Below are 81,934 nucleotides of genomic sequence, written 5' to 3'. Positions count from 1 at the left end.
GGTCGCGGCACCGGGCCTCGTGCGAGCCTCGGCCGCCCGGCGCTGCGACCGCCGCCGCGCCGAGCCTCGGCCGTCCGGCGCTGCGACCGCCGCCACGCCGAACCTCGGCCGCCCGGCGCTGCGACTGCCGCCGCGCCGTGCCGCGAGTGGCGGCAATTGTCGGGCGGGGTCTGTCCGCTGCAGCATTAGGCGCCACTCGGCGACGTTCCGGTTTGCGCGACCGCCGTTGGCGCAGACGCCGCCCTGCGAGTGCCGCCAAATGTCGTGCGGGGTGGGCCCACCGCAGCCTTAGGCGGCACTCGGCGCCGGGTCTGTGCCGATCGGGCGGTTTCAGCGCCGCACGCGGCTAGAACAGCCCACCAAAACGGCCGGGATAGTCGCTGAGGCCGCCGGCTCCGAACCCGCCGGCCCCGAACCCGCCGGCCCCGAACCCGCCGGCTCCAAACCCGCCGGCCCCACCCGCCTGCCGCGACCCGAGGTACGACTCGACCACCGCGGCCCCGAGGTCGTCGGCCTCCGGCGCGATGACGGAACCGCCGACGCGCTTGGCCATCGACGCGATGAAGCGCGCCAGGCCGGGGTCGTCGCCGAGGCGGAAGAACGTCGTGTGGGCGCCCAGTCGCATCGAGTTGTCGAGCTCGCGGACGGCGTAGGCGACGGTGAGCGGATCGGGCGGGTAGTTGAAGTAGACCTCGCCGTCGGGCTCGAGGTGCGAGGTCGGCTCGCCGTCGGTGACGATCAGCAGCACGGGTTGGGCATTTGGATGCTTGCGGAAGTGGCGGTTCGCGAGCAGGAGCGCGTGGTGGAGGTTCGTGCCCTTGTCCCACATGGCCTCGAGCCCGACGAGCTTCTCGATCTCCATCACCTCGGCCTGGCGCCCGAAGCCGATCAGCTGCAGGTCGTCGCCGCGGAACCGGCTCGTGATGAGCGTGTGAAGCGCAAGAGCGGTGCGCTTCATCGGCACCCAGCGGTCTTCCATCGCCATCGAGAACGACGTGTCGACGAGGAGGGCGACACAGGCCTGAGTTCGGGCCTCGGTCTCGAGCACTTCGATGTCGCCGACCTCGATCCGCACGTGCGAGCCGGCAGGGAGCCCCGCACCGGCCGTGCGGGTAATCGAGTTCGTGATCGTGCGGGTGACGTTCCAGGGTTGGGTGTCGCCGAACTCCCACTCGCGCGAGGCGCCAGAGAGGTCGCCCGCTGCGCCGGCGCGTCGCACGTCGTGGTTGCCGCGACGCCCCGAGAGTGCCTCCGAGACGTCGCGGAGAAGAGCCTTGCCGAGTTGGCGCATGGCCTTCGGGGTGAGGCGAAGCTGGCCGTCGGTGCCGCGTTGGATCGCGCCCGAGTCGCGCAGTGCTTTCTCGAGTTGTTGGAGGGCGCGGGCATCGACCGATGCGGCATCGCCGAGCTGACGGGTGAGCGCGTCGAGGTCGAGGTCGTCGAGCTGCGAACCGTTCGACGACTGGGCCAGCTGGTCGGCCAGCGCATCGAGGTCGGCGATGTCTTGGAAGACGCCCGTGCCGTCGCCGAGCCCCAGCCCTTCGGAGCCTTCCATCCGCTCGGAGCCGCCCCAGTCTTCGCCGGGGCGGAGCGACTGCAGGTTGCCGTCGAGCTGCCCGAGCGCCTGCATCAACTCGGGGGAGCCGAACGCCTGCTGTGCCAGGGCGTCGAGCTCGTCTCGTTGCTCCTGCGTCATGGAGTTGCGCATGCGCTGGGCGGCGGCGGCGCGCGCGGCCAGAGCGTCGATCAGTTCGTCGACGCTCTGGGGCCCCTCGGGAAAGAACGCGCCGTGCTTGGCCATGAAGTCGTCGAACATCTCGGGGGTGTCGACGCCTTCGCGGTGAGCGTCGAGAAGAGCGTTGAGGTCGCCGAGCATCGCGGTGATCGCTTCGCGGTCGGCTTCGGTGGCACCTTCGAGCGCCTGCTTCATGCCGGCGAACCGCTGGTCGAGCATCTCGCGGCCGAGCAGCTCTTTGATCTTGTCGTAGCTCTGACGGGCCTCGGCGCTCTGCCACGAGTAGTCGCTGAGCTCGCTGACGGCGGCGGCCGGCGAGGGCGACAGGCTGTCGAGCTGCATCTCGGCGAGGGCGCGGTCGGTGTCGTCGAGTAGGGCGTCGCGGGCGAGTTGCTTTCGTTCGGCCAGGACGGCCTTGTCGAGCAGCTCCTTGACCTCGCGCAGCGTGCCGTCGAGGTTGTTCTTCTGGGTGAGCTCACGGCGGCGCTCGGCCACCCGGCGGGCGAGGTCGTCGAGCCCGGGGCGGTCGGCCCCACCACGGCGTAGGAACTCGCGGAGGGCCCGCTCGGGCGAGTAGCCGGCCATTACATCTTGCCCGATCGCGTCGAGCGCCTCGGTCAGGTCGGCCGGGGGAGCCAGAGGATCCGGCCCACCCGTGTAGCGACCGTAGCGAGAGTCGCGCGTGAGACGCCGATTTGCTCTAGGCATGCGATACCGTCCGCACCTGGTCAACGGGAGTGAGCACGGTGTCAGCCATAGATCGTCTCGCCCCCGCCCGACTCTTTGCTCACCCGACGACCGAGGTAGAGGCCCTCGAGGGCTAGCTCGATGGCGCCGGCGCGCTGGCCGTCGGTCGTGGCATCGAGGCGTGCGCAGATGTCGTCGTAGATCTCGGATTCGCCGAGCGACGGCAACCCCGCCAGGAAGTCGCGAGCGGCCACCTGCTCGCCGGTCGTGACCATGACGCCGTTCTCGATGGCGGAGACGAGCACGTCGAAGTCGAGCCCGCGGAAGTGCGCGCGCACCGTCTCGGCCGTGGCCGTGCGGAGGAGGTGGTCGAGGATCTCGTCTTCGCGCCCCTCTTCGCCCGATTCGAACTCGATCTTGCCGCCGAGCACGTCGACGGCCGTTTCGAGATCGACCGGTCGAGCGACCGCTTCGGGCTCGCCCTGCCGGGTCGCCCGGTGGAGAGCGGCCGCGGCGATCGTCTCGGCGCCCGCGATGGAGAACCGGGCGCTCACCCCCGACCGCTGGTCGACGGCGCTCGACTCGCGGAGGTTGCGGGTGAATCGGGCGAGGATCTCGATCAGGTAGTCGGGCACCTCGGCGGCCAGCTCGGCCTCCTGCCGGATCACGGCGATCTCGTCGTCGAGCTCGGTCGGGTAGTGCGTGCGGATCTCAGCGCCGAACCGGTCTTTCAGCGGCGTGATGATACGGCCGCGGTTCGTATAGTCTTCGGGGTTCGCACTGGCCACGACGAGGACGTCGAGGGGCAGGCGCAGCACGTAGCCGCGAATCTGCACGTCGCGCTCTTCCATCACGTTGAGCATCGCGACCTGGATGCGCTCGGCGAGGTCGGGCAGCTCGTTGATCGCGACGATGCCTCGGTGGCTCCGCGGGATCAGCCCGAAGTGGATCGTCTCGGGGTCGCCGAGACTGCGGCCCTCGGCCACCTTCATCGGATCGACGTCGCCGATCAGGTCAGCAACGCTCGTGTCGGGCGTCGCGAGCTTCTCGACGTAGCGCTCGCTGCGATGCTTCCACTCGATGGGCAGAGTGTCGCCGAGCTCTGCGGCTCGACGGATGCTCACCGTAGCGATCGGCTCGTAGGGGTGCTCGCCCAGCTCGGAGCCGGCAATGACCGGCGCCCACTCGTCGAGAAGACCAGACAGGGTCCGCAGGATCCTCGTCTTGCCCTGCCCTCTCTCGCCCAGAAGCACGATGTCGTGCCCCGCGATGAGCGCCCGCTCGAGCTGGGGGATCACGGTCGACTCGAAGCCGTGCAACCCCGGCCACGGGTCTCGGCCCTCGCGAAGGGCTTCTAGGAGGTTGTCTCGGATCTCGGCACGGACGGTCTTCTGGGCGTGGCCCGAAGCACGGAGCTCGCCGACCGTTGTGAGCGAAGGGCTGGTCATGCGCGCAACGGTACGCCCGACCCCCGACAACGACCTAGCGGGCGAGGGGGACCGGCTCAGGATCCGGCAGCACCGGCACTGCTGCCACGCGCCGGGTGTGCGCCCAGACGAAGAATCCCGTCAGCGTGAACGCCCCGTAGAAGACGTACATGATCGCCGATGCCCAGTAGCCGGCGCCGAGCAGCAGGGGCACGCCGACCACGTCGACGGCGACCCAGATGAGCCAGAACTCGACCCAGCCCTTCGCCATGCCGTAGGTGGCGAGCAGTGAGCCGACGAAGATCCACGCGTCGGCCCAGACCGGCGAGTACGAGCCGAGAGCGGTGAAGATCGGTGTCACGACCGCGGTGCCGCCGACGAGGGCGACGACGAGAAGGATCCGCGCCCGGCCACCTGCCCACCGGGGTTCGACCGCGTCTCCGCCTCCGTCGCGCGCGTGCTTCCAGCGGTACCAGCCGTAGATCGAGACGACGATGAACATGATCTGACGACTGGCCTGCCCGAGCAGGTTGACCGGGTTGGGCGTCTCGAAGACCGCACCGAGAAAGACGGTGAAGAGGAGGGCGTTGCCCGCGATTCCGATCGGCCAGGCCCACACTCTGCGACGCATGCCGCCGAGGGCAGAGAAGAGACCGAACAGGTTGCCGATCACCTCGCGCCAGAGGACGGTCTGATCGTGAATCGTGAATGTGGCGTCGAACAGCCAGTGGATGGCGCTCATGGTTCTCCTGTGGGGGAGCTTCTCTCATCCAGACTGTCTGAGCCGGACGGCCCCGAAAGGTCGTCCGCCCCACTGTCGGCACCGGAATGATCGCCCCCGCGAACGAGAGCGACTGACCGATTCGGCCCCGTGATCGCACGGGGTTCGCGGGCTGTCACCGCCGGTACGGAATCACACCGTCCCTGAAGCTTCTGACGAAACAGTAACGGGCCCCGTGCCATTCCCATCGGGCGAGGTCACACCGGGTAATGCGGGCTTGGCCCGGCGTCGGTAGCTGGCGAAGAGCACTCCGCCGACCACGAACGCCCCGGCGAAGAGCTCGATCCCGTCGGGGATCTCGCCGAAGACGAGCCAGGAGGCCAGCACGCCGATCACCGGCACCAGCATCGAGAACGGAGCGACCGTGCTGGAGGGGTACTTCGACAGCAGTGTGTTCCAGATGCCGTAGCCGACGATCGTCGCGATGATCACGACGTAGAGGAGGCCGCCGAGGGCCGGAAGCGCGTCCGCCGTGAATGCGGTCGCCAGCGACTCGGCGATGCGGCGGGGGCCCTCGAACAGCAGCGAGAGCGCGAGCATCGGCAGCGGCGGCACGACCGACATCCACAGGGTGAGGTGGAGGGGATTCGGTGCGGCGGCCCGGCGGGAGGCGACGTTGCCGAGCGCCCAGCCGAGGGCGGCGCAGAGCGCGAGCAGCACGGGCAGGATCGCCGCGACCTGCGCCCGGTGCAGCGCGATCGCCAGAAGCCCGAGCACGGCGATGCCGATGCCGATCGCCTGGCGCTTCGTGATGCGCTCGCCGAGGAGGAACCCGGCGAGCACCACGGTGAACGGCGCCGACGCCTGCAGCACGATCGAGGCCAGGCCACTCGCGAGCCCTGCATTCATCGCCAGGTACAGGAAAGCGAACTGCAGGATCCCGAGGCAGCCGCCCACCGCAAGGAGCCAGCGAACCGGAATGGCCGGTCTCGGGATCAGGAAGATCGTCGGCACGGCGAGAAGCGCGAACCGGAGCGCCACCATGAAGAAGGGCGGGTAGTGCTCGAGGGCCAGTGCCGTGGCCGGGAAGTTGAGACCCCACGCGATGGCGACGAGAGCAGCGAGAAGGCGGTCGCGGGGAGACATCCCCTCATCATGTCGTCCTCGGGCAGGCGACGACAGCGCCAATGGCGACCAATTGGATCGGAGGGCTCGACAGGTCGCCAGGCCCTCCCGCTACAATCGCAACCCTTGCCGCCACCGAGCGGCGCGACTTCTGCGGTACGGATTCGGGTCCGGCCACAGCATCCGAGCCCCCGGGCTCCGGAGCGCGCCGCCGCCGAAGGAAAGGACCCCCGTGAGCGAAAACCACCGCTCCGAGAGCCCCCGTCGTGCCGCTCGCCGAGCGCATGAAGAAGCCGCAGCCCGTCAGGCTACCGCCGCCTCGCCGGGCCTCCCCGCTGCCACCGACGGCCTCGCCCGTCACGGTCGCCTCCGCCGGCGTGGCCCGGCCGGATTCGTGCTCAAGACGATCGCCGTCGGCGCGGCCGTCGTCCTGGTCAGCGGCGTTTCGGTCGGCGCGATCGCCCTCCAGCAGATCCAGAGCGACATCGGCGACGGCGTCGCACTCACCGGCGAAGAGACCGAGCCCGCGCTCCAGGGCACCGGCATCGGAGCGTACGAGGGCGGCTTCAACATCCTCATCGTCGGCACCGACAACGACGCCAAGCAGAGCACGGCGGAGTTCGGCAAGCGTGACGCGACCCTCAACGACGTCAACATCCTGCTGCACGTCTCGGCCGACCACACGAACGCGACGGCCGTGAGCATCCCGCGCGACCTCGTCGTTCCGATCCCCGCCTGCGAGAAAGAAGACGGCACCGGCACGAACAGCGCGATGAGCGCCCAGCCGATCAACTCCGCCTACTCGTACGGCGGGCTCAACTGCGTCGTGCAGACGGTCAAGGGACTCACCGGCCTCGACATCCCCTTCGCGGGGCTCATCTCGTTCAACGGCGTCATCGAGATGTCAAACGCGATCGGCGGGGTGCCGGTCTGCGTCAACAAGCCGATCTCCGACCCCTATACCGACCTGAACCTCCCGGCCGGAACCTCCACCCTCCAGGGCGACGAGGCGCTCGCCTTCCTCCGGACCCGCCACGGAATCGGCGACGGCTCCGACCTCGGCCGCATCTCGAGCCAGCAGGTCTACCTCTCGTCGATGCTTCGCACCATTAAGTCCGCGGGCACTCTGTCGAGCCCGACGAAGCTGTACAAGCTCGCCCGCGCCGCGACGAGCAACATGGTCCTCTCCAACAGCCTGAAAAACCCGAGCACGCTCATCGAGATCGGGCTGGCGCTCAAAGACCTCCCGCTCGGCAACGTGAACTTCGTGCAGTACCCCGGGTCGACCGGCGGCACCGGTGTCTACGCCGGCAAGGTTCAGCCCGATGTCGCCACGGCCGGGCTGCTCTTCGACTCGATCAAAGCGGACAAGCAGTTCACGATTCCGAAGGGCTCCACCGGCATCGGGTCGGAGTCGTCGGGGGCCGCAGGGTCGACGGGTTCCTCGGGCGCGGCGGCCGGATCCTCGTCACCACCGGCTCCGTCGACGCCATCGAGCACCCCCACCACACCGGCGACGAAAGCACCGGCTGCGACCGAGATCTCGGGCCTCACCGGGCAGACGGCAGCCGACCAGACCTGCTCGGTGGCCTACAAGTTCTAGGCAGAGCTGTCGAGAGAAGGCCGCCCCGCGAGTAACCAACTCGCGGGGCGGCCCGGTGTCTCACTCAACCGCCCGGGGAAGACGGGAGCGAAGACCCTGCGAGGCCGAGATCAGGGGTGAACGGCCTCGCAGGGCGCTATGCGCCGACAGCATCGTTGCTGAGCGAACCAGCCGTTCTGGCGGGCCTCGACCGATTCGGGCGGTCATGGCCTTGGGGTTCACCATCGGGGTGAACAGCTGGTAACCAAGACTCTATGGGTCCGCATAAAGGAGGACAAGGGGACAATCGCACCCAAATCGGGGGGCAAATTTGTGGGCATAAGTGCGGACACGGCTCCGAGGATCCGATGGGCTCGGTTCGCACTCGGCACCCGGTATAGTGGAGGCCGTGCGTTCGCGAAGCGGGCGTCAAGGAGCTGTCGCATAGTTCGGCCTAGTGCACCACCCTGCTAAGGTGGAGTGCCCTTTTTGGGCACCGTGGGTTCAAATCCCACCGGCTCCGCACTGGGGTCGATGACGTATCTCATCGAAAACGATGACGTATCTCGACCCGAATGAAAAGCCCCCGGTTGTTCCCGGGGGCTTTCGTGCATTCTGGGCTCTGTTGCGGCGTGAGGTGGCGGTGCGGCCTGAGCGTTCAACGCAGGAAGGCCCCGGCGGCCCTGTTTTGGGGCTCGCCGAGGCCTTCTGAGTGCGGTTGGAGCTGAACGGGCGTCTTCTCCGAGTTTCGGGGCACGCCGGTTACACCCTGGCTTGCAGGGTTTTCGGTTCGGTGAGGGGGAGGTCTAGGACCTTATGACGACGATGGTCGGGCGCCGCTTGTAGTTCCGTTTGTAGTGGCTTCGGTTGGCGCGGTCGCGCAGTCGCGTGGGTGGTTTGACGCGCTTTCCTGGTTTCGGCATTTCGGGGGCGGTGCCGCTTCGAATTTGAGTGGCGGTGTTTTTCTGCTCGAGCTTGAAGCGTTCATGCATGTATTCGGCGATGCGGGTCATGTTGTGAGCTACGACCATGAGGGCCCAGACGAGCTGTGCGACGGCGAGGCCACGCATGGGACGGTTGGTCGGGTTGGAGTAGATGGAAGCGTCGTTGTGGAGAACGTCGTTGGAGGACTCGCTGCTGGCTCGGTCTGCTTTGTAGACCCGGTTGTGCTTGCGGGTGCCGTAGGAGAACTTCTGTCCGCTCTCTTTTTCCGATTCGGTGATGGGGATGTTGATGGACTTCTGGCAGCAGACGGTCACCTCGGGGTCCTCGATGTGACTCGGGCTGACGGAGGGGAGGTCGTCTTTCTGCAACGCCTTTTTCGTCAGCTGGCGCAGTGGGCAATCCACCGTGGCGGAGTCGCCAAGAGCCGGGCACTGGTATTTGACGGCTGAGTCGTTGGGCCGGTCCTTGATGTGGAGCTTGAATGCCTGACGGAGGTCGATATCGCGCATCCACTCCGCTTCGGTGATGATGCCGGTGTCCCAGCGGACTGTGGCTTCGAGCAGCTCCTTGGGGGTTGAGGCGCAGTACCAGTCGCCTTCGACGAAGTGGGCACCGCCGTATCCGTTGGTGATGCCTTTTTGTCCGTCCTTGTAGTCCTTGACGACTTCGATGCCACGTTCGCGGAGCGGTTGGTGGAACTTCTCGACGGTCAGCTGGCTGTAGCCCCTGTCGAAGGAGAGTCGGCTGATGGTGGCGCCGCGTCCGAGGATGATGTCGATGAGGGCAATGGTGTGCTCGGCGATGCGCTTGTTGGGCGTGCCGAGGCTGGCGGCGAGGATGAGCTGAGGCGGTGCGAGCGTGTTGTCCGTGTCAGGGTGTTCGTAGACGCCGAGGACCACGTTGCCCATGAATGCCATCTGCCAGTCCGCTGCCACCCACACTTTCGCGTCGGCGGAGTCCTTGATAGCTGCGCCCTTCTCTTTCGGGTACAGGCCGGCCTGCGGTTCGAGGACAGGGCGCTCGACTTCGGCCTCGGGGTCGTCTGCGTCCATATCCGCGTAGCGCTTAAACAGTTCGAGACCGTTCCTTTTGTCTCGACGCCAGGGCGCGAGCTGCGAGACAGCTTCGAGTCCGGTCTGGTCGACAGTGAGTGCGACGCGGTTGTGTCGGCGGAGGTCGCGGGGCAGCTCTTCGAGCGTCATCTGCAGGAGCGCGCAGGTGAACTTCTCGCCACGGGAGACCATCTCCTCGACTCGCTCCGAGTCCTGCTGGAGGGCCTCAGCTTGCTGCTCACGGGTTTTACGGTCGATGGCGCATTTTTTGCCACCTCCCCACGCGTCCCACGTCTTGGTGAGGCGCCGGATGGCGCGTCGGGTGAGCTGGTCCCAGTTCCGGTTCGTCCCGTCGAACAGGTGGGTGACGCCGAGGGCTTCCCGAGCGGCTTCGGTGAGGCGGTAGCCGAGAGCGTTGCCGAGGACGGTGCCTTTCATGGCTGAGCGTTCGGCCATGAGAATGAACAGGAGGATGAGGATGACCTCGTCGCTGATGGTGGGCGGGCGGCCTCCGCGGTAGCGTCCAGCGCCATCCGCGGCTCGCCATTCGGTGATGAGGGCGAGGACGCCGGAGCGGCGGATTCGACGCCTCCAACGGAGGACGAGTCCCTTGTCGATGCGAGTGGTGTTGAGGGAACCGCTGACGACTTCGGCCATCGGCATGAAACCGAAGAGAGTTTCGTCGAAGACGTCGTCGGGCTCGTGAAAGTTGTCGACGCTCACTTGCTGGCCGCCTTCATGATGTCCTGAAAGGCTTCGACGATGCGGAGGTCGTCCAGCTTGCTGAACGCCTCGTAGCGGGCGAGCAAGGCAGTGAGGGACGAATATCCGGCGATGTGGCAGATGACGCGGATGGGGAGCCGGTCGAGCATGTCCACGACCCACGTGTCGCGTAGCTTGGCTCGGTCTACGTTCTTGTTTCGGAGTACTTCGGCGGTCAGCTGGCGTCTTGACTGCGCGGTGACGATGTGGGGCTTGACGACGTAGGGCTCGTTGGTGCGGCGTTGGAATGCTCGGAGGAAGCCCGGCGTCCATTCTTCGCGCATAGCGATGCGGCGAGGCATTTTGCCGGTGACATCGACGAAGACTGTGTCCGTGCTGATGCTGATGTCAGAGGTGCGAACGCGGGAGATTTCGACGCTGCGAAGGCCGGCGCCGCCAGCGAGAGCCACGGCTGTCATCGCGTCAAGCCGGTTCTGTTCTGGCCGAGAGGCTGCCCAACTGCGGATGTCTGCCAGCTCTCGGCGGCTGTAAACGGTGACCGCGGGGCTGGTGTTGGCCCGGCGGCTTTCCAAGACCTCGCCGGTGGTGTGGAGCGCGAAGCGTTGAAGGACTGTTTCGTAGCCCGCGCGCGTGTTGGGGTTCGTGTAATTGGTCGTCACGAATCGGCGGACATGGGCGTCGGTGAATAGGTCGCTCATGAGAAGCGGGATGTGCATCTCTATGACCGCCCAGAGAACGAACGCGGCGACCCTATGGGTGAGGCTGCGTCGGTACTGGTCAGATGCTGCCGGGAAGCTGACGAGCAGCGGGGTCAGCAGGTTCCGGATGGCCGTCCAGGTTTCGGCGCGCGCGGTGCGGCTGCGGTGCATTTTCATCAGCGCCTCCTCGACCAACCGCGTGTTGTGCTCGTTTCTATGAGCAGAGTGTGCTACAGCGATGGGGTTTTGGGAAGAGCTGGTCGGGGCTGGAGTGGTGCGTCGGGTTGCGTCGGTCATGGTGGACCTATGCGCGGAGAAATCCGGCTGATGCATCTGGAGGGCAAAATCCCAGCTCAAGGATCCTTTTCGTAGGAACAACCCGGGCGTGTCGCGCTGGTTCCAGAGGATCGTCTCGCGACCCGTGCATTTAGTCTTCGGCGAACGGCAGGACGTTGTCGAGAGCCTCGGCAGACTCCAGGCCCGCCATCCTAAGTAGAGGCTTCAGCCGTGTGCCGGCATCAAGATGCCCGACGAGCCAGGTCGCGCGCATTCGCCGGGTGGTCAACGGTACCTGTGGTCCGGACCGGGCGACGAAGTCCGTGATGAGATTCTGGTTCGTCCCCTGCTGACCCGTGCGGAATGCCCACCCGGTTCCCGAGAGAATTTTGTGCCGCACGGTCAGAAGCTCTACCCAGACGCCATTAAGGGGGACCGCGCGCGATTTCTTCCCCCGGACGATAACGGCCCGCTCGGACAGGGACACGTCCTCAATGCGTTGGCGGATAATCTCGGCGCCGGTCAGACCTGCTCCGAAGCCCAGGGCCAGCAATGCCCCGGAGGAGCTCGTCAGGTCATCGTTTTGCATCGACCGCGCCCAGGCCCGAAGCAGGCTGATGTCCTTCGCTGAGTATGGGCGGGATGCCTCTGTCTTAGCGAAGGTCCGAATCAGGTCGGAGGTGCTCCCGCCGAGAATCGCCTCGGCGACTCGCCGAATGCGGGCACGCATCGTGCTCTTGCTGCCCGGCGTGTACTCCGCCAGATAGACCTGAATGAAGCGTTCAAGGGTCCGCGGCGCGAGAACGTCCGCATCGTTCAATGGGATGTGCTTGATGAAGGCGTAGTGTGCCAGCCGCGCGACGGCTGGGTACAGCTCGGCACTGCTGTAGACCACCACGGGTTCGGCGCGCGCGACCAAGTCGTGTACGTAGGGGGCAATGGCTGCCCAATCGCGTTCAGGCAATTTCGGCCGGTAGTTGTCAGTGGACTTAGGCACTCGAGTAAATCCTTCCGCGCCGATCTGACTCACGGGCGACTGGCCCGTACGCTTGCGGCATGGGACGACCGCAGCGCGCCACGCCAGCGGAGCTTGCCAGCGCCCCGTGGCCGGAACGGCCGTCGTCTGATCCTCTCGGCGAAACGGCCCGACAATTTGTGCTCAATGTCAGGATGGCCATGGATGGTCGAAGCATCCGCTCGGTCGCTCTCGATTCCGGCATCGGCAACGTCACGCTCGTCAGCATTCTTGCCGGGAAGGCGTGGCCCGACCTTGCGACCATTGCCCGCTTGGAGACGGGTCTCGGGGTAGACCTTTGGCCCGGCAGGCATAGCGCGTCATAGAAGCTGCCGCCGGGATGCGGCTCGTCGGGAAGACTCCTGCTCATAAAAACGAGCATAGGCGCGATTCTCCTCGGCGAGGCGTCGGCCGTCTAGCGCCGGGGAGTGAACCCGCCAGGGCGTCAACGACCTCGGGCTGGACTTATCAGGGCGTTCAATTGGGTGCGTAGATGAGTCAGGGGATTCGGTCTTCGAAACCTGCAACGCCTTCCGGTGAGGGCCGGTCAGCCTCCGTTGTCCGGGGGTGGTCCGTCTTTGGCTGTGGGTCAGCGAAGGGGGTGCCGTTCGTGTGTGGCCCGCAAATCATCACCTCTAGTCGTCTAGCTGGCCTCGAACGGCGATGTGCGCCGTGAGTCATGAGGGGGAATGGACGTCGCAGACCTACCCTTGAGTTCGTGTCAAGGACTGAGCGTGCCCTCCCCATCGAGGGTGCGCCCGCCCCCTGGCCGGACGCGCCATCGGATGACCAGCTGACCGAGATCGCAAGGCAATTCGTCGTTCGGCTCCGGACTGAGATTGGAAGTCAGAGCATCCGCTCGGTCGCCCTGCGTGCCGGTCTCAGCCACGTCACTCTGCTGAAAGTCCTAGCGGGCCGGGCCTGGCCGGACCTCGCCACCATCGGCAGGCTCGAGTTGGCCCTGAATGCCGACCTTTACTCTTCCACAACGATTCGCCACGACTAAGGGTTAGTCCGGTTCAAGGTCGGTTCGGATCCATTTGGCGCCCGCCGCCTCGACGAGATCCCGCAACTCCGTCGTCGGCTCCCTCACGGGCCCCGGCTCCGCAGCAGCGAAGGCCATACGCCGAGCCAGGATGAGCCGACCAAAGCGGACGAGAGGCGCGGCGTCCGGGGCGGATGAGGCCTGCGCCGCATCGCCGGTCCCAAGATCGGCAATGAGGGTGACTCTGTCCTGGCTATCCGAGACGGTGATTGTCACACGGTAGCCAAAGTCGATCACGTCCACCTCGACCCCAGTGGGGACGGATAGGTCCTGCATCCACTCCGTGCGCGCAGACATACCATTCATCCCGGCGACACGAATCCACGCTTGTCCATCAACCATAATGGTAACTATAGTAACCGTAAAGAGCTATGGGATGACGGCCGAGAGGACTGGTGTTGAACGAGAAAAATGATGGTCGTTTCAGTTGCGATTCGGATTGTCGCGCACCCGCATCACGGACTCGACGGACTCGAGGCAGCTGTCCCAGCGCAACTCCGAGGTGCTTGCGCCACTTACGCCGGCGGACAATCCGAAGCCCCATGGATGGAGGAGGAGCGCCAAGCCGTCGTGGGTCCTCTTCGGCTTACGCACCAAGCTGCCCGGACCGAGTCCTACACGAGAGTCAATGTCCAGGGCAGAGCGCAAGGCTGGATCAATGTCCATGCCGGGAACACAGACTTTCTGTTCCCAAAGGTGCAGCCGGGCCGCGCAGAGCGATGAATCCTCCCCAGCGTCCCCTCGCGTATGGAGAAACGTCGCTCATTTCGGAACAGGACATTCCTACCGAGAGATTGGCATCCGTCAACAGGTCGTTCGCGGCCCCTGACGAAGCCTTCCCACGGTCTCGCATCGAGGAGTCGGGAGACAGCACTACGGAGGGAAAGCAGAATGACTGACGGCACGAGCCGCGACGACCAGCCGTCCGACAACGCCTTCCTCGCCAGCCACGGCATGACGAGGAAGTACACGACCGTCACAAAGGACCAGCTGCTCCTGCAGCTCCCGGTCCCGCCGTGGGGTTTGAAGCTTCCGAAGTGGAACCCGGCTCTGGACGTGCCCGGGTGGACTCTGACCGGTGCCGACGTCGAGATGCACCGTGCCAGTCTCGTCTTCGGCTCGCTCATCTACGAGCGCGACTCGGATCAGCGCCGCGTTCTGGTGGGTGTGCGGTGGGACCCTGAAGTTGCCCGTGTCGAGGCGCAATGCCTGGAATGGGAGGAACCAGTCCCCCTCCGCGACCGGGACGCTGTGGACGCGGACGCTTTGGAGCGGTCGACGATTCGTCGCGCCGCGAAGCTCATCGAGGTCAACTCGTTCATCGGTGCCGCCGTCTCCGACTACCAGGCGGAAACCACCATCTTGGAGAGTGCCGGATTGGGACTCGAGCGGCTGCCGCCTCTTCCGCCTGAAGAGGTCAGGGACCCGCATGTCGCCGGTTGACCCCGTGGGCGGCAACGTCGACCCCTTCGATGTCCCGGAGCTTTCGGACGAGGAGGCGGCACTGCTTGCCGCCGTGTGGGAGGCAGACGGCAGGCGGCGACATCTCGAACACACGGTCACCCCGGCTGAGGCGGCCGCCATGCTCCGAGTCGAACCGCGCCACATCGAGGACGACATCAAAGCGGGACGCCTTTGGGCCACGAGTCGTAGCGGTGAACAGCGTGTTCCGCGCTGGGAGTTCGTCTTCACCGGCCAACCGGACCGGCGTGACGCCTGGCAGCTGCTCCCGCATCTGACGGAAGTTCTTGGTGCCATGCCAGTGAGCCTCAGCCGTAAGTACGGGGAGATGATGCACGCGTTCATGACCACACCGCAGGACGAGACCCTCGTCGACGGCGAGCCGGTATCCGCCGTCGACTGGCTTGCCGATGGCCGGGACCCGAACCCGGTCATCGAAGCGCTTACCGATTACGACTGCCGGTGGTGACCCCTATGGCGACAAGGTCACAGGGATTAAGCCGGGAGCCCTCGCGCCCAACCGGCTGCATCACCGACCGGCTGAACGAAACGGGTGCGCTGTGAAGCCTCGTCTTATCTCGATGCAACTTGGCAGGGACAGCCTCCACATGCTCGGCATGTTCTTCTTCCACGACCCTGGTAGCTACGAGCCCAGGCAGGTCAACATCGAAGACGCTGACGCGGAATTCGGATACCGGGTGACGGCGGCCGGCAGCCAGGCGCACCTGCCCAACACCGATGTCTACGTGGAGGAAGCGGACCGGCTCGTCCGAGTCCTTCTCACGGCTCTGGATGACCGTGACAATGCCGGATGAGGACGACTTTCCGCACGTTCAGAAGCCCCGGACCTTTTCGCCGATGTCGTTTACGACCTCATGTGTGATGCCGCCCGGCGGGTCGCAGGGGGGCTCATCGTGCGCCTCGATACCGATGAGGACGCGATGAGCCGCCTCATCGCCCTCCGGGAGGCGGTCCACAATGTGCCCCTTGATGACGTTGCGGCGTGGAAGAACGCACGGGCCCGGTGGAACGCGGAATGGATGCGCCTGCGAGACGAACGAGAGAACCAGAAATGAGCGACGACACGGATGCCGGGGAGCTGCCGGCGATGCCGCAAACAGGGGTCTACCTCGTGGTCACGTTGACGGGGTCGCACTACAGGATCGACTTCGACCAGAAGACGGCTACCCGTTTCCCGGACCCGGATGACGCGGACCCGGCGAAGAACCTCCGCCAGGACGAGAACGAGCGGCCCCTGCTGAGAATGGGGGCCCTTGAAATCGGTCACGACCTGGTGATGGTCCTCAACATTAGGGGAGACGGGATACCGACCGTCCGGCGCACCACACCGGTCGTCTCATGGGTGCGAATCGCATGACCACCTCCCGCGATGCCCGCACATTCGAGCCCGCACACGTCATGGCCGTGCTGCGGGACCACATCCTGCGGATCCGCCCACGACAGAGGCAGCCGTGATGAACGGGCCTGCCTTTGACGCGTCCGATGGAGAGCCGCGCCTGGAGGAAGGCGCGTGGTTCCTTGCCCCGCCCCGGTTCGGCGGCGCCCGAGACCTGACCCCGGTGATCGCCCTCCTCGCCTCAGCCGGCATACCGGTCTTCGCAGTGTCTTCGACGGAAGTCCTCGGCCCCGACTTGCTGCCTATCCTCGTCCGGTGGCTCGACCACGAGACGTGGCGCAACAGCGTCGAGGAGACCATGAAAAGCGCCGGCCCCAGCACGGTCGTGTTGTTCATCGCGGACGACCCGTCCGGAGAGACCATCCGCGCCGTCACCGGGAACACCCGCACCCTCCTCGCGTCCGTTGCCTTGGGACGGGTGTGGGCGCATGGTTCGGAGGTGCCGCGGTTCGGTCGCCGGCGCCAGATCACTGAGACCCCCCGTCGGGAGACGTTCATCGCGTTCGCCATTGCCCGCACCCTCCTCCTCAGCGCCGAGGCTCCGACAAAGGACGACCTGCACCACCGATTCCACGTCCCGCACAGCACGATCTCTGTCGCCCTCCAGGTTCTCCGCGAGTACGTCGACGTCACCCGCGAGCACGTCCGCATCCGCAACCGGCGTGGCCTGCTGCACTACGCGCTCGACACGTATCCCGGTGCGCACGGCATGACGACCCGGTGGATCCACCCCGCGCCCCTCGACGAGCAAGCACACCTCATCCGCCGCACCGGATTCAGCCTGCTGTCGACCCCGAGGGCAAGCACCCCGCCGGCACGCGAAGGTGCCTTCGACCGGGTCATCGCGTACTGCTACCCGATGCGCCACGTCCACGAAGACAACCTCAACCTCTGGGAGGCAGGCTTCACACCGGCCACCGCCGACGACTGCACACTTGAGCTCACGTTCCCCCAGGACAAGACGTTGCCTCTGACCTCTCCTCGCCCGGGCTGGACGGACGAGGTTATTACCGCGTTCGACATCGAACGAACAGCCACGACAACACAGCAGTTCCAGGCCGCCACAGCCTTCCGGAACAACATCCTCGAGAGGCCATCCACCGCCCGTGACGACGAGCGCCGTGGGCCCTGAATTCGTCTGGCAAATTGTTGGGCGGTTGCATGCCCAAGGGTGTCCGACGCACCGAATTCTCTCGAGAATGAGGAATCTGGAACGGGCCTGGTACACGAAATGATGCGAGTTAGGACGGGTCGTCACTGACAAAAAGTGCACCCGTCTGACAAGAAGCCTTGCTGCTCGACAGGTCGATGACGACCGGCGACAAGGTGGTCGGACATTTCCTACGTCGAACATGTTGGATCCCGCATAGGCGGGGAGTGACTGACAAATTCAACCTCACCCCGCCCACGCCCGCCTCCAGCAAGAAGGCCGGGTTCACCCACGAAGCCCCCACCGGCAAGTCCGACGAATGGTTCACCCCGCCGTCCATCTTCACGAGCATCGGGCTGACCTTCGACCTCGACCCCTGCTCGCCCGGCGCCGACCGGTCCTACGTCCCGGCCCGCCACCACTACACCATCCACGACGACGGACTCACCTCCTCGTGGTTCGGCACAGTGTTCGTCAATCCGCCGTACTCGGACGTGAAAACGTGGATGCTGAAGCTCGCCGACCATGGCGACGGCATCGGACTCGTCTTCAACCGCACCGACACGGTGTGGTTCCAGGCCGCCCTCGCGAAGGCCACCCTCGTCTGCTTCATGGCCCGCCGCATTCCCTTCATCGAAGGACGGACGGGCAAGGTCAAAGGCAACCCCGGCACCGGTTCGGCGCTCTTCGCTTACGGCGAGACCGCCGCGCAGGCGCTGCTTCAGTCCGGACTCGGCCACTGCGTTCGCCCCGTCAAAAACTGATAATCCAAGCGCGCTGGGCCGATTTCACCCGCATTCCACGAATCTGCCCGGCCGTGACTATGTCAAGGTATTTGGGACCCACCATGGCAATCTCAGCCGGACCCACTTGCGGCTTTTACGAACGCTCGTGAGCTAAGAAAGTCCTCGGCTAGCTGGAGGTGGCGTCTTCCTCGAGGTGTCGGTAGATGGTGCCGCGCGAGACGCCGAAGGTGTCGGCAATTTGCTGCACCGTGTAGGTCTTCTCGTCGTACATCGCTCGGGCCTGTTTCGCCTTCGTGGCGGTCATCTTGGAGCGCCCGCCGCCTTTTCGGCCGCGGGCTCGGGCGGCGGCGAGTCCGTCCCTTGTGCGTTCGACGATGAGGTCGTGCTCGAACTCCGCGATGGCAGCGAGCATGTGGAAGAACAGGCGGCCGCCGGGGGTGGTCGTGTCGATGCCCTGCGATAGGGCTTTGAGGCCAACGCCTCGGCGTTCGAGTCCGTCGGCGATTTCTTTCAGGTTGCGGACGGAGCGGCCGAGGCGGTCGAGTTTCGTGACGACGAGGGTGTCGCCTTTGCGGAGGTAATCGAGCGCGTCATCGAGGGCGGGCCGTTTCGCGAGGACCCCGGAGGCGTGCTCGACGAACACCTTGTCGCAGTGCGCCGCTGCGAGGGCGTCGGTTTGCGCGTCGAGGTTCTGCTCTTGGGTGGAGACGCGGGCGTAGCCGACGGATGCCATGGCAGAACTGTACCTCGGACGTACCTGGCAGCACATAGGTCTCGGACACGGGCCATGGTGTGGGCAGCTTCGCTCCGTGTCGTCGGAATCGCTTCCTTCGGTGTCGGGACGTCGCGGGTGCGCGAGACGGCCCGCGTGACTTGGGGTTCGGGTGCATAATGGTGGTGTCTTCGGACCCGGTAGTGGGGCTTGCCGGACCCAACCTCGACAGTTGTCGACAACAGTCCCTATCTCAGCTGGTCGCGCTTCTGCGCGCCTGAGGTAGGGAGTGTCATGACAGCACCAATCGGTTCCGGACCGGTCGTCGTCGGCGTCCTGCCCGGCCTCGCTCCGGGGGTCATCGAGGTTGCGTCGTCTATCGCGCGGCGCTTCGGTACGACGCTGGTGTGCGTCAGCGTGGATGCATCGCTCTTCGATGCCGGTACGCGCTCGGACGGGTCGGTGATGGTGGAACCGATCGACCCTGACACCGCTGACACGACACCGCAGGGCTTGTCGGACAGTGACAAGGCGGCAGTACGTGCTGCCGCAACGACCTACGGCGTCGACGTCACGTTCGTCCCGGGTGTCGGGGATCCGAGCCGGGCACTGTCGCAGGTGGCCGAAGACCGCGACGCGGCGATGCTGGTCGTCGGGGCCAGGACGGGAGCGGGTCGAATCGCGGAGTTCTTCACGGGGTCGGTCGCGGTACGGCTGACCCATCAGCAGCACCGTTCAGTGCTCGTAGTGCCCGTTGATCCGGTCGGGTTCGATGCCCCACTGCCGTTGGACACCCCGTGACCGGCCAGCTTGTTCTGCTCCGCCACGGACAGAGCACTGCGAACGCTGCCGGTACCTTCACCGGCTTGCGAGACGTCGCGCTGACCGAACAGGGCAGCGCCGAAGCGAATCGGGCTGGGTTGCTACTTCTGCATGCCGGCATCCGACCGGACCTCGTGCTCACGTCGACGCTCGAGCGGGCGCTCCACACGGCGGAGCTCGTCACCGACGTCCTCGGACGTGATGCGCCGATCGAGTCGACGTGGCGGTTGAACGAGCGGAACTACGGCGCCCTCACCGGCATGTCCAAGCAGAATGCGCAAGCGGCGTTGGGGGCGGAGCAGTTCTTCGCTGTTCGTCGGACCCGCACGGGACGGCCACCACGCATGTCGATCCGCGCGTGGCTGGCGCTCCGGCGGACGCCGGCGCTTCGTGGACTGCCGTGGGCGGCACTTCGTCGAACCGAAACACTCTCCGACGTCATCCGCCGGGTCCAACCCGTCCTGTCGCACAGCATCACCCCGGCACTCCGCGACGGGCAGACAGTGCTCGTCGTCGCGCACGGCAACTCACTGCGGGCACTGTGTGCCTGCATGGACGGCCTAACTGACGGTGAGCTCGCGGACCTGAACCTCCCCACGGGCGAACCCCTGATCTACCGGTTCGACGGCGACGGTGGGTTCTGTCCGCGGGGTGGGGAGTACCTGCATCCGGCAGCACGAGCAGCAGCGGCAGCGGTCGCTGCGGAAGGTGGAACATGACCTCCCGAACGGACACGCACCTGCCCGATGGGCAGCTCCCGCCCGACCCAGACATCGACGCCAACGACCCGGAACGTATCGACCGGCCAGTGCATCTGCGGTGGCGGTACCTCGGTGTCGTCGCACTCGGCGGCGCCATCGGTACCGCCGCACGCGACGGACTCAGCACCGCCTTCCCCGCTCAGCAGGAGGTGTCCTGGGCGATCTTCTGGATCAACATCGCCGGCGCGCTCCTACTGGGTGTGCTGCTGGAACACCTCGCGCATCGCGGACCTGACGAGGGTCGCCGCCGGACACTGCGCCTGCTTCTGGGAACCGGTGTCCTCGGCGGGTTCACCACCTACAGCACCCTCGCGACCAGCACCGCGGTGTTGTTCCTCGCTGGCCGCGGGTTGGCCGGCACCGGGTACGCGCTCCTGACGGTCCTCGCCGGCGCGATCGCCACCGGTAGCGGCCTCGCGATCGCGGGTTTGGTCCGACCGAACGGGGCCACATCATGAGCGCCCTGGCCTTCCTCAGCGTCGCGGTCGCTGGCGGTGTCGGCGCGGCCGCACGGTTCTTCGTGGATGGTGCGATCAACCGGGGTCGGCAGTTCCGGCTCCCGGTCGGGACGCTGACGATCAACATCACCGGCTCGTTCCTGCTGGGCTTGATCACCGGCGCCGCCGGTCACCTCGGCGCCACCCCCGTCGCGGTGCTCGGAACAGGGCTCATGGGTGGCTACACCACGTTCAGCACCGCCAGCTTCGAGACCGTCCGCCTCGCACGCACTGGCCGCACCACCGCGGCTGCCGTGAACGGGCTCGGGATGCTCGTCGTCTCCGTCGCCGCAGCCGCCGGGGGCGTCACCCTCGGCACCCTCACTTGACCATCCGACTGGGAGACGAACAGCTCATGCACTTCGACATCACGATCGAGATCCCCCGCGGCAGCGGCAACAAGTACGAGGTCGACCACGCCACCGGACGGATCCGCCTGGACCGGGCGGTGTTCACCAGCATGGTGTTCCCGCAGGACTACGGCTCGATCGACGACACTCTCGGCGATGACGGCGACCCCCTCGACGCGCTCGTGCTGCTGCCCCGGCCCACGTTCCCCGGCGTCGTCATCGACGTCCGCCCGGTCGGGATGCTCCGCATGGTCGACGAGAACGGCGGCGATGACAAGATCCTCACCGTCCCCGCCGGAGACGTCCGCTTCGACCACGTCCAGGACATCTCCGACGTCGCCGAGCCGGTCCTGGCGGAGATCGAGCACTTCTTCGCCCACTACAAGGAGATCGAGCACGGCAAGCACGTCACCACCAACGGGTGGGCGAACCGTGTCGACGCCGAAGCCATCATCCGCGCCGCACAGGAACGGTTCACCCCGCACCCCTGACCGGCACCCGCGCACCCGACACCATCCAGTGCGCGCCCTGAACCGCCGTGGGGAGGCAACTGGCGCCCAGTGATCGCCAGGAGGTCGTCCCTCCGCCTCCCCGCGGCCCACACCCGCACGACCAACCCGAAAGGCGACAACCGCCGTGAACGACTACATCAGCAACGTCCACCACACCACCCACCATCAGGGCGAGTACGTGACCCACACCAGCCGCCCCGTCACCATCAGCAGCCTGCACGGCTCCCGGATCCTCGACTCCCGCGGCTACCCGACGATCCAGGTGCGTCTCGAGCTCGAGGACGGCACCGTCGTCACCGGTGACGCCCCCGCAGGCGCATCCACTGGCGCGCATGAGGCTGTCGAGCTTCGCGACGGCGGCAGCAGCTACGGCGGCCGCGACGTGAGCCAGGCACTGCACCTCATCACGACGGACGTCGCACCGATGATCACCGGCCAGTCGTGGACCTCGATCGGGCAGGCCGACGCCGCCCTCGCTGCCCTCGACGGCACCCCGAACCACCGCCGGCTCGGCGCGAACAGTGTCGTCGCGACCTCGATCGCGATGGCACGCGCTCTCGCCGCCGCAGCGGAGCTGCCGCTCTGGCGTTGGATCGCAGACGTCACCGGCAGCACGCCCCGCCTGCCCGTCCCGCACTTCAACGTGCTCAACGGCGGAGCGCACGTAGCGAACGCGCTCGACTTCCAGGAGTTCATGATCGCCCCGGTGAACGCCGAGACCATGACCGACGCGGTTCGGATCGGATCGGACGTCTACCACGCGCTGGCGGCACTGGTCCGGGAACGGTTCGGCAGTCTCGGTCTCGGGGACGAAGGCGGCTTCGCCCCGTCGATCGCCGCGCCCGAGGAGGCCCTCGACCTCCTCGTCGCCGCGATCAGTGCCGCCGGTTACGAGCCCGGCGTGGACACCGTCGCGATCGCACTCGACCCGGCGGCGAACGAGTTCGCGCTCGGTGACGGTAGCTACCGGGTCGTGGACCGCCGGCTCGACCGCGCAGGCATGGTCGACTACTACCGCGACCTCATCAGCCGGTATCCGATCCGGAGCATCGAAGACGGCTTCTCCGAAGATGACCACGGCGGCTGGAAGGCGATGTCGTTCGCGCTCGGCGACATGCTCCAGATCGTCGGCGATGATCTCTACGTCACCGATCCGCAGCGCATCCGCGACGGTGGGAAGGACGGGCTCTCGAACGCGGCGCTCATCAAGCCGAACCAGATCGGCACCGTCTCCCAGACCCTCGACGCGATCGGCGTCGCACGCTCGCTCGGGATGCGGAGCATGGTGTCGCACCGGTCCGGCGAGACCACCGACACGTTCATCGCGGACCTCGTCGTCGGCACCGGAACCGGACAGATCAAGTCCGGCGCACCCGCCCGCGGAGAACGCGTCGCCAAGTACAACCGGCTCACCGAGATCGCGGAGAACAATCCGGAGCTGCCCTACGGGCTGCGCTGACCCCGACCGGTCACCTCGTGGGCGACGCGCAGGAAAGCAGAACCAGCTGGCTGAGGCTCTCCCGACCAGATCGCCCGCAACGGCCGGGCAAGTGGCGGCCCAGCGAGCGGGACCCGCACCAGCGACCCGTCGTTGATGTCGGCGGCGACCGTGCGAAGGCTCATCACCGCCGGTGCAATTCCAGCCTGCGCGTTCGCCCGGATGATGCTCGTGGTCTCCAGCACCGCGGCCGGAACCGACATGCTCAAACCGGCCTCCCTGAGCCATGCGGCGAGGGTCGCGCGAGTTCCGGAACCTTCTTCCCGCAGGAGCAGAGCCGTCGCCGCCAGGACCTCCGCAGTGATCCCGGTCGACCGAGCCCAGGGATGTTCCGGCGCAACGACGACCGCGAGCTCATCGTCCGCGATCACCTGCGCGGACACACCTGCCGCCGTCACCGGGGTCTCCGTGAACCCGAGGTTCGCGCCACCCGACTGCACGAGGTCCGTCACCGCGGCGGAGTTGCCCGCGATCAGGCGCACCCGCACGTCGGGTTCGCGGCGGCGGAATTCGAGCAGCCAGCCCGGCAGCAGCAGCTCCGCGATCGTCTGTGACGCTGCGACGACGAGCGAACCCGTGGGAGTCCGCAGCGCAGCCACTCCTGCTTCGAGGTGGCGAGACGCGTCGAGGACCGGTCCGGCCAGCCCGACGACGAGCCTGCCGGTCTCGGTCAGCACCGACCCCGTGGTCGAGCGGTGCACCAACAAGTGACCGACCATGCGCTCGGCGACCCGGATCCGAGCAGACACTGCCTGTTGCGTGACGCCGAGCGCTCCAGCGGCAGCGGAGAGGGAGCCGGTCTCGGCGACGCGTGCGAGCACGTCGAGTGTGTCGAGGTCGAGGGTTCGGTCCGTGAGTCGCCGTAGTGCCACAATCATTGATTGTGCCCTGCCAAGAGGTTCTGGGTACCGCCAGAGGCAGGATTCGCGCAGGCTTGGCCCATGACAACGCTCCGCACGGACCCTGCACCCGCGAACGGTAGCCAGCTGCCCCAACGGCCGCAGACGGCGTTGTTCCGTGACCTGGAGCGGCCAGGCCTGATCGTGTCGAATCTCACACCGAACTGGTTCGCGTCGATCATGGGCACGGGGATCGTCGCTGTCGCAGCTGCGTCACTGCCGCTGCAGTTCCCCGGGCTGCGCCTCGCGGCGACGGTCGTGTGGGCGATCGCCGCGGTGCTCCTCGTCGCCCTCACGACCGCGACGGTGCTGCACTGGATCCGCTACCGGAGCACTGCAGCCGGGCACCAGCTCAACCCGGTGATCTCGCACTTCTACGGCGCACCACCGATGGCGTTCCTCACCGTCGGCGCCGGGACACTCCTGCTCGGCAAGGACTGGGTCGGCCTGCCCGCCGCCGTCACCATCGACTGGGTCCTGTGGACCATCGGCACCATCGGAGGACTGCTCACGGCAGTGCTCGTGCCGTACCTGGCGTTCACCCGCCACGAGAACAAGCCCGACTCCGCGTTCGGCGGCTGGCTGATGCCGATCGTCCCGCCGATGGTGTCCGCCTCCACCGGTGCGCTCCTGCTGCCGTACGCCCCCGCCGGGCAGGCGCGGGAGACGCTGCTGTGGTCCTGCTACGGCTTCTTCGGCCTCAGCCTCATCACGTCGCTGGTCGTGATCACGCTGATCTGGAACCGTCTCGCGCAGCACAAGGTCGGGGCCGCCGGCATGGTCCCGACTCTGTGGATCGTCCTCGGGCCGGTCGGACAGTCGATCACCGCGGTGAACCTCCTCGCATCGAACGCCCCCACCGTTGTCGATGCGAGTACCGCGCATGCCCTGCTGGTCGTGGCGCTGGTGTACGGGTTCGCGATGCTCGGCTTCGCGCTGCTGTGGACCGTCATCGCCCTCGCGATCACCATCCGCACTGCCCGCGAACACTTGCCGTTCAGCCTGACTTGGTGGTCCTTCACGTTCCCCGTCGGGACCTGCGTCACCGGCCTGAACGGGCTCGCCCTGCACTCAGGCCTGACCGTCGTTGCCGTCCTCGCCGTCATCTACTACGCCAGCCTCGTCGCCGCATGGATCACCGTTGCCCTTCGCACCTTTCACGGATCCGTCATCCGTGGCACCCTGCTGGCACCGCCACAGCCGGCATGAGTACCCCCGAGGAACTCGCTGACGTTCGATCGCTGAACGGTCTCGCGGAGACGTGGCGGACCGCGCCCGACGGCAGCCGACGGTTCGTCCCGAGCTTCGACCCACGATCCGGCGGCAGATTCAGCCGTGTCCTGGTCCTGATGCAGTCGCCTGGCCCCCAGACCATCGCCGCAGCGCACGCAGCGATCTGCAGCGAGGACAACCCGGGCCCGACCGCGGCCGCGTTCCGAGCAGCCCGTATCGAGTCCGGACTCGCACGCGGCGAGTACGTCCGCTGGAACCTTGTCCCATGGGAACTGCCCGACCGCGTGCGACTCGAGGACATCGACGAGGGGCGGCATGCCCTCGCCACACTGCTCGCGGCCCTCCCCGCTCTCACTGCGATCGTCACGTACGGGGCCGTTGCCCTCGACGGCGTCATGCGACACTTCACCCTGGACGAGCACCCCCGACTCCTTCCGGTCATCGCAGCACCACATCCGTCTCCCGCCAACGGCCGCCACCGATCGGAACAACACCTCCGTTCCGTGCAAGCACTCCGGCTCGCCGCGCGAGCGCGGCAGACGTAACAAATACGAACGATTCCGCTACAACTATCCGTACCGGCGCTCAGTCCGGGTGCGAGGCGCCGTGTCTTGTAGCGGAACCCAGTCCCAGAATCTACGTGCCGCCACTACCCCTCCTGGTCGAGTTTCGCTACGTCCTCTTCATGGGTCACCTTCTCGGGTATGCGCGCGTGTCCACCACAGACCAGGACGCGTCGCTGCAGATCGACGCGCTCAACGCCGCTGGCTGCTACCGCGTGTTCGTCGACACCATGTCCGGGTCGCTCCAACACCGGCCCGAGCTCGACAAGCTCCTCGACCAGCTCCGCCCCGGCGACACTCTCGTCGTCTGGCGACTCGACCGGCTCGGCCGGTCCATCCGGCACCTCATCGATCAGCTGCACGCTCTCGCCGAGCGCGGCATCGGGTTCCGGTCCCTGCAGGAGACCATCGACACCACCTCGCCCGGCGGCCGGCTCGTGTTCCACGTCTTCGCCGCGTTGGCGGAGTTCGAACGGGACCTCATCAAGGAACGCACCAACGCCGGCCTCGCCGCCGCTCGAGCCCGCGGCCGCACCGGCGGCCGACCATCTCGGCTCTCCGCGGACCAGGTGCGCACCGCACGCCGGCTCTACGAACAGCAGGACATGACCGTCGCGCAGATCGGCGACGTGCTCGGCGTTAGCCGCACCACCATCTACCGTGCACTCGCGAAGCACGCCGAGCCCGTCGCGGCGCGACGAACCAAGCCTTCCCCAACGATGTAGCTGGCTATGGACGCGAGCGAGCGGTGGGGCATCCTTCGACTGCACGTCGAGGACGCCATCCCGCTCGCCACCCTGGCCCGCACCACGGGCGTCGCTGAGCGCACCCTGCAACGCTGGTTGGCCCGCTACCGAACCGGCGGATACCCGGCTCTCGCCGACGGCACCCGCACCGATCACGGCGCCCGACGGACGGCACCGGAACTGGTGCGCCTGATTGAGGGGCTCGCACTCACCAAGCCACGACCTTCGATCGCCACGATTCACCGCCAGGTCGACAATTACTGCACCAAACGAGGTCTCTCAGCGCCGTCGTACTCCGTTGTGCGGTCGATCGTGAACGGGCTTGATCCCGGGATGGTGACGCTCGCGCTTGAGGGGCCCGCGTCATATCGGGACAAGCACGAACTGCTGCTCCGACGTCGTGCGGATCGCCCCAACGCGATCTGGCAGGCGGACCACACGATGCTCGATCTGCTCATCGTCGGACCCGACGGCAAGCCCGAACGGCCGTGGTTGACGGTGATCCTCGACGACTACTCCCGCGCGGTCTGCGGGTACATGGTGTTCCTCGGCGCCCCATCCGCCGCGAACACCGCGCTCGCGCTCCGGCAAGCGATCTGGCACAAGCCGGAACCGGACTGGCCTGTCTGCGGGATCCCAGACGTGCTCTACACAGACCTCGGGTCCGACTTCACCAGCCACCGAATCGGCGACACCGCCGCCGTGCTGCACCTCCGCATCATCCACTCGCAGGTCGCTCGCCCCCAGGGCCGCGGGAAGATCGAGCGGTTCTTCGGCACCATCAACACCGAGCTGCTCCCAACGCTCCCCGGCCACCTCGCACCCGGATCCTCGGCGCCGGCGCCGACGCCGGCGCTGGATCTCGCCGGTGTCGACAGTGCCATCAACACGTTCATCCGCCGCTACAACGCCCGCATCCACCGCGAGCTCCGGAAGAGCCCACTGGAAGCGTGGATCGCAGACGGGTGGCTGCCACGAATGCCGGACTCCCTCGAGCAGCTCGACGGGTTCCTGCTCACCGTCCCGACCACGCGTGTCGTGCAACGAGACGGCATCCACTTCGAAGGGCTCCGCTACACCGCAACCACTCTCGCACCCTTCGTGGGCAGCACCGTCAGCGTCCGGTACGACCCCCGCGACGTCACCGAGATCCGTGTCTTTCACCGCGACGCGTTCCTGTGCACCGCGATCAGTACCGCGCATCAGACCGAGACCATCAGTCTCAAGCAGATCCAGGCCGCCCGGAACGCGCAACGAAGAGCCCTGCGCGGGCAGATCCGCGAACGCATCGCGATCGTCCGCCCCACACCCGATGATCACACCCCACCAGCACCCGCACCGGCACCGGATCAACCGCGACTGATGACCTACGAGGAGGACCGGTCATGACGAGCCAGTTCATCATCACGAAGGAACACCGTCGGTTCGCGGAGTTCGCCGACGCCGTCCGGAAGCAGAACACCATCGGCGTCTGCTTCGGCCCCGCTGGCGTCGGCAAGACCCTCTCCGCACGCCGCTACGCCCACTGGGACAGCATCGGCCCGTTCATCGCCAGATGGGCCGCACGCAGCGAAGACGACACGAAGATCTACGCCGCCGCCCACCGAGCCCGCACCGTCTTCTACACGCCCGAGGTCTCCGCCACGATGCGCGCCCTGCAGGACGACCTCCGGCACGACATGCTCCGCACCGAACGCTGCATCGAGGAACACCTCCTGCTCCAGGGTCGCCACTTCGACCACGCACACGGCCCCAACCCGTCCCTGCTCGAGCTGATCATCATCGACGAGTCCGAACGCCTCACCGGCAACGCGATCGAGTGGCTCCGCGACCAGTACGACCGCACCGGCATAGCGATGATCCTCATCGGCATGCCCGGCATCGAGAAGCAGTTCAGCCACTACCCGCAGCTCTACAGCCGCCTCGGTTTCGCCCACCAGTACCGTCCGCTCGGCCACGACGAGCTGCTCTTCGTCCTCGAACGTCAATGGCGCAAGCTCGGCAAGACGCTCGACCCCGACGACTTCACCGACGCGCAAGCCATCGCCGCCGTCGAACGCATCACCCGCGGCAACTTCCGGCTCCTTGAGCGCCTCCTCCCTCAGATCCAACGCGTCCTGAAGATCAACGAGCTCGACGTCATCACCAACGACGTCGTCGAGGCCGCCCGCAGCACCCTCGTCATCGGCACCACCTGACCCGACACCGATCGCAGTGAAAACGACGACACAGAGCGAGGCTGCTCACACCATGGAACACGACGCGCCGATTCTCGACCCGGTGGGCGCCACTGTCTCGTGGACGGTCGTCTATTGCACGCTGGTGGACAGAGTTCTCCCTAACGATCGAGGGGTGCGTGTTTTGAGTTAGTCGCTCTTGTGAGCGGCTTTCGCCCGGTGCACACGAGCGACGTGGCGTGCGGGCTTGTCGTTCAGCACGGGCCACGCGGTGCGGATGGCGGTCGCGATGATGCTGGTTCGATTTGTCACCTCTTCCCGATCGGCCGGAAAAGGCGACACTCCTACGTGCAATAATCTGCGTATGAATGCAGTTAACGAGCAATGCGGGCGGAAACCCGACAGTCAGTACGTGGAGTTGGCGGTCGAGATCTTCGGGATGCTCGCTGACGCAACCCGGGTGCGGATCGTCCTGGCCCTGAGGGATGAGGAGCTGTCGGTCAATCACCTCGCCGACATCCTCGAGAAGACTCCGGCGTCGGTGTCGCAGCATCTGGCGAAGTTGCGCTTGGCCCGGATCGTGTCGACAAGGCAGGACGGAACGCGTGTCTTCTACCGTCTCGCCAACGAGCACGCCAGCCAGCTCGTCAGTGACGCAATTTTCCAAGCCGAGCACAGCCTGGGCGGTTCCCCCCGCCATCACCACCCGATCGACCGCGAGGCCTCCACATGAGCACGGATCACTCCCACGAGTCCGCAATCCACGACCACGACCACGACCACGACCACGACCATCATGGCCACGAGCACGGTCACTCCCACGGGCACGGCCATGACGGGCATGGGCACTCGCACCCCACCGGCATCAAGGGTTTCTTCTACGGGCTTTTCGTGCCCCACACCCACGACGCTGCGGACTCGATCGACGACGCTCTCGAGGCCAGCTCCCAAGGTGTCCGCGCGCTGAAGATCAGCTTGTTCATCCTCCTCGGCACGACGATCCTGCAATTCGCGATCTTCCTGATCAGCGGGTCCGTGGCGCTTCTGGCGGACACGATCCACAACTTCTCCGACGCCCTCACCGCGGTGCCGTTATGGATCGCCTTCATCCTGGGACGCCGGATCGCGACTCGCCGCTACACCTACGGGTTCGGCCGCGCCGAAGACCTCGCCGGCCTGTTCATCGTTCTCGTCGTTGCCCTCTCCGCGGTCGTCGCCGCGGTGGAGTCCATCAACCGGCTCTTCCACCCGGAGACCCTCCATAACCTCTGGTTCGTTGCCCTCGCGGGACTTATCGGTTTTGCCGGGAACGAGCTCGTCGCGATCTACCGCATCCGCGTCGGCCAACGCATCGGGTCCGCAGCCCTCGTCGCGGACGGAGTCCACGCGCGCCTGGACGGCTTCACCTCCCTCGCCGTCGTCCTCGGAGCGGTTGGCGTGATGATCGGATTCCCACTGGCGGACCCGATCATCGGCATCATCATCTCCGCCGCGATCATCGTCCTGCTCTGGGGCACCATCAAAAGCATCGGCCGACGCCTCATGGACGGCATCGAACCCGAACTCGTCGATCGCGCCCGGCACGCCCTCGAACACACCCCAGGCGTCTTGTCAGTGCCAAAGATCCAGCTGCGCTGGGTCGGGCACCGTCTCCAAGGCGCCGCCACCCTCGTCCTCGAAGACACCACCCTCACCAATGCAGAACGGATCGCCCACGACGCGGAGCACCACGTCACCCGCGACGTCCCCAACCTCGACGACATGATTCTCCGCACGGTCACCACCACCCAGCACCACGACCACCCCGACCCCGAGCGTCACGACCACGCAGGGCACGATAACCACGCCTGACCCGCTCTTGCTCGGGTTCGAGACCATGGATGCCTGAATGAAACGGGATACCCCTCGGGGGTAGCAGGTATGGTGGCCCCAGCTTCAGCTCAACACGGTCGCCGGCTCCCCTCGAGCCCGCGACGACTCTCATCGGTAAGGGAACCCGGGATTATGACCAGCAGATCTCAGCAGGCGCCCCAGGGGCTGCCGAAGCTGGGCATCGCTGTCCTCATGACGTTTCTGATGATCCTCGGCGCGGTGCTGATGCACACCCTGATGGGCCACACCGCCCACAGCGAGACCATGCCCGGCATGACCACCAGCACGACCGCGTCGTCCGGGATGGGCACCGTCGAGCATTCCGCCGGTCACGCGCATTCAAGCCACGGCGCCGCCGCCGCTACAGGCACGGTCACGTCTGTTCTCTCGAACGGTGTCTCGGACTGTGGGGGCCTGTGCGCGATGATCTGCTCCCTCATGGGGATGGCGTGCCTGATGGTGCTCGTCCTCTTCGCGATCGCGGTGCTTCGCGGCCGGACCACCCGCGCCCTCTATGCACTGTCGAAACTTCTCGCGATGGCACCGATCTGGGCGCGGGGCGTCATCCCGCGACCACCGGTATCTCTGGCGGCCCTGTCGGTTATCCGAGTCTGATCATCCTGGGGAGGGTTGTTCCTGCGCCCTCAGATAAGTTCTGCAGATTTCTGCCGTCACACTTCTCAACCCAAGGGATTCCGTCATGAACCGCACCAAAACTCTGCTCGTCAGCTCGACCGTCCTCGCCGCGACCCTCGCCCTCGCAGGCTGCTCCGCCTCCTCCAGCTCCGGGTCCGGGATGTCGGGGATGGGCCACTCGTCGTCCGCTGCGGCGTCTGATTCGTTCAACGATCAGGACGTCACCTTCGCGCAGATGATGCTGCCTCACCACAAGCAGGCCGTCGAAATGAGCGACATGCTGCTTGCCAAGGGCTCCTCCGTGAACGCCGACGTCGTGGCCCTCGCGGAAAAGATCAAGGCCGAGCAGTCGCCCGAGATCATAAAATTGTCCGGCTGGTTGAAAGACTGGAACCAGTCCTCCGCCGGGATGAGCGGGTCGATGTCCGGGATGATGTCCGACGGCGACATGGCGGCATTGGACAAAGCCTCCGGGGCCGACGGCGGAAAACTGTTCCTGACCCAGATGATGCAGCACCACACCGGCGCCATCACCATGGCCAAAACCGAAGTAACGAAGGGCAAGAACGCTGACGCTGTCGCGTTGGCGAAATCGATCGTGTCCTCGCAGTCCGCCGAGATCACCCAGATGAAGGACCTGCTCGCGTCTCTCTGACGCCCAGCCCCGGAGGGGCACACCCCGCGTGTGCCCTTCCGGTTCTTCTCATCCGCCCCAGGGCGCCCACGGCGCCGGGACGGCCTGATCCTGACTTCGGAGACACCCATGCTCGAGCCCTTACCCACCCTGCACCTCACCCGCCGCGAAGCCCACGCCGCCGAACGCCACCAGCAGACAACTGCCCGCCAGGAGACACGGGCAACGCGCCCCATCACGACCACCAGTGCACCTGCCGGCGGAACGTCCGCCACTCGACCCACTATCCGGACGGCCGCGCTTCCTTTGGTCGGGGCAGCGGCCGCGCTCCTGATGTTTACCGTGAACACCACCCCCGCCGTCGCCACAACGGCAACGACCACAGGCGCGGGGCCCGTGACGGTCATCGCACCCCACGGGCAGAGCTACCGCACCGGCACAGCCGGCATCGTCCTGGCCAGCAGGGACAGCTACTCCATCACCACACCCGCCCCTAGGCCCCGGGTCGCCACAGCGAAAGCGCCGTCGACCGCCCCGGACGGCGGCACCGTGGTGCCCTCCGTCGGAGGACCGCTCACCGGGGCAGGTGCGGTTCGTCGACCGTTCCCGGGGTTGACGACAATCAGCTCTCCGTTCGGGTACCGGTCAGCGCCGTGCGCTGGGTGCACGGCCTTCCATGAAGGCACCGACCTCACCCCCGGCGCGGGCACCCCGATCGGCTCGGTCGCTGCCGGCACCGTGGCGGTCTCCGGGTGGCACCCCAACTACGGCCAGTACGTCATCATCGACCACGTCATCGACGGCCGGAAGATCAGCTCCCTTTACGGGCACATGCAAGCCGGATCCTCACCCCTCCACACCGGCGACCCGGTGACTGCCGGGACCCTCGTCGGGTTGGTCGGGAACACCACCGGAGCACACCTGCACCTCGAGATCCGCCTCGACGGAACCCTGCCGGTTGACCCGATGATCTGGCTCACCGCCCACGGCGCCTAACCCTCTTCGCACGGGTACCCCCTGGGGGTATAATCGGGTGGTCGGTGGAACCACGAAAGAACGAGGTTGAACATGTTCGTACTGCGCGAAATCGGTGACGCTTTAGCTGCCGCGGGGTCCATGGGGTGGGAGATCCTCTGGCCCCTGATCCTGGGCTTTACGTTGTCGGGGGTCATCCAGGCGGTCGTCCGTACCGAGGCGATCACGAAGCTCATGAAAGACGACTCGCCCCGTGCGATCAGCGTCGCCACCGGGCTCGGCGCCCTGTCGTCGTCCTGCTCCTACGCCGCCGTCGCCCTTGCTCGAGCGCTGTTCCGGAAGGGGGCGAGCCTCTCGTCGGCGATGGCGTTCGAGGTTGCGTCGACGAACTTGGTCGTCGAGCTGGGGCTGATCCTGGCGTTCGTGATGGGGTGGCAGTTCACGGTCGCCGAGTTCGTCGGCGGGCCGATCATGATCATTCTCATCGCCCTCGGGTTCCGTCTCTGGATGCGCGGCAAGATCGTCGATGCCGCCCGCGCACAGGCCGAGAAGGGTCTTGCCGGGTCGATGGAAGGTCACGCCGCCATGGACATGTCTGTCGCTGGTGACCAGGGGTTCTGGAAGAGATTGTTCTCCCGCCCGGGGGTGACGAGCGTGTCGCAGTATTTCGTCATGGACTGGGCGTCCGTTCTCCGGGACATCATCATCGGTCTGCTCATCGCCGGCGCGTTCGACGCGTGGGTTCCCAAAGCGTGGCTGCAAGCCCTGTTCTTCGAGGGCAACCCGACGGCGGCATTCATCGTGGACCCGATCATTGGTCCGCTGCTGGCGATGGTCAGCTTCGTCTGCTCGGTTGGAAACGTGCCCCTGGCAGCGGTCCTCTGGAACGGCGGGATCTCCTTCGGCGGGGTGGTCAGCTTCATTTTCGCCGACCTGATCATCATCCCGATCATCATCATCTACAAGAAGTACTACGGCCTGAAAGCTGCCCTCCGCATCACCGGGATCTTCTACGGCGCCATGGTCATCGCCGGCTACGCCGTTGAGCTGATCTTTACCCCGTTGGGACTTGTCCCCACGAATCGGCACCTGTCGATCGTGATGTCGTCCATTACCTGGAACTACACCACCTGGCTCAACATCGTCTTCCTCGCCATCGCCGCGATCCTGCTCATCGTGTTCATCCGCTCCGGGTCGTGGTCGATGCTCCGCATGATGGGCGGCCCGGCAGAACACGACCACCACGACCCCCACGAAGACACGACTCCCGCCGCAACCGACGCGGGCTCGCACCACCAATAGGCCCCCGGCCGCGGCACCGGCGCATGACAAGGCGCAGCTTGTTAGGGTACGTCTGAACAATTAATCAGACGTGGAGATCCTGTGGACACTGAAGCAACCGTCATCGACGCGTGCGACCTGAAAATGGTCGACCCCGACAAAGTCGCAGCCGTCAGGCTCAGCCTCCCCGAGGCAGACGACGTCGTGGAGCTTGCCGACGTGTTCTCCCTCCTGGGAGACCCCGGCCGGCTCCGCCTTCTCATGTCACTGCTGGAAGGGGGCGAGATGTGCGTCTGCGATCTCGCGGCGACCACAGCAATGAGTGAGAGTTCCGTGAGCCACGCCCTCCGGCTCCTTCGAGCGCACCGGGTGGTATCGGTCTCACGCCGGGGCCGGATGGCGTACTACCGCCTCGACGACGGCCACGTTCGCATGCTCCTGGACCTCGGTCTCACCCACACCGGTCACACGGTCGCCATCCACCCCGAGGTGACCGGAGGAGACTTGTGACCGCCAACCATCAACACGACAAAGCCCACAGCCACGGCGCTGCCCCTGACGCCAACACCCGGCTGTTGAGCATCGCCCTAGCGCTGATCATCGGGTTCCTTCTTGTCGAGGTCGTCGTCGCGATCATCTCCGGGTCGCTGGCGCTGCTGTCCGACGCCGGCCACATGCTCACCGACGCCGCAGCCCTCGCCGGGTCACTCGTCGCGATCCGACTCGCGGCCCGCCCCAGCAGCTCAAGGTGGACCTTCGGGCTGAAACGCGCCGAGATCCTCTCCGCCGCAGTCAACGGCGTCACCCTCGTCGTCATCAGCGGCATCGTCGCCGTCGAAGCCATCCGACGCCTCCTCGACCCACCCAAGGTCGAAGGCGGCCCGGTCCTCGCCGTTGCGCTCCTCGGAGTGGCCGTGAACCTCGTCGCCGTGTGGGTCCTGGCAAAAGCCAACCGTCAGAGCCTAAACGTTGAAGGGTCGTTCCAGCACATCCTCACCGACCTGTACGGGTTCATCGCCACCGTCGTCGCCGGGATCGTCATCCTGGTCACCGGCTTCACGCGCGCCGACTCCATCGCCTCTCTGATCGTCGTTGTCCTGATGCTGCACGCCGCGTGGGGGCTGCTGAAAGACTCCGGTCGCATACTCCTCGAGGGCACGCCCGAAGGTGTGGACCTTGACGCCATCCGCGGGCACCTGCTCGAACCCGCCCACGTTCTCGCGGTCCACGACCTCCACGCGTGGACGGTCACCTCGGACCTCCCCGCCCTGTCAGCGCACGTGACCCTGACCGACGAGTGCTTCCACGACGGCCACGCACCCCGCGTTCTCGACGAGCTGCAAGCGTGCCTGGTCGGGCACTTCGATGTCGAGCACAGCACCTTCCAATTCGAGCCCGCCGGCCACACCGCCCACGAACCCGGAACGGACCACGCATGACCAGCACCGAAGCGATCCCTGTCCCGGCGCGCACCAGGATCTTGCGGCGCCGGATTCGGCTGATCGTCGCAGCGACTATCACCTACAACGCCATCGAGGCGGTCGTCGCGATCACCGCCGGCACCATGGCGTCCTCCGCAGCCCTCGTCGGGTTCGGCCTGGACTCCATCGTCGAGGTCCTCTCCGCCGCGGCGATCGCCTGGCAGTTCACCGCTCGCGATCCCGAGACACGGGAACAGACGGCCCTTCGCGTCATCGCGATCTCGTTCTTCGCTCTTGCGATCTACGTCACTATCGACGCCGCGCTGTCCTTGACCGGCATCCGTGAGGCCGAGCACAGCCCCGTCGGTATCGTTCTCACCGTGATCAGCTTGCTGATCATGCCCGCTCTCAGCCTCGCTGAACGGCGCACCGGCCGAGAACTCGGCTCCGCGTCCGCGATTGCCGATTCGAAGCAGACCCTGGTTTGCGCCTATCTGTCAGCCGCGGTCCTCGTCGGGCTGCTACTCAACAGCCTGTTCGGGTGGACCTGGGCCGACCCGGTCGCAGCGCTTGTGGTGGTGGTGTTCGCCGTCAGAGAGGGTATCGAGGCGTGGCGAGGTGACAGTTGCACCGTTCCCGTCTCGGTCCTCACCGGGGAACGCGCACCAGAGGACGAGGACCACTAAGCGACGAGCTCATCTAGCCGCCGGATGTGCCAGCTCTCATGATGTTGATCGCGCGTGGGGCGCAAACATGATCACGGCCACGCCAAGGAGGCAGATGATCGCCCCGGTAATGTCCCATCGGTCGGGATGGAACTTATCGGCGACCATCGCCCAAACGAGCGAGCCGGCAACGAAGACACCTCCATATGCGGCCATAATCCGCCCGAACTCGGCACTGGGCTGCAGAGTGGCGATGAAGCCGTAGGCGCCGAGGGCGATGACGCCAAGCCCTGCCCACCACCACGCGCGCCCTTCGCGGACGGCTTGCCACACAAGCCATGCCCCGCCGATCTCTGCAACAGCGGCGAACACGAATAAGACGACGACTCGCGCGATGGTCATGCTCGATCATCCCAGGCCGGTTCCCTCGGAGATCTACGTGCGGGCCAGAAGATCCGTCGCGATCTGCCGAGCGACAGCTTCCCGTAGCGGCCTCACCGACTCGACGTCCCAGTTCTGCGGGTTCGGGAACGACCACTCCAGCACACGCCCTGTTGGCGTGCTCGGCAGCACGAGGCCCGGCTTCATGAGAACCACGACGTCGGCCTGATCGAGGTCCGCACTCGTGACTGCTTGCGGTTGCCGCTGGCTGATGTCCATCCCCAGCTCCGCGATACTCGCCGCGACCGCGGGGTTCACCTTCTCGTCGGGGGCGATTCCGGCGGAATTGACGGTGTAATCGTCTCCGGCCAGGTGCTCGAGGAGGGCCGCGCCGAGCTGGGAGCGGCCGGCATTGTGCTGGCAGATGAACAGCACGGTGGGCTTGCCGCTCATGCGGTGACCGCCTGACGGTGCTCGCGGGACCACGCCTGGGTCGCGACCTGCACGGCGTCCCACGGGGAACCGAGCGGGGGCGTGTAGGAGAGGTCGAGTTCGCTGACCTGCTCCACGGTGAGGCCGGCGTGGAGGGCGACGGCGTAGGTGTCGACACGTTTCGCGGTCTCGGTGCCGAGGCGGCCGACGAGCTGCGCGCCAAGGAGACGCCCGTCGCGGCTGTCTCCGGTGACACGGATCGAGATCGGCTGCGCCCCCGGGTAGTACCGCTTGTGGTCGTCGGCGATCGCTGTCGTGCTGACGGGTGCGAATCCGGCGGCTGCGGCTTCGTGCTCGCGAAGCCCGGTGCGGGAGGCGACGAGGTCGAAGACCTTCACCACCTGGGTGCCGACGGACCCGGCGAAGCGGGCGGTGCCGCCGAGGGCGTTCTCCCCGGCGACGCGGCCCTGCTTGTGGGCGGTCGTGCCGAGGGGCAGGTAGGTGGTGCCGAGGAGGCGGTGGTGGGTGGTGACCCCGTCGCCGGCCGCGAAGACGTCGGGCAGGCCGGTGCGCATGGTGTCATCGACTTCGACGGCGCGTCCGGCGCCGAGGGTCGCGCCGGCGCGCTCGAGGAGGTCGGTGTTCGGGCGGACGCCGACGACGACGAGGACGACGTCGGCGGTGTGGGTCACCGGTTCGCCGAGGTGGGTGGCGCTGACCGTCAGGGCGTCGCCGGTCTTGTCGATGCGGTTGACGGTGGTGTCGGTGAGGACGGTGACGCCGTGGTCGGTCAGTTCGGTGTGGACGAGGGCGCCGAGTTCGGGGTCGAGAGTGGAGAGCACCTCGGGGCCGCGTTGGATCTGGGTGGTGCGGATGCCTCGGACGGTAAATGCCTCGGCCATCTCCAGGCCCACGTAGCCGGCGCCGACGATGATCGCCGTCTGGGGGTTCCGGGTTTCGAGGAACCGGTCGAGGGCGAACGTGTCGCCCATGGAGTGGATGACGTGCACCCCGTCCTCCGGTCCCAGAGTGTCGAGGCCTTCGATGCCTGCGTGGGAGGGGAGTGCGCCGGTGCCGACCATGAGGGCGTCGTAGTCGATGGTGGATTCCGTGCCGTCGAGGGCGCGGACGGCGAGGCGGTGCCCTGTCACGTCGATCGACGTCGCGAAGGTCTCCAGCCGGAGGTTCATGCCGGTGGCTTCGAGGTCGGCGTGGGTGCGGTGCGCGAGGGACTGCCAGGGCTGCACTTCGCGGGAGAAGAAGTACGGGATGCCACAGATGGAAAAGTTCGGGTAGGCGTCCGCGACGACAACGGTCACGTCAACGGACGGGTCAAGTTCGCGGGCGCGGAGCGCGGCGGAGATACCGGCGTCCGATCCGCCGATGGCAACGAGGTGCATGATGTGGGCCTTTCGGGCGGGTCAGGCGGTGGCCTGGTCGAGGTGCGGGATGACGACGTCGTCGGCGGACCGGGCGACGTCGGGATAGAGGACGAGAAGAAGCGCGCCGCCGACAGCGGCGCCGAGCAGCTGCATTCCGATGAACGCGGGGGCTGAGGTGGGGGCGATGCCGGCGAAGGTGTCGGTGAAGATCCGGCCGAGGGTGACGGCGGGGTTCGCGAACGAGGTGGAGCTGGTGAACCAGTACGCCGCCCCGATATACGCCCCGACCGCGGGAGCTGCCAGTGCCCCTCGATCGGTGCGGGCGAGGGCGAAGATCACCAGGATCAGCCCCGCCGTGGCGACCACTTCCCCGAGGAGGTGCCCGCCGGTGGCGCGGTGCGTTCTTGCGATGGTGGTGGGGGTGTCGAACATGGTGTTGGCCAGCACCGCGCCGAGGATCGCACCGACGACCTGCGCGAGGACGTAGGGAAGGACCAGCCCTGAGGCGAGGCCCGTGCCGGCCCGACGTCCGAGGGCCCAATCGGCGAGCGTCACGACCGGGTTGAAGTGCGCCCCGGAGACGGGACCGAGCATCAGGATCAGGACCGTCAGGCCGAGGGCGGTGGTGAGGCTGTTCTCGAGCAGTTGCAGGCCGACGTCTCGGGGGCTGAGCTGCTGGGCCATGATTCCCGACCCGACGACGACCGTCACCAGAAGACCCGTCCCCAGCAACTCCGCCAGCAGGCGGCGCAGGATGTCGGCGCGTGGGATCGGGGTCGAGGAGGGCACGTCCACATCTTGACGGCAACCAGGTGCCTCAGTCAAGATTGAGGTAATGAACGCTGAGCCAAGAGAGACGATCGAGGCTCGGGCCGCGAAGCATGCCGCCCTGGCCGATCCAGCACGCCTGCGAATCGTCGACCTCCTGACCCTCGGTGACGTCTCCCCGACCGATATGGGCCAGCAGTTCGGGATGCCGTCGAACCTCGTGGCGCATCACCTCAAGGTGCTGGAAGGCGTGGGCATACTCGTTCGGGTCCGGTCCGAGGGTGACCGCCGGCGCAGCTACCTCCACCTCGCCCCCGGCGCCCTTACCGGGCTCACCCCGACGGCGACAGTGGCTGCACACCGGGTCGTGTTCGTCTGCACCGGGAACTCCGCCCGATCTAAGCTCGCAGCAGCGCTCTGGGAAAACGCGAGCATCATCCCCGCCGCGTCCGGGGGAACGCACCCCGCCGAGCGGGTCGAACCCGGTGCCATTCGGGCAGCGAAACGACACGACCTAGGCCTGCATGAAGCCACCCCGCAGCTGCTCGCTGACGTTCTTGGGCCGGATGATTTCGTGGTCACGGTCTGCGACAACGCTCACGAAGAACTCGCCGTCCCCTCCGGGCTGCACTGGTCGATCCCCGACCCCGTCCGGACCGGCACGGATGCGGCGTTCGAGGCCGCGTTCACGGACCTCGAACACCGCATCCAGGAACTCGCCCCCCGCCTCACCAAGGCTTAGCCGGGCCTTGGGGTCAGGCGTTGACGGGTGCGCGGCCGATCTGGAGAAGGGCCGGTGCGGGGGCGCAGCAGGCGCCGCCCTTGGCGCCGGTCGGGTCATCGAACAGCCCCGCCCCGCCACACACGCCCGTGTCCGGGAGGTCGAGGTCGATGCGGGTAGCGGCCTCGTGGTCGCCGGCGAGTTCCGCGACGACGCTGCGAACCTGCTCATACCCCGTCATCGCCAGGAACGTCGGAGCACGCCCGTACGACTTCGCACCGACGAGGTAGAAGTCCTTCTCCGGCTGCGCGAGGTCAGCCGCTCCTGTGGCGCGGACGGACCCGCAGCTGTGCACGTTCGGGTCCACCTCTGCTGCGATCCGGACCGGCGCCTGCAACGTGGCGTCCAGCTCGAGGCGCACCTCGGACAGGAACGAGAGGTCGGGACGGAACCCCGTGAGGGCCACGACGAGGTCTGCCTCGGGCAGGGCGCGTCCGTCCTCGGAGATAAGGACGGCGCCGGTCTCTGAGGTGTCGATGCGTTCGACCCGGAACCCGGTGACGAGATCGACGATCCCCGCTTCGACGGACTTCTGGGCGCGGGCACCGAGTGCCCCGCGCTCGGGCAGCTCATCGGCGGTACCGCCGCCGAACGTGTTCCCCACGTTCCCTCGACGAAGCACCCACGTGATCCGAGTGTCCGCGTGCTGCTTGGCGACGCGGGTCAGCTCGTTGATCGCGGTCGCGGCGGAGTGACCGCTCCCGACGACGACGGTGTGCTTCCCGGCGAACCGGGCAGCGTCGTGGAAGTCGGGAATGCGGTACGAAATGAAGCCGGCCGCTGCTTTCTCGCCGAGCGCAGGGAGACCGTCGGCGCCCAGCGGATTCGGCGTCGACCAAGTGCCGGAGGCATCGATGACAGCGCGCGCATCGATTCGCTCCTCGGTCCCGTCGACGTCGACGTGAACGGTGAAGGGCTGCTCTCCACGGCCGGCGTCCACCGAGCGATTGCGGCCTTTCCGGCCCACCCCGGTCACGGTCGTCGCGTACCGCACCCGGTCTCCGAGGGCTTCGGCGAGAGGCGCGAGGTAGCGGCTGATCCACTGCGACCCGATCGGATACCCAGTCGCTGGGGCAACCCACCCCGTTCCGGCCAGGAGACGGCCGGCCGCCGCATCCACCAGCTCCGGCCATGCGGAGAACAACCGGACGTGGCCCCACTGCGCGACTGCTGCCGCCGGACCGGTGCCCGCCTCGAGGACGAGCGGCTCGATCCCACGCTCGAGAAGGTGAGCGGCAGCGGCAAGACCCTGGGGGCCGGCACCGATGACAACGACAGGAAGATCAGACACGGGAACACTCCTCGGATCGAGAACGGTCAATACATCGACTGTGCTCGATACATCGACAGATGTCAATGCGACTGGCAGACTGGACCCATGACCACCAGCGCGACACTCCTTCTCCAGCCCGTCGACGCCTGCTGCGCACCAGCCGGCGAAGACGCGCTCGACGCGTCGCAAGCTGAGGACGTGGCGAAGGTCTTCAAGGCCCTGGGCGATCCGACCCGGGTCCGGCTCCTATCCCTCATCGCAGCGAGCCCCACCGGGGAGGCGTGCATTTGCGACCTCACCGCTCCAGTCGGGTTGTCGCAGCCGACCGTGTCCCATCACATGAAGCAGCTCGTCGACGCTGGCCTTGCCGTCCGCGAGCAGCGCGGCAAGTGGGCGTACTACCGCGCCAACTTCACCGCCCTCACAGCCAGCAGTCGGGCGCTCAACCCGGCATGACCGAGGTGTCGATCCGCGTCATGGAGGCGGGCGATTGGCCGGCCGTAGAGCGGATCTATGCCGAGGGCATCGCGACGGGGAACGCGACCTTCCAGGACACGACCCCGTCCTGGGAAGAGTTCGACGGCGGGAAGATCCGGGATCTCCGCCTCGTCGCTGTGGACGCGCAGGGCGACGTCGTTGGGTGGGCGGCCGCGTCGACGGTGTCGTCTCGGCCGGTGTATCGGGGTGTCATCGAGCACTCCATCTACGTCGCCGAGACCGCCCGCGGTGCCGGGGTCGGCCACCTGCTCCTGGCGGAATTTATCACCGTGTCGGAACTGGCCGGGGTGTGGATGATTCAGTCCGCGATCTTCCCCGAGAACCAGGGCAGCCTTGCCCTTCATGCCGCGCACGGATTCCGGGAGGTCGGCATCCGCGAACGCATCGGGCGGATGAGCTTTGGTCCGTGGGCCGGGCAATGGCGGGACAACGTCTTCCTCGAACGCCGCAGCACCGTCACTGGAACCGACTAGGAAGCCCGCCCGGTCAGGCGGTTTGCTGCTGGCGGGTGTGGGCGAGCCGGTAGGACGCGGTGCCGGTTTCGATGATGGTGCCGTTGAACGTCAGCCGGTCAACGATCGCCGCGCACAGCCTCGGGTCGGTGAAGGTCTTCGTCCAGCCGGAGAACGACTCGTTGGAGGCGATCGCGATGGAGTTGTTTTCCTCTCGCTCCGTGAGCACTTGAAAGAGGAGTTCGGCGCCCCGGCGGTCGAGTTCCATGTAGCCGAGTTCGTCGATCATCAGGAGGTCGACCCGCCCGTAGCGGGCGATGGTGCGGGCCAGGTTCTTCTCGTCGGCGGCTTCGACAAGTTCGTTCACGAGCCGGGTCGCGAGCGTGTACTTGACTCGGAACCCCTTCTCGGCTGCCGCTGTGCCGAGGCCGATGAGGAGGTGGCTTTTGCCGGTGCCGGAGTCGCCAATGAGGCAGAGCGGCTGTCCGCGTCGGACCCAGTCGCCGGTGGCGAGGGTGTTGATGGTGGCGGGGTTGATGTTCGGGTTCGCCTCGAAGTCGAAATCCCCAAGCCACTTGTCCCTCGGGAACCCGGCCGCCTTCACCCGTCTCACCGAGGATCGGCGGTCGCGGTCGTCGCATTCCGCCAGGAGCAGCTCCGCGAGGAACCCCTGGTAGGAGAGCTGCTCTTTGTTCGCCGCGGCCATGGCCTCGTCGACCACAGCTCTGATCGTGGGCAGCCGCAGCCGACGGCATGCCTGGTCAATAGCGGCGTTCGCGGCTTCTTCCGTCAGGCCCCTCCGTCTCCGGAGAGTGGTGGTGATGCTCGTCGTCGTGGTCATGATCCTGTTCCCTTCTTAACGGTGGCCGCGCCTTCGGGTCGTTGCCGGTCCGGGAGGCGAAGTAACTGGTCATAGGCGGCAACTGACGGAAGGGGGCGGGTGTCGGCCGGCAGGCCCGCGATGACAGCGGCAGGGTCCGCCAGCCGACGCTGAGTAAGACTGACCACCCGTCGCTCGGGGCCGCGACCTTGTTCGACGAGAGGACGGTCGGGCCGGGACCCACCCAACACTTCGTGCCGTCGCGCCTCGACGGCAACGACGTCGGCCGTGACGGCCCCGACTGTGAGTGCTGCCCTGATGCCGGCGACGATGTCTTCGGTCACCATCGACCGGTGCAGCAGGAGCACATCGATCAGTGCGCGAGTCCCGCCGGCATCGCCGTCGGTCTTTCGGGCGGCCGCCCAGAACGCTTCGTGAGCGGCCGTGAATTCGCCCGTCGCTCGGGCGTGGGCCAGAGCGGTCGACCCCGGAAGAGCGCCGGGCTTGTGGAGGAGGACCTCGAGGTAGTGGTCAAGATTCACGCTCTGCCCGTGCAAGGCCACGACCCGCGGGTGCCGGGCGATCTCCGTGCGGCCATCGAAGATGACCACCTCCGATGCGCGCAGCGAGACCCGGACGGGCCGGCCGATGAACCGAGCCGGGACCGAGTACGACGCCATCCGCACCCGGACCAAGCTTGACCGGGACACCCGGGGCGTCAGCGACAAGCCTGGCTCGAACCGTTCCGCCGTGATCGTCGCCAGCAATTGCCGTTCGAGAGCGAAGTCTTGGGCAACCGTGCGGATGCGGTCATCGATCCTCCGGTTCTCGTCGTCAAGATCCCACTGACGGACCTTCTGATTCAGTTCCGCGAGCGAGTCGACGACGGGCATTGGAGACAGGTGGGTTCGGCGGAACCGGCCGACGTCGCCCTCGATGCCGCCCTTCTCGTGAGCGCCCTCAATCCCGGGATGGCAATAGAACGCATCGAACCCGTAGTGCGAGCGGAACAGGACCCACCGTTGATTCTCGGTGCGCTGGCGGCCGCTGCCGTAGATGACCTTCACGACCGCGTCGGTCAGGTTGTCGTAGCGGATGTGCCTCGTCGGGATCCCGCCAATGTCCTCGAACGCATCGATGTGGCCCTCGAGGAACGCTTCCTGCGCCTGCGTCGGATAGATCCGGTGGATCGCCTTCCCCGAGTGCGAGAGACGGAACGCGAACATGTGGCACTTGGTCTTCACCCCAGCCAGCACCACCCAGACCTCGCCGAAGTCCACCTCGGCCTCCGCGCCCGGCGCGTGCTCCTGCGGGATGAATACCTCCGGCAGCCGGCCCGCCTCCAGGTCGATCTCGGGGCGTCGTCGACGGACGTAGTCACGGACCGTCGAATACGACAGGTCCGTCGCATCGTGCTCCTCTGCGAGACGCGCAAAGATGCGTCTCGCCGTGTGGCGCTGCTTGCGAGGAGCGTCGAGATCCTGGCGGAGCATTTCGTCGATCGGAGCCTTGAACGCGTCCAGCCGAGGCGCCGTCCGGGCGCGCGGCTTTCGAGCCGGTGGTTCCGCCTGTGCGAGGGCCTGCCGCACTGTCGGGCGCCCAACACCGTGTTTTCGGGCCAGCTCTCTGATCGAGAGGCCCTCCACGCGCGCATCACGTCGAATACGCGCGAACAACTCCACCCGAGACTCCATCCGAAACCTCCACCTTGAGCAACGAAAACACGTTGCAACAACGGTGAAGGTGGGTCCGGCTTAGATTGCCCCAGACACCCCGAAACAGCCGAAGTGGGTCCCGCTTAGATTGCCCTGGTGGGTCCGACTAAAGCTGCCATAGTCACGGCCGCGCCCATTTTCGCCGCATAGGTACAAAGTGTGGCCGGCAGGACCGGCATTAAGAACTACAGCAGGGCAAGGTACCCAACGGCTGAGAACGAAGAGTCACACGTGAGCAAACGAAGACTCGAGCCAGGAACGGATGGACGCCTAGCCCTATAGAACTCAAGAGCAGGAAGGGCCGGGTGTGAGCACCCGCAGCCTCCCGCCAGGGCGATGAAGAGCCCTTGCTGACCTACATCGAACCCACCCGCCTGTCCAGGCATTCAACCGGCCTCTTGGTCGCTCGCGAACCGCCATGACGAGCCGGCCAGACCGTGCACACCTTCGACCGAGCTATTGCCCGCATTAGGACACTTCGTGACCGGGCCCGGAGTCCAGATTGTTAGACGTGCTCTTCGTCCTCGACGCACCGCACTTCGGTAACCCACCAGACAGCCGTTGGCCATGTCAAGACAACCATCGCCGACAACCTCAGCGGAGCCGCCACATTCGAACGAACCAACACCGGGAGTCCGCCGGGACGCTCCATTCTTCAGCAAAACGGCGCTGCCTGTCGGTGACTTCGACAACTTCGCCCGTCGGCACGAACCGTCCGCGCATAGACGTCAGGTCGACCACAAAGGAGACCCAATGCCGACACTTGACCTCGCCGCCCGGCTTGAAGCGTTCGCAACGGCAGCCGCCGCTAAACACGACGGAAAGTACGACTACAGCCGAGTCGCCGAACGATTCGTGAACGCCCACACCAAAGTGACCATCTCATGCCCCGACCACGGGGACTTCGACATGACACCCAACGACCACAAGCGCGGACAGCGCTGCCCCAACTGCTCGTGCAGGCGCGGCTCATCCGTATCCGCTCGACGAGACCTATTCATCCGGAGAGCCGTCGACACCCACGGCGACCGGTACGACTACCGAGATGTTGTCTTCGTTGACCAGCACACACCCGTGGTCATCCACTGCCGCGAGCACGGACCGTTCCAGCAACGTCCGACAAACCACCTAGACGTGGCCGCACCGCACCACTGCGGCGACTGCGCGATGAGGGCTCGTCGCGTGAGTCTCAGCGTGTGGGCTGCGTCCCGGCCTGAACCCCGGCGGAACACGTGGACGGGCGAGTTCCGGCCGGTTCGGGCAGCCAAGCGGAGCCGCACGGCAGCGGCGAGGACGAACGCCCCTAAGGCCGCCTAACGACCAAGCGCCACCCGGACCGCCCGGCTCTCCACGTTCACCGGCACGTCCGCGCATAGACGTCGACACGGACGCACGTCGCGGCCCTGAGCAAGGAGAGGCAACATGCCCGACAAGAAATGGTTCACCTATGAGACGGCCGACGCCCGGGACGTCGCCGCGATCACAGACGATCTCACCGTTGACATCAGCAACCTCGGGACCGTCACCATCCACGGGTGGGAAGGTGGTCACGTCCACCTCGACCCCGACGACACCGTCGACATGGTGGCTGTCCTCACCGAAGCGGTGCAGCTCCTGCGCGACCGCGGCTTCACAACGGTCGTCGGCGCCGACGATCGAACCTGACCGGGCTCGCGCGGTACATCGACGGTGAGAGGCAGCCCGTCATGGCGGCGGGCGGCGGCATGGACAAGCCGGGCGCTCACGTTTCCTTCGCCACGCAGACTCCGGAGGGCCCGCGAGGGCCTCAGCAATGAGCAAGGGGAATTCGCGGTGCCGGTCCCGCAAGCAATGACGGCTGTGAGGTGGCCATTTGGATCGCGAACTGTTCCCGGCAGCTCGTCATTGCGGCATGCCGGTGATTGTCGGATCCACGCCGTGTCAGTCCCCGGTTCTGCGTCTGCGCCCTTCGAGGAAGTTCCACCACCCTGCGGCAAGCGAGCCGAGGGTGGCCATGGCGACGAGAGCGGCCGGGATTTTCGTCAGGTCAACGCTTTCCATGCTTGGCAGGATGCCGTGCGCGGTGACTGCGATAGTGAGGGCGGCGGCCGATGCGAGCATCAGCAGCCAACCGATAAGGAGAGGCTTCCGGTACGCTGGCGGGTCATCGGGCAGCATCTTCGTGTCGGCGGAGCTGCTGCTTTCCTCTGCCATCGGCCCCTTGAGGTAGAGGCTGGCGACCTCCTCGCTCCAGGCGTCGAACCACTTGACAGGGTCGGTAGCCTCGTCGGGCAGGAGAAGCCGGGCGGTGCTCTCGGTTATGACCGGTTGAAGCTGCTTTTCCCATCGCTCTGCCGCATCCGCTTGGGAGGCGCTTCCGTCGATAAGGATGTAGCGGGACCGCAGGAGCCGTTCGATGTCACGCGCTCCCTCCCTGACGATTTCTTCGAGTGTGCGGGTCGCCGCCGCGTCGGTCCCTGCCTTCGCCTTCGCCGCCCCGATTCGGCTGCGATAGTCGGTGACGGCGTGAAGCAGTCGACTGTCGAAAGGAACTCGTCGTGTCCATGCCCGCTGGCGAAGCGCCACGGCGAGGAGCATGGCCGACAGGTTGCATACACAGAAGAAGCACGGCACCCACCAGATGGCTGGGCCCTCCGATATGCGGCTGAACGTCGCCACCACGAGGAGAAGACCAAGCACGCCGAGCGCGTAGCCGGTGAAGACAGGTACCACGAACCACGTTTGCAGCGCGGAACGGAACGTCCGGGCATCCGATGCAACGCTGTCGTGCAACGACCTCAATGAGGGGATGTCCGCGTACTCGCCGGCGTCGATGCCTCGCGCCCAACCCCACTTAAGTTTCTCCCAAGGCAGCCGCGCCATCCACCTCTCTCCCCGTGTGGGGACCGCCCACCGCGTCGCCGGCATCGCAAACGCGCACGACACACCCAAGGTCACACCCCAGACAAGAAGCGCGATGCATTCGACGCCAAGAGTCAGCGTCAAAAAGTTTGTCTCGTCCATGAATCCCCGTTTCCATTCCGTCCTGGAACCGAACAAAACCCTACGAGTCACCACCGACATCGGTGCCCGCAAAGCACCGCAGGTCGTGTGGAATGAGGGCATGACCGATGCAGATGACGCCGTTCGTGTGGAAAACCCATCCGCATTCTGGTTTGCCACCGCCGCGGACGTGACCTGGTTCGCCGACCCCAATGACGGCAGATACCCGCAGCACACCACCGACTGGTCGGTGACAGCATCGTGGCTCGAACGGGCAGTCGACTCCCTTGCCCGCGGCGCCTGGGAGCAGGACGGTGATGACTCCTGGCTGATCGTCTCGGACTATCCAGGCAACCTCGACCGTGACGGTCGATTCATCATCGAGTCACTCCTGTGGGCGCACCCCATCGAGATGGATCCGTGGGATAACGAGCTCGACGACGGCCGGCACCGGTCGTGGGGGCTCTGGAACTACGACCCGAACATCCTGATCCCCATCAGGTCGCGTCTTCTTCAGGATTCGACCATCGACTTCGACCCGGAGTTCACGCCCAAGAACCTCATGCATGAGCTCCGTGACGACCACATCGCGGACGCGAAAAGCGCACCCGGTCGCATACCGGATGCAGTAGCAAACCGGTCCGCACGATACCTCGAACAGTTGCGGCGGCTCGCCGACTCCTAAGCTTCGAACGGGGCCAGTCGAAGCTGCTCATCACCGGCGGCCACTACCAAAGACGACACCTCCAGGGATAGGCTGAGTTCGCCCTGAACGTCGTCGCCGTCGTCGCCGCCTTGATCGTATCCGACGGGAGGGGTGCCGACTCTTCGGTCAGGTGATTGCGCATGCCCAAGCACATCCTGGTCAGGTGCTCGCGTCGGACGTCAACCAGGTGTTCCGTGGGCGGCTCGGATTCGTTGCCATGACACCAACAGACGCTCACGAGTCTTCGCCGGCAATCATGGTCGTCCCGCCAATCTCGGTCCGTGCATCTATTTGCTGGCCTAAGCAGAGACTCGTTGGCATGCCTGAGGCCGTTATCGGCGGCCCTGATTGAGCTGACGAACTCGACCCTCAGAGAAAAGAAGGCGGAACCTCCTCGACTCTAGAAGCCGGCTCAACTGACGGCGTCGTGGATGAGCCCGTATGGCGGTGTGTCTGCTCGGCGGGTAAAACGAATCACCACATTGTGGGCAACAGACGGAGGCGGACTGTTGTCGACGACTATCAGCTGGGCTCCCTGCCCCTCGGTGGCCAGCCAATGTTCTGCATGTGCGTAAAACCGGTCGACAAGAGTCGCGTCGGCGAAATCGTCGTCGGGGCTGGCGTTGTGGCCGAGGTTCTTCTGTGGGCTGTCGATGATGAGCAGACCTGGTGCGTTCGCGTCCTGTTCGTACGATATCTCCCAGAGCGCCAGGTTCCAGGCGAGGGCGATGACGACCATCCCTCCGCTACTAGCATTGGTGTACTCGAGTCCGCGCACGTATGGGACGAAGTTGGTGTTGATGAACGCGTCGCTCAGTTTCGGGTAGCCGATGTCGGCGAGGATCGCAGCGAAACGGTCCGAGAGCAGTTTGACGATGCTGTCACGGTCGGGTCGGTTTCTTCGCCGTTGGCTGGACAACGAGTCGTATTCGCGTTGCAGCTGACCGATCAACGCCTCGCTTTTATCAACCCAGTCCCATGCCTTGACACCGGTTTCCGCAGCCTGCCGCGCAAGCTTCGCGTCAGAAATCTCCGATGTAAGTCGGTCCCGTAACGCAAGCCAGGGGGCGGGGCTATCCGTGATTGCATCAACCGCGGCGGCCGCGCTTACGGCTCGGTGTGAAGCTCGCGCGGCTTCCCGGACAAGGAGTGCCCGGTCGCGTTCCAGTCGGGTCATGTAGTCGGTGAGACTGCTGATTCGCCCATTCACCGCTCGTAGCTCCGACGACACCAACTGTGCGGAGCCAGCGGTGGCTTCATCAGATGAGAGTTCATCTGCGGCCTGCCCAACGGCGTGATGGCTGAGGGAGCAGGTGCCATCGATTATCGACGGAGCCTCGGAAAGAGTGTTGAAGCAGACGGGGCAGACCGTCACTCGGAGTGGATCGAAGAGCGCTTGCGCGTCGAGAAGGAAGCCGAGTTTTCGACGGTCGTCTGCGTATTGCAGGCGGAGCGCGTCCAATCGAGTCAGGAGCGACTCACGATCACGCACGCGGACTCGCGCATCGACATCGACACGTTGGGCAAGCTCAAGCGTTCTGCGAATCTCCGTCGACGCCGAATCGGTACTGCGTCGTTGAGCATCGAGAGTGCGAAGCTGCGCACTGAGTGACGCGAGCTCGACAGACAGCACGTCAACGCGTTGCTGAAGAACTGCTCGCCCGTCCGGATGGTCGCGGTCGGCCGTCACGGTCAAAGCGTCGAGCCGCGCTTCCTCTTTCGTTCGCTGCAGCGCTACACGCTTCTGCTGCTCCGCAAGGACCGCTTCTTCGTCGTCGTAGACGCCGAACATGACCTCGATGGTCTGCCGGTACTTCTGCCCGACCATAAAGTTGCCGTGCTCGAACACCAGGTTCTTCGAATCGAGCCGGTCGTTAGTCACGATCATCACTCGGAAGACGTCCCGTATCGACAGCATCGCCGAGCCGGTGTCCTCTTTTACGACAGAGTCCGACAAACGAATTCCGTCTAGTCCGGACGATGCCAAGACGAGCTGCGACAATCCGTCGGGCGCGCCAGTCGGTTCGATGGGATACCGGCGTTCAGCTGCGGCCTCCGTGGTGTTCAAGGTGGCCTGCCAGACAGTTGCGAACGACGACTCAGCACCCGCTGCGGAACGCTCGACGACCGTGGAGGTCGAGCCGAGGTCAACCTCAAGGAGGGCGGACCGGACGTTCGTTCGCACTTCATCGTGCGGAGGAAGGTAATTACCACCGAGGCCATACGCGATGAAGTCGACGATGGTCGTCTTACCAGTGAGCGACGGTCCGGCGATGATCGACAGCGGCCGGTATCCGTCAGTGGCGCCTTCAGGTTGGAAAGACACCTCGTATGGTTTAGCCGTCGCTGACGCTCCGGCCAATCGAAGCCGCTTGACTCTGATGCTCACCGTCGGTCACTTTCGTCGATTGCTGTTTCGGGCGGTAGATCAGCGCCTCGAACGTCGTCCAGGAGGTCGATGAGCAACCATGAGTGGCCGATCCACTCCTCAACCTGCGCTTCGAGACGCCTATTGGACAGGCGCACGAGCCGGCGGAGCACAATCGATGCCGACACTCGATAGGCGTCGGCGTAGGACGACTGCATGTTGGCGGCGAGATGTTCGCCGTCGTCTGTGACGGTGAAGCGGACGCCGTCTAGGCGCACCAACCCGTACGCCACGAGTTGCGACAGGTCGCCGCGGATCCGTTCCCGTCGTGATGCGAACCGGTGTCCGGTAGACGCGTACGACAGTTGTGTTTGAGAGAAGCCGGCAATTCGAAGCGAGTCACGGTCGGCGTTGGCAGAGTCGGCATCATCGGCAACGACAACCCACGGATTGTCAGCAAAGAACTCGTAATACGCGAGCCGGTCAATCGACTCGACATGGCGTCCGTCTTGCTTCGCGACACCGAGGAGGAGCAGCAGCCGTCCCATCCGGAACGTCCGGCTGTTCTCCGGAGCGAATGCAGCGTCGGAAGGTGCGGGCGTGATTGCGCTCAAAGCGTCCCTTCTCCTTCTTTATTGTTGACCTCGCATTTGGCCCCGACGGCAGGCCCTGCGGCCTCACCAGCGTCTATGCCGGAACGGTCGGCGATGAGGTCTTCCTGCCGTTCGGTGTCATGGCCAGCGGCGATGTCGCGCCAGTGTTTCACCCATCCGGCCTTGCGCTGTTCGACGAGGATGTGGGCGGCGCCCTGCTTGTGGGCATGTTGCAGAGTCAGTCCCGGCGCGTCCGGGACGGTCGCGGCTTCGGTGATGACCGTGCGATACAGCGTTGACATCAGTCCGGCCGCGTCAGCGGTGGGGGCGTGCTCGTTGAACCGGGTCTCCCACACCCCGTGTACGCCGAGTTGAACGGTGCGCAGCGCATCAAGGTCAGCCGTGGATCGTTTCGCTTGAAGGTCGCGCCTCAGAGCATCGGTTGCGAAGAACATTCCGCGAGCGGCCCCGGTCTCGACGTACCCTGCGGCATGCATTTGTCGCACAAAAAGTGCGTCGTCGTAGCGGCCGTAATCGTCGGCCGTGGCGACAGATGCGACGCGCGGCGCCCAGAGGCGCTCGTCTACTGTGTGCGGGAAATACTCTCGGCGAACGTCCAAAGCTTCGGCACTCATGAGACGCTGCCGGAGCTTGTCTCCGGCCCACAAGACAATGCGAACGCCCGTCGTCTTTTGGGTCCGTGACGCCCAGCCGTCGAACCATTTCATCTGCAACGGGTGCAAAATCGCCGGGACGACGAGCGTCCATTCAACAATGCGGTACTTGTGCTCAGCAGCTTTCGATTGCGCGGATTTGAACGATTTGCGCACGTCACCCTGTGGGCCCCGATCTTGCCAATCAAGGTAATATTTCGACTGCCAGATGCGGACATCACCACCGCCAAGGTTCCCAACGAGGGTGTCGATGCCCCAGTCGTTATGATTAGCGGCCGCAACGGTGGTCGCGTCCGTCCATTCCACGCTGACAAGGTCGCTGACGAACTGCTCGAACCGTTCTCGGGACGCCCCGTCCGAATTGTTGTCCGAGTCGAACCTTGCGAATAGTTGAGGCGGTTCAGGAAGCTGCGGGCCCATCAGATCGCGTCCATGGCATGAATGCGGCGGCCATCCCGCAACCGCGGAACAGCGTCGATTCCCCTCATAAGTAGAAAACCTACCGTGCCGATGTCACAGCGGGCATCGCGACTGACGCCAGGATCCCGTCGGCGCGTAATACGCCGCAGGTCCCCAAGATCGCAATTGGTCTGCTAACCGATTCGTCCACCACCTCGTCGAGCGAAAGTGCAGGGTCTCGTGTCTGACGGGAGGTCCAAAGCGGGGCGAGAGCGGGAGGCGGACCGTCTCACTCAGCACCACGATGGAGCGCGTCGATGTGAAGACGCCTCTGTCGAAGCGGCCGCGCAGATAGTCTGTGCGGATGGTCGGATATGACTGGGCGCTTCTAGCAGATCGCGGCGGGGAGGCCGTTGAGGGCCTGATCGCCACCTTGTTGAATCGCCGATACCCGGCTGCCCGGCAAGTTAACCCGTCGCAAGGCGATGGGGGTATCGACGTCATCCTTGATAAGGGGGACGGTATCGAGGTGTGGCAAATCAAGAAGTTCACGACACCTCTGTCTTCGTCACAGTGGACGCAGGTGAAGAATTCTTGGAGCCGGTTCACCGCAGAGCACGTCGACAAAGGGGCCCAGGTTTCTCGGTACCACTTGGTGACCCCGTGGACTCCGACGGAAGAACGGTATGAAGACTTCCGACGGCTGACCGGTGGGAGGCCGTTTCCCACCCAGTGGGATGGGGAAGCGTCCATAAACGGTCTCGCTGACGAGTTCCCGCAGACGATGGATCGTTTCGTCTACGGTCCTGGGGCGATTGAGCGGAATGTGCAGGCGAAAGCGTTTCTCGCGGCTTCGCCCATCGAGAAGTCCGACACATTGACGATGAGTTCGGCCATTTCGGTTCGCCAAGATGCCCTTGACGAACTCCGAGACGGGCTCAGCGACCACTACTACATCGACCAGGGCACGCAAACAGTGACAGGCGACATCGCCCCGCCGCTGCCGGCGCCTGGAAATCGCGGGGTGTTTCACCGCATGACCTACCTTGGGGACTCTCGTTGGCGGACAGAGTCTCTTGTCCCACGCACGGAGCACGCGACCGTCGCTGACCCTGTATTTCTTCAAATGCAGTTTGAAGTTGCTCCCGAGAGCCCAGAAGCTCAAGCCGTCACCGACTGGCACCAATGGGGAATTCCTTTCGACGGCATACCAGCCAAGACTCGCGTGGCCGGAGGACCGTTCGCGGAAGCAGAAGCGAAGACGTCGCAGTTGTCGGTGTCCCTTGTTGAACGTGAATTGCCCGAGCTGTTCTTCACAATTCGCGACGGCGACAAGCTCGTGTTCCGTTCTCGACTCACCAAAGTCGCCCGGACACGAGGCATTCAGACAGGATGGTTTCGGATCTACGGCGTGACTGAGGCGCACACGCTTGCCGTGGATTTGCGGATCAAGGAGGACGAGTCGTCAGTGACGTTCGCGGTGGCCGATGTTTCCGGGGTTGACCCCGCGGCGGTCTTAGCGGAGCTGGACGCACTCGAAATGTTGGCGCCTCGTCACCGCGTTTCGGTCGAGCTTCCCTCCGGGGCGGCGGTCGCAGGGCTTACTGACGTGCGAATACCAGGCGCCCTAGAGGCGTACGTCCGCCGAGTAGCAGCGGGCCTGCTCGCCCTTCAAAGTCACACCAGTGAACAGCTCGTCATGCCTGACGTCCTCGGAGCGTCCGCAGAAGAGATTGACCGCCTCGACTCCCTGGTAAGTATCTATGCGGGTCAAACGTCCGAGTCGACCTGGTCATCTGGCGAATGGGCAGTTCCCGAGGACCCCGACGACGCCGCGCAACTTCTCAACGAGATGCTCCCCGCTCTGCTCGCGGGAAAAAGCAACCTCTACGCCGTGGAACGGCCCACCTTGACCCTCGGCGACATGAAGGTCGTCATCGACCACCCTCTAGCGACCGCACGTCGTTCCTATCGACTCCCCGACGGATTTGACCTTGGTTCGGTCAAACCCGGCGGGATCATTCCTCTGCTGCCTGGAGACGATGCCCGAATCACAACGGCCGCTGTCGCCGAGTGGACGCCCGGATCCATCACCTTCCCTTCGGAGCGTTAACCAAGGCCGCCCAAGGCTGAACCAGAACGGTCCACCTGAGTCGTCACGGGGCCCCGAACTCGATATCTCGACCAGCGCTGCTGAATCAGGTGAGGAGTGCTGGCGCGGTGGCTCCAGACCATCGATCCACGACTATGACCCGCTCGCCAAATGAGCGCCTATGGGTGTTCTACGTCCTGCCTCCAATTCCCGTACTCGAGCGTGGCAACAGGCGCCGTCTCCACGCGGTGCGTCAGCTTTCGCAGGACGAGTGTCTGCCTGGCGAGGACTAAGAGAATCTCCGATTCGCCAAGATCGAACAGAGGAGTAGTGAATGCTCCCGTGTCTCTCGAGTCGTCGTCGGCGACGTTGTCCTGGTCGGCGAAGACAACGTAGTTGGTTCCGGTGCCGTGGGAGCTAGTGAAGATGATGCCGTCAAGGCGAGGGGTCACCGCGTGCCGGAAGTACTCGGCAAGTATCTGGGTGGGCACGTATTCGATGTGCTGCCGCCCATCCGGGGTGATGGGGGCGCTGATGTGATTTTGGAAATCCTTGAAGAACATCAACAGCCCTCGCAGGGCCAGTTCCTCTTCATCGAATGGAGACACGGCCGATTCGGTTGTTGGGGATTCAAGATTGAGCATCCGAAGCGGCCTCGTCGGGTGGAAAACCCCGACAACTGCGTGTTCGGCGGTGCTGTACGCGGCGACCTCATGAAGAGCCGTGATTTCATTCGAGGCGCCGTAGAACATGGGGATGCCGACAGGAGACATCCGGTTAGCACCCGCGATTTCTGCCGGCGCCGGACCTAAAACTGCGGCCGTTGTCGGCAGATCTTTTCGCCCGGGAAAGACCGGCCCAATCACTGTTCGTGCCCGGAACAGCGACGCGGTTGGCGGCAAGTCCGAGATTAGGTCGTTCTTCTCGGTGGCGTACTGCCCGACCAGCTCGAGGAATTCGCGGACTCGGGCCGCCGGGCCCTCCTCTGCGGTGAAGACAAATCGAGTTTCGTGGCGCACGGCGTGGGAGAAAGTCATCCACGCATGATCGAGATGGTCGGAAGTCATGAGCGCTCCGACAGTGCCGACCTCGTCATCGACGATGGCGCCGGTGATGAGAGGAATGATCTGTTCGAGATGTGTGAAAGCGTTCTCAGTCATGTACATGACCGCCCAATCGGTTGATTCGAGACCCACCGGTCCGCGGTCGTAGCGGGGCGCGTCGGCAGCTCGGGTGTACTCGCGCCAAAACGCCGCCATGAACGGGTCCAGGATGTTGCCCCAGGCGACGGCAAAGGGTTGCGAGTCAGCTGGTTCGTGACGACCGCAGACGACACAATCTAATTCAGTCGCTGGCCCGGCCGCTTCCGAAAGAAACGGATCGGTGATGTGCTCCTCGCAGATGGCACCCTCGATGTCTCCCCACCCGCGCTCGTAGTCGTCGTCAAACACGTAGTTCCCCTCTAGCCCCGCTACCGAGAGAAATGCGCGGGCCAGGAAAAACGGTATCGCGAGTCGCGCGCCGCAGCACCGTTGCGCAATGCGACCCGGAAGTCCTGCCCGCACTCACCAAGGTCGCGCGAGGTCACTTGGTTTTGGCCGTCGGACGTGACCCGCCAAACGGCGGCTGCGTCGCCGAAGTGCTCTCGAAACAGCCGACCTGACCCCCTCGTCAGACGCGTCAGAGATTAGTTGCCCAAGGCGGCAAGCGCTCGGAAGCGATCTCTCTAGGAGACGCCGGAACAGCGTCTGGTACCGGGTGACCATTTGGCACGACTACGAGAAAAGACTGGAAACAGAAAGGCGCCCCTTTCCATCTCCTAGAACAAGGCCCACCACGTCGATGCACCGCGCATAGGGACGGCAACGCAATCCTTAGAAAGGCGAATCATGCTTGCTACCGACACCGACACCGACAACACGCCCCGTCCTGCGTCTCGGCCCGCCATGGCGAGGAGCATCGACCGCCCCGCGGATCAGGCTGCAGACAAGCTCACCGCAAGCCTATCCGCGGCGGAGAGCTACGAACAGCCGGGCGCGCTCTACGAGCGACCACGGAGCTGGGAAAGCGCTAAGCCATCCACCACGGAGTCGCTCGTTCACCTGCGAGTCGGCGACCTCATTCGTGAGATCAACGCTATCAACAAGATCCGGCGGATGTCTGCCCTCGCGATGCCAGACGGTCCAATCAATGCGTAAGCGACAGGCAGCGTCGGACACCGCTAGCAACCCCACCACGCAAACACGCCGTTCGAAGACGCACACTCAGAGCGCCAATATCGCGACACAGGCCCAACGCGTGTTCTCCGGCGGGAAAACCGAATCGCCCTCAGGCGCAGAGATCACCCCTGGTTGATGAGGGGCGCCGACCTGCCACCCTCGATCCCGGTAAAAGTCCGCGAGTTCCGATTCGCAACTAGCCACAACGTGAGTTTGCCGCTGTCGCTTCAGTGACGAAACGACGTCGTTGATCATTGATGTGGCCACGCCAGAATGGCGATGCGACGGACGCGTCGCCACCTCGGCCAGCATGCAAATCGTTCGGCTGAGACCGTTAGGGTCGTCGGATCCCGACACGGCTTCGGCAGGATACGAATACACATACCCAACAAGTGTCGAACCCTCATACGCAACAAACGCGGCAAAGCCGTAAACACCCACCAGGGACGGCGACATGACCAGCAGCTGCTTCAATTGCGGCGCATTGGTAAAAGCACCAATCGGGAAAACTTCACCGCTCAACGAATCGACGTCATCGACATCTTCCGCCGTCATTTCGCGTATCTGGAGCACGTCACCATTGTGTCGGACTCGCCCAATCGTCTTTACCTCTGGATTGCATGAACCGGAGAAGCGCAATATTCAAAAAGCGCGACCTCTTGTTGAAAGCGAGAAGCCCGAGCGCACGCCGCTGCGACAGAAGCGAGACGAAGAGCCTTCGACAATGTGAATCTTGGTCAGGAAAAATCGACGCAGGTCAGCCTCTGAAAGTCCGTCCTGACCAGCTAAAAGTCTGACCGAGGGGAAAATTCGCAAAGGCCCAGGGGAAACGCAGATTCAAGTCACCTAAAAGGGACCCAAATCTCGCGGAAAACCAGGCCTCAACTAGATACGTCATCGACCCGCACTGGATTCTCCGTGTAAGGGTGCAAGCACCCATACCTCTCGCCAGCGCTAGTTTCTTCGGGCGCCTCGCGGCGCTGCGCGCCTTCGGCGCTGTGCGTGTTTGTCGGGTCCGCTCCGCGGACGTGCGGCCGAGGCCGCTCATCCAGTTGCCGCTCCCGCCGCGTTTGAGCGTGCAGTGGTGCCGTTCCGCGGTGAGTGTCCTCGATGTGCTGATGTGGGTGGCGACGGACTCGCAGATTGGGGACAGTCACGCGGCGACACGGGGCAGCGCGGCTGACAAGATGTGAGCATGGAATACAGCGCCGTACTCTTCGACCTCTTCGGCACGCTCGCCCCGGGAGGCACCCGCGAACTCCGCGACGGTGTCTCACTCGAAGTGGCCCGCGATCTCGGCGTCGACCCCGACGCGTTCGCAACCGTCATCGGCGAGACATTCCGCGAACGCACCCTCGGTCAGCTCGGCACTCTCGAAGAGACCCTGGCCACTCTCGCCTCACGGCTCGGCGGGTCGCCGAGCGCCGACGACCTCACTCGCGCGGCCGGGCGACGCACCGAGATGACAGCCGGACTGCTCGCCGACACCTGGGCCCTCGACGTGCTCGACGAGCTTCGCAGCCGCGGCTACTCGCTCGGGCTGGTCAGCGACTGCTCGATCGAAACGGCGCTGATCTGGCCGGAGAGCGCCCTCGCCGAGCGCTTCGACGTGGCGGCGTTCTCGGCGGTGCACGGCATCAAGAAACCCGCCGCCGAGCTGTACCGTGTCGCAACCGATGCCCTCGGGGTGGCGCCGGAGCAGTGCGTCTATGTCGGCGATGGCGGAAGCACCGAGCTGCCCGGGGCGGCCGAGCTCGGCATGCGAGCTGTCTGGCTCAACCACCCGGGCAATCAGGGCGGTGCCGCGGATCCTGAGTGGTCTGGAGAGACGGTCACGGAAGTCGCCGAGATACTTGCGATCTTGCCCTCGCGTCACCCGGAGGGCACAACCACTCTCACCCGCTCGGGGGATAGCTGATTCTCAGCAGTTCAATAGAATCAGCGGCATGTACCTCGTGCTCTCCGCGTTCTATTTTCTGCTGGTCGCGGCCGCCCTCATCGACATCATCACGCGTGCCGACTCGCAGGTGCAGCATCTGCCGAAGCTGATCTGGATCCTTCTGGTGGTCGTGCTGCCCGTTATCGGGAGCATCGCGTGGTTCGTCGCGGGGCGTGATTACGGGCCGCGCCCCGAGTACGTGCCGCTGGGCGACGCGCGACGTCACTCGCCCGGATCGGGCGCGACCGCGGTCGACGTGAGGCACCACCGGGTTTCGACGACCGAGCAGCAGCTCGCCGACCTCGACCGCGAGATCGAGTTCTACGAGAAGCAGGCCAAGCTGCAGAAGCTCCAGGCCGAACTCGACCCCAAGGATCCGGCCTAGCGCCGCTCCTCCCCCTCAGCGCTGGCGCTGGTGCCGGCCTCGTCTCCACAGGTGCTCGGCTCGGCCAGTTTGGACGAAATCTGTGGAGGGGCTACCCGCGGTTCACCCCGAGGCGCTTTGATCGTCTGTAACCAGCACGTTCGAGGTCCTCAGGGGAGAGTCATGCGACAACCACAGGTCGGTTTCGATTCGATGGCCGGCGCGACTCCGGTCGAGCCCGGTCGCTCGGTGCGTCATGTGGCGCGCAAGGGGGCAACGGCCGCCGGCGCGGTGGTCGGGGCAGTAGCTCTCGTGGGGGGTGTGCTCGTCGGAGCGACGCCCGGGGGCGATCCCGCATCGGCTGCCACCGTGCCGGGCAGCGTCCGTATCCACGACATCCAGGGTGCCTCCTGGATCTCGCCTCTCGATGGGCAGAAGGTCGACAACGTACCCGGCATCGTCACCGCCATCAGGGCGACCGGTTCGAGCAGGGGCTATTGGGTGCAGGATCCCGCAGCAGACGCTGATCCCCTTACGAGCGAGGGCGTGTTCGTGTACACCGGCAAGGCCCCCACGGTCAGCGTCGGCGACTCGGTTCTCGTCTCGGCCACCGTGAAAGACTTTCGCGCGATCGCCTCGGGCACCACGCTCGCCACCACCTCGTATCTCTCGGTGACCGAGCTCACCTCGGCGACGGCCACTGTTGTCTCGTCGGGTAACGAGCTTCCGGCACCCATCGTCATCACGCCGACGACCGTCCCCGCCACCTACGCGCCCGACCTCGGCGGGGCGAACATCGAGACGACAGCGCTGACGCCGTCGCGCTCCGCCCTCGACTACTACGAGTCGGTCGAGGGAATGCGGGTCCGGGTCGACGACGCTCGCGTCATCGGTCCATCCGACGCCTACGGGGAGCAGTACATCACCACCAAGCCCGATCAACTGCGCTCGAAGCGCGGCGGCGCGCTGCTCACGGCCGAGAACGCGACGCCCTCCGGCCGACTCGAGGTCGTCCCGACCGACGGCAGCAACCCCGGTGTGAGCGTCGGCGACGTCTTCACCGGCGAGACCGTCGGGCCGATCGACTACTCGCAGTACGGCGGATGCCTCATCGCGGCGACGACCCTCGGCCCGGTCGCTTCGGCGAACCTGAAGCCGACCGTCGCCTCGAAGCCGAAGAGCGACCAGCTGTCGATCGCGACCTACAACGTCGAGAACCTCACCCCCACCGACTCCGCAGCGAAGTACGCCGCGCTCGGCAAGGGCATCGTCACGAACCTCGCCTCGCCCGACATCGTCACGGTCGAAGAAGTGCAAGACAACACCGGAGCAACCGACGACGGCACAGTGGCGTCCGACCAGACCCTGGCCAAGCTCACCGCCGCGATCACGGCAGCTGGCGGCCCGGCCTATTCGACCCGCTCGATCGACCCCGTGAACGACGCCGACGGCGGGCAGCCGGGCGGCAACATTCGTATCGTGTTTCTCTTCAACCCGAAGCGGGTCAGCTTTGTCGATTCCGGCCGACGCGGCATCGACCGAGCGACGACGGCGACAGCGGTGACGAGCACGCACGGCAAGCCAGGTCTCTCCTTCTCACCCGGGCGCATCGACCCGGGGAGCGCGGCCTGGAAGTCGAGCCGCAAGCCGCTCGTCGGGCAGTTCACCTTCCGGGGCAAGAGCGTGTTCGTCGTCGGCAACCACTTCGCCTCGAAAGGCGGCGACCAGAGCCAAGACGGGCGGTTCCAATACCCCGAGCAGTCATCGGCGGTGCAGCGCAAGGCCCAGGCCGCTGAGGTGAACTCCTTCGTCGACGCCGTGCTCGCCCGCGACAAGCGCGCCGCGGTCGTGGTTGCCGGCGATCTGAACGACTACCAGTTCAGCCCGGCGATGAAGACCCTGACGGGCCAGGCCGACGGCAAGACTGCGCTGACCGACCTCATCACCACACTGCCCGCCAACGAGCAGTACACCTACGACTACCAGGGTGTCAGTGAGGTGCTCGACCACATCCTGGTCAGCAAGGGCGTCGGCACCCCGCAGTACGAAGTGATCCACACCAACTCCGAGTACGCCGACCAGGTGAGCGACCACGACCCGCAGGTCGTTCGACTCTTCGGTACCCCGAAGCCGCAGTCGGCCGTCATTCCGCCGAAGGGCGTCGCGACGGGGTACTCCGACTCGCTCGACAAGCTCGACTACCAGGGCGCGGCCGTGGGCGGGCTGTCGTCGCTGGCGTACGACTCGCGCTCGAAGTCGTGGATCTCGGCCGTCGACAACCACGCCTCTGACCCGTCGCGCATCTGGTTCATCGGGCGGAACCTCGCGAAGCCCGCCGTCGTTCGAGCCCCTCTGGTGCTCAAGACTCCGACCGGCGACCCGTACACGGGGCTGACCGCCGACAACGAGGGCCTCGCGGTGCTGCCGAACGGTGACTACCTCGTCAGCTCCGAGACCGAGCCCTCCATCCGAATCTTCGGCCGCGATGGAGTCCAGAAGTCGCAACTGCGGGTGCCTGGGCGCTTCGCCGTGACGGGGACGACCCTCAGCGGTGCCGGACTGTCCGGTGCCGCCGTCGCCGGAGAGGCGACCTCGAACGCCACCCTCGAGGGGCTGAGCATCTCGCCCTCCGGGCGCACGATCGTGGCCGCAATGGAGGGGGCGCTGTCGGGCGACGTGTCGGCGAACGGCGACGCCCGATCGCACCGGTTGCTGGTGTACAAGGCGGGCAGCCACGGATCCTGGTCTCTGACGAAGCAGGTCGGCTACCGCGCTGGCGCGGGCCAGAGGATTCCCGAGATCGTCGCCGTCGACGACGACCGCCTGGTCGTCGAGGAGGCCTCGTTCGCGGCTGACAGCGGCAATGCGGTGAAGCTCTACGCGGTGTCGGGGCTTGCGCGGGCGACCGATGTGAGCCGGGTGGCGAACCTGTCGACGGCGCCTGCCTCGGCGGTCCTGTCGAAGACGCTCGTGGCGGATCTCGTCAAGGGGTCGACGTTGGGCGCCACGGCGCTCGAGTCACAGGCCAACCCGCTGCTCGACAACTTCGAGGGCATGGCGCTGACCGGTCGCGGCCCCGGCGGCACCATCAAGATCAGCCTCATCAGCGACGACAACTTCGGGCCGCTGCAGACGACGCGGGTGCTGAACACCCTGCTGAAGCTCCCCCGCTAGGTGCCGGTGCCGGTGCCGGTGCCGGTGCCCGTGCCCGGTGCCCGGTGCCCGTGCACGGCCGTGACGCACCCCCGGATGGCCAGAATGAGCCTGGCATTCGGGGGTTGTCTGGCCAGCCGGGGGTGCCTCGAGCCCCTCGCGCGACTAGGGGAGGTGGTGGCCGAGGTGAGCGATCTGAGCGGGAGCCATGCGCCGCCAATAGTCGAGATCGTGCCCACCCGGCTCGAAGCCGCCGGCAGGAGGCGACGCGAACCCGGCCACATAGTCGCGCGCGGCCGGAAAGAAGCCGTCGCCCGTTCCGCAGTCCACACGCACGGCGATCCCGTCGAGCGACGACTGGCGACCGAACACGGTGTGCGCCTCGAAATCCGCTGCACCGTCGAACGCGATCGAGGCGGCCTGCGACGCTTCATGCCAGATGGCCGGGCTGTCCGCGGCGATCGCGGCGACCTTCGTCCGACCGAGTTGCGACCCGAGGAGGAGCGCGCCAAAGGCTCCCATCGACCAGCCGAGAAGTCCGATCCGCGACACGTCCAGACCGCGGGCGGCGAGCAGGGGCAGGAACTCGTCGACCACCATCGCACCGGCGTCCTCGCCGGTCGAGCGTCGGTGCCAGTACGTGTTGCCGCCGTCGATCGAGGCGAGTGCAAACGGGCGCCCGCCGCCATCGACATGAGCGGCCAGAAAGCGGTCGAGCCCGAGATGGCCGGCGCCGAACGCGTTGGCGTGAGTGCCGCTGTATCCGTGAAGCACGATGGCCACGGGCAGCTCTGCGCTCGCTGACGAGCCCGGGGGATACGCCACCGACCAGACGACTTTCCGCCCGAGCCGAGCCTTCGACCGGAACGAACCGCTGACGAGCTGGCCCGTCTCGACTGCCGGCACGACTCCCGGCTGACCGTTCAATCCGAGCACCCGGTGCAACGTCGACCGCCCGGGCAGAAGGCGTTCCTCGACTGCAGCTCCACTGGCAACCACGAGCGCAGCGGTCGATCCTGCGCCGACAAGCAGCGTTCTCCTGGTGATTCCCACGTCTCGACGCTAGCGATCAGGATCCGGCCCGAACGTCATCCGCCAGGACGAAACCAGCCGTCCCTCCGGCCCCTCCTCACACCCCCTTGCGCGCCACCACCGAGAACGCCAGAGGCAGGCGATCGCGATTCGCCGGGAGCACGTAGGCACCGCCCTCTTCGATCATCTGAGGGAGCGCTTGCCAGGGCAGCGTACGGTGCTCGGCGAAGTCCGCGATCGTGAGGCCCACGCCGAGAAGCGCCTGCACGATCTCGGCGATCGAGTGCGGCCACTCGAAGGTCACACTGTGCTCGACGCGGGCGCCCTCCGCTCCGGCGTAGGTGCTCGGATCGTCGTAGCGAAGCGGCTCGCCGGTCGCGAAGTAGGGCCGCGTGATCACGAGGGCGTCGTCGGTTTGCTCGTCGTCGAGCGCATTGAGGAGTGGATGCGCATCGCGAACGAAGAACACGCCGCCCGGCGCGAGGAGCGCATCGATCGTGTGAGCCCAGGCATCGAGATCGCGGAGCCAACAGAGCACCCCGATGCTCGTATAGACGACGTCGAAGGTGCCGCCCACATGAGCAGAAGCCTCGTCGACCGTCGACTCGACGAACGAGCTGCGGTCGCTGAGCCCCGACGCGTCGGCGAGACGCCGGGCCGCCCCGATCGACTCGGAGGAGAAGTCGACGCCCACCACCTCGGCGCCGAGTCGCGCCCAGCTCAGAGTGTCGGTGCCGATGTGGCACTGCAGGTGCGCCAGCCGGAGACCCGCGACACTGCCACCCAGCAGGTGCGGTTCGAGAAGCGGCCGGTCTTCGAGTACGACGTCCGAGATACGATCGGGCTCCGCGGCGAAGCGATCGACCCGATACCCCTCGAGATGCGGCTCGACCCGGTCATCCCAGTTCGCTCGGTTGGCGTCGGTCCACTCGCTGTTGGCAGTGGCGTCCATGGTCTCTCCCCTCGGTGCGGCCCGAGAGGGCAGCCGACCAGGATCCCAGGGGCTGGCCCCCAACGCAAGGTCGACTCCCGAGGCGGGCTGAGCGGCGGGCCGGGGCGAGTTCGGTCGGTGCGGCCTTGGGGTTGTCTGGGGAACGGGGCCGCCGGATCCTTTGGTCTCTGGCGTGCCGGGGGTGCGGTCTAGGCTTTGGACCGTGGAATCCGGAGGAGCGCGCAAGGTCGGTCGGCCTCGCGACCCTCTGGTCGAAGAGCGGCTGCTCCGTGTGACGCAGGAGCTGATCGCCGAAATCGGCATCGACGCTCTGACCATGAACCGGGTTGCCGAGCGGGCCGGGGCGAGCAAGGCGACCATCTTCCGGCGATGGGACGACAAGCGGTCGCTGGTCCGTGACGCGGTGGCGGCGTTCGATGTCGACACCACGATCCCGAACACGGGCGCACTCCGCACCGACCTCGAAGCCCTCGTGCGCACCTGGGTGAGCCCGATCGGCTACCCGCCGGCCGAGTTCCGCCACGTCATCGCCGCGATCTCGCGCGATCCCGACATCTGGCGTGCCTACGACGCGGCGACGCACACCGAGCGCACCCGCTCGTTGACCGTGGTCGTGCGACGCGGGGTGGCGCGCGGCGAGGCAGAACCGGTGCGGTACGACGCGGCGTTCGTCACCCGGGCCGTGCACGCGCTCGCCGTCGAGCACGCCGCTCAGCGCGAGTTGCCGCTCGACGAGGCGCTCGTCGCACGCGTGATCGACAGCGTGGTGGAGCCGATCCTCGGCATCGGACGCGACGCCGAGGCGGATGCGCGCGACGTCGCGGCGGGGATTCCGCTGCACGTGCGTCGCTGACGCGACCCTCCGCTTTCTTGCAACCTCGCTCGGTGGTTGTGGCGCCCCTGTGGAAATTCGTAGCGGTCATTAGCGGCTACAATTTAAGGTGCACGGCATGGCACCCCGTTGGACGAACTCTGCTGACAAACACGGCATACCCCGCACTGATCAGATCTTCGCTCTCGTCAACGCGACCTATACCGAGCGATTGCCGGGAGAGAGTCTTGACGAGGGTGAAGTCTGGCTGTATCTGGGTCATCCGCACGCCCACACCGATCAAGAAATCGAGATTTTGGTCACTGTTTAGACGACGGACGCGAGGCCGTCGTGTTTCACGCGGTGGAGCTCGGCCCCAAGTTTCGTCGTCGCCGAGAGGAGCATGGCAATGCCTGAAGCCACCGACAATGAATTCGATGCGCTCGCGAGTCGTCTCACCGATCCCTCGATGCCCACGCCTGAGGCGGCTGACACGGCGACGGGCGCCGCGGCGGCCCGGCGAGGCCGGGCCCTGATGCTGAAGCAGTACGGCAGCGAAAGCGCGCTCGAAGAAGCGATGCGTAGATCAGGCCGGCCGCGAGTCGGCACCGCGCCGAAAGGAGCGTCCCCCACTGTCCGGGCGCGGATCTCCGAGGCTGAGTTCGACGCGTTCACCCGGTTGGGAGAAGAGAGCGGTCGGAGTCAGAGCGAACTGGTTCGAGAAGCGATCCATCGACTGCTCGTCGAGCACAAGTTGGTCAGCTAGCCCGCACCTGTGGAGAACCGCCCCGGCGTTCTCGCCCGGGATGGGACGATAGATCCATGACCGCAACACTCGTCGCCAAGGGGCTGGCCGGAGGCTATGCCGCCCGTACGCTCTTCGACTCCCTCGACCTGACCGTCGCTCCCGGCGATGTGATCGGGGTGGTCGGTGTAAACGGCGCCGGCAAGTCGACTCTGCTCAAGCTCCTCGGCGGCGTCGAGCAACCTCTCGCAGGCACGGTGTCGCTGGCGCCGGCCGACGCGTTCATCGGCTGGTTGCCGCAAGAGCACGAGCGGGTCCCGCACGAGACGGTGGCCGACTACATCGGCAGGCGGACGGGATGCGCGACGGCGACAGCGGAGATGGATGCTGCTGCGGTCGCGCTCGCGGATCCTGCGGTTTCTGACGCGGCAGCCGACACCTAGTCGACCGCCTTCGACCGCTGGCTGGCATCAGGGGCCGCCGACCTCGACGAGCGCATTCCCGTCGTGCTGGCCGAGCTGGGCCTCGCGATCGGCGGGAGTGACAGTGGCAGTGGCAGCGGCAGCGGCACGTCGACCACTGTCACCACTGACTCCCTGATGACGTCGCTCTCAGGCGGGCAAGCGGCCCGGGTGGGGTTGGCGGCCCTCCTTCTCTCGCGCTTCGACATCGTGCTGCTCGACGAGCCCACCAACGATCTCGACCTCGACGGGTTGGCCCGGCTGGAGGACTTCGTGCGCGGGCTCCGCGGTGGCGTCGTGTTGGTCAGCCACGACCGCGAGTTCCTCGCCCGCTCGGTCACGAGCGTGCTCGAGCTCGACCTCGCGCAGGCGTCGAACCGGCTGTTCGGCGGCGGATACGACTCTTATCTCGATGAGCGCGAGATCGCCCGTCAGCACAAGCGCGACGCCTACGACGAGTTCGCGGCGACGAAGGCCGACCTCGTCGGCCGCGCGAGAACGCAGCGCGAGTGGTCGAGTCAGGGCGTCCGCAACGCGATGAAGAAGTCACCCGACAACGATAAGATCCGGCGCAAGGCGGCGTCCGAGTCGAGCGAGAAGCAGGCGCAGAAGGTGCGCCAGATGGAGAGCCGAATCGCCCGTCTCGACGAGGTCGACGAGCCCCGCAAAGAGTGGCAGCTCGAATTCACGATCGGTCAGGCGCCGCGGTCGTCGGCGGTCGTCTCGACGCTCTCCGACGCGACGTTCACCCAGGGCGACTTCACGCTCGGCCCGGTCTCGCTCCAGATCAACGGCGGCGATCGCATCGGCATCACCGGGCCGAACGGCGCCGGCAAGTCCACGCTTCTGCGAGCGTTGCTCGGCGCGCAGGAGCCCACGTCAGGCACCTCCTCACTCGGCTCCTCCGTCGCTGTCGGAGAAATCGACCAGGCACGCAGCGTGTTCACCGGCCCACGCCCTCTAGCCGAAGTCTTCGAGGGTCTCGTGCCCGATCTCACCCAGGCGGAGGTCCGCACACTCCTGGCGAAGTTCGGCCTCAAAGCCGACCACGTGGGGCGTCCCGTCGACGAGCTGTCACCCGGCGAGCGGACTCGCGCCGGCCTCGCCCTGCTCCAGGCGCGCGGCGTGAACGTGCTCGTGCTCGACGAGCCGACGAACCACCTCGACCTCGTCGCGATCGAACAGCTGGAGCAGGCCCTCGACACGTACGAGGGCACGCTGCTGCTCGTCACGCACGACCGCCGCATGCTCGAGACGGTTCGGCTCGACCGGCAGTGGCGGGTGGAGGCCGGGCGGGTGTCGGAGGCGTGAGCGTGTGTGCCGGTACCAATTCGAGAGTGATCCGCCGCCACAGTGCGCTGTCAGGTGTAACGGGTGTGACCGCGACCCCGGATCGCTCGCAAATTGACAGACGCAGTCCGACTGCACTCGCTTCCAGGCCAGACCCCGTGCGCTTTGCGGCCAGACGAGCCTGTCGACTCCGCGCGCCGCGCTAGCCTCAGACCATGACGTGGAAGAGCCTCGGTAAGACCATCGCCAAGATCGTCGTCGGGATCAACTTTTTCTTGCGCGTGACCTCGGTGATGCAGGTGCCGCGCAACCGTCGCCCTACGACTGCGCTGGCCTGGTTGCTCGCGATCTTCGCGGCGCCGATCCCCGGCGTCATGGCGCTCAACCTCTTCGGCTCGACCCTCCTGCCGAAGGGGCGCCGCGAGAAGCAGGCCGAGATCAACGGCTTCATCATCGACACGACATCGGGCCTCGACCTCGTGACGAAAGAGGAGAGCTGGCCGCGCTGGTTCGGCTCCGTCGTCGACCTGAACCGCAAGCTCGGCGCCATGCCCCTCGTCGGCGGCAACGACGCGCACATCCTGGCCGACTTCGGCACCACGATGCGCGCCATGACGGATGCCATCGGCAAGGCCGAGCGCTATGTGCACGTCGAGTTCTACCTCTTCGCCTACGACAAGGCCACGGTCGAGTTCTGTAAGGCGCTGGAAGACGCGCACAAGCGGGGAGTCACCGTTCGCGTGCTGTACGACCACTGGACGACGATGCGAAACCCCGCCTCGAAAGACACCCTCGCGTGGCTCGAGCGCACCGGCATCCCCAATCGCGCGATGCTGCCGGTGAACGCGCGAACCGTCCTCCGGCGCCGCCCCGACCTCCGCAACCACCGCAAGGTGGTCGTGATCGACGGCACCGTCGGCTTTATGGGATCGCAGAACCTCGTCGACCCCGACTACAACAAGGCCTCCAACAAGCGACGCCACCTTCGGTGGAAAGACCTGATGCTGAAGCTCGAAGGCCCCGTGGTCGCCGGTGTGAACGCCATCTTCATCACCGACTGGTTCGCCGAGACCGAAGAGCTCCTGCAGCGCGAGGCCGACCCGATCCACAACGTGGCAGAGCCCGACACGCTCGACTGCCAGATCGTGCCCTCCGGCCCGGGCTTCGAGGGCGAGAACAACCTCCGCCTGTTCAACGCGCTCGTCTACGGCGCGCAAGAACGCCTCGTCATCGTCAGCCCCTACTTCGTGCCTGACGACTCGATGCTCTACGCGATCACGACGGCGGCCCAGCGCGGAGTCGAGGTGCAGCTGTTCGCGTGCGAGATCGGCGACCAGTTCATGGTCTATCACGCCCAGCGCTCGTACTACGAGACGCTGCTGCGCGCCGGCGTGCGCATCTTCCTGTACCGCAAGCCGATCGTGCTGCACGCCAAGCACTTCACCGTCGACTCCGATGTCGCCGTCGTCGGGTCGAGCAACATGGACATGCGCTCCTTCAGCCTCGACTTCGAGGTGTCGGTGATGATCCGCGGCCGCCGTTTCGTCTCGGAGCTCGCGCGGGTGCAAGACGACTACCGGGCTCAGTCGCGAGAGCTGTCGCTCGTCGAGTGGCTCGACCGGCCCCTGCTCTCGAGGATCCTGGACAACGTCTGCCGACTCACCGCTGCGGTCCAGTAGGCCTGGCTCTGGCCCGCCCGTCGGCGCTTAGTCGCGTTTCGCCCGTTTAGTCGCGCTTTATCGCGACTAAACCTGCGAAACGCGACTAGGTGGAAGGCAAGCAGCGTCGCTCACTACCGCGCGAGCGACCGGTAGCAGGCGACGAGCCCGTCGGCCGAGTGCGCCCAGCTGAGCCCGGCGGCCCGCACGCGGGCGGCGGTCGAGAGGGCGGCGGCATAGACCGGTTCGCCGAGGATCCCCGCGATCGCGTCTGCCCACACGGCTGGTTCGCGCGACCGCAGCACGATCCCGGTCACCCCGTCGACGACGGCTTCGCGCAGGCCTCCGGCGGCCGCCGCCACGACCGGTGTGCCGCTGGCAGCGGCCTCGAGGGCGACGAGGCCGTACGTCTCGGAGTGCGACGGCACCACGGCGACCCGTGCCTCTCGGAGGAGTGCGGCGAGAGCCGAGCGCGACTGCGGGCCGACGAACCGGACCCGGTCGGCGACGCCGAGCGAGTCGGCGAGGGTGCGGAGCTCGTCGGGATACCTGCGGTAGTCGACCGACTCCTCGCCGGCGATCACGAGATCGGGGCGAATGCTCTCGGGGATCGCCGCGACCGCCGCGATGGCCAGGTCGAAGCCCTTGAGCGGGTCGAGGCGACCGGCGGCGACGACGTAGGGCGAGGGGGCAACCGAGCCCGGCGTGGCCGGCCGGAACACGGTGGCGTCGACTCCGGGCGAGACGACGTGCACGTTCTCGGCGTCGGCTCCGAGCCGGTGTACGACGGTCTCGGCTTCGGCGGCGCTGATGGCGATGACCCCGTCGGATTCTTTCGCGAGCCAGGCCTCGCCGGTGAGGCGACCGGGCGATTCGGGCCGTTCGCCCTCCGAGAGGGGTGTCGAGTGGTCAGCGGCGATCGAGTGGAAGCTCTGCAGGTGCGCCAGGCCTCGCGCCCGCGCGAAGGGCAGGGCGGCCATGCCCGAGAACCAGTGGTGCGAGTGGATGATGTCGTAGGGACCGAACGGCTCCATGGCCTGTTGGAACTCACCGATGAAGTTCTCGTGCACGCCCTTAGCGACGGGCTCGGGCGGCCCGGCGTCGAGAAACCGCAGGACGACGTTCTCGCCGAGGTCGCTGGTGGCGGGCTGGTCGGGTGACGATCGGCGTGTGAGAACGTCGACGTGGTGACCGAGGGCGCCGAGCGCTGCGGCCTGGTTGCGGACGACCACGTTCATGCCGCCGGCGTCGCCAATTCCGGGGTCGGACGCCGGCGAGGTGTGCAGACACACGAGAGCGATGCGGAGGGCGTCCGGCCGAGAGTCAGGCATCAGATGAGCGTATCGCTCGGTGACGCTGCGGAATCTCAGCGGGCGACCGCACTAGCCAGCCCCGGAGCAGCCAGACAGAAGACGGCAGAGCCGAACCTCAGAGCGCCGCCGAGCCACCCTCGTCGAGCAGTGCGCGGAGCTCGTGGAGGTCGATCGGCACGGTGTCGGCGAGTACGGGGCCATCACTCGAGAAGGAACTGTCTTTGCTCATGCCCCGAGAGTGGCACGATCGGGTCGGAGGTACCTCGGAATGGGGGCATTTCGGGGGACAAGCCGGCGTTCCGATGCACAGCCGTTACCCGTAGAACTAAAGGCATGACCCTCTCACAGCCTTATCCCCTCGGCGTCTCCGTCGTCGACGGTGGCGTCACCGTCGCCGTCTACTCCGAGACCGCGACCGCCATCTACTTCTGCACCTTCGATTCTGCGGGCGAAGGATCCGACGCGGCCGGCTCCGAGACCCGGCACGAGCTCGATGAGCGCACGGGCTACGTGTTCCACGCGTTCGTGCCCGGCATCGAAGTGGGCACCCGGTACGGTCTGCGGGTCGACGGTGAGTGGGATCCTGCGAACGGTCTTCGCCACGACGTGGCCAAGCTGCTGCTCGACCCGCACGCGCGGGCCATCGAGGGTGGCTTCGAGTGGGGTCAGGCTCTGTTCTCGCACGAGTTCGACGACCCGTTCACGCGCAACGACGACGACTCCGCATCGGCGATGCCGAAGTGCATCGTCACCGACGCGTCGTTCGACTGGGAGGGCGACAAGGCTCCGCGCGTCCCGCTCGACGAGACCGTCATCTACGAGGTGCACGTGAAGGGCTTCACGAAGCAGCACCCCGAGGTTCCCGAGAGCATTCGGGGTACGTACGCGGGTCTCGCCGACCCCGCGGCCATCAAGCACTTCGTCGACCTGGGGGTCACCAGCGTCGAGCTGCTGCCGATCCACCAGTTCGCCCAGGAAGACACCCTCGCCGAAAAGGGGCTGCGCAACTACTGGGGCTACAACTCGATCGGATTCTTCGCGCCGCACAACGAGTACTCGTCGTCGGGTCAGGCGGGCGAGCAGGTTGCCGAGTTCAAGGCCATGGTCAAGGCGTTCCACGCCGCTGGCCTCGAGGTGATCCTCGACGTGGTGTTCAACCACACGGCCGAGGGCAACCACCAGGGCCCGACGCTGTCGTTCAAGGGCATCGACAACGCCTCGTATTACCGTCTGGTCGAAGACGACCGCGGAAGCTACTTCGACACCACGGGCACCGGCAACTCGCTCAACGTCGGGCACCCGGCCGCCCTCCGCCTCATCATGGACTCGCTTCGCTACTGGGTCACCGAGATGCACGTCGACGGTTTCCGCTTCGACCTCGCCACGACCCTCACCCGCCAGGACGGCGACGCCGAGAAGCACTCGGCGTTCCTCGATCTGTGCCACCAGGATCCCGTGCTCGCCCCGGTCAAGCTCATCGCCGAGCCGTGGGACACCGCGGGGTACCAGGTCGGAGGATTCCCGGCCGACTGGTCGGAGTGGAACGGTAAGTTCCGCGACGACACCCGCGAGTACTGGGGCTCGGGCGACGTGCTCGGCACCTTCACGCAGCGTGTGCTGGGTAGCCCCGATGTCTACGAGGGCGACCGCCGTTCGCCGCTGTCGAGCGTGAACTTCGTCACCGCGCACGACGGCTTCACCCTCCGCGACCTCACCTCGTACGCCGAGAAGCACAACGAGGCCAACGGTGAAGACAACAACGACGGCGAGAGCAACAACGCGTCGTTCAACGGCGGCATCGAGGGCGACACCGACGACGCGGCCGTGCTCGAGTGGCGTGGTCGTCAGCAGCGCAACCTGCTCGCGACGCTGCTGCTGTCGGCCGGTGTGCCGATGATCCTCGGCGGCGACGAGATGGGCCGCACCCAGGGTGGCAACAACAACGCCTACTGCCAAGACGACGAGATCTCGTGGTTCGACTGGAAGGCTGTCGACCGCGACCTGCTCGAGTTCACCACGTCGCTGATCGCGCTCCGTCAGTCGGCGCCGGCGCTGCGCCCGTCGTGGTTCCGCACCGCGCCCGGCGACTCGCCCCGCACCGTTGAGATCCTGCGGGCCGACGCTCGTCCGTTCGAAGAGGCCGACTGGCAGGATCCGGAGAACCGCGCGGTCATGTTCGTGCTCGGGCACGAGGGAGCCGACTCCTTTGCCGTGCTGATGAACGCTGCGCAGAACGGCGTCGAGTTCACCGTGCCCGAGGCGCCCTTCGGCGAGTGGGAGCTCGCGTCGTCGAGCGACCCGGAGCAGCAGGTGGCCTCGCCCGTGTCGACACTGATCGTGCGCGACGCCTCGTTCACGGTTCTCCGCTCGAAGGCCTAGCCCGACCCGCCTAGCCCGACCCGCCGCAGCGGCACAGACCCGCTCGATCGGCACGAACACCCCGCCTAGCCGGGCTGTTTGTGCCGGCCGGGCGGGTTTGTGCCGTTCGAGGGGGTGGGCGCGGGTCGAGCACGCCGGCCCCCGCCTAGGCTGAACGCATGGCCAGCACCACCGTCACCATCCGCCCCGTCACCGAAGCCGATTGGCGGGAGGTCCGGGTTCTGCGGCTCGAGATGCTCCGCGACACCCCGATCGCGTTCGGCGAGACCCTGGCGACGGCCGAGAATCACCCCGAGGCCGAATGGCGCCTGCGGGGTCGCCGAGGAACGGACGAGGGGTCGGCGTCGTTCGCTGCCATCGACGAGTCGACCGGATCCTGGGTCGGAACGATGGGCGGCTACCTGCCCAAGACGGGATTCCCGCTGCTCGTCGGCGTTTACGTGGCGCCGTCGCATCGAGGCCGCGCCGCCGGAGTGACCGATGCGCTACTCGACGAGGTGGAGGCCTGGGCGAAGGGGCACGCGAGTGCGATGGCGCTGCACGTGCACGAAGACAACGCGCGGGCGATCCGCTACTACGCGGGGCGCGGTTTCACCGAGACGGGACGCAAGCTGCCGTACGAGCTGGCGCCGCACGGATTCGAGAACGAGATGATCAAGGCGCTGTAGCGGGGAGGGCCACGCGCCGCGACACTACGGCAGACGCTGTGACGGGCGGCACGGCGCGACGAGCGTTGCCGGTCGGCCCGAGGGATCCTTCGGTTCGTCCCGCCCGAGCACCTGCACCCGCGAGAGCCCGTGCCGGTGCCAGATCGAAGCCGTCCAGGCGCACAGGGTTGCGTCGAGCAGGTCTTCGCGGTGCTTGTGCGCGGGGCCGGAGAGCGGTGACGGCTCGTCGAGCAGCGCCCTCGTGAGCGGGTGCGACGCGAGGTCGAGGGGCGGATCGAACGTATCGAGCAGCCCGATGCGGCGCACCAGCTCGTCGGTCGCCACAGCACGCGCTGCCCTTGCTTCAGCGGCCGGCAGCGCCTTGTCGAGCCGCTTGTAGCGCGGGCGTTCGTCGTCGTAGCCGAGTTCTTCGACCCCGACGAGAGTCGTGTACGGATAGCACTCGAACATCACGCGGTCACGAGGCTCAGGATCCGGCACACCCGACACCACCACGAACCCTGCCTGCTCGAGAGCGTCGCGAAGCCGCACCCCGGCCAGCCAGCCGAGCGCCTGGTTCGTGGGGTTGGCCGCCACCTTCCACCGGCCGTAGGCACGACCGACCTGCTTCTCGGACTCGCGCATGCCGACCGCGTTCGGAACGACCAGCGGGGCGTCGACGGCGATGGCGACGCCCGGGCCGACTGCTGCCTTTGCCTCAGCGACAACCCCGAGGATCCACCGGACCACGCCCTCGACACCGCGTTCCCACCCGGCCGCCACGATGCGTCCTTCTGCGGTGAGTGCGCACAGCCCGGTCTCGTTCGCCGGTTTGGCGTCGCTGCCCTCGCCCCAGGCCAGGTCGACTCCTATGTACAGCATCAGTTGAGCGTAGGCGCTGGCGGTGGGCGCGGGGCGTGCTGCGGCTTCGGCGTCGTCGCTTGGGCGTCGCCGAGATCGCAGTAGGGGTCGCCTCCACCCGACCGCAACTGCGATCTCGGCGGGTGGCGTGCGCAAGGTGGCCCGATCTCCGCCGAATCGAGCTCGTGGCTGCACGTTCGGCCATCTCGCGAGCGAGCGGCGCGACGAGCCCGCCCGCAACGAAGAAAGGGCCCGCCCCGCGCGAACGCGCGAGACGGGCCCTCCGGCAGTCAGTGCGACCGACTACACCTCGACCGAGCGGCGACGGCGAGCCGCCAGCAGCAGGCCGGCGCCGACGAGCAGCACGAGGCTGCCACCGATCGCGAGCGGCGCTGTGTCGGAGCCCGTGTAGGCCAGCGTCGTCGTTCCGTCGCCGTCCACTCCCGTGCCAGCGGCGGCCGGTGTGACGACCGCAGCGGTCAGCGTGAACTCGACCGGAGCGCTCGGGCCGGCCGCGACCGGGGTGCCCGCGGCGTCGACGACCGGGTCGCCGTTCGCGTCGAGCAGAGCGGCGATCGCGACGGCGGTGTAGTCGCCGGGCTTGGCGGCGAGGGTGACGCTCCAGCGGCCGTTCGCGCCGACGATGATGCGAGCGGTCGGGTCGGCGGGCGTCGCGGTGGTTCCGGCGCGCGGCGAGGCCAGACGCGAAACCGATGCGGACGACTTGGCTTCAGCGGCCTTCGCCTGGGCGAGAGCGGCCTTGTACGCCTTCGTGGTGAGGACGATCACGCCGATGTCGGATCCTGGGGTTCCGGTTCCGGCGAAGGTGACCGTCGAGCCGACGAGCTTCTGACCGTTGGTCGGAGAGGTGATCGTCGGGGCACCGAGAGCGTAGAACGACGACTTGACGGAGACGCCGCTGCGGACGCCGACGATGGTGACCGTGTAGGTACCGCCCACGAGGTTGGCAGGCAGACGCAGAACGTCGGTGTACGAGCCGTCGGTGTCGCTGGCGAATGTCTGAGCGGGGCGATCGCCGGCGAGGGGGATTACGGTGCCCTTGGCATCGGTGACGGCGACGACGACCTGCTCGTCGGGGCTGAAGCCCTCGGCCGAGACGGCGATGCCGGTGGTCGACGCTTCGAGCACGCTGGTCTTGGTCGGCGTCACGGCAATCGACGCGGGCACGGCGGCAGCGGGGGCCGACGGGAACACGAAATTGATGCGTTTCTGGTCGGCACCGGGGACGGGGTTGCCGGCGGGGTCGGTCTCGTTGACGAGAGCGCTGCCCTCGGTCGCGCCCGGCTCGAGCTGGCTGAAGTCGGTCGTGGTCGACCAAGTGTTGTCGGTCTTCACGACTGTGGTCGCGGCGACGCCGGTCTTCGCGGCGCGGGCGCCGTAGGTGATCGTGATGGTGTCACCGGCCTGGCCGGCTCCCTCGAAGGTCGGCGTCGTGCTCTCGACCGGGGTGGTCGAGTTCGACACCGGCTTCGTGACCGTGAACGGCGTCAACGAGTTCGGCGCGACGGCGAGCTCGAACGAAGTCGTCGTGGTCAAGTCGACGGTGCCGCCCGCGTTGACTGCGGTGACCGTCGCCACCACGGCTGTCTGGCCGGGGCTGAGCTGGTCGAAGTTCTCGTTGCCGCTCCACTGTCCCGTCGCGGCGTCGACGGTCGAGCCGCCGAAGGTCGCGTTGTGGCTGGCGCCGTTGGCGTCGAGGTAGCTGACGGTCACGTTGTCGCCGGCGGGAGCGCCGGTGCCTTCGAACGGAACGACGTTCGGGAACGTCTGCGCCACTCCGGTCGCACCGGGAGCGGGCGTTGTGACGGCGAAGGCGTCAGCGGCATGGGCCGGCGCGGCGAGCAACAGCCCACCGAACGTCATGGCGAGAACGGTCGGAACGGCGAACGCCGTGCCTCGAGACAAAGATTTCACAGAGTGATCCTTCAGTGGAGATGAGCGTCGTTGCGTCGTCGTCCTCCCCCCAGATGGAAGGGCCACAGGCGGGCCCGTTCGGGTGGGCCTCGGGCAACGTAACACCGAAGCTGGGCGTTCGGCAAGAAGGTGCACGAAACGCAAAAAAACTCGAGGATCCGCGACGCCGACCCCCGCACCACCCCTCCCGCGCACCGCTACCCTGACCCCATGAGCGCGACCACGCCCGCGAGGGAACCCAGCCCCGCCGACCTCCGGCGGTGGCGCCGTTACCTCGCCGACGAACGGGCCGAGGGTGCCGTCTACCGCGACCTCGCCGCGCGCCGAGCCGGCGAGGAGCGCGACATCCTGCTGGCGCTCGCCGACGCCGAGGGGCGGCACGAGCAGCATTGGCGCGACCTGCTGGGGGACCGCGTGGGGCGATCCGTGCGGACGGACTTGCGCACTCGGATCCTCGGGTTTCTCGCCCGGCGCTTCGGCTCGATCTTCGTGCTCGCCCTCGTGCAGAGCGCCGAGGCGCGGTCACCGTATGCGACCGACGCCGACGCGACCGAGGCGATGGCAGCCGACGAGCGCATCCACGGCGAGGTCGTGCGCGGTCTCGCCGAGCGAGGTCGATCGCGGCTGTCGGGCACGTTCCGCGCGGCGGTTTTCGGCGCGAACGACGGGCTCGTGTCGAACCTGGCGTTGATCCTCGGGGTCACCGCGAGCGGGGCGTCGCACGCGGTCGTCCTCGTGACCGGGCTCTCGGGGCTGCTGGCCGGCGCACTGTCGATGGGCGCGGGGGAGTACGTGTCGGTGAGCTCGCAGCGCGAACTCCTCGCGGCATCGACCCCCGACCCCGAAGCCGAGCACGTGCTGCCCGACCTCGACGTCGATGCCAACGAGCTCGCGCTCGTGTATCGGGCGCGGGGAATGGCTCCTGACGAGGCGGAGGCGCATGCGCGGGACGTGCTCGGCGCACTGCAGGTGCGGACCGGGGCGATCGGGGTTGTGCCGGATCCTGGGGTCGATGTGCTGGTGGCGCCCGTCAAGGCGCCGTCTGTCGGAGGTGCTTCTGCTTCTGATTCTGCGCCGGCGTCCGCCGACTCGCCCGTCGATGAGCATGAGGCCATCGGGTCGGGACTCGGCGCTGCGGTATCGAGCTTCTGCTTCTTCGCGTCGGGGGCGATCATCCCGTTGATCCCGCTGTTCTTCGGGGCGTCCGGGCTCACCGTGATCGTGGTCGCGGCGGTGCTCGTCGGGCTGGCTCTGCTCGGCACCGGCGCCGTGGTCGGGCTGCTCTCGGGAACGTCGCCGCTCCGCCGGGCGCTGCGGCAGCTCGCGATCGGCTACGGGGCCGCCGCCGTGACGTACGCGCTCGGGTTGCTGTTCGGGGCCGCGTAGGGCTCAGGGTCGTGCCGCTCGCGCGAGGTGGCCTGATCTACGACTCGAGGCCGCGTTTCACGTAGTTGTGGCCATCTCGCGAGGCGCGGGCTGCCGAGATCGCACTACCGGTCGGGTCGAGGCGACGACTAGTGCGATCTCGACAAGACCCTGCTGGCAGGACGCCGGGCCGGCGCTGCCAGCGACCTACACTGACCGATCGAGCTTCCAGGCCAGCCAGGCGGTCGCGATCACGACGCCGGCCGAGAGCAGCCGCGCCCCGACGAGCACTCCTGGCCCGGTCGACATGGTGACGGTCATGTCGGCGCCGATGCCGATCGAGAAGATCGCGCCGGCGGCAGCGAGTGTCGCGACCAGTGCCAGCCCGAGAACGGCCGAGGTGAAGCCGTGCGCCTTCTTGCTCACGGTGTCGCGGCGGTCGCGCGACCAGACGGCCGCGGCGCTCCGCACGATGCCGAGCCACAGCAGAGCGACCGCGCATGCCCCGCAGACGTCGCTGACGCGGTGCCAGCCGTAGGCAACGGTCTGCTCGGCGACGAGGGCGGCGAACGCGGTCCCGACCACCATGATGAGCGGCCGGAGGTGACGCCCGAATGCAGTCGAGAGAGCCAGGAGACCGGCCACGGCGATCGTGACGTGGCCGCTGGGAAAGCTGTTGCTGAGGGTCGACTCGGTGAGCTCGGGGCGCGGTGCAATGGCCTTGATGATCTGGGCGGTCGCGATGGATCCTACGATCAGGGTCGCCGACTGGAAGGCCGCTCCGGGGCGGCGGCGCACGAAAGCGATGAGCACGACGACGCCGACTACGACAAGGATCGCCGGAATCGAGATCGCATCGAGCGCCCGACCGGATTTGAGGAGCGTGCCGCCATCAACCGATCGAAGGATGGAGTCTTCGATCTCTTGACCGGGCTTCGTCAGTACCGCGACGGCGTAGACGCCACCGAGGGCGACGGCCGATCCGATGCTCGTGAGCATCCACCGAGCCGGAACCGGGCGACGGGCAGTCGTCGAGGCAGGCAGAGTGGTGGCGTTCACTGTCTCATCCAATCGCACGCCCCCTGACAACTGCCTCTGCTCGGACCCCCAATGCTCGGTGAGCAACTGCACCGCCCACGTCCAGGTAAAGCGCAAGGATCCGACGGCTCGGCCGCTTACGCGGGCCCGCCTGGCCGACTCGATTGGCGTCGGGGGCAGGCCTCGTGTAATGTTTCCTCTGGCCATTCGGCCGAAAGTAATGCGCGCTCGTAGCTCAACGGATAGAGCATCTGACTACGGATCAGAAGGTTGGGGGTTCGAGTCCCTTCGAGCGCACAGTGTCTGAGTGACACAGAAGAACTGAGTTGAGACAGCAGTAAGGCAAAGCCCCGCATTCCAAGGAGTGTGGGGCTTCGCTTTTTTCTCCCCCCGTTGCTTTTTCTCTCCCGACAGCCTTTTCCTCCCGACACTGCCGCGGGTCGCCTACTGGTGGGTTCGACTCCCAGGGTCTGTGGCCGGTGTGGTGACGGCAGGTCGGGCGACGATCGCATCCGCGTTGTCGAGAATCCAGTCCATCAGCGGAAGGAGCCGGGCGGCGAGTTCGGTTCCGGTCTCGGTCAGGGAGTAGTCGACGCGTGGCGGGATGCTCGCCTGGGCGGCGCGATGAACGATGCCGTCCTGTTCGAGGGTGCGGAGTGTGGAGGCGAGCATCTTCTCGCTGATTCCCTCGATGGTGCGGCGCAGTTCGCCCCATCGCATGCTTCCCGGCTCCAGGGCGAGCAGGACGAGCACGCCCCAGCGGCTCGTGACATGACTGAGGACGACTCGACTCGGACACGCCGCGGGGAACCGCGCGAAGGTCTGCGATTTTGCTTCGGTCGATGCCCGCGATGCCGTGTTTCCAACGTCCATGTCAGTAGCTTACGAAAAGGTACGTACCTTCCGCGGGGGAGGCGTCGCGCTCTATCGTCGTCGCGATGGCCCGGGGTTCTGTGGCCGCTGCCAACCAGCGAGACCGGATCCCTCCCTCCGAGCCACACGAGAGAAGGAAGAGTCCATGATGAAGCACCGATACCGCGCGTACGGCACCGCTGTGATTGCGAGTGCCGCCCTCCTCTCCGGATTGGGCGTCTCCGGAACCGCGATTGCCGCACCTGCCGTGGCTCATTCGTCCGGCGCGGCCTCCCTCGATTCCGCGCGCGGCGGAACGAGCGGCGATCGGCAGGACGCCGCGGCCGAGCGGCGAAACGCCTGCGCCATCCGCGCTCTCCTCTCGCGGGGATTCGCGGATCCTTCCAGCTCGAGCGCTCGGCGTCTTGCGGCCGCGCTCGTCGCCCCCGGCGCAGTCGGCCACGGGACCGGCGCGACGTCGGGGCCGGAAGGTCTCCTCGCGCAATTCGCCGCAGACCGAAAGCGCGTCCCCGGCGCACACGCCGTCGTCAAACACCTGGCAGCCGACGGCGACCTGGTCGCGGTGCACTGGCAGATCGCTCCCGACCCGCGAGACGAACGGCGGGGCGAAGCTGCCGTCGATCTCTTCCGGATGCGCCACGGAAAGGTCGTCGAGCACTGGTCGCTCGACCAGCCGATCGCCACCGGTACGCCCGCCAGTGGCAACACGAACACGATGTTCAGCGACCTCTACCGACCCGCGAAGCCGACCAAGGCGCCGTCGGAGCGGCAGGAGGAGCGCAACCGGACCTTCGCCGTCTCGGCATACAACACATTGTTCCGTGACCACGACGTCTCCGTGCTCGACCGTTCTTTCGACCCGGCCTACCTGCAGCACAATCCCGTGGCGCCGAACGGTACTGCGGCGCTCAAGCAGCTGTTCGGCAGCGGTGCGCAGTTCCCGGCGCAGCAGTCGGTCATCTCGCTCTCCGACGGCGACATCGTGTGGACCTTCTCGCAGACCGTTGGGGCCAAGCCGGGCGACCCCCTGCTCGCCGCCGATCTGTTTCGGGTCGACGCCGGTCTGATCCGCGAGCACTGGGATGTCGTGCCGACGAGCTGAGCGCGGTGTGCATCGGGCTGCTGTCTTAGGACAGTTTCAGGAAGGGCAGCAGATGCTCGAGGAGCTGCTCGCGCAGTTGCCGTGACGACCAGGCGTGGTCGGCGCCCGGAATGGCGGTGAAGGAGGCCCCGGGGAGGAGCTCCGCGTAACGTCGCCCGTACTCGAGCGGCACGATCTGGTCGGCCGTGCAGTGGAGCACCTCGACGGGGCCGCTGTAGCCTGCCGCTTCGGCGTAAACGTCGAGGCTATTCCGGACATCGTCGATGAAGGCTTGCCCGAGCCACAGGCCGCCGAAGTCGAAACCGCCGTTCTCGGCAACGGACTCGAGCGACTGCCCCTGGATCTCGTTTTTCACCGTGATGTCGTCGACCACGACGCCCGCGGGTGACCAGAGCGTGACGCTGGCCACGAGGTCGGGGAGCCGGGCTGCGACGATGGCGGATTCGACGGCGCCAAGACTGTGTGCCACCAGATGCACCGGGGCGGAGCGGTCGTCGGCGAATGCGCGGACCATGACGATCACCTGATCGATCTCGTCGCGGAGGGTGATGTCTGCGAAGTCGCCGTCGCTTGTGCCCTGCCCGAGGCGATCGTAGGCGCGGACGACCGCGCCGGCGTCTGCCAGGCGCCGGGCGACCTGGACGAAGAGGCGCTGTGGGCCGACGTGGGAGTCACCGAAGCCGTGGACGATGAGGACGGACGGGGAGTCGGCGGCGGCGTCGCGAGGGCGGAATTCGTGGCCACGAATGACTTGCCCATTGTGCGCGAGCGTGAGGGCGGTCACCTCGGCATCACGGGTGCCCATCTCAGTCGCTCCTGTCTGCGAAGCCGTCCGGCAGGTCTCCGGGTGCCGTGTCGATGATGGTCTCGTCGTCGACTCCGACGAACTCGAAGAGGGTGATGTGCGCGAACTCGGGCACGACGTAGATCGGGTAGGTCGGGCCTTCGTCACGGAACCGTCGCATCTGGTCGAGGTGGTCGTTCTGGAAAAGGACTGTCTTGGATCCGTCGAGTTCGACCCAGTGCGGGAAGAAGATGGTGCCGTGCAGAACCCTGTCTTCCGGTACGACGTTCACCACCACGCTGGTGCCGGTCGGCTCGTTCCACGACACCTTGAACACCCCGCGGCCGAGGCCGACGAGGTCGACCTGCTGATCTTTGACCCACCGACCGCCGACCATGCCGGAGTGGATCCTGTAGTCGATCGTGGTGGCGTTTTTGACGTACATCTCGTACTGCCATCCGTTGGCGTAGGTGTAGATGAACCGGTGGCCGATGATTGCGTCCAGACCCTGCTCGGGGGTGGGGTTGGCGACGCTGGTGTGAATACTCATAAATCCACTATCACCCAGAAATGCGTTTGTTGCAAACCTATTTCGTCGTGGTCGCGTATTCTGTCTGCGTGGACGATTCCGGAGACCC

General features: G+C 66.3%; 79 protein-coding genes, 2 tRNA genes and 1 pseudogene (1 of these 82 running past the window's edge). 50 read left to right on the top strand and 32 right to left on the bottom strand.

From position 1 onward, the window contains the following. Positions 1 to 346 precede the first annotated feature (346 nt). From ASF54_RS08465 to ASF54_RS08450, 4 genes are all read right to left on the bottom strand, one after another. Positions 347 to 2,443, bottom strand: coding sequence for a vWA domain-containing protein (locus tag ASF54_RS08465; protein WP_055960862.1), 2,097 nt, complete (start codon positions 2,441 to 2,443; stop codon positions 347 to 349). A gap of 41 nt (positions 2,444 to 2,484) precedes the next feature. Then, the gene (locus tag ASF54_RS08460) at positions 2,485 to 3,870 is read right to left on the bottom strand and encodes an AAA family ATPase (RefSeq protein WP_055960860.1); all 1,386 of its coding nucleotides are present in this window, start codon (positions 3,868 to 3,870) and stop codon (positions 2,485 to 2,487) included. Positions 3,871 to 3,904: 34 nt separating this feature from the next. After that, positions 3,905 to 4,591: a nicotinamide riboside transporter PnuC gene (gene pnuC, locus ASF54_RS08455; RefSeq protein WP_055960857.1), complete on the bottom strand. Its 687-nt coding sequence runs from the start codon at positions 4,589 to 4,591 to the stop codon at positions 3,905 to 3,907. 171 nt (positions 4,592 to 4,762) lie between these two features. After that, positions 4,763 to 5,716 (bottom strand): EamA family transporter, encoded by a 954-nt coding sequence (locus ASF54_RS08450; RefSeq protein WP_084816049.1) that lies wholly within the window; start codon positions 5,714 to 5,716, stop codon positions 4,763 to 4,765. Positions 5,717 to 5,927: 211 nt separating this feature from the next. On the opposite strand from ASF54_RS08450, the gene ASF54_RS08445 reads away from it, so the two are divergent. Next, a complete protein-coding gene (locus ASF54_RS08445; protein WP_235480976.1) occupies positions 5,928 to 7,298 on the top strand; it encodes an LCP family protein in 1,371 nt (456 codons plus the stop codon). A gap of 412 nt (positions 7,299 to 7,710) precedes the next feature. Further along, a tRNA-Ser gene (locus tag ASF54_RS08440) sits at positions 7,711 to 7,800 on the top strand. Between the two features lie 283 nt (positions 7,801 to 8,083). Here the strand turns inward: ASF54_RS08440 and ASF54_RS08435 are convergent. From ASF54_RS08435 to ASF54_RS08410, 4 genes are all read right to left on the bottom strand, one after another. Next, positions 8,084 to 9,997, bottom strand: coding sequence for a hypothetical protein (locus ASF54_RS08435; RefSeq protein ID WP_055960855.1), 1,914 nt, complete (start codon positions 9,995 to 9,997; stop codon positions 8,084 to 8,086). Next, a complete protein-coding gene (locus ASF54_RS08430; protein WP_157510085.1) occupies positions 9,994 to 10,992 on the bottom strand; it encodes a hypothetical protein in 999 nt (332 codons plus the stop codon). Before ASF54_RS08430 ends, ASF54_RS08435 begins: the two co-directional genes overlap by 4 nt. Before the next feature lie 130 nt (positions 10,993 to 11,122). Next, positions 11,123 to 11,968 carry a hypothetical protein gene (locus ASF54_RS08425; RefSeq protein ID WP_157510084.1) on the bottom strand — a complete coding sequence of 282 codons (846 nt, stop codon included), beginning with the start codon at positions 11,966 to 11,968 and terminating at the stop codon, positions 11,123 to 11,125. Between the two features lie 1,027 nt (positions 11,969 to 12,995). After that, positions 12,996 to 13,373, bottom strand: a complete 378-nt coding sequence (locus ASF54_RS08410) for a hypothetical protein (RefSeq protein WP_157510083.1) — start codon at positions 13,371 to 13,373, stop codon at positions 12,996 to 12,998. Between the two features lie 549 nt (positions 13,374 to 13,922). Here ASF54_RS08410 and ASF54_RS08405 point away from each other — a divergent pair. From ASF54_RS08405 to ASF54_RS08375, 6 genes are all read left to right on the top strand, one after another. Further along, positions 13,923 to 14,474 (top strand): hypothetical protein, encoded by a 552-nt coding sequence (locus ASF54_RS08405; protein ID WP_055960843.1) that lies wholly within the window; start codon positions 13,923 to 13,925, stop codon positions 14,472 to 14,474. After that, positions 14,461 to 14,961: a helix-turn-helix domain-containing protein gene (locus ASF54_RS08400; RefSeq protein ID WP_055960842.1), complete on the top strand. Its 501-nt coding sequence runs from the start codon at positions 14,461 to 14,463 to the stop codon at positions 14,959 to 14,961. The genes ASF54_RS08405 and ASF54_RS08400 overlap by 14 nt, the downstream gene beginning before the upstream one ends. A gap of 112 nt (positions 14,962 to 15,073) precedes the next feature. Beyond that, positions 15,074 to 15,307 (top strand): hypothetical protein, encoded by a 234-nt coding sequence (locus ASF54_RS08395; protein WP_055960840.1) that lies wholly within the window; start codon positions 15,074 to 15,076, stop codon positions 15,305 to 15,307. A 257-nt stretch (positions 15,308 to 15,564) separates the two neighbouring features. Next, on the top strand, positions 15,565 to 15,870 hold the full coding sequence (locus tag ASF54_RS08385) for a hypothetical protein (protein ID WP_055960836.1): 306 nt from the start codon (positions 15,565 to 15,567) through the stop codon (positions 15,868 to 15,870). A gap of 244 nt (positions 15,871 to 16,114) precedes the next feature. Further along, positions 16,115 to 17,041: a hypothetical protein gene (locus ASF54_RS08380; protein WP_162237113.1), complete on the top strand. Its 927-nt coding sequence runs from the start codon at positions 16,115 to 16,117 to the stop codon at positions 17,039 to 17,041. 245 nt (positions 17,042 to 17,286) lie between these two features. After that, on the top strand, positions 17,287 to 17,823 hold the full coding sequence (locus tag ASF54_RS08375; RefSeq protein ID WP_055960832.1) for a DNA N-6-adenine-methyltransferase: 537 nt from the start codon (positions 17,287 to 17,289) through the stop codon (positions 17,821 to 17,823). A 148-nt stretch (positions 17,824 to 17,971) separates the two neighbouring features. On the opposite strand, the gene ASF54_RS08370 is transcribed toward ASF54_RS08375, so the two are convergent. Further along, the gene (locus tag ASF54_RS08370; RefSeq protein WP_055960830.1) at positions 17,972 to 18,538 is read right to left on the bottom strand and encodes a recombinase family protein; all 567 of its coding nucleotides are present in this window, start codon (positions 18,536 to 18,538) and stop codon (positions 17,972 to 17,974) included. A gap of 273 nt (positions 18,539 to 18,811) precedes the next feature. Between ASF54_RS08370 and ASF54_RS08365 the strand changes: the two genes are divergently transcribed. From ASF54_RS08365 to eno, 6 genes are all read left to right on the top strand, one after another. Then, positions 18,812 to 19,318: a universal stress protein gene (locus ASF54_RS08365; RefSeq protein WP_055960828.1), complete on the top strand. Its 507-nt coding sequence runs from the start codon at positions 18,812 to 18,814 to the stop codon at positions 19,316 to 19,318. After that, a complete protein-coding gene (locus ASF54_RS08360; RefSeq protein WP_055960826.1) occupies positions 19,315 to 20,058 on the top strand; it encodes a 2,3-bisphosphoglycerate-dependent phosphoglycerate mutase in 744 nt (247 codons plus the stop codon). Before ASF54_RS08365 ends, ASF54_RS08360 begins: the two co-directional genes overlap by 4 nt. After that, the gene (locus tag ASF54_RS08355; RefSeq protein WP_228506157.1) at positions 20,055 to 20,558 is read left to right on the top strand and encodes a fluoride efflux transporter FluC; all 504 of its coding nucleotides are present in this window, start codon (positions 20,055 to 20,057) and stop codon (positions 20,556 to 20,558) included. Before ASF54_RS08360 ends, ASF54_RS08355 begins: the two co-directional genes overlap by 4 nt. Beyond that, on the top strand, positions 20,555 to 20,926 hold the full coding sequence (locus ASF54_RS08350) for a fluoride efflux transporter FluC (RefSeq protein ID WP_055960823.1): 372 nt from the start codon (positions 20,555 to 20,557) through the stop codon (positions 20,924 to 20,926). Before ASF54_RS08355 ends, ASF54_RS08350 begins: the two co-directional genes overlap by 4 nt. A gap of 26 nt (positions 20,927 to 20,952) precedes the next feature. Further along, positions 20,953 to 21,438, top strand: a complete 486-nt coding sequence (locus ASF54_RS08345; RefSeq protein WP_055960822.1) for an inorganic diphosphatase — start codon at positions 20,953 to 20,955, stop codon at positions 21,436 to 21,438. A 145-nt stretch (positions 21,439 to 21,583) separates the two neighbouring features. After that, complete coding sequence (eno, locus tag ASF54_RS08340) at positions 21,584 to 22,918, top strand: phosphopyruvate hydratase (RefSeq protein ID WP_084816046.1); 1,335 nt, start codon at positions 21,584 to 21,586, stop codon at positions 22,916 to 22,918. Here eno and ASF54_RS08335 read toward each other — a convergent pair. Beyond that, positions 22,903 to 23,835: a LysR family transcriptional regulator gene (locus ASF54_RS08335; RefSeq protein WP_208385475.1), complete on the bottom strand. Its 933-nt coding sequence runs from the start codon at positions 23,833 to 23,835 to the stop codon at positions 22,903 to 22,905. The genes eno and ASF54_RS08335 overlap by 16 nt on opposite strands. A 63-nt stretch (positions 23,836 to 23,898) precedes the next feature. Between ASF54_RS08335 and ASF54_RS08330 the strand changes: the two genes are divergently transcribed. From ASF54_RS08330 to ASF54_RS08265, 14 genes are all read left to right on the top strand, one after another. Continuing rightward, a complete protein-coding gene (locus tag ASF54_RS08330) occupies positions 23,899 to 25,065 on the top strand; it encodes a TDT family transporter (protein ID WP_055960818.1) in 1,167 nt (388 codons plus the stop codon). A gap of 140 nt (positions 25,066 to 25,205) precedes the next feature. Continuing rightward, positions 25,206 to 25,634, top strand: a complete 429-nt coding sequence (locus ASF54_RS08325) for a uracil-DNA glycosylase (protein ID WP_228506156.1) — start codon at positions 25,206 to 25,208, stop codon at positions 25,632 to 25,634. A 140-nt stretch (positions 25,635 to 25,774) separates the two neighbouring features. Next, complete coding sequence (locus ASF54_RS08320) at positions 25,775 to 26,377, top strand: recombinase family protein (RefSeq protein ID WP_055960814.1); 603 nt, start codon at positions 25,775 to 25,777, stop codon at positions 26,375 to 26,377. Between the two features lie 6 nt (positions 26,378 to 26,383). Further along, the gene (locus ASF54_RS08315; RefSeq protein ID WP_055960812.1) at positions 26,384 to 27,787 is read left to right on the top strand and encodes a Mu transposase C-terminal domain-containing protein; all 1,404 of its coding nucleotides are present in this window, start codon (positions 26,384 to 26,386) and stop codon (positions 27,785 to 27,787) included. Next, positions 27,784 to 28,596 (top strand): AAA family ATPase, encoded by an 813-nt coding sequence (locus ASF54_RS08310; RefSeq protein WP_055960810.1) that lies wholly within the window; start codon positions 27,784 to 27,786, stop codon positions 28,594 to 28,596. The genes ASF54_RS08315 and ASF54_RS08310 overlap by 4 nt, the downstream gene beginning before the upstream one ends. A gap of 343 nt (positions 28,597 to 28,939) precedes the next feature. Then, positions 28,940 to 29,308 (top strand): ArsR/SmtB family transcription factor, encoded by a 369-nt coding sequence (locus tag ASF54_RS08305; RefSeq protein ID WP_157510137.1) that lies wholly within the window; start codon positions 28,940 to 28,942, stop codon positions 29,306 to 29,308. Next, on the top strand, positions 29,305 to 30,426 hold the full coding sequence (locus tag ASF54_RS08300; RefSeq protein WP_055960806.1) for a cation diffusion facilitator family transporter: 1,122 nt from the start codon (positions 29,305 to 29,307) through the stop codon (positions 30,424 to 30,426). The genes ASF54_RS08305 and ASF54_RS08300 overlap by 4 nt, the downstream gene beginning before the upstream one ends. A 153-nt stretch (positions 30,427 to 30,579) precedes the next feature. Further along, entirely contained in the window at positions 30,580 to 31,062 is a 483-nt protein-coding gene (locus ASF54_RS08295; RefSeq protein ID WP_055960804.1) for a hypothetical protein, read from the top strand. An 85-nt stretch (positions 31,063 to 31,147) separates the two neighbouring features. Beyond that, on the top strand, positions 31,148 to 31,738 hold the full coding sequence (locus tag ASF54_RS08290; RefSeq protein ID WP_055960803.1) for a DUF305 domain-containing protein: 591 nt from the start codon (positions 31,148 to 31,150) through the stop codon (positions 31,736 to 31,738). A 321-nt stretch (positions 31,739 to 32,059) separates the two neighbouring features. Then, on the top strand, positions 32,060 to 32,713 hold the full coding sequence (locus tag ASF54_RS08285) for a M23 family metallopeptidase (protein ID WP_157510079.1): 654 nt from the start codon (positions 32,060 to 32,062) through the stop codon (positions 32,711 to 32,713). Positions 32,714 to 32,785: 72 nt separating this feature from the next. After that, positions 32,786 to 33,994, top strand: coding sequence for a permease (locus ASF54_RS08280; protein WP_055960798.1), 1,209 nt, complete (start codon positions 32,786 to 32,788; stop codon positions 33,992 to 33,994). A 123-nt stretch (positions 33,995 to 34,117) separates the two neighbouring features. Further along, on the top strand, positions 34,118 to 34,483 hold the full coding sequence (locus ASF54_RS08275) for an ArsR/SmtB family transcription factor (RefSeq protein ID WP_055962322.1): 366 nt from the start codon (positions 34,118 to 34,120) through the stop codon (positions 34,481 to 34,483). Then, positions 34,480 to 35,412, top strand: coding sequence for a cation diffusion facilitator family transporter (locus tag ASF54_RS08270; RefSeq protein ID WP_055960796.1), 933 nt, complete (start codon positions 34,480 to 34,482; stop codon positions 35,410 to 35,412). Before ASF54_RS08275 ends, ASF54_RS08270 begins: the two co-directional genes overlap by 4 nt. Beyond that, complete coding sequence (locus tag ASF54_RS08265) at positions 35,409 to 36,080, top strand: cation transporter (RefSeq protein WP_055960795.1); 672 nt, start codon at positions 35,409 to 35,411, stop codon at positions 36,078 to 36,080. The genes ASF54_RS08270 and ASF54_RS08265 overlap by 4 nt, the downstream gene beginning before the upstream one ends. Positions 36,081 to 36,116: 36 nt before the next feature. On the opposite strand, the gene ASF54_RS08260 is transcribed toward ASF54_RS08265, so the two are convergent. From ASF54_RS08260 to ASF54_RS08245, 4 genes are read right to left on the bottom strand one after another with little or no spacing between them, the layout of a single operon-like run. Continuing rightward, positions 36,117 to 36,461: a YnfA family protein gene (locus ASF54_RS08260; RefSeq protein WP_055960793.1), complete on the bottom strand. Its 345-nt coding sequence runs from the start codon at positions 36,459 to 36,461 to the stop codon at positions 36,117 to 36,119. Between the two features lie 33 nt (positions 36,462 to 36,494). Continuing rightward, complete coding sequence (locus ASF54_RS08255; RefSeq protein WP_055960791.1) at positions 36,495 to 36,893, bottom strand: arsenate-mycothiol transferase ArsC; 399 nt, start codon at positions 36,891 to 36,893, stop codon at positions 36,495 to 36,497. Beyond that, a complete protein-coding gene (locus ASF54_RS08250; protein ID WP_055960789.1) occupies positions 36,890 to 38,272 on the bottom strand; it encodes an FAD-dependent oxidoreductase in 1,383 nt (460 codons plus the stop codon). The genes ASF54_RS08255 and ASF54_RS08250 overlap by 4 nt, the downstream gene beginning before the upstream one ends. Before the next feature lie 21 nt (positions 38,273 to 38,293). After that, the gene (locus tag ASF54_RS08245; RefSeq protein WP_055960788.1) at positions 38,294 to 39,049 is read right to left on the bottom strand and encodes an MIP/aquaporin family protein; all 756 of its coding nucleotides are present in this window, start codon (positions 39,047 to 39,049) and stop codon (positions 38,294 to 38,296) included. 40 nt (positions 39,050 to 39,089) lie between these two features. Here ASF54_RS08245 and ASF54_RS08240 point away from each other — a divergent pair, with 40 nt between their 5' ends. After that, entirely contained in the window at positions 39,090 to 39,764 is a 675-nt protein-coding gene (locus ASF54_RS08240; protein WP_055960785.1) for an arsenate reductase/protein-tyrosine-phosphatase family protein, read from the top strand. 13 nt (positions 39,765 to 39,777) lie between these two features. On the opposite strand, the gene ASF54_RS08235 is transcribed toward ASF54_RS08240, so the two are convergent. Then, complete coding sequence (locus ASF54_RS08235; protein WP_055960783.1) at positions 39,778 to 41,094, bottom strand: NAD(P)-binding domain-containing protein; 1,317 nt, start codon at positions 41,092 to 41,094, stop codon at positions 39,778 to 39,780. A gap of 87 nt (positions 41,095 to 41,181) precedes the next feature. Between ASF54_RS08235 and ASF54_RS08230 the strand changes: the two genes are divergently transcribed. Together ASF54_RS08230 and ASF54_RS08225 are read left to right on the top strand one after the other, a co-directional pair. After that, positions 41,182 to 41,532, top strand: a complete 351-nt coding sequence (locus tag ASF54_RS08230) for an ArsR/SmtB family transcription factor (protein WP_055960781.1) — start codon at positions 41,182 to 41,184, stop codon at positions 41,530 to 41,532. Then, positions 41,529 to 42,047, top strand: a complete 519-nt coding sequence (locus ASF54_RS08225; protein WP_055960779.1) for a GNAT family N-acetyltransferase — start codon at positions 41,529 to 41,531, stop codon at positions 42,045 to 42,047. Before ASF54_RS08230 ends, ASF54_RS08225 begins: the two co-directional genes overlap by 4 nt. Before the next feature lie 13 nt (positions 42,048 to 42,060). Here the strand turns inward: ASF54_RS08225 and istB are convergent, their stop codons facing one another. Then, complete coding sequence (istB, locus tag ASF54_RS08220; protein ID WP_055960777.1) at positions 42,061 to 42,867, bottom strand: IS21-like element helper ATPase IstB; 807 nt, start codon at positions 42,865 to 42,867, stop codon at positions 42,061 to 42,063. Further along, positions 42,864 to 44,540: an IS21 family transposase gene (gene istA / locus ASF54_RS08215; protein ID WP_055960776.1), complete on the bottom strand. Its 1,677-nt coding sequence runs from the start codon at positions 44,538 to 44,540 to the stop codon at positions 42,864 to 42,866. The genes istB and istA overlap by 4 nt, the downstream gene beginning before the upstream one ends. Before the next feature lie 774 nt (positions 44,541 to 45,314). Between istA and ASF54_RS16405 the strand changes: the two genes are divergently transcribed. After that, positions 45,315 to 45,878 (top strand): hypothetical protein, encoded by a 564-nt coding sequence (locus ASF54_RS16405; protein WP_157510078.1) that lies wholly within the window; start codon positions 45,315 to 45,317, stop codon positions 45,876 to 45,878. 105 nt (positions 45,879 to 45,983) lie between these two features. Beyond that, a complete protein-coding gene (locus ASF54_RS08210) occupies positions 45,984 to 46,226 on the top strand; it encodes a hypothetical protein (RefSeq protein WP_055960774.1) in 243 nt (80 codons plus the stop codon). Positions 46,227 to 46,481: 255 nt separating this feature from the next. Here ASF54_RS08210 and ASF54_RS08205 read toward each other — a convergent pair whose 3' ends face one another. Continuing rightward, positions 46,482 to 47,564 (bottom strand): hypothetical protein, encoded by a 1,083-nt coding sequence (locus ASF54_RS08205; protein ID WP_055960772.1) that lies wholly within the window; start codon positions 47,562 to 47,564, stop codon positions 46,482 to 46,484. Positions 47,565 to 47,664: 100 nt separating this feature from the next. On the opposite strand from ASF54_RS08205, the gene ASF54_RS08200 reads away from it, so the two are divergent. Continuing rightward, the gene (locus ASF54_RS08200; RefSeq protein ID WP_157510077.1) at positions 47,665 to 48,228 is read left to right on the top strand and encodes a hypothetical protein; all 564 of its coding nucleotides are present in this window, start codon (positions 47,665 to 47,667) and stop codon (positions 48,226 to 48,228) included. A 433-nt stretch (positions 48,229 to 48,661) separates the two neighbouring features. Here the strand turns inward: ASF54_RS08200 and ASF54_RS08195 are convergent, their stop codons facing one another. The 3 genes from ASF54_RS08195 to ASF54_RS08185 are packed head-to-tail and all read right to left on the bottom strand — an operon-like array spanning position 48,662 to position 52,304. Then, on the bottom strand, positions 48,662 to 50,575 hold the full coding sequence (locus ASF54_RS08195) for an ATP-binding protein (RefSeq protein ID WP_055960768.1): 1,914 nt from the start codon (positions 50,573 to 50,575) through the stop codon (positions 48,662 to 48,664). A 59-nt stretch (positions 50,576 to 50,634) separates the two neighbouring features. Then, on the bottom strand, positions 50,635 to 51,231 hold the full coding sequence (locus ASF54_RS08190) for an ABC-three component system middle component 2 (protein ID WP_157510076.1): 597 nt from the start codon (positions 51,229 to 51,231) through the stop codon (positions 50,635 to 50,637). After that, on the bottom strand, positions 51,228 to 52,304 hold the full coding sequence (locus tag ASF54_RS08185; RefSeq protein ID WP_055960764.1) for a hypothetical protein: 1,077 nt from the start codon (positions 52,302 to 52,304) through the stop codon (positions 51,228 to 51,230). Before ASF54_RS08185 ends, ASF54_RS08190 begins: the two co-directional genes overlap by 4 nt. A gap of 343 nt (positions 52,305 to 52,647) precedes the next feature. Between ASF54_RS08185 and ASF54_RS08180 the strand changes: the two genes are divergently transcribed. Further along, positions 52,648 to 54,396 (top strand): hypothetical protein, encoded by a 1,749-nt coding sequence (locus ASF54_RS08180; RefSeq protein ID WP_055960762.1) that lies wholly within the window; start codon positions 52,648 to 52,650, stop codon positions 54,394 to 54,396. A gap of 158 nt (positions 54,397 to 54,554) precedes the next feature. On the opposite strand, the gene ASF54_RS08175 is transcribed toward ASF54_RS08180, so the two are convergent. Further along, positions 54,555 to 55,826 (bottom strand): RES domain-containing protein, encoded by a 1,272-nt coding sequence (locus tag ASF54_RS08175; protein ID WP_055960760.1) that lies wholly within the window; start codon positions 55,824 to 55,826, stop codon positions 54,555 to 54,557. A gap of 438 nt (positions 55,827 to 56,264) precedes the next feature. Here ASF54_RS08175 and ASF54_RS08170 point away from each other — a divergent pair, with 438 nt between their 5' ends. Then, positions 56,265 to 56,573 carry a hypothetical protein gene (locus ASF54_RS08170; RefSeq protein WP_055960758.1) on the top strand — a complete coding sequence of 103 codons (309 nt, stop codon included), beginning with the start codon at positions 56,265 to 56,267 and terminating at the stop codon, positions 56,571 to 56,573. A gap of 66 nt (positions 56,574 to 56,639) precedes the next feature. On the opposite strand, the gene ASF54_RS16100 is transcribed toward ASF54_RS08170, so the two are convergent. Next, positions 56,640 to 57,167, bottom strand: coding sequence for a GNAT family N-acetyltransferase (locus ASF54_RS16100; RefSeq protein ID WP_084816043.1), 528 nt, complete (start codon positions 57,165 to 57,167; stop codon positions 56,640 to 56,642). A 622-nt stretch (positions 57,168 to 57,789) separates the two neighbouring features. On the opposite strand from ASF54_RS16100, the gene ASF54_RS08160 reads away from it, so the two are divergent. The 3 genes from ASF54_RS08160 to ASF54_RS16095 all read left to right on the top strand — a co-directional run bounded on the left by ASF54_RS08160 (position 57,790) and on the right by ASF54_RS16095 (position 62,071). Then, on the top strand, positions 57,790 to 58,512 hold the full coding sequence (locus ASF54_RS08160) for an HAD family hydrolase (protein ID WP_055960754.1): 723 nt from the start codon (positions 57,790 to 57,792) through the stop codon (positions 58,510 to 58,512). A 28-nt stretch (positions 58,513 to 58,540) separates the two neighbouring features. Then, the gene (locus ASF54_RS16660; protein WP_084816042.1) at positions 58,541 to 58,918 is read left to right on the top strand and encodes a PLD nuclease N-terminal domain-containing protein; all 378 of its coding nucleotides are present in this window, start codon (positions 58,541 to 58,543) and stop codon (positions 58,916 to 58,918) included. Between the two features lie 162 nt (positions 58,919 to 59,080). Next, positions 59,081 to 62,071: an esterase-like activity of phytase family protein gene (locus ASF54_RS16095; RefSeq protein WP_157510074.1), complete on the top strand. Its 2,991-nt coding sequence runs from the start codon at positions 59,081 to 59,083 to the stop codon at positions 62,069 to 62,071. A 144-nt stretch (positions 62,072 to 62,215) separates the two neighbouring features. On the opposite strand, the gene ASF54_RS08145 is transcribed toward ASF54_RS16095, so the two are convergent. Beyond that, positions 62,216 to 63,103, bottom strand: a complete 888-nt coding sequence (locus tag ASF54_RS08145) for a hypothetical protein (RefSeq protein ID WP_200919581.1) — start codon at positions 63,101 to 63,103, stop codon at positions 62,216 to 62,218. A gap of 76 nt (positions 63,104 to 63,179) precedes the next feature. Then, positions 63,180 to 64,034 carry a class I SAM-dependent methyltransferase gene (locus ASF54_RS08140; protein WP_055960751.1) on the bottom strand — a complete coding sequence of 285 codons (855 nt, stop codon included), beginning with the start codon at positions 64,032 to 64,034 and terminating at the stop codon, positions 63,180 to 63,182. 202 nt (positions 64,035 to 64,236) lie between these two features. On the opposite strand from ASF54_RS08140, the gene ASF54_RS08135 reads away from it, so the two are divergent. The 5 genes and pseudogenes from ASF54_RS08135 to cls all read left to right on the top strand — a co-directional run bounded on the left by ASF54_RS08135 (position 64,237) and on the right by cls (position 69,020). Next, on the top strand, positions 64,237 to 64,887 hold the full coding sequence (locus ASF54_RS08135; RefSeq protein WP_055960749.1) for a TetR-like C-terminal domain-containing protein: 651 nt from the start codon (positions 64,237 to 64,239) through the stop codon (positions 64,885 to 64,887). A gap of 97 nt (positions 64,888 to 64,984) precedes the next feature. Continuing rightward, on the top strand, positions 64,985 to 65,176 hold the full coding sequence (locus ASF54_RS16395) for a hypothetical protein (protein ID WP_157510073.1): 192 nt from the start codon (positions 64,985 to 64,987) through the stop codon (positions 65,174 to 65,176). A gap of 78 nt (positions 65,177 to 65,254) precedes the next feature. After that, positions 65,255 to 65,611: a ribbon-helix-helix protein, CopG family gene (locus tag ASF54_RS08130; protein ID WP_055960747.1), complete on the top strand. Its 357-nt coding sequence runs from the start codon at positions 65,255 to 65,257 to the stop codon at positions 65,609 to 65,611. 56 nt (positions 65,612 to 65,667) lie between these two features. After that, a pseudogene (locus ASF54_RS16995) lies at positions 65,668 to 67,362 on the top strand (ABC-F family ATP-binding cassette domain-containing protein). Positions 67,363 to 67,556: 194 nt separating this feature from the next. Further along, a complete protein-coding gene (gene cls / locus ASF54_RS08120; RefSeq protein ID WP_055960745.1) occupies positions 67,557 to 69,020 on the top strand; it encodes a cardiolipin synthase in 1,464 nt (487 codons plus the stop codon). A 113-nt stretch (positions 69,021 to 69,133) separates the two neighbouring features. Here the strand turns inward: cls and ASF54_RS08115 are convergent, their stop codons facing one another. Further along, entirely contained in the window at positions 69,134 to 70,330 is a 1,197-nt protein-coding gene (locus tag ASF54_RS08115; protein ID WP_055960744.1) for a glycosyltransferase, read from the bottom strand. A gap of 315 nt (positions 70,331 to 70,645) precedes the next feature. On the opposite strand from ASF54_RS08115, the gene glgX reads away from it, so the two are divergent. After that, a complete protein-coding gene (glgX, locus tag ASF54_RS08110) occupies positions 70,646 to 72,691 on the top strand; it encodes a glycogen debranching protein GlgX (RefSeq protein WP_055960742.1) in 2,046 nt (681 codons plus the stop codon). Positions 72,692 to 72,849: 158 nt separating this feature from the next. Then, a complete protein-coding gene (locus tag ASF54_RS08105) occupies positions 72,850 to 73,359 on the top strand; it encodes a GNAT family N-acetyltransferase (RefSeq protein ID WP_055960740.1) in 510 nt (169 codons plus the stop codon). A 24-nt stretch (positions 73,360 to 73,383) separates the two neighbouring features. On the opposite strand, the gene ASF54_RS08100 is transcribed toward ASF54_RS08105, so the two are convergent. After that, complete coding sequence (locus ASF54_RS08100; RefSeq protein WP_055960738.1) at positions 73,384 to 74,220, bottom strand: DUF429 domain-containing protein; 837 nt, start codon at positions 74,218 to 74,220, stop codon at positions 73,384 to 73,386. A gap of 282 nt (positions 74,221 to 74,502) precedes the next feature. Then, positions 74,503 to 76,134: an LPXTG cell wall anchor domain-containing protein gene (locus ASF54_RS08095; RefSeq protein WP_157510071.1), complete on the bottom strand. Its 1,632-nt coding sequence runs from the start codon at positions 76,132 to 76,134 to the stop codon at positions 74,503 to 74,505. Positions 76,135 to 76,344: 210 nt separating this feature from the next. Here ASF54_RS08095 and ASF54_RS08090 point away from each other — a divergent pair, with 210 nt between their 5' ends. Then, on the top strand, positions 76,345 to 77,520 hold the full coding sequence (locus ASF54_RS08090) for a VIT1/CCC1 transporter family protein (protein ID WP_055960735.1): 1,176 nt from the start codon (positions 76,345 to 76,347) through the stop codon (positions 77,518 to 77,520). A gap of 186 nt (positions 77,521 to 77,706) precedes the next feature. Here ASF54_RS08090 and ASF54_RS08085 read toward each other — a convergent pair whose 3' ends face one another. Further along, positions 77,707 to 78,558: a phosphatase PAP2 family protein gene (locus tag ASF54_RS08085; protein ID WP_162237112.1), complete on the bottom strand. Its 852-nt coding sequence runs from the start codon at positions 78,556 to 78,558 to the stop codon at positions 77,707 to 77,709. Between the two features lie 203 nt (positions 78,559 to 78,761). On the opposite strand from ASF54_RS08085, the gene ASF54_RS08080 reads away from it, so the two are divergent. Beyond that, positions 78,762 to 78,834: transfer RNA gene (locus ASF54_RS08080), tRNA-Arg, on the top strand. Positions 78,835 to 78,981: 147 nt separating this feature from the next. Here the strand turns inward: ASF54_RS08080 and ASF54_RS08075 are convergent. Further along, the gene (locus ASF54_RS08075; protein ID WP_055960731.1) at positions 78,982 to 79,410 is read right to left on the bottom strand and encodes a winged helix-turn-helix transcriptional regulator; all 429 of its coding nucleotides are present in this window, start codon (positions 79,408 to 79,410) and stop codon (positions 78,982 to 78,984) included. Positions 79,411 to 79,555: 145 nt separating this feature from the next. On the opposite strand from ASF54_RS08075, the gene ASF54_RS08070 reads away from it, so the two are divergent. Then, positions 79,556 to 80,512 (top strand): nuclear transport factor 2 family protein, encoded by a 957-nt coding sequence (locus ASF54_RS08070; RefSeq protein ID WP_055960729.1) that lies wholly within the window; start codon positions 79,556 to 79,558, stop codon positions 80,510 to 80,512. Between the two features lie 25 nt (positions 80,513 to 80,537). On the opposite strand, the gene ASF54_RS08065 is transcribed toward ASF54_RS08070, so the two are convergent. Both ASF54_RS08065 and ASF54_RS08060 read right to left on the bottom strand, forming a co-directional pair. After that, positions 80,538 to 81,317 carry an alpha/beta hydrolase gene (locus ASF54_RS08065; protein ID WP_055960727.1) on the bottom strand — a complete coding sequence of 260 codons (780 nt, stop codon included), beginning with the start codon at positions 81,315 to 81,317 and terminating at the stop codon, positions 80,538 to 80,540. A gap of 1 nt (position 81,318) precedes the next feature. Further along, positions 81,319 to 81,846 (bottom strand): phenolic acid decarboxylase, encoded by a 528-nt coding sequence (locus ASF54_RS08060; RefSeq protein WP_055960725.1) that lies wholly within the window; start codon positions 81,844 to 81,846, stop codon positions 81,319 to 81,321. Positions 81,847 to 81,866: 20 nt separating this feature from the next. On the opposite strand from ASF54_RS08060, the gene ASF54_RS08055 reads away from it, so the two are divergent. After that, on the top strand, positions 81,867 to 81,934 hold the 5' end (the start) of the coding sequence (locus tag ASF54_RS08055) for a MarR family winged helix-turn-helix transcriptional regulator (RefSeq protein WP_200919580.1). Its footprint extends 487 nt past the window's final position; 68 of the gene's 555 nt are visible here — the first part of the coding sequence; the start codon lies at positions 81,867 to 81,869; the stop codon falls past the right edge of the window.

Source organism: Frondihabitans sp. Leaf304 (assembly GCF_001423105.1).
Classification (GTDB): domain Bacteria; phylum Actinomycetota; class Actinomycetes; order Actinomycetales; family Microbacteriaceae; genus Frondihabitans.
This window is presented reverse-complemented; position numbering and strand designations above follow the sequence as displayed.

Excerpts from the sequence above, each read along its gene's own strand:
- ASF54_RS08465 (WP_055960862.1), bottom strand. The coding sequence starts at position 2,443 with ATGCCTAGAGCAAATCGGCGTCTCACGCGCGACTCTCGCTACGGTCGC.
- ASF54_RS08460 (WP_055960860.1), bottom strand. The coding sequence starts at position 3,870 with ATGACCAGCCCTTCGCTCACAACGGTCGGCGAGCTCCGTGCTTCGGGC.
- pnuC (WP_055960857.1), bottom strand. The coding sequence starts at position 4,591 with ATGAGCGCCATCCACTGGCTGTTCGACGCCACATTCACGATTCACGAT.
- ASF54_RS08450 (WP_084816049.1), bottom strand. The coding sequence starts at position 5,716 with ATGTCTCCCCGCGACCGCCTTCTCGCTGCTCTCGTCGCCATCGCGTGG.
- ASF54_RS08430 (WP_157510085.1), bottom strand. The coding sequence starts at position 10,992 with ATGACCGACGCAACCCGACGCACCACTCCAGCCCCGACCAGCTCTTCC.
- ASF54_RS08410 (WP_157510083.1), bottom strand. The coding sequence starts at position 13,373 with ATGGTTGATGGACAAGCGTGGATTCGTGTCGCCGGGATGAATGGTATG.
- ASF54_RS08405 (WP_055960843.1), top strand. The coding sequence starts at position 13,923 with ATGACTGACGGCACGAGCCGCGACGACCAGCCGTCCGACAACGCCTTC.
- ASF54_RS08400 (WP_055960842.1), top strand. The coding sequence starts at position 14,461 with ATGTCGCCGGTTGACCCCGTGGGCGGCAACGTCGACCCCTTCGATGTC.
- ASF54_RS08395 (WP_055960840.1), top strand. The coding sequence starts at position 15,074 with ATGCAACTTGGCAGGGACAGCCTCCACATGCTCGGCATGTTCTTCTTC.
- ASF54_RS08385 (WP_055960836.1), top strand. The coding sequence starts at position 15,565 with ATGAGCGACGACACGGATGCCGGGGAGCTGCCGGCGATGCCGCAAACA.
- ASF54_RS08370 (WP_055960830.1), bottom strand. The coding sequence starts at position 18,538 with ATGGCATCCGTCGGCTACGCCCGCGTCTCCACCCAAGAGCAGAACCTC.
- ASF54_RS08365 (WP_055960828.1), top strand. The coding sequence starts at position 18,812 with ATGACAGCACCAATCGGTTCCGGACCGGTCGTCGTCGGCGTCCTGCCC.
- ASF54_RS08355 (WP_228506157.1), top strand. The coding sequence starts at position 20,055 with ATGACCTCCCGAACGGACACGCACCTGCCCGATGGGCAGCTCCCGCCC.
- ASF54_RS08350 (WP_055960823.1), top strand. The coding sequence starts at position 20,555 with ATGAGCGCCCTGGCCTTCCTCAGCGTCGCGGTCGCTGGCGGTGTCGGC.
- ASF54_RS08345 (WP_055960822.1), top strand. The coding sequence starts at position 20,953 with ATGCACTTCGACATCACGATCGAGATCCCCCGCGGCAGCGGCAACAAG.
- ASF54_RS08335 (WP_208385475.1), bottom strand. The coding sequence starts at position 23,835 with ATGATTGTGGCACTACGGCGACTCACGGACCGAACCCTCGACCTCGAC.
- ASF54_RS08330 (WP_055960818.1), top strand. The coding sequence starts at position 23,899 with ATGACAACGCTCCGCACGGACCCTGCACCCGCGAACGGTAGCCAGCTG.
- ASF54_RS08325 (WP_228506156.1), top strand. The coding sequence starts at position 25,206 with ATGCAGTCGCCTGGCCCCCAGACCATCGCCGCAGCGCACGCAGCGATC.
- ASF54_RS08320 (WP_055960814.1), top strand. The coding sequence starts at position 25,775 with ATGGGTCACCTTCTCGGGTATGCGCGCGTGTCCACCACAGACCAGGAC.
- ASF54_RS08315 (WP_055960812.1), top strand. The coding sequence starts at position 26,384 with ATGGACGCGAGCGAGCGGTGGGGCATCCTTCGACTGCACGTCGAGGAC.
- ASF54_RS08310 (WP_055960810.1), top strand. The coding sequence starts at position 27,784 with ATGACGAGCCAGTTCATCATCACGAAGGAACACCGTCGGTTCGCGGAG.
- ASF54_RS08305 (WP_157510137.1), top strand. The coding sequence starts at position 28,940 with ATGAATGCAGTTAACGAGCAATGCGGGCGGAAACCCGACAGTCAGTAC.
- ASF54_RS08300 (WP_055960806.1), top strand. The coding sequence starts at position 29,305 with ATGAGCACGGATCACTCCCACGAGTCCGCAATCCACGACCACGACCAC.
- ASF54_RS08295 (WP_055960804.1), top strand. The coding sequence starts at position 30,580 with ATGACCAGCAGATCTCAGCAGGCGCCCCAGGGGCTGCCGAAGCTGGGC.
- ASF54_RS08290 (WP_055960803.1), top strand. The coding sequence starts at position 31,148 with ATGAACCGCACCAAAACTCTGCTCGTCAGCTCGACCGTCCTCGCCGCG.
- ASF54_RS08280 (WP_055960798.1), top strand. The coding sequence starts at position 32,786 with ATGTTCGTACTGCGCGAAATCGGTGACGCTTTAGCTGCCGCGGGGTCC.
- ASF54_RS08275 (WP_055962322.1), top strand. The coding sequence starts at position 34,118 with ATGGTCGACCCCGACAAAGTCGCAGCCGTCAGGCTCAGCCTCCCCGAG.
- ASF54_RS08265 (WP_055960795.1), top strand. The coding sequence starts at position 35,409 with ATGACCAGCACCGAAGCGATCCCTGTCCCGGCGCGCACCAGGATCTTG.
- ASF54_RS08260 (WP_055960793.1), bottom strand. The coding sequence starts at position 36,461 with ATGACCATCGCGCGAGTCGTCGTCTTATTCGTGTTCGCCGCTGTTGCA.
- ASF54_RS08255 (WP_055960791.1), bottom strand. The coding sequence starts at position 36,893 with ATGAGCGGCAAGCCCACCGTGCTGTTCATCTGCCAGCACAATGCCGGC.
- ASF54_RS08250 (WP_055960789.1), bottom strand. The coding sequence starts at position 38,272 with ATGCACCTCGTTGCCATCGGCGGATCGGACGCCGGTATCTCCGCCGCG.
- ASF54_RS08240 (WP_055960785.1), top strand. The coding sequence starts at position 39,090 with ATGAACGCTGAGCCAAGAGAGACGATCGAGGCTCGGGCCGCGAAGCAT.
- ASF54_RS08230 (WP_055960781.1), top strand. The coding sequence starts at position 41,182 with ATGACCACCAGCGCGACACTCCTTCTCCAGCCCGTCGACGCCTGCTGC.
- ASF54_RS08225 (WP_055960779.1), top strand. The coding sequence starts at position 41,529 with ATGACCGAGGTGTCGATCCGCGTCATGGAGGCGGGCGATTGGCCGGCC.
- istB (WP_055960777.1), bottom strand. The coding sequence starts at position 42,867 with ATGACCACGACGACGAGCATCACCACCACTCTCCGGAGACGGAGGGGC.
- istA (WP_055960776.1), bottom strand. The coding sequence starts at position 44,540 with ATGGAGTCTCGGGTGGAGTTGTTCGCGCGTATTCGACGTGATGCGCGC.
- ASF54_RS16405 (WP_157510078.1), top strand. The coding sequence starts at position 45,315 with ATGCCGACACTTGACCTCGCCGCCCGGCTTGAAGCGTTCGCAACGGCA.
- ASF54_RS08210 (WP_055960774.1), top strand. The coding sequence starts at position 45,984 with ATGCCCGACAAGAAATGGTTCACCTATGAGACGGCCGACGCCCGGGAC.
- ASF54_RS08205 (WP_055960772.1), bottom strand. The coding sequence starts at position 47,564 with ATGGACGAGACAAACTTTTTGACGCTGACTCTTGGCGTCGAATGCATC.
- ASF54_RS08200 (WP_157510077.1), top strand. The coding sequence starts at position 47,665 with ATGACCGATGCAGATGACGCCGTTCGTGTGGAAAACCCATCCGCATTC.
- ASF54_RS08185 (WP_055960764.1), bottom strand. The coding sequence starts at position 52,304 with ATGGGCCCGCAGCTTCCTGAACCGCCTCAACTATTCGCAAGGTTCGAC.
- ASF54_RS08180 (WP_055960762.1), top strand. The coding sequence starts at position 52,648 with ATGGTCGGATATGACTGGGCGCTTCTAGCAGATCGCGGCGGGGAGGCC.
- ASF54_RS08170 (WP_055960758.1), top strand. The coding sequence starts at position 56,265 with ATGCTTGCTACCGACACCGACACCGACAACACGCCCCGTCCTGCGTCT.
- ASF54_RS08160 (WP_055960754.1), top strand. The coding sequence starts at position 57,790 with ATGGAATACAGCGCCGTACTCTTCGACCTCTTCGGCACGCTCGCCCCG.
- ASF54_RS16660 (WP_084816042.1), top strand. The coding sequence starts at position 58,541 with ATGTACCTCGTGCTCTCCGCGTTCTATTTTCTGCTGGTCGCGGCCGCC.
- ASF54_RS16095 (WP_157510074.1), top strand. The coding sequence starts at position 59,081 with ATGCGACAACCACAGGTCGGTTTCGATTCGATGGCCGGCGCGACTCCG.
- ASF54_RS08140 (WP_055960751.1), bottom strand. The coding sequence starts at position 64,034 with ATGGACGCCACTGCCAACAGCGAGTGGACCGACGCCAACCGAGCGAAC.
- ASF54_RS16395 (WP_157510073.1), top strand. The coding sequence starts at position 64,985 with ATGGCACCCCGTTGGACGAACTCTGCTGACAAACACGGCATACCCCGC.
- ASF54_RS08130 (WP_055960747.1), top strand. The coding sequence starts at position 65,255 with ATGCCTGAAGCCACCGACAATGAATTCGATGCGCTCGCGAGTCGTCTC.
- cls (WP_055960745.1), top strand. The coding sequence starts at position 67,557 with ATGACGTGGAAGAGCCTCGGTAAGACCATCGCCAAGATCGTCGTCGGG.
- ASF54_RS08115 (WP_055960744.1), bottom strand. The coding sequence starts at position 70,330 with ATGCCTGACTCTCGGCCGGACGCCCTCCGCATCGCTCTCGTGTGTCTG.
- glgX (WP_055960742.1), top strand. The coding sequence starts at position 70,646 with ATGACCCTCTCACAGCCTTATCCCCTCGGCGTCTCCGTCGTCGACGGT.
- ASF54_RS08105 (WP_055960740.1), top strand. The coding sequence starts at position 72,850 with ATGGCCAGCACCACCGTCACCATCCGCCCCGTCACCGAAGCCGATTGG.
- ASF54_RS08100 (WP_055960738.1), bottom strand. The coding sequence starts at position 74,220 with ATGCTGTACATAGGAGTCGACCTGGCCTGGGGCGAGGGCAGCGACGCC.
- ASF54_RS08090 (WP_055960735.1), top strand. The coding sequence starts at position 76,345 with ATGAGCGCGACCACGCCCGCGAGGGAACCCAGCCCCGCCGACCTCCGG.
- ASF54_RS08075 (WP_055960731.1), bottom strand. The coding sequence starts at position 79,410 with ATGGACGTTGGAAACACGGCATCGCGGGCATCGACCGAAGCAAAATCG.
- ASF54_RS08070 (WP_055960729.1), top strand. The coding sequence starts at position 79,556 with ATGATGAAGCACCGATACCGCGCGTACGGCACCGCTGTGATTGCGAGT.
- ASF54_RS08065 (WP_055960727.1), bottom strand. The coding sequence starts at position 81,317 with ATGGGCACCCGTGATGCCGAGGTGACCGCCCTCACGCTCGCGCACAAT.
- ASF54_RS08060 (WP_055960725.1), bottom strand. The coding sequence starts at position 81,846 with ATGAGTATTCACACCAGCGTCGCCAACCCCACCCCCGAGCAGGGTCTG.